This is a genomic window from Zobellia sp. OII3 (assembly GCF_002211465.1).
GTDB lineage: Bacteria > Bacteroidota > Bacteroidia > Flavobacteriales > Flavobacteriaceae > Zobellia > Zobellia galactanivorans.
Genome location: NZ_MWRZ01000002.1, coordinates 173,014 through 288,356 on the forward strand (window position 1 = coordinate 173,014; position 115,343 = coordinate 288,356).

Annotated in this window: 94 protein-coding genes and 2 tRNA genes (2 of these 96 only partly in view); 62 read left to right on the top strand and 34 right to left on the bottom strand. The window is 42.7% G+C overall.

The genetic code is table 11. The annotated features are described in order from the left end of the window. From B4Q04_RS07865 to bshB1, 11 genes are all read left to right on the top strand, one after another. A protein-coding gene (locus tag B4Q04_RS07865; protein ID WP_201723385.1) for a SusC/RagA family TonB-linked outer membrane protein crosses the window boundary here: on the top strand, positions 1 to 3,354 show its 3' portion. 21 nt of this gene lie to the left of the window's left edge; 3,354 of the gene's 3,375 nt are visible here — the last part of the coding sequence; the start codon falls outside the window, past its left edge; the stop codon is at positions 3,352 to 3,354. 4 nt (positions 3,355 to 3,358) lie between these two features. Further along, entirely contained in the window at positions 3,359 to 5,140 is a 1,782-nt protein-coding gene (locus B4Q04_RS07870; protein ID WP_088696793.1) for a RagB/SusD family nutrient uptake outer membrane protein, read from the top strand. A gap of 352 nt (positions 5,141 to 5,492) precedes the next feature. Next, positions 5,493 to 6,023: an RNA polymerase sigma-70 factor gene (locus B4Q04_RS07875; protein ID WP_161496054.1), complete on the top strand. Its 531-nt coding sequence runs from the start codon at positions 5,493 to 5,495 to the stop codon at positions 6,021 to 6,023. A 191-nt stretch (positions 6,024 to 6,214) separates the two neighbouring features. Then, positions 6,215 to 7,342 (top strand): FecR family protein, encoded by a 1,128-nt coding sequence (locus tag B4Q04_RS07880; RefSeq protein ID WP_088696494.1) that lies wholly within the window; start codon positions 6,215 to 6,217, stop codon positions 7,340 to 7,342. Between the two features lie 105 nt (positions 7,343 to 7,447). Continuing rightward, entirely contained in the window at positions 7,448 to 10,888 is a 3,441-nt protein-coding gene (locus tag B4Q04_RS07885) for a TonB-dependent receptor (protein WP_088696495.1), read from the top strand. Positions 10,889 to 10,891: 3 nt separating this feature from the next. Next, a complete protein-coding gene (locus B4Q04_RS07890; protein WP_201723386.1) occupies positions 10,892 to 12,562 on the top strand; it encodes a RagB/SusD family nutrient uptake outer membrane protein in 1,671 nt (556 codons plus the stop codon). Between the two features lie 2 nt (positions 12,563 to 12,564). Next, on the top strand, positions 12,565 to 15,093 hold the full coding sequence (locus tag B4Q04_RS07895; protein ID WP_088696497.1) for an alkaline phosphatase D family protein: 2,529 nt from the start codon (positions 12,565 to 12,567) through the stop codon (positions 15,091 to 15,093). Positions 15,094 to 15,145: 52 nt separating this feature from the next. Continuing rightward, positions 15,146 to 16,708, top strand: coding sequence for a sulfatase family protein (locus tag B4Q04_RS07900; protein WP_088696498.1), 1,563 nt, complete (start codon positions 15,146 to 15,148; stop codon positions 16,706 to 16,708). 278 nt (positions 16,709 to 16,986) lie between these two features. Beyond that, positions 16,987 to 18,396, top strand: a complete 1,410-nt coding sequence (locus tag B4Q04_RS07905; RefSeq protein ID WP_013995327.1) for an MATE family efflux transporter — start codon at positions 16,987 to 16,989, stop codon at positions 18,394 to 18,396. A 40-nt stretch (positions 18,397 to 18,436) separates the two neighbouring features. Further along, positions 18,437 to 19,612 (top strand): trans-sulfuration enzyme family protein, encoded by a 1,176-nt coding sequence (locus tag B4Q04_RS07910; RefSeq protein WP_088696499.1) that lies wholly within the window; start codon positions 18,437 to 18,439, stop codon positions 19,610 to 19,612. Positions 19,613 to 19,653: 41 nt separating this feature from the next. Then, positions 19,654 to 20,376, top strand: coding sequence for a bacillithiol biosynthesis deacetylase BshB1 (gene bshB1 / locus B4Q04_RS07915; protein ID WP_088696500.1), 723 nt, complete (start codon positions 19,654 to 19,656; stop codon positions 20,374 to 20,376). On the opposite strand, the gene B4Q04_RS07920 is transcribed toward bshB1, so the two are convergent. Further along, positions 20,373 to 22,463 carry a tetratricopeptide repeat-containing sensor histidine kinase gene (locus B4Q04_RS07920; RefSeq protein ID WP_088696501.1) on the bottom strand — a complete coding sequence of 697 codons (2,091 nt, stop codon included), beginning with the start codon at positions 22,461 to 22,463 and terminating at the stop codon, positions 20,373 to 20,375. The genes bshB1 and B4Q04_RS07920 overlap by 4 nt on opposite strands. Positions 22,464 to 22,711: 248 nt before the next feature. Between B4Q04_RS07920 and B4Q04_RS07925 the strand changes: the two genes are divergently transcribed. Next, positions 22,712 to 22,787: transfer RNA gene (locus tag B4Q04_RS07925), tRNA-His, on the top strand. 120 nt (positions 22,788 to 22,907) lie between these two features. Here the strand turns inward: B4Q04_RS07925 and B4Q04_RS07930 are convergent. After that, positions 22,908 to 24,476, bottom strand: a complete 1,569-nt coding sequence (locus B4Q04_RS07930) for a M28 family peptidase (protein WP_013995331.1) — start codon at positions 24,474 to 24,476, stop codon at positions 22,908 to 22,910. Positions 24,477 to 24,627: 151 nt separating this feature from the next. Here B4Q04_RS07930 and B4Q04_RS07935 point away from each other — a divergent pair, with 151 nt between their 5' ends. Continuing rightward, a complete protein-coding gene (locus tag B4Q04_RS07935) occupies positions 24,628 to 25,815 on the top strand; it encodes an aldose epimerase family protein (protein ID WP_088696502.1) in 1,188 nt (395 codons plus the stop codon). Here the strand turns inward: B4Q04_RS07935 and B4Q04_RS07940 are convergent. Then, a complete protein-coding gene (locus B4Q04_RS07940) occupies positions 25,812 to 26,684 on the bottom strand; it encodes an AraC family transcriptional regulator (protein WP_088696503.1) in 873 nt (290 codons plus the stop codon). The two genes, B4Q04_RS07935 and B4Q04_RS07940, sit on opposite strands and share 4 nt — an antisense overlap. 142 nt (positions 26,685 to 26,826) lie before the next feature. Here B4Q04_RS07940 and B4Q04_RS07945 point away from each other — a divergent pair, with 142 nt between their 5' ends. The 6 genes from B4Q04_RS07945 to cydB all read left to right on the top strand — a co-directional run bounded on the left by B4Q04_RS07945 (position 26,827) and on the right by cydB (position 34,355). Next, positions 26,827 to 27,765 carry a dihydrodipicolinate synthase family protein gene (locus tag B4Q04_RS07945; protein ID WP_088696504.1) on the top strand — a complete coding sequence of 313 codons (939 nt, stop codon included), beginning with the start codon at positions 26,827 to 26,829 and terminating at the stop codon, positions 27,763 to 27,765. A 165-nt stretch (positions 27,766 to 27,930) separates the two neighbouring features. Then, positions 27,931 to 29,517: an aldehyde dehydrogenase (NADP(+)) gene (locus tag B4Q04_RS07950; protein WP_088696505.1), complete on the top strand. Its 1,587-nt coding sequence runs from the start codon at positions 27,931 to 27,933 to the stop codon at positions 29,515 to 29,517. A 30-nt stretch (positions 29,518 to 29,547) separates the two neighbouring features. After that, positions 29,548 to 30,555, top strand: coding sequence for a 4-hydroxyproline epimerase (locus tag B4Q04_RS07955; RefSeq protein WP_088696506.1), 1,008 nt, complete (start codon positions 29,548 to 29,550; stop codon positions 30,553 to 30,555). Between the two features lie 13 nt (positions 30,556 to 30,568). After that, positions 30,569 to 31,819: an NAD(P)/FAD-dependent oxidoreductase gene (locus tag B4Q04_RS07960; protein WP_088696507.1), complete on the top strand. Its 1,251-nt coding sequence runs from the start codon at positions 30,569 to 30,571 to the stop codon at positions 31,817 to 31,819. 112 nt (positions 31,820 to 31,931) lie between these two features. Next, positions 31,932 to 33,311 (top strand): cytochrome ubiquinol oxidase subunit I, encoded by a 1,380-nt coding sequence (locus B4Q04_RS07965; RefSeq protein WP_088696508.1) that lies wholly within the window; start codon positions 31,932 to 31,934, stop codon positions 33,309 to 33,311. A gap of 6 nt (positions 33,312 to 33,317) precedes the next feature. Next, positions 33,318 to 34,355 (top strand): cytochrome d ubiquinol oxidase subunit II, encoded by a 1,038-nt coding sequence (cydB, locus tag B4Q04_RS07970; RefSeq protein WP_013995339.1) that lies wholly within the window; start codon positions 33,318 to 33,320, stop codon positions 34,353 to 34,355. A gap of 7 nt (positions 34,356 to 34,362) precedes the next feature. Here the strand turns inward: cydB and B4Q04_RS07975 are convergent, their stop codons facing one another. Genes B4Q04_RS07975 through B4Q04_RS07985 form a run of 3 tightly spaced genes read right to left on the bottom strand, consistent with a single transcriptional unit; the run spans position 34,363 to position 35,971 of the window. Next, on the bottom strand, positions 34,363 to 34,752 hold the full coding sequence (locus B4Q04_RS07975) for a VOC family protein (RefSeq protein WP_088696509.1): 390 nt from the start codon (positions 34,750 to 34,752) through the stop codon (positions 34,363 to 34,365). Beyond that, positions 34,749 to 35,327, bottom strand: a complete 579-nt coding sequence (locus B4Q04_RS07980; protein ID WP_088696510.1) for a GNAT family N-acetyltransferase — start codon at positions 35,325 to 35,327, stop codon at positions 34,749 to 34,751. Before B4Q04_RS07980 ends, B4Q04_RS07975 begins: the two co-directional genes overlap by 4 nt. Then, positions 35,324 to 35,971, bottom strand: coding sequence for an alpha/beta hydrolase (locus tag B4Q04_RS07985; protein ID WP_088696511.1), 648 nt, complete (start codon positions 35,969 to 35,971; stop codon positions 35,324 to 35,326). Before B4Q04_RS07985 ends, B4Q04_RS07980 begins: the two co-directional genes overlap by 4 nt. Positions 35,972 to 36,044: 73 nt before the next feature. Between B4Q04_RS07985 and B4Q04_RS07990 the strand changes: the two genes are divergently transcribed. The 9 genes from B4Q04_RS07990 to B4Q04_RS08030 all read left to right on the top strand — a co-directional run bounded on the left by B4Q04_RS07990 (position 36,045) and on the right by B4Q04_RS08030 (position 45,744). Continuing rightward, complete coding sequence (locus B4Q04_RS07990; protein ID WP_046287598.1) at positions 36,045 to 36,470, top strand: PaaI family thioesterase; 426 nt, start codon at positions 36,045 to 36,047, stop codon at positions 36,468 to 36,470. Further along, positions 36,470 to 37,585, top strand: coding sequence for a chorismate-binding protein (locus tag B4Q04_RS07995; RefSeq protein WP_088696512.1), 1,116 nt, complete (start codon positions 36,470 to 36,472; stop codon positions 37,583 to 37,585). Before B4Q04_RS07990 ends, B4Q04_RS07995 begins: the two co-directional genes overlap by 1 nt. A gap of 49 nt (positions 37,586 to 37,634) precedes the next feature. Then, positions 37,635 to 39,404 carry a 2-succinyl-5-enolpyruvyl-6-hydroxy-3-cyclohexene-1-carboxylic-acid synthase gene (gene menD, locus B4Q04_RS08000; protein ID WP_088696513.1) on the top strand — a complete coding sequence of 590 codons (1,770 nt, stop codon included), beginning with the start codon at positions 37,635 to 37,637 and terminating at the stop codon, positions 39,402 to 39,404. A gap of 29 nt (positions 39,405 to 39,433) precedes the next feature. Further along, positions 39,434 to 39,772: a DUF2853 family protein gene (locus B4Q04_RS08005; RefSeq protein ID WP_013995346.1), complete on the top strand. Its 339-nt coding sequence runs from the start codon at positions 39,434 to 39,436 to the stop codon at positions 39,770 to 39,772. Between the two features lie 82 nt (positions 39,773 to 39,854). Further along, positions 39,855 to 40,685: a S1 RNA-binding domain-containing protein gene (locus tag B4Q04_RS08010; protein WP_088696514.1), complete on the top strand. Its 831-nt coding sequence runs from the start codon at positions 39,855 to 39,857 to the stop codon at positions 40,683 to 40,685. 186 nt (positions 40,686 to 40,871) lie between these two features. Beyond that, complete coding sequence (locus B4Q04_RS08015) at positions 40,872 to 41,471, top strand: SPOR domain-containing protein (protein ID WP_013995348.1); 600 nt, start codon at positions 40,872 to 40,874, stop codon at positions 41,469 to 41,471. A gap of 2 nt (positions 41,472 to 41,473) precedes the next feature. Continuing rightward, the gene (menA, locus tag B4Q04_RS08020) at positions 41,474 to 42,382 is read left to right on the top strand and encodes a 1,4-dihydroxy-2-naphthoate octaprenyltransferase (RefSeq protein WP_013995349.1); all 909 of its coding nucleotides are present in this window, start codon (positions 41,474 to 41,476) and stop codon (positions 42,380 to 42,382) included. 34 nt (positions 42,383 to 42,416) lie between these two features. Then, positions 42,417 to 43,169, top strand: a complete 753-nt coding sequence (locus tag B4Q04_RS08025; protein ID WP_013995350.1) for a LytR/AlgR family response regulator transcription factor — start codon at positions 42,417 to 42,419, stop codon at positions 43,167 to 43,169. 607 nt (positions 43,170 to 43,776) lie between these two features. Next, the gene (locus B4Q04_RS08030) at positions 43,777 to 45,744 is read left to right on the top strand and encodes a sensor histidine kinase (RefSeq protein WP_046287600.1); all 1,968 of its coding nucleotides are present in this window, start codon (positions 43,777 to 43,779) and stop codon (positions 45,742 to 45,744) included. Here B4Q04_RS08030 and B4Q04_RS22690 read toward each other — a convergent pair. After that, a complete protein-coding gene (locus B4Q04_RS22690; RefSeq protein ID WP_161496055.1) occupies positions 45,741 to 45,908 on the bottom strand; it encodes a hypothetical protein in 168 nt (55 codons plus the stop codon). The genes B4Q04_RS08030 and B4Q04_RS22690 overlap by 4 nt on opposite strands. A gap of 131 nt (positions 45,909 to 46,039) precedes the next feature. Between B4Q04_RS22690 and menC the strand changes: the two genes are divergently transcribed. Genes menC through B4Q04_RS08045 form a run of 3 tightly spaced genes read left to right on the top strand, consistent with a single transcriptional unit; the run spans position 46,040 to position 49,123 of the window. Then, positions 46,040 to 47,092 carry an o-succinylbenzoate synthase gene (gene menC / locus B4Q04_RS08035; RefSeq protein WP_013995353.1) on the top strand — a complete coding sequence of 351 codons (1,053 nt, stop codon included), beginning with the start codon at positions 46,040 to 46,042 and terminating at the stop codon, positions 47,090 to 47,092. Next, complete coding sequence (locus B4Q04_RS08040) at positions 47,083 to 48,066, top strand: CPBP family intramembrane glutamic endopeptidase (protein WP_088696515.1); 984 nt, start codon at positions 47,083 to 47,085, stop codon at positions 48,064 to 48,066. Before menC ends, B4Q04_RS08040 begins: the two co-directional genes overlap by 10 nt. Continuing rightward, positions 48,032 to 49,123 carry an AMP-binding protein gene (locus tag B4Q04_RS08045; protein ID WP_088696516.1) on the top strand — a complete coding sequence of 364 codons (1,092 nt, stop codon included), beginning with the start codon at positions 48,032 to 48,034 and terminating at the stop codon, positions 49,121 to 49,123. Before B4Q04_RS08040 ends, B4Q04_RS08045 begins: the two co-directional genes overlap by 35 nt. A gap of 22 nt (positions 49,124 to 49,145) precedes the next feature. On the opposite strand, the gene B4Q04_RS08050 is transcribed toward B4Q04_RS08045, so the two are convergent. After that, positions 49,146 to 50,774, bottom strand: a complete 1,629-nt coding sequence (locus tag B4Q04_RS08050; protein WP_013995356.1) for an acyl-CoA carboxylase subunit beta — start codon at positions 50,772 to 50,774, stop codon at positions 49,146 to 49,148. Positions 50,775 to 50,847: 73 nt separating this feature from the next. On the opposite strand from B4Q04_RS08050, the gene B4Q04_RS08055 reads away from it, so the two are divergent. From B4Q04_RS08055 to ettA, 3 genes are read left to right on the top strand one after another with little or no spacing between them, the layout of a single operon-like run. Then, positions 50,848 to 51,846 carry a Gfo/Idh/MocA family protein gene (locus B4Q04_RS08055; RefSeq protein ID WP_013995357.1) on the top strand — a complete coding sequence of 333 codons (999 nt, stop codon included), beginning with the start codon at positions 50,848 to 50,850 and terminating at the stop codon, positions 51,844 to 51,846. 59 nt (positions 51,847 to 51,905) lie between these two features. After that, on the top strand, positions 51,906 to 52,088 hold the full coding sequence (locus B4Q04_RS08060) for a CAL67264 family membrane protein (protein ID WP_013995358.1): 183 nt from the start codon (positions 51,906 to 51,908) through the stop codon (positions 52,086 to 52,088). 42 nt (positions 52,089 to 52,130) lie between these two features. Beyond that, entirely contained in the window at positions 52,131 to 53,822 is a 1,692-nt protein-coding gene (ettA, locus tag B4Q04_RS08065) for an energy-dependent translational throttle protein EttA (protein WP_013995359.1), read from the top strand. A gap of 71 nt (positions 53,823 to 53,893) precedes the next feature. On the opposite strand, the gene B4Q04_RS08070 is transcribed toward ettA, so the two are convergent. Then, entirely contained in the window at positions 53,894 to 54,712 is an 819-nt protein-coding gene (locus B4Q04_RS08070; RefSeq protein WP_088696517.1) for an MBL fold metallo-hydrolase, read from the bottom strand. A 12-nt stretch (positions 54,713 to 54,724) separates the two neighbouring features. Then, positions 54,725 to 55,180, bottom strand: a complete 456-nt coding sequence (locus tag B4Q04_RS08075; protein WP_013995361.1) for a GNAT family N-acetyltransferase — start codon at positions 55,178 to 55,180, stop codon at positions 54,725 to 54,727. A gap of 168 nt (positions 55,181 to 55,348) precedes the next feature. Here B4Q04_RS08075 and B4Q04_RS08080 point away from each other — a divergent pair, with 168 nt between their 5' ends. Further along, positions 55,349 to 56,236 carry a hypothetical protein gene (locus tag B4Q04_RS08080; RefSeq protein ID WP_013995362.1) on the top strand — a complete coding sequence of 296 codons (888 nt, stop codon included), beginning with the start codon at positions 55,349 to 55,351 and terminating at the stop codon, positions 56,234 to 56,236. An 80-nt stretch (positions 56,237 to 56,316) separates the two neighbouring features. Here the strand turns inward: B4Q04_RS08080 and fumC are convergent, their stop codons facing one another. Next, positions 56,317 to 57,714, bottom strand: coding sequence for a class II fumarate hydratase (fumC, locus tag B4Q04_RS08085; protein ID WP_046287601.1), 1,398 nt, complete (start codon positions 57,712 to 57,714; stop codon positions 56,317 to 56,319). 161 nt (positions 57,715 to 57,875) lie between these two features. Here fumC and B4Q04_RS22825 point away from each other — a divergent pair, with 161 nt between their 5' ends. Next, entirely contained in the window at positions 57,876 to 58,046 is a 171-nt protein-coding gene (locus B4Q04_RS22825) for a hypothetical protein (RefSeq protein ID WP_013995364.1), read from the top strand. A gap of 129 nt (positions 58,047 to 58,175) precedes the next feature. On the opposite strand, the gene B4Q04_RS08095 is transcribed toward B4Q04_RS22825, so the two are convergent. The 7 genes from B4Q04_RS08095 to B4Q04_RS08125 form a co-directional block, all read right to left on the bottom strand. Continuing rightward, a complete protein-coding gene (locus tag B4Q04_RS08095) occupies positions 58,176 to 60,674 on the bottom strand; it encodes a TonB-dependent receptor domain-containing protein (protein WP_088696518.1) in 2,499 nt (832 codons plus the stop codon). A 1-nt stretch (position 60,675) separates the two neighbouring features. Then, positions 60,676 to 61,179, bottom strand: a complete 504-nt coding sequence (locus B4Q04_RS08100; RefSeq protein WP_013995366.1) for a hypothetical protein — start codon at positions 61,177 to 61,179, stop codon at positions 60,676 to 60,678. Between the two features lie 192 nt (positions 61,180 to 61,371). Beyond that, a complete protein-coding gene (arsC, locus tag B4Q04_RS08105) occupies positions 61,372 to 61,713 on the bottom strand; it encodes an arsenate reductase (glutaredoxin) (RefSeq protein WP_013995367.1) in 342 nt (113 codons plus the stop codon). Positions 61,714 to 61,748: 35 nt separating this feature from the next. Beyond that, positions 61,749 to 62,850 (bottom strand): peptide chain release factor 2 gene (gene prfB, locus B4Q04_RS08110; protein ID WP_231854773.1). Its coding sequence is split into 2 segments (ribosomal slippage): positions 61,749 to 62,783 and positions 62,785 to 62,850, totalling 1,101 coding nucleotides; the frame shifts between segments, so codons are not numbered across the junction. Positions 62,851 to 62,987: 137 nt separating this feature from the next. After that, positions 62,988 to 63,845, bottom strand: a complete 858-nt coding sequence (locus B4Q04_RS08115; protein ID WP_088696519.1) for a transglutaminase-like domain-containing protein — start codon at positions 63,843 to 63,845, stop codon at positions 62,988 to 62,990. 71 nt (positions 63,846 to 63,916) lie between these two features. After that, the gene (locus tag B4Q04_RS08120; RefSeq protein ID WP_013995370.1) at positions 63,917 to 64,864 is read right to left on the bottom strand and encodes an alpha-E domain-containing protein; all 948 of its coding nucleotides are present in this window, start codon (positions 64,862 to 64,864) and stop codon (positions 63,917 to 63,919) included. A gap of 74 nt (positions 64,865 to 64,938) precedes the next feature. After that, entirely contained in the window at positions 64,939 to 66,402 is a 1,464-nt protein-coding gene (locus B4Q04_RS08125; protein WP_013995371.1) for a circularly permuted type 2 ATP-grasp protein, read from the bottom strand. Positions 66,403 to 66,647: 245 nt separating this feature from the next. On the opposite strand from B4Q04_RS08125, the gene B4Q04_RS08130 reads away from it, so the two are divergent. After that, complete coding sequence (locus B4Q04_RS08130) at positions 66,648 to 67,670, top strand: threonine aldolase family protein (protein ID WP_013995372.1); 1,023 nt, start codon at positions 66,648 to 66,650, stop codon at positions 67,668 to 67,670. A gap of 1 nt (position 67,671) precedes the next feature. On the opposite strand, the gene B4Q04_RS08135 is transcribed toward B4Q04_RS08130, so the two are convergent. Beyond that, on the bottom strand, positions 67,672 to 68,004 hold the full coding sequence (locus B4Q04_RS08135) for a YegP family protein (protein WP_013995373.1): 333 nt from the start codon (positions 68,002 to 68,004) through the stop codon (positions 67,672 to 67,674). 195 nt (positions 68,005 to 68,199) lie between these two features. Here B4Q04_RS08135 and B4Q04_RS08140 point away from each other — a divergent pair, with 195 nt between their 5' ends. Beyond that, positions 68,200 to 69,300: an OmpA family protein gene (locus B4Q04_RS08140; RefSeq protein ID WP_088696520.1), complete on the top strand. Its 1,101-nt coding sequence runs from the start codon at positions 68,200 to 68,202 to the stop codon at positions 69,298 to 69,300. 49 nt (positions 69,301 to 69,349) lie between these two features. On the opposite strand, the gene B4Q04_RS08145 is transcribed toward B4Q04_RS08140, so the two are convergent. Next, the gene (locus B4Q04_RS08145) at positions 69,350 to 69,796 is read right to left on the bottom strand and encodes a thioredoxin family protein (protein ID WP_013995375.1); all 447 of its coding nucleotides are present in this window, start codon (positions 69,794 to 69,796) and stop codon (positions 69,350 to 69,352) included. A 41-nt stretch (positions 69,797 to 69,837) separates the two neighbouring features. Then, the gene (locus B4Q04_RS08150) at positions 69,838 to 70,164 is read right to left on the bottom strand and encodes a YbaB/EbfC family nucleoid-associated protein (protein ID WP_013995376.1); all 327 of its coding nucleotides are present in this window, start codon (positions 70,162 to 70,164) and stop codon (positions 69,838 to 69,840) included. 139 nt (positions 70,165 to 70,303) lie between these two features. Between B4Q04_RS08150 and B4Q04_RS08155 the strand changes: the two genes are divergently transcribed. The 3 genes from B4Q04_RS08155 to B4Q04_RS08165 all read left to right on the top strand — a co-directional run bounded on the left by B4Q04_RS08155 (position 70,304) and on the right by B4Q04_RS08165 (position 75,060). Beyond that, a complete protein-coding gene (locus B4Q04_RS08155) occupies positions 70,304 to 72,370 on the top strand; it encodes a S9 family peptidase (protein ID WP_410543967.1) in 2,067 nt (688 codons plus the stop codon). A 262-nt stretch (positions 72,371 to 72,632) separates the two neighbouring features. Next, a complete protein-coding gene (locus tag B4Q04_RS08160; protein ID WP_013995378.1) occupies positions 72,633 to 73,676 on the top strand; it encodes a PLP-dependent cysteine synthase family protein in 1,044 nt (347 codons plus the stop codon). 124 nt (positions 73,677 to 73,800) lie between these two features. After that, positions 73,801 to 75,060 (top strand): aminotransferase class I/II-fold pyridoxal phosphate-dependent enzyme, encoded by a 1,260-nt coding sequence (locus tag B4Q04_RS08165; protein WP_013995379.1) that lies wholly within the window; start codon positions 73,801 to 73,803, stop codon positions 75,058 to 75,060. 99 nt (positions 75,061 to 75,159) lie between these two features. On the opposite strand, the gene B4Q04_RS08170 is transcribed toward B4Q04_RS08165, so the two are convergent. Continuing rightward, positions 75,160 to 76,278, bottom strand: coding sequence for a GTP cyclohydrolase (locus B4Q04_RS08170; protein WP_088696521.1), 1,119 nt, complete (start codon positions 76,276 to 76,278; stop codon positions 75,160 to 75,162). A 93-nt stretch (positions 76,279 to 76,371) separates the two neighbouring features. Then, positions 76,372 to 77,457, bottom strand: a complete 1,086-nt coding sequence (locus tag B4Q04_RS08175; RefSeq protein ID WP_013995381.1) for a transporter — start codon at positions 77,455 to 77,457, stop codon at positions 76,372 to 76,374. 226 nt (positions 77,458 to 77,683) lie between these two features. On the opposite strand from B4Q04_RS08175, the gene B4Q04_RS08180 reads away from it, so the two are divergent. The 7 genes from B4Q04_RS08180 to B4Q04_RS08210 all read left to right on the top strand — a co-directional run bounded on the left by B4Q04_RS08180 (position 77,684) and on the right by B4Q04_RS08210 (position 86,993). Further along, entirely contained in the window at positions 77,684 to 77,947 is a 264-nt protein-coding gene (locus B4Q04_RS08180; protein WP_088696522.1) for a DUF4834 family protein, read from the top strand. Positions 77,948 to 78,125: 178 nt separating this feature from the next. After that, complete coding sequence (locus B4Q04_RS08185; RefSeq protein ID WP_088696523.1) at positions 78,126 to 80,582, top strand: YfhO family protein; 2,457 nt, start codon at positions 78,126 to 78,128, stop codon at positions 80,580 to 80,582. A 38-nt stretch (positions 80,583 to 80,620) separates the two neighbouring features. Continuing rightward, positions 80,621 to 81,892, top strand: coding sequence for a glycosyltransferase family 4 protein (locus B4Q04_RS08190; RefSeq protein WP_013995384.1), 1,272 nt, complete (start codon positions 80,621 to 80,623; stop codon positions 81,890 to 81,892). Then, positions 81,892 to 83,355, top strand: a complete 1,464-nt coding sequence (locus B4Q04_RS08195; protein ID WP_088696524.1) for a lipopolysaccharide biosynthesis protein — start codon at positions 81,892 to 81,894, stop codon at positions 83,353 to 83,355. The genes B4Q04_RS08190 and B4Q04_RS08195 overlap by 1 nt, the downstream gene beginning before the upstream one ends. Before the next feature lie 117 nt (positions 83,356 to 83,472). Continuing rightward, complete coding sequence (locus B4Q04_RS08200; protein WP_123772346.1) at positions 83,473 to 84,255, top strand: hypothetical protein; 783 nt, start codon at positions 83,473 to 83,475, stop codon at positions 84,253 to 84,255. A 53-nt stretch (positions 84,256 to 84,308) separates the two neighbouring features. Beyond that, entirely contained in the window at positions 84,309 to 84,674 is a 366-nt protein-coding gene (locus B4Q04_RS08205; RefSeq protein WP_013995387.1) for a DUF7009 family protein, read from the top strand. A gap of 15 nt (positions 84,675 to 84,689) precedes the next feature. Then, a complete protein-coding gene (locus B4Q04_RS08210; RefSeq protein WP_088696526.1) occupies positions 84,690 to 86,993 on the top strand; it encodes an FdhF/YdeP family oxidoreductase in 2,304 nt (767 codons plus the stop codon). A gap of 64 nt (positions 86,994 to 87,057) precedes the next feature. Here the strand turns inward: B4Q04_RS08210 and B4Q04_RS08215 are convergent, their stop codons facing one another. Both B4Q04_RS08215 and uvrA read right to left on the bottom strand, forming a co-directional pair. Next, the gene (locus tag B4Q04_RS08215; RefSeq protein ID WP_088696527.1) at positions 87,058 to 88,245 is read right to left on the bottom strand and encodes a hypothetical protein; all 1,188 of its coding nucleotides are present in this window, start codon (positions 88,243 to 88,245) and stop codon (positions 87,058 to 87,060) included. Positions 88,246 to 88,492: 247 nt separating this feature from the next. Beyond that, positions 88,493 to 91,270: an excinuclease ABC subunit UvrA gene (uvrA, locus tag B4Q04_RS08220; protein WP_088696528.1), complete on the bottom strand. Its 2,778-nt coding sequence runs from the start codon at positions 91,268 to 91,270 to the stop codon at positions 88,493 to 88,495. A 245-nt stretch (positions 91,271 to 91,515) separates the two neighbouring features. Between uvrA and B4Q04_RS08225 the strand changes: the two genes are divergently transcribed. Both B4Q04_RS08225 and B4Q04_RS08230 read left to right on the top strand, forming a co-directional pair. Further along, positions 91,516 to 92,097: an RNA polymerase sigma factor gene (locus B4Q04_RS08225; RefSeq protein WP_013995393.1), complete on the top strand. Its 582-nt coding sequence runs from the start codon at positions 91,516 to 91,518 to the stop codon at positions 92,095 to 92,097. Between the two features lie 621 nt (positions 92,098 to 92,718). After that, on the top strand, positions 92,719 to 93,300 hold the full coding sequence (locus tag B4Q04_RS08230; RefSeq protein ID WP_013995395.1) for an RNA polymerase sigma factor: 582 nt from the start codon (positions 92,719 to 92,721) through the stop codon (positions 93,298 to 93,300). A 229-nt stretch (positions 93,301 to 93,529) separates the two neighbouring features. On the opposite strand, the gene B4Q04_RS08235 is transcribed toward B4Q04_RS08230, so the two are convergent. Continuing rightward, the gene (locus tag B4Q04_RS08235) at positions 93,530 to 94,192 is read right to left on the bottom strand and encodes an endonuclease III domain-containing protein (RefSeq protein ID WP_088696529.1); all 663 of its coding nucleotides are present in this window, start codon (positions 94,190 to 94,192) and stop codon (positions 93,530 to 93,532) included. Positions 94,193 to 94,234: 42 nt separating this feature from the next. Here B4Q04_RS08235 and bcp point away from each other — a divergent pair, with 42 nt between their 5' ends. Next, positions 94,235 to 94,687: a thioredoxin-dependent thiol peroxidase gene (gene bcp, locus B4Q04_RS08240; protein ID WP_013995397.1), complete on the top strand. Its 453-nt coding sequence runs from the start codon at positions 94,235 to 94,237 to the stop codon at positions 94,685 to 94,687. 54 nt (positions 94,688 to 94,741) lie between these two features. On the opposite strand, the gene B4Q04_RS08245 is transcribed toward bcp, so the two are convergent. Next, positions 94,742 to 96,208, bottom strand: a complete 1,467-nt coding sequence (locus B4Q04_RS08245; protein WP_013995398.1) for a hypothetical protein — start codon at positions 96,206 to 96,208, stop codon at positions 94,742 to 94,744. Positions 96,209 to 96,286: 78 nt separating this feature from the next. Between B4Q04_RS08245 and B4Q04_RS08250 the strand changes: the two genes are divergently transcribed. Further along, the gene (locus B4Q04_RS08250; RefSeq protein WP_088696530.1) at positions 96,287 to 97,063 is read left to right on the top strand and encodes an MBL fold metallo-hydrolase; all 777 of its coding nucleotides are present in this window, start codon (positions 96,287 to 96,289) and stop codon (positions 97,061 to 97,063) included. 22 nt (positions 97,064 to 97,085) lie between these two features. After that, on the top strand, positions 97,086 to 97,580 hold the full coding sequence (locus tag B4Q04_RS08255; protein WP_088696531.1) for a hydrolase: 495 nt from the start codon (positions 97,086 to 97,088) through the stop codon (positions 97,578 to 97,580). On the opposite strand, the gene B4Q04_RS08260 is transcribed toward B4Q04_RS08255, so the two are convergent. The 6 genes from B4Q04_RS08260 to B4Q04_RS08285 all read right to left on the bottom strand — a co-directional run bounded on the left by B4Q04_RS08260 (position 97,581) and on the right by B4Q04_RS08285 (position 103,286). Then, complete coding sequence (locus tag B4Q04_RS08260; RefSeq protein WP_088696532.1) at positions 97,581 to 98,240, bottom strand: alpha/beta hydrolase; 660 nt, start codon at positions 98,238 to 98,240, stop codon at positions 97,581 to 97,583. After that, positions 98,237 to 98,560 carry a membrane protein gene (locus B4Q04_RS08265; RefSeq protein ID WP_013995402.1) on the bottom strand — a complete coding sequence of 108 codons (324 nt, stop codon included), beginning with the start codon at positions 98,558 to 98,560 and terminating at the stop codon, positions 98,237 to 98,239. The genes B4Q04_RS08260 and B4Q04_RS08265 overlap by 4 nt, the downstream gene beginning before the upstream one ends. Before the next feature lie 89 nt (positions 98,561 to 98,649). Further along, entirely contained in the window at positions 98,650 to 98,964 is a 315-nt protein-coding gene (locus B4Q04_RS08270) for a DUF4870 domain-containing protein (protein ID WP_088696533.1), read from the bottom strand. A 25-nt stretch (positions 98,965 to 98,989) separates the two neighbouring features. Next, the gene (locus tag B4Q04_RS08275; protein WP_088696534.1) at positions 98,990 to 100,252 is read right to left on the bottom strand and encodes a dihydroorotase; all 1,263 of its coding nucleotides are present in this window, start codon (positions 100,250 to 100,252) and stop codon (positions 98,990 to 98,992) included. Next, positions 100,249 to 102,198 carry a BatA domain-containing protein gene (locus B4Q04_RS08280; protein WP_236630989.1) on the bottom strand — a complete coding sequence of 650 codons (1,950 nt, stop codon included), beginning with the start codon at positions 102,196 to 102,198 and terminating at the stop codon, positions 100,249 to 100,251. Before B4Q04_RS08280 ends, B4Q04_RS08275 begins: the two co-directional genes overlap by 4 nt. A gap of 80 nt (positions 102,199 to 102,278) precedes the next feature. Further along, on the bottom strand, positions 102,279 to 103,286 hold the full coding sequence (locus tag B4Q04_RS08285; RefSeq protein ID WP_088696535.1) for a glycosyltransferase family 2 protein: 1,008 nt from the start codon (positions 103,284 to 103,286) through the stop codon (positions 102,279 to 102,281). A 132-nt stretch (positions 103,287 to 103,418) separates the two neighbouring features. On the opposite strand from B4Q04_RS08285, the gene B4Q04_RS08290 reads away from it, so the two are divergent. The 9 genes from B4Q04_RS08290 to B4Q04_RS08335 all read left to right on the top strand — a co-directional run bounded on the left by B4Q04_RS08290 (position 103,419) and on the right by B4Q04_RS08335 (position 114,552). Continuing rightward, positions 103,419 to 103,503: transfer RNA gene (locus B4Q04_RS08290), tRNA-Ser, on the top strand. A 415-nt stretch (positions 103,504 to 103,918) separates the two neighbouring features. Continuing rightward, positions 103,919 to 105,100 (top strand): putative Ig domain-containing protein, encoded by a 1,182-nt coding sequence (locus tag B4Q04_RS08300; protein ID WP_123772347.1) that lies wholly within the window; start codon positions 103,919 to 103,921, stop codon positions 105,098 to 105,100. Between the two features lie 38 nt (positions 105,101 to 105,138). Next, positions 105,139 to 105,720 (top strand): Crp/Fnr family transcriptional regulator, encoded by a 582-nt coding sequence (locus B4Q04_RS08305; RefSeq protein ID WP_013995409.1) that lies wholly within the window; start codon positions 105,139 to 105,141, stop codon positions 105,718 to 105,720. Between the two features lie 81 nt (positions 105,721 to 105,801). After that, complete coding sequence (locus tag B4Q04_RS08310) at positions 105,802 to 106,299, top strand: GlcG/HbpS family heme-binding protein (protein ID WP_013995410.1); 498 nt, start codon at positions 105,802 to 105,804, stop codon at positions 106,297 to 106,299. 14 nt (positions 106,300 to 106,313) lie between these two features. Next, complete coding sequence (locus B4Q04_RS08315) at positions 106,314 to 107,834, top strand: Dabb family protein (protein ID WP_088696537.1); 1,521 nt, start codon at positions 106,314 to 106,316, stop codon at positions 107,832 to 107,834. Positions 107,835 to 107,927: 93 nt separating this feature from the next. Beyond that, the gene (locus tag B4Q04_RS08320; RefSeq protein ID WP_088696538.1) at positions 107,928 to 108,392 is read left to right on the top strand and encodes a GNAT family N-acetyltransferase; all 465 of its coding nucleotides are present in this window, start codon (positions 107,928 to 107,930) and stop codon (positions 108,390 to 108,392) included. A gap of 191 nt (positions 108,393 to 108,583) precedes the next feature. Next, positions 108,584 to 108,982, top strand: a complete 399-nt coding sequence (locus B4Q04_RS08325; protein ID WP_013995413.1) for a hypothetical protein — start codon at positions 108,584 to 108,586, stop codon at positions 108,980 to 108,982. A gap of 79 nt (positions 108,983 to 109,061) precedes the next feature. Beyond that, positions 109,062 to 113,393: a CusA/CzcA family heavy metal efflux RND transporter gene (locus B4Q04_RS08330; protein ID WP_088696539.1), complete on the top strand. Its 4,332-nt coding sequence runs from the start codon at positions 109,062 to 109,064 to the stop codon at positions 113,391 to 113,393. Positions 113,394 to 113,403: 10 nt separating this feature from the next. After that, on the top strand, positions 113,404 to 114,552 hold the full coding sequence (locus tag B4Q04_RS08335) for an efflux RND transporter periplasmic adaptor subunit (RefSeq protein WP_088696540.1): 1,149 nt from the start codon (positions 113,404 to 113,406) through the stop codon (positions 114,550 to 114,552). A 47-nt stretch (positions 114,553 to 114,599) separates the two neighbouring features. On the opposite strand, the gene B4Q04_RS08340 is transcribed toward B4Q04_RS08335, so the two are convergent. Continuing rightward, positions 114,600 to 115,343, bottom strand: partial view of a YegJ family protein gene (locus B4Q04_RS08340; RefSeq protein WP_088696541.1) — the 3' portion only. 132 nt of this gene lie beyond the right edge of the window; 744 of the gene's 876 nt are visible here — the last part of the coding sequence; its start codon lies beyond the right edge, outside the window; the stop codon is at positions 114,600 to 114,602.

Here is a 115,343-nt window from a genome sequence, read left to right on the forward strand (position 1 = left end):
ACGATAATATCCTTGTTTCAAATACAGGCCAATACGTATTCCCAATCCAAAAAAATATCGCTTGATATGCCCGATGCTACGGTGCAAGAGGTCATTCAAGAGATAGAACAGCTCAGTGACTATAAGTTTCTGCTAAACAGAAAAGACGTTGACCTTTATCGGGAAGTATCGATAAAAGTAAAGAAGAAGTTGATTTCTACTATTTTGAACGAACTCTTTGAGGGGACCAATATTCGATTTGAGGTCTTGCACAAGCAGATTATTCTAAAAAAAGCCAAAATCCCCATAAAAAAACCGGTCGTACTTCCCTTAACGGGACAGTCCTTGCCGGTTATAGATCAGTTTTCGGTTTCGGGAATGGTTACCGATGAAGACGGAAACCCGCTACCGGGGGCAAATATTGTAGAAAAAGGCACGACCAACGGGGTAACCGCTGATTTTGATGGTAATTTCTCGATTGAATTGGCCGATGAAAATGCCACCTTGGTGATTTCCTATATCGGTTTCTCTACAATGGAGGTGTCGGCCGAAGGGCAGGCGAACATCAACGTACAATTAAAAGAGAGCGCCGCCGGCTTGGAAGAAGTGGTAGTAGTAGGTTACGGAACGCAAAAGAAAGTTACCCTTACCGGGGCCATTAGCAATTTAAAAGGCGAGGAAGTACTGAAATCACCAACAACCAACGTCAGTCAGGCCCTAGGGGGAAGAATGGCAGGGGTAACTACGGTTCAAAGAAGTGGTGAGCCGGGTGCCGATGATACCGTTATTAGAATCAGGGGCTCCAATACCTTAGGGGATAATTCCGCCTTGGTCGTTGTTGACGGTGTTCCCGGGCGTTCGTTGTCAAGGATCGACCCAAATTCCATAGAAAGCATCACGGTACTGAAAGATGTTTCCGCGGCAATCTATGGTTCTCAAGCGGCCAATGGGGTCATATTGGTCAAAACAAAAAGGGGTAGATTGGGCAAGCCGTCTTTGACCTTCAATTATAATCAGGGGTTTAATCAGCCAACAAGGATTCCTGAAATGGCCAACGGCTCCGAATATGCTAGATTGCAAAGTGAAATCGATATTTATGCCGGTCGATCGCCGCGTTATTCCGATGAAGAAATTGCCATGTTTTCTTCCAACTCTGACTCATGGCTTTACCCGAATACGGACTGGTTTGATGAAGTTTTAAAACCCTGGTCGGGTCAGAAAAATGTAAATGGTCAAATATCAGGTGGAGGTGAGTATGTCAACTATTTCATTTCCGGTGGATATAAGTTTCAAGACGCCTATTATCGCAATAGTGTAAGTAATTATAAACAATACGATTTCAGGACCAATATCGATGGGAAATTTTCCGATAATATTTCTTGGGGCGTAGACCTCTATGGAAGATTTGCCGATACAAATTCCCCTACACAGGGTTTTGGTGCCATATTTAGAACTACCACCGTGGGTAATCCGAACATTCCTGCAGTCTGGCCCGATGGTAGTCCCGGTCCCGACATCCTTGGAGGTCAAAACCCGGTAACCATAAGTACAGGTGCCGCGGGCTTCGATGAAACAAAAAACTACTCACTGAACAGTAGTTTTAAGTTGAATTTTAAAATTCCGTGGATCGAAGGGCTTTCACTTAACTTAAGCACGAATTTTGATAAATCCTTCGAAAACAGAAAACGCTTCGAAACACCATGGGAAGTAAATTCATGGGACCAAGTGAGTTATGATGCGAACGACAAGCCTATTCTAAATTCGGCCATGGTTCCGTTCAATGACCCGAGATTGACACAGTATAGTGCCGAGAAACAATCGCTCCTCACCAATGCCGTCATGAACTACGAGACAACCTTTAACGAGATACATAATATCAAACTTCTTGGTGGGGTTGAATCAAGGGAAGACAAAGGGGGCAATTTTAATGCCTTTAGGCGTCATTATGTTTCGAGTACCACCCCAGAATTGTTCGCGGGAGGGGACCAGGATAAGGACAATACCGGTGGGTCTTACGAAAGTGCAAGATTAAACTACTTCGGTAGGTTGAATTACAATTTTAAGGAGAAGTTGCTTTTTGAATTCGTATGGAGATACGATGGCTCCTATATTTTTCCCGAGGAAAACAGATTTGGCTTTTTTCCAGGGGTTTCCTTAGGATGGAGGATGTCGGAAGAGAAGTTTTGGAAAGAGAACCTGTCTTTTGTCGATGAGTTTAAAATAAGGACTTCCTACGGACAAACAGGAAACGACCGAATTGGCGAATGGCAGTATTTGGCTTCGTATGGCTATAGCGATTTTATCTACAATTTTGGGGTCAACGAATCGTACAAACTCCTATTTGAAGAAAGAATCCCAAATGAAAACGTTTCATGGGAAGTTGCCAATCAATTCGATATAGGTATAGAGTCGTATTTCTTAGATAAGAAACTCTACTTCGACTTGACCTTTTTCGACTATAGAAGGTCCGATATATTATGGTGGAGGAATGCATCCGTACCGACTTCGGCGGGTATCAATTTACCTAGGGAGAATATCGGAAAGGTTACCAACCAAGGTTTCGACTTCAATTTGAGCTATCGTGGAAACATCAACGACTTGGGCTATAGCGTAGGCCTAAACGGAGGATATGCAAAAAACAAGATCACCTTTTGGGATGAGTCCCCGGGAAGACCTGAATGGCAGCAATCTACAGGGAAGCCTATTCCTACGGTTCCCGAAGATATAGACCAAGACCTGTATTACGTGTCCGAAGGTATTTTTAACGACCAAGCCGAAGTAGATGCCACTCCGCATTGGGAAGGGGCACGACCTGGTGATATTATTTTCAAGGATGTGAATGAAGATGGGGTAATCAATGGCTTGGATAGGGTTAGGGACGAAAAAAATAACATCCCTCGCTTTTCAGGTGGCTTGAATTTGGCCTTGAATTACAAACAATTCGATTTTTCCATGCTTTTTCAAGGGGCTGCAGGTGCGGTCAGGTATATTTCTACCGAGTCTGGTCTGATCGGTAATTTCCTTAAGGATTACTACGATAACAGATGGACACCCGATAACCCAGATGCACCGGGCCCAAGGGCGCACAATAGGGACTCCGAATACTGGAGGAACAATAGGAACACCTACTTTCTTCGTAAATCGGACTATTTAAGACTTAAAACTTTAGAACTAGGATATAATTTACCACAGGACCTTTGTGATAAATTCGGAAGTAAGGGAACCAGATTGTACGTAAATGGGTATAACCTCTTGACCTATAGTCCTGACCTCAAGGATTTTGATCCTGAAAGTGACCAACGCAGCTTAAGCGGGGGCTCACAACCTTACCCTGTACAACGGGTTATTAATGGAGGAATTGAAATTAAATTTTAGAACTATGAAAATTAAACATATATATAGATATATAACGCTTGGCTTACTAGGTGTTATTCTGCTTACCTCTTGTGATAAGGATTTTCTTGACAGGAGTCCGAAGAATCAATTTGCCGAAGATGATGTTTGGAGCCAATTGCCGATGATGGAGCAATTTGTCAACGACATATATTGGAACGTAGGGCATAGTTTTGACCGTCCTATGATGTCGGTCTTTACCGATGAGACCATGTTCGATCCGGGATCGGACCAAGGCCACGGGAACGTTGTAAAATCATTGATTACGCCTAGTGATTACCTCGTATTCGATACTTGGTCCCGAACATCTAAAATGCGTTGGGAACATCATTACAAGTATATTCGCGCTTGCAACGTGTTCTTGGAACAAGTGGAGAATAACGAATATGAAGATCAGGAATTCAAGAACCGATTGATCGGAGAAGTACATTTTTTAAGGGCCTATCACTACCACAACCTGGTTTTCCAGTACGGAGGGGTACCATTGATTACAAAGTCTTATGAACTTACCGACGATTTTCTCTTGGCAAGGAACACTTTTGAAGAATGTATTGATTTTATTGTCGAAGAATGTGAAAAAGGCGCCGAATTATTGCCGGAAATGCATGAAGGGTCCAATTTGGGCAGGGCGACCAAAGGGGCGGCAATGTCCTTAAAATCAAGGGTGCTGCTTTATGCGGCCAGTGAACTGTACAATTCTGATGCCGCTTGGGCGCAGGGATATAGCAACCCCGAACTGGTTGGTTATGTAGGAGGATCCCAGACCGACAGGCTAAAACTGGCCAAGGAAGCGGCCAAGGCCGTAATGGACATGGGAATTTATAGCTTGTATAAAGGAGAGCCGACCGAAAATGATTCCTTGGCCCGAAACTATGACGAGGTTTTTACATTAAAACAAACACAGGAAGATATCTTTATACGGAATTTTACCGAATCGGGTCAGATTTGGAGTTTGAACATAGGGGTACAAAACCTTCCGACCGGTTATAAGGGGTGGGGAAATATGGCTCCGATCAACGGAATGGTAGATGATTTTGAGATGGCAACGGGAGAGCAATTTGACTGGGATAACCCCGAACATCGCGCGGAACCCTATAAAAATAGAGATCCCCGTTTTTATGTCAACATATTTTTTGATGGGGCCCAATGGAGACAGAGGCCAGAAGACGTTGTGGCGGCCGACCCTTATGGTATTATCCAGACCGGAAGCTACGAGCAACCTGACGGAACTTGGGTAGGTGGATTAGATTCTTTCGATACCCCGGTTACCACCTGGAGCGGAACCCACACGGGCTATTATTTTAGGAAATTTCAAGATATCTCCATAGAAGCCCCTAAAGTGAGGACGACTACCCCATGGAGGTTTATCAGATATGCCGAGATACTATTGAACTATGCCGAAGCATGCGCCGAATTGGGCGAGTATGGCGAAGCAAGAACCTATACGAACATGCTTAGGAAAAGGGTAGGGATGCCTGATTTGACCCAAGCCGATGCCGATCTCGTCGATGCCGTACGACACGAGCGAAAAATTGAATTGATGGGCGAAGACCAACGCTTTTTTGACATCAGAAGGTGGATGATCGCCCCGGAAGTCATGCAAAATGCCTTTGGTGTAGACATCAAATACCACTTGAATGAGGAAAGACCTAGATATAACATTATTCAAGTCCAGGAACGCGAATGGAAAGACCGATTCTATTTTTTTCCGATCAAATTGGAAGAGTTGAACAAAAACGAGTTGTTAATACAAAACCCTTTGTATTGATGGTTTGAACGGCTCGCACGATAATGTGATAAGGTCATATTTCCAATGGGGGCTTAGTTTCCATAGAAGTTTTATCTATGGGATGTTTTTAGAATAAGTTGAGTGAGTTTAAATAGTGGATAATGGGGGCGAAGTTATAATCGCCCCCATTTTTTACATTAAGAACGATAGAAGAAATGGCTGGGAACGGGCTATGCTATTGAAGTATAGGGTAACAAACGTTTGTTATATTGTTTCAAATCGTTATGTTTTCTTTAGAAATTAGTAATTTCCAGTCTATTTTTTATAGATTTAGCATCTTGTTCGCCGTGTGATGAAAATGATAACAGAAGATAGTAGGCTCTTAAAAGGTATGAAAGAAGAAGATAACGCCTCTTTCAAGGCGGTATATGACAAATATGCCAAAGCCTTGTTCTTCTATGCCCATAACATAATTAAGGATAGGGCGGTCTGTGAAGATATTATCCAAGAGGTTTTTATATCACTCTGGTCAAAACGGAAATCGAATACGATAACTTCGTTGAAACCCTATCTTTTTCAAGCCGTAAAATATCAAATTTTCAATCACTTCAGAAATAATAAGTTTTCGAAAGAAGATTTGACCCGTTTGAATATCATTGACGTGTCGATGAACGTTTCCCAGAAATTGGAGTATTCGGAACTTGACCAGATCATACGCGACTACGTGGCCAAATTGCCCAAAAGATGTCGTCATATTTTTGTTCTGAGTCGTTACCAACACAAATCGAATAAAGAAATCGCCGAGGAGCTTGAAATTTCCGTACAGGCCGTAAAAAACCAAATTTCAAAAGCTCTTGCCTTTCTTCGTAGTAATCTTCAGCTAGAGGATGCGGTTTTTCTTTTTCTTGTCCTTCTACATTAATACCGGTCTGATATTATTTACGGCACTGTATTTCAGCCTGTTCAGACTACTTTTTTGGGTTACTCTGGTTGAGGATTCCCTAATTCTTGCGGGTTAATTTTATTAAATTTCGAAAAAAATGACCATCTGACGTGTACTATCGTATGAGTTTGGGTACTTAATAATGACATCCCCTTTTTAATCGAGTTAAAATGAATGCAAAAAGTGCCAAAAAACTTTTCAAGAAATACGTGAACAATGAATGCTCGCCCCAAGAGATAGAATTGCTCGAACGTTTTCTTGAATCGTACCAAGATAAAGATGCCCTCTTATCCGAATTTAGTTTCGATAACGGAACGAAGCAGGAACTTTGGCAAAAGATAAGTGGCACGACCAAGCCACAAAAGATAAAGAGATCTTATTTCAATCACTTTGTGTTCAAATACGCCGCTGTGTTTATTGCTTTGGTAGGGTCAATAGTCTTCTTTAAATTTTTAAGGTCGGATACCATTGAGCAACCGACGTTAATTGTAGAAGACAACGCTATCGTATTAAAGACCGCCAACGATCAGATTCGTGAAATCGTTACAGGGAAGGAGGGTATCATTACCGATGCCGAAGGAAACGTTCTGGCATCGCAATCCGATGACCGAATGGAATATCGGGCCAAATCGACTACCGAACTGGTGTACAATGAAATTATTGTTCCTAAAGGAAAAAGGTTCGAGCTAATGCTTTCCGATGGTACTTTGGTCCATTTAAATGCCGATACATCCCTAAAATATCCGGTCAGCTTTATAGCAGGTCAAGACCGAAAGGTTTTTTTAAATGGGGAGGCCTACTTTGAAGTAGCCAAAGACCCCGACCATAAATTTACCGTAGTGGCCAAAGATATGGACGTCCAAGTCTTGGGCACCCATTTTAACGTAAGCTCTTATACCGATGAAGAAAATTATACCGTACTGGCCGAGGGCAGTGTGGCCATCAATGACAAGCGCAATGATGGGGGCGGTGGGGAGCCAAGCATCCTAAAACCGGGTCAGAAAGCGGCTATGGCAGAAGATGCATTGGTCATTAGTGAGGTCGATATCAACGATTACCTGAACTGGCGAAATGGCGATTTGACCTTTAACAATGAGCCCTTCGAAGATATTATAAAAAAGATAGAGCGTCGCTATGGCGTGCGTATTGAAAATGGGTATACCGAATTGGAATCGGTACGGTTCAGGGGAGCTTTTAAGAATGAGAGCATTCAAGATTTACTGGATACCTTTAAAGAAAGTGCAGAGTTCGATTACGAGATAGCCAATAACCAAATACGAATTAAAAAACCCGTGTAATTATGAAGTGACCAAAAACTTAAAAAAAATCGGGGAACGCGGCCACGTCCCCCGAATAAGAGTGATTTTAATCCAAGTAAAAACAAATCAAAATCCTTTAAAAATATGGAAAAAAAACCATTGTTTTTCATTCTTATGAAAAACATTCTTAACAAGAATCGTACAGTGAAAATCTCCGTTCTAATGTTTGCTTTGGCTTTGTTCAATCTTCACGCGAATTCCTATTCGCAAAACAAGAAGGTTTCTATAGAGGCCAATAACGAAACTATTGAAAGTGTATTGAAAAAAATAGAGAACCAAAGCCAGTTCCGTTTCTTTTATAAGACCGGACAACTTAACGTGTCTAAAAGGGTGACGCTCAGTATAGAAAAGACCCCGATAAAAGAAGTGTTGCAAATGGTTTTTGGGGATGGTGTCACATACACCATGGTAAAAAATCAGATTGTTCTTAAAAGTAAACGGCCTGATAATCCCATCGAAAATCCACTCCGTAAAAGTAAAATCGATCAAGAGCAACGAGTGGTTACCGGTGTCATTACCGATGAAATGGGTGTGCCCTTGGCGGGCGCAAATGTGGTAGAAAAAGGTACGACCAACGGAGTTACGGCCGACTTTGATGGGAACTTTAGTCTTGAACTGAGCTCCGATGATGCCGTTTTGGTAATTTCCTATATAGGTTTTGCTACAAAAGAGATTCCTGTTGCCGGACAGTCCACTTTTAACATTCAATTAGTGGAGAGCGCCGCTGGCCTAGAAGAGGTCGTGGTAGTCGGTTTCGGTACACAAAAGAAGGTGAACGTTATCGGTTCGGTGTCCCAAGTGTCCTCCAAGGACATTGAGAACAGGCCCGTTACCCAAGTTTCACAAGCCATTACCGGTCAGATGCCCGGAGTTACCGTGGTACAGAGATCGGGCAGGCCAGGTCAAAGCGGTGGTAATATCAGTGTAAGGGGAGTAGGTTCTTTTGGGGCAACACCCGATGCACTGGTCTTAATTGATGGGATAGCGGGTAGTATGAACGACATCAACCCCGATGATATCAAATCCATTTCCGTTCTTAAAGATGCCTCTTCCGCAGCTATATATGGTGCACGTTCAGCAAATGGTGTTATTTTGATTACCACAAAATCGGGTAGCGAGAACAAATTTTCTGTCAATTACAATAGCTATGTCGGTTTTAACGCAGCAACCGAACTTCCTAAATTTGTAAATTCTTGGGAATATGCCGAAATGTATAATATTGCTTCTGGAAGCAACAGTTTTACTGCAGAGGATATTGCCAAGTACAAGGCGCAAGACGATCCCGATAATTATCCCAATACTAAATTTCTTGAAGACCTATTTTCTAAAAATGGGGTTCAAACTTCGCATACCCTTACCCTTAACGGAGGTGATGAAAAGAATAAATACTACGTCTCTGCAGGTATTCTCGAACAGGATGGAATCATCCCGAAAAATAGCTTCAGCCGGTATAATTTCCGTATGAACTTGCAGAATAAATTGGGCGATAAGTTTGAATTGAGCACGCGTTTTTTTGGTTCTGTGGAAAAAAGGGAAGAACCACAGGTAACTGGAAATAAAGGACCGGGATACCAAAGTGAAGCGAATAGGGCTACGGATGCCACAAATAATGCAGGTAGTTTTATGAGCCAATTGGTTTCGAATGCCGTGAGATATCCGGCCATTGAACTCGGGCAAGATTCCCAGGGTAATTTCGGTATCGGACCTGAAAGTGGCGGTACGCCCGTAGCATGGTTGGCCTCTGATTCATATTTGGAAAACCCGCGGACAAAGGCGGGCGTAAACGTAAAGTTGGATTACAAGCCGAACGACAATTTGGTGTTTTCGGCCATTGGGGGATACAACTTCACTTTGCATGAGGAACGCTCGTACTATGCATCACAACGTTTGGACGAGAATATATTTTTAGGACAGTCTTATCTCAATCAGTACAGCAATAAGGAAATCTACAAGACCTTACAGCTTACGGGTGAATGGTCTAAAGAGGTTGGGGTACACGATTTTAGCTTTTTGGGAGGATATTCTTTTGAAAACGAGGAATTTTCCTTTTTCAACGGATACCGTCAGAATTTTGCAAGCAACGATTATACCGTTCTTGACTTGGGTAGTGCCGAAAATCAACAATCGTCAGGCTTTGATGCCGAATGGGCCTTGCAATCGTTTTTCTCCCGTTTGAAATATAGTTTTGATGAACGCTATCTCTTTGAGGCCACCCTTCGTTACGATGGGTCGTCTAGATTCCCAAAAAACAATAAATACGCGGTTTTCCCTGCTGCAGCCTTGGGCTGGAGGGCTTCCCAAGAGTCTTTTTTACAAGATGTATCTTGGTTGTCGAACTTGAAGTTTAAAGCTTCTTGGGGTATTCTAGGAAACCAAAATATCGGAAATTATCCCTATCAAACCGTTTTGGCCTCGGGTCGTGATTACGCGCTTGGAGGGGGACTTTCAACTGGGGCGGCATACTCTACCTATAGGGATGCCAATATCAAATGGGAATCTACCGAAACTACCGATGTCGGTGTTGAAACGGGCTTTTTCGATGGAAAACTGACCTTCAATGCCACCTATTTTAGAAGAAATACCACAGATGTGCTTTTCAAGCCGTCGTCAAGTGTATCTTCTGTACTTGGGGTGGGTATCAGTGAAACCAATACCGGTGCCGTAAAGAACACAGGATGGGAATTCGATATGGGTTATCGTGACACAAAAGGAGACTTTAGCTATTCGATAAACGGAAACTTTTCGGTGATAGATAACGAGGTAGTAACCTTAGGCCTGGGTAATGTAGAACAACCCAATGGTTACGTGGGTAATGGCTCTGACCTCTTTGTTGGTTTTCCTATGCAAATGTACTATGGTTATAAGACCGACGGGGTATTCTTGAATGATGGGGAAATAGCAAATTGGCCCGATCAATCGGCGGTAAATCCGACCTCTCAGGCGGGTGATTTTAGATATAAGGATATTAGTGGACCCGATGGCGTACCCGATGGAAAGGTCGACCCTACCTATGACCGGACGTATTTGGGAAGTCGTATTCCTAAATATACCTATGGGGCAAATATCAACCTGAACTATAAGAATTTCGACTTTTCCGTTTTTCTTCAGGGCGTTGGGGGCGTAAAAGGACAATTGACCAATTATGCGGGTTATGCCTTCTTTAATCTTGGAAATATTCAGCAATGGCAGATGGATGGTCGGTTTGACCCGAACAATCCGGTACGTTACCCTGATTATCCGAGACTGGAGGTGGTTACCAATAGTGGGACGCCGAACACGACCACTTCTGATTTCTGGGTGATAAACGCAGGTTACCTTCGGGTTAAAAACATTCAGTTCGGCTATAATTTCCCTAATCCGGTAACCGACCTTATCGGTATCGATAACCTTAGGGTCTATGTAGGGGCCGAGAATTTACATTCTTTCAACTCTTACAGGGACGGATGGGATCCTGAAATTAATTCGGCAGGAGGCTATTACCCTATTTTAACGACCTACACCTTTGGTTTAAACTTAAAATTTTAGAACATGACAAACTTTTTATATACACATAGAACTCGCATATCAGGTTTTGGCAGGTTTGTTGTTTTGGCAATGGTATTGCTAATGGTTTCGGCCTGTGACAAACAATTGGAGCAATTTCCTAGCAACGCCTTTGCAAAAGATAATTTTTGGACTTCGGAATCGAATGCCAATATAGCCCTTACGGGTGCCTATCGCGGCGCTATTGAATACGGTACGCAGGTAGTGCCATCAGACTGGTGGACCTACTGTGGAATTGTTTTTATGGAGTTCGCAACCGATAATGCATATGACCGTAGAGGGGATAATTCAACGCAAAATAGATTGACCAATGGTACGCTTTTACCGAACAATAATGTGGTAAACGGGTACTGGAAAGGCTCGTATAAGCGTATAGCGATTTGCAACGATTTTCTTGAAAACATAGACAACGTACCTATGGATCAAGCGCAAATCGATAGAATGGCGGCCGAAGTACGTTTTCTTCGTGCAGCGACCTATTTTTATATCACCCAGTTCTGGGGTAGTGCGCCCTTGGTTACCAGTACTTTAACACCTGAAGAGGCCAATAACGTAGATAAGGCCACCAAGGCGGAATTGGTGTCTTTTGTAATCAGTGAACTCAGGGCCGCAGCAGAAGATTTACCGTCTTTTGGTGAACTCACCGGTTCAGAGGCGGGGCGTGCGAGCAAACAGGCAGCTTTAGCTTTTTTGGGAAGAATGTATCTGGGCGAAAAGAATTTTATCGAAGCCTCTAAAGTGTACAAAGAAATCATCGACATGGGGGAAAATACCATCGATCCAGACTATGCTTCCCTTTTTACTCCGGTGAATGAGGCCAGTAGCGAGAACATTTTCAGTACCCAATATTTTGGAGGACAAGCGGGTAACGCCTTGCCACAACATGCCTATCCGGCAGTAGCTTCGGGATGGCATATTGTAAACCCCTTGGGAAGTTTGGCCGATGCCTATGGTTTTGATGACGGAACCCCTTTGTCTTATGATGACCCCAAGTTTGATTATGACGATATGGGGGCGAATCGCGATCCGCGTTTTCGATATAACCTTCTTTGGGACGGTTCTTCATTTGGGGATAAAATCTATGATTGCCACCCAGACCATAGTGAATCACTCGATCAGTTGACCTATTCAAAACAAGCCACGAGAACCGGCTACGGACTTCGAAAGTTTTTTGATGAATCGTTCAGCGGTAACCTTCAATCCGATTATGGCGGGAACATTCCTATTATCAGATATGCCGAGGTATTGTTGAGCTACCTGGAAGCCGAACTCGAAGCAGGCAACCCTATTACACAACAATTGTTGGATGAGACGATTAATAAAGTGCGTGGGAGGGCTTCGGTAGGACTTCCTCCTATAACCGAGACCGATGCCGCTGCCCTTCGTCCTATTTTGAGAAATGAAAGAAGGATCGAATTGGCATTTGAAGGCCAACGTCTATGGGATATTTTTAGATGGGGTATTGGTGACGAGGTTCTGGTAGGTGATTTCTGGGGCGCTCCTTTTCCCGATTCTACCCTGTATCCAACCACATCAAAGAAACTCGATCCGCAGTCTAGGTGGTATGTTACTTCAAAGGACTTTAGAGTTGGAATAGATGATGTTTGGCCTATACCGGAATCTGAGGTGAACGTTAATCCTAAATTAGGCAACTAAACATGACGATAAAAAGAAGAAAGTTTATACAAAACCTAGGACTTGCCGTGCCCATGCTGGCAAGTCCTTTAAATCCCATTCTTGCAAAAGAAATGGCTTTTTCCAATGTGATGCCGCCTCGGAGTGATAGCGCTTCTTTTTCGGTAGATTTCACAAAACTGAACGAGAGGGTCTGGATCGGTAGTTCTTTCTGGGCCGTACCTATGGAAGATTGGGAAATTAAGAACCGCCGTCTTGAATTTTCAGGAGCGGAAACCCAATCAAGGCTTCATGTACTGACCCATGTACTTGGTGATGGCGAAGGTGATTTTGCCATTTCGGGAAACTTGGGTTTGTTGGAAAACAAAGGCAATAAAGGAGGTGTCGGTTTTGCCATAGGGATTAAAGACCATACCGACCCCGATAGTGTAAAGGCCGCCTGTTATTTTGGAAAAGGTATTTCCGTCGGGGCAACCTTGGAAGGTAAGGCCTACATCGAAGACAAAGTAGAAATGCTGCCCACTGGCTTCAATTTCGATAATTTCTCACTAGAGCTCAAAGGAAAGCATAAGGCCGGTTCTACGGAACTGACCCTTCTACTTACCGATGCCAACGGAAAGACAAAGCGTTTGCAACATCCTGTAAAAGGGAAGCTGAACGGTTTGGTCGCTTTGGAAAACAAGGGGAAACAAAAAAGGGAAAGCACCTTTTGGTGGGGCGGGATGCAATTGTCGGGCACAAAGATCCAACATAGGCCCGAACAGAGTTTTGGTCCCATTTTATGGGCTATGTACACGCTCTCAAGGGGTAAGTTGAAGCTTACGGCCCAACTTCCTCCTATAGGGGCCAAAGATTCACAAAAGGTAGAACTTCAGTTTTTAAGGAAGGGAAAATGGGTAAAAGAGGCGAAGGGCCAGGTAGACCCGGTTTCCTTTACCTCCATTTTTACTATTGACGCTTGGGATGCTTCCGAAGATATCAAGTACCGTTTGCGGTATAGTTTAGATAAAGAACGACATAGTTATGAAGGGGTCATACGTAAAGAACCCTTTGACAGGTCCTTGGTTTTTGGCGGACTCACTTGTCAGCATGCTATGGGCTTCCCGTATCGTCCGCTCGTTGAAAATCTTGAGAAGTCGAACCCCGATATACTTTATTTTTCAGGGGACCAGTTATATGAAGGTAACGGAGGTTATCCCATAAAAAGACAACCCGAGGATAAGGCCATCTTGAATTATTTGGGCAAATGGTATATGTTCGGCTGGGCCTTTGGCGAAGTGCTGAGGGATAGACCTAGTATCTGTACCCCTGATGATCACGATGTCTATCAAGGTAACCTCTGGGGAGAAGGAGGCGAGGGAATCTCATTTGAAGATTGGGAAAAGGTACGTGATGCCCATGGAGGTCTTGTACAAACGCCCAACTTTGTCAATGTAGTGAACAAGACCCAATGTGGTCATATGCCGGATGCCTATGATCGGACACCGATGAAATCGAATATCAGTACATGGTATACCCATTTGGTCTATGGTAAGGTAAGTTTTGCCATTGTCAGTGACCGACTCTTTAAATCGGGGCCCGAAATGGTGAGGCCGGGTGAGGGGAGGATCGATCACCTTACCGAACCGGCCAAGCCCGGGGAACTGGAGGGGGATGAACTGACCTTTGTAGGACAACGACAACTCGATTTCTTAAACGATTGGGTAGCGGACTGGAAAGGGGCCAATATGAAAGTGTTGCTCAGCCAGACCTTGTTTTCGAATGTGGGAACACATCACGGACCCAAAAAACAGTTTCTATTCGGAGACCTCGATTCGGGCGGGTGGCCGAAATCAAAAAGGGACAAAGTAATTGAGACCATTAGAAAAGCCTGTGCCTTTCATATTAATGGAGACCAGCATTTGCCTTTTGTGGTACAATACAGTATAGATGAACCTAGGGATGGGGGATGGACCTTTTGTACACCGGCCATTTCCACAGGATACCCAAGGTGGGGACAACCCGATTCGGTAAACGTTCCCTTTACGGATCGCCCCGAACACGGTTTGCCGAATACAGGCTGCTACCGCGATGGTTTTGGTAATGATAACTATATTTATGCGGTCGGAAATCCAACCGATGATTTTGATGAAGAGACCGATCGCTACAAAAGGGCACAAAAGAAGTCATCGGGCTATGGTATCGTTACTTTTGATACCATGGAACGGACCATAAAAATGGAAGCCATTCGCTTTTTGGCCGATTTGGAACGTACTTCCGAGGCAAATACCTTCCCAGGATGGCCCTTGACCATTCAACAAACTGATAATGATGGTCGACGTCCCGTTGGGTATCTTCCTAAATTGAAAATGGCCATCGCCGATCAAGTCGTGAAGGTCATTAATGAAGACACTAAAGAATTGGTGCACGCCATGAGGGTAAAAGGTGATACCTATGTCCCTTCAGTTTATCAATTGGGCAAATACACTATAGTCATAGGAGAAGGAGACACGAAAAAAACCATAAGTGGTATAGAAATAACTATTGATTCTAGAAAGGTGATTTCTGTATAGGTGAAAAGCTATAAATTTGAGTGTAAATTAATTTATAAATACAAAACGATTCATGACAAGTTTAAGGAATTATTTTTTGAATGGCGCCATCCTGTTACTGGTGTTGTCGGGCTGTATGTCCAAAGAGGAAAAAACGGTCGTAAAGGACGATAGTCCCAAGCAACCCAATATTGTCTTCATTTATATGGATGATTTGGGATATGGCGACCTAAGTGCATATGGCGCCACTGAATTGAGCACGCCCAATATCGATGCCTTGGCAGAGGGCGGTGTGCAGTTCACCAACGGTTATGCCACTTCGGCAACCTGTACGCCAAGTCGCTATGCCATACTCACCGGACGCTATCCTTGGAGGAACAAAGATGCCAAAATACTTCCGGGCACGGCTCCTTTGATTATCAGTACCGATCAACTGACCGTTCCGAAAATGCTTAAGGAAAAAGGCTATACTACGGGTATCGTAGGTAAATGGCATTTAGGTCTGGGAAGCGGAAACGTAAACTGGAACGAAAGGGTTTCCCCTGGTCCAAATGAGGTTGGTTTCGATTATTCCTATATTTTGGCGGCCACTCAAGACAGGGTGCCTACCGTTTATATTAAAGATGGCCATGTTGACGGTTTAGATCCCAACGACCCTATAGAAGTGAGCTACAAAGAAAATTTTGAAGGAGAACCTACAGGATTGGAAAACCCGGAATTGACTACAATGAAATGGCATCACGGTCATAACAACAGCATTGTGAACGGTATTCCACGTATCGGATATATGAAAGGTGGGGAAGCGGCAAAATGGAGCGATGTAGATATGGCCGACCACTTTTTGGCCAAGGCCCAAGCCTATGTTAAAGACCATAAAGACGAGCCCTTCTTTTTATACTACGCTTTGCAACAACCTCACGTACCGCGCACGCCACATCCACGATTCGCAGGAAAGTCGGGAATGGGTCCACGTGGCGATGTTATTCTTGAAGCGGATTGGGTTGTTGGTGAATTCATGAAGACCTTAGAGGAACAAGGTCTTTTAGAGAATACCTTAATCGTATTTTCCAGTGATAATGGCCCTGTGGTAAATGATGGCTACTATGATGATGCGGTAGAGAAGCTAGGAAACCACAAACCATCAGGTCCTTTGCGTGGTGGAAAATACAGCTTGTTCGACGCAGGTACACGCGTACCTTTTATTACATATTGGAAAGGCAAAATCGCTCCGGCCAAATCGGAGGCCTTGGTATGTCAGGTAGATTTACTTACCTCAATGGCCGCTTTGGTAGGTAGTGATAAAAAAGGCGAGGATAGCGAAAACTTTTTGGACGTCCTAATGGGGAAAAGCGACCAAGGTAGAACAGAATTGGTTTTAGAGGCGGGTTCAAGAACGGCTTTTAGAAAAGGGGACTGGGCCATGATCCCTCCTTATAAAGGTGCGGCCATAAACAAGCAGGTGAATATAGAATTGGGTAATGATAGTGAATATCAACTGTACAACCTTAAGGATGATATTGGCCAAACCAAGAACTTGGTCAAGGAAAACCCTGAAAAACTTCAGGAAATGATTCAAGGTTTTGAAGCCATAAGGGGAAAGAATGACGTTGAGATCAAAGAACTGGAGTTGAAATAATCGACTCTTAAACGGTCTTGTCTTTCGTGATTTTTATCGAAGGATACCTCACAGTTCACCCATAATACATACCGTTCCTAGTGTAGAAGCTGTTCTTTTTCAGTATTTTGTACTAGGAACGGTTTTTTGTTATCCAAAAAAAATCGATATTTGCCCCATCATGAAGTTATAGAAATTATGTTCCGTATAGATGTCGTTAGGCCTTTGTCCTAAATTAATCGAACCTTCTTCGTTCGGTTTTGACATGTCTTCCTTTCTTCAACATAATTTCTTTTCAAATGCCACATATAAATAGAATTACCTTAAAAAGACTGTTTCAGCACTTTATAGTTGCCGTTACGGGCAAAGAAACAGAGTTTACTTCCGGAAGCATCCGTAAGGCCATTTTTATGCTTTCCATCCCCATGATTTTGGAGATGATGATGGAGTCTATTTTCGCCATTGTAGATATTGCCTATGTTTCACAGGTAAGTGTAAATGCCGTCGCCACCATTGGTCTGACCGAATCGGTAGTGACCTTGGTCTATGCCGTAGCCATAGGACTTAGCATGGCGGCAACGGCCATAGTAGCCCGAAGAATAGGGGCGAAGGATGTAAAGGGCGCCCAAGAAGCGGCGGTGCAGGCCATAGCCTTGGGTGTCTTGGTTTCGCTTATAGTAGGGGTACTAGGGTTTATATATGCCAAGGATATTCTGGCCTTAATGGGGGCGGAACCCGACTTGATAGCCGAAGGCTCCGGTTATACGAAACTCTTGTTGGGCGGTAACATCACCATTTTGCTATTGTTCCTGATCAACGCCATATTCAGGGGGGCAGGCGATGCTTCCGTGGCCATGTGGGCCTTGGTGCTTTCCAATGGACTCAATATTATTCTAGACCCCGTATTTATTTTTGGTTGGGGGCCTATACCGGAGTATGGGGTCATGGGGGCGGCCATAGCTACCAATATTGGCAGGGGAGCGGCCGTTGTGTTTCAATTGGCGGTCTTGTTCTTTGGTTGGAGCCGAATACAGATCGGGTTTAAGGACATGGTAATCCGTTTTGGGGTAATGCTCAACCTTGTAAAGGTATCGCTCGGAGGTATCGCCCAATTCTTGATAGGTACATCCAGTTGGGTATTTCTCATGCGGATGATGTCGGAATTTGGCAGTGAGGTCTTGGCAGGCTACACTATAGCCATTAGGGTCATGCTGTTTACTTTGATGCCCTCTTGGGGGATGAGCAATGCAGCGGCAACCCTAGTGGGCCAAAACCTTGGGGCGAAACAGCCCGATCGCGCGGAAACCTCGGTTTGGAAGACGGGAAAGTACAATGCCTGGTTTATGGGCATTGTTTCTTTGGTCTACCTCTTCTTTGCATATGATATCGTAGGTTGGTTCAATACGAATCCTGTAGTGGTTGAAAATGGCGGTCTATGCCTTCAGATTATAGCGGTGGGCTACGTGTTCTATGCCTATGGCATGGTCGTGACCCAAGCTTTTAACGGGGCAGGTGATACCGGTACACCGACCAAACTGAACCTTATTGCTTTTTGGTTGTTTCAGTTGCCTTTCGCCTATTTAACGGCCATTGCGTTTCAATGGGGGGCAATGGGCGTATTCGTCGCCATTACTGCCGCAGAGATACTATTGGCCGTCATCTCTATGGTGTGGTTTAAAAAAGGGAAGTGGAAAAAGGTCAGTGTCTAATCGGCTTTTTGTAACTTTATCCTTCTAAATTCTTGAAATTATGCAGCAGAAGAAAATAGGCCTCAATACGATATGTACCCATGTGGGCGAGGTGAAAGATGAACAGTTTAAAGGAGCGGTTTCCCCACTTTATATGAGTAGTTCGTATGCCTTTGAAGACGTTGATGTAAAACGATATCCCAGATATTTCAACACTCCCAACCAAGAGGCCCTGTGCAAGAAAATAGCGGCTTTGGAGCATACCCAAGCTGGTCTGATATTCGGTAGTGGCATGGCGGCCATTACTACCTCCTTAATGGCATTTTTAAGGGCAGGGGACCACGTGGTACTCCAGCAAGTGTTGTACGGAGGTACTTATAATTTAGTGGTGGAGGAATTCGATAAATTTGGTATCGAATATTCCTTTACCCATGGATGGGCCCCTGAAGACTTCGAGAAAAAGATCCGATCGAATACCAAGGTGATATATATAGAAACGCCTTCCAATCCACTTTTGACCATAACCGATTTGGATGCCATCGGGAAGTTGGCCAAAAAACACGGACTCATCTCTATGATCGATAATACATTCGCAAGTCCGGTAAACCAAAACCCTATAGACTTCGGTATTGACGTGGTCATTCATAGTGCTACAAAGTATATGGGAGGCCATTCGGATATTTTGGCGGGAGCAGTGGCTTCCTCCGAAGAAAATATCAATCGAATTTTCGCTTTGGCGAAGAACTTTGGCGGAAGCCTTAGTGATTATACGGTCTGGCTGCTCGAAAGAAGCTTGAAGACCATGGGATTGCGTGTAAAGGCCCAAAACGCCAACGCCCAGCATATGGCCGAATACCTGTTCGGGCACAAAGCGGTTACCTGGGTCTATTACCCAGGCTTAAAGAGCCATCCCGATCACGAATTGGCCAAATCGCAAATGAACGGTTTTGGGGGCATGCTGTCCTTTGAATTACATAAAGATTACGATGCTACCCAGTTTCAAAAAGAACTACAATTGATAAAGCCTTCCATGAGTTTGGCAGGTGTAGAGAGCACCATGCTTTCGCCAACCAAGACCTCTCATGCCCTTTTGGGGGCCGAAGAAAGGGCAAAACAAGGTATCTTAGATGGTTTGATCCGTTTTTCGGTAGGAATAGAAGAGCCCGAAGATTTAATTGCCGATATCGAACAGGCCTTGGAAAAAGTAAGGTTGGGCAGGGTAGCAACGACTAGTTAGTGGTACTGCCCAGTACATAGAATAAATTCAAGAAAAAAAGAATGAAATTAGATATATTAGCTTTTGGCGCCCATCCCGATGATGTTGAACTTGGTGCCGGGGCTACCATTGCCAAAGCCATTGCGAACGGAAAAAAAGTAGGTATCGTAGATTTGACCCGTGGAGAACTCGGAACAAGGGGTTCTGCGGAAATACGGGATAGTGAAGCTGCAGCTGCCGCCAAGGTTCTTGGGGTAGTGGCACGGGAAAATTTAGGCTTTGCCGACGGCTTTTTCGTCAACGATAGGGCACATCAACTGGAAATCATTAAGATGGTGCGTAAGTACAGGCCTGAAATAGTGCTGTGCAATGCCATAGATGATCGGCATATCGACCATGGCAAAGGCAGTAAATTGGTCAGTGATGCCTGTTTTTTAAGTGGATTGATAAAAATCGAGACCAGACTTGACGATGCGGATGACGTGCAAGCGCAATGGAGGCCCAAGGTCGTTTACCACTACATTCAATGGAAAAATCTTGAACCCGATTTTGTTGTAGATGTGTCGGGATATATCGCAAAGAAAACGGAAGCGATATTGGCCTATTCCTCACAATTTCACGATCCCAAAAGTAAAGAGCCGGAAACACCTATTAGTAGTAAAAACTTTATAGATAGTGTAAACTATAGGGCCAGAGATCTCGGTAGGCTGATAGGGGTGGACTATGCGGAAGGTTTTACTGTTGAACGTTTTGTGGGCGTCAACAATATCGACGACTTGATTTAAGCGGTTTTTTGGTAATTCTTGTTGGCCTTGGGCAGGGTAAAGTGAAAGGTACTGCCTTTGCGCAAACTGCTTTCGACCCAGATGGCGCCATTGTTCTTTTCTACCATTTCCTTACAAAGTGAGAGCCCCAGACCGGTGCCTTTTTCATTATTGGTACCATAGGTGGTAACCGAAGAAGTGGCGATAAAGAGCTTTTCAATGGTATCTTGGTCCATACCGACACCTGTATCTCGAATTGATATTTGCCACTGTTGGTTTAATTCAATGGCCGAAATAGTCACCATTCCGTTTTCGGGCGTAAACTTTATGGCATTGCTTATCAGGTTGCGGATTACAATGTCTATTTGGTTACTGTCAGACCAGGTCAAGGTATTCGAGTTAAGATGGCTTATAAGTCGGATCGACTTGTTTTTGGCCGTTTCCGACAATAGGTCGATGTTGTCTTTTACCAAGGAATCGAGCGCAACTACGGCCGGCTGGGTGATGGCCCCGTTCATTTGGGTTTGGCCCCAAGTCAATAGATTGTTCAGGGTAAACGAAATATGGTCGATGTCATTGGCAAGTTTCGGCATAAAGCCTATAAATTCGTTCTTTTCTATTTCTCCGTTCTTAAAAAGTTTCAACAAGCCTTGAAAGGCGCCTATGGGGCCTCTAAGGTCATGCCCTATGATTGAGAAAAGTTTATCTTTTGTACGGTTGATTTCCTGTAACTCCAACTCATTTTTCTCTAAATCCTTGGTTTTTTTCTTTAGTTCGGCGTTTAGGTTCTTTTGTATTTTTTCACTTCGCCCGACCAAAAGGGTCACTACAATGAAAATAAAGAGAATTCCTAGGGCTACATTAACATAGGCTCGCTGGGTATCCAATTGTTTTTTGTTTTCCGCTATAAGATCGACTTTTTGTTTTTCATGCTCCATTTTGGTTATGAGCATGGTCAAGCTTTTTTTGTTTTCGTTTCTTGATAGGGTATCTGACAAAGATTGATAAATTTCATGGTATTTCAATGCCTCTTCATAGTCGCCTTTGTTCTTATGTACCTTATAAAGGGTCTTCGCGCATTGTTTAGAGCCTTCCATGTCTTTTATTACAGTAGAAATTTTATACGCTTTTTGGGCATAATACTCTGAAATACTATCTTGGTTCATACCCAAGTAAGCTTTACCCATACCGTTGAATAGCTCTATTTTTCCACGGTCATCCTGAAGTTTTTCATGTAGCATTTCACTCTGCCTGTACCAGTAGAGGGCCCATTCGTTTTTTCCGCCCTTTAAATAAATTTCTCCCTTGGTCTCGTAAGCGTAGGCCAGCCATTCCATAATGCCGTGTCTCTCAAAAACCGAAATGCTCGAGTTGATATTGTACATAGCTTTTTCAAGTTCACCTATATCCGCATAGATTGAACCCATATTGCTCATAGTTTCCGCTGAATAAATCTCGTTGCCCAGTTCTTCATTGAGCTTTTTGACCTCTTTGTAAAATGCCAGGGCTTGGGTATAGTCTTTTTGCGAAGCATAAAGGTTGGCAACATTCTCGTTCATAACCGATAGCATGAATTTGTTATCGGTTTCACTGGCCAAATCGATGCCCTTTAAATAATGTATCAGTGATTGTGCATAGTCGCCGATATAGCTATGTTGCATAGCTAGATTGTTCCTCGCCCGTAAGATTAATTTTGAGTTGTTGATTTTCTGGCCAAGTGAAAGCGCCTTTTGAAAATAGGCGATACTTTTTTCATGGTTTCCCTTGTCGGTATAGTAATTTCCGAAACCTACAAGTGCATCACCTTCTCCTTTTTTATAAAAAATCGATTGGCTATAGGCCAAGGCTTGTCGTGAGAGCAGTAAAATACTATCGGTATGGTAGAAACGCTGTTTCCTTGCGAGTTCATTGAGCAAATCGATATGAAGGCTATCCTTTGCGGAGAAACCGGGTTGGGCCCTCATTTCCTTGATCAGGGTTTCTATACTATCTTTTGCCTTGGTCTGGGCTTTAAGCGGAGGGCTAAAAAAAATGGCCCACCCAAATAGCACAATGCCCAATTTGGGAAGTAGGGTAAAGGTCAAAAATTTAGCTTTGACAAAAGACATTTTGAATCAATTAGGAGTCTAATTTATTCATAGGTTGTAGATCTTTATAATATTTGTTGTGAAACGCCAAAAATTGTGTGTTTTGTCGTGAATTTTACGCATTTTACCGATTATTTGTAGGAAGACGAAAGATTTTATTGCCTCATTATCAATTTGTTTTAGAAGGAATTGAGGGTAGAGGAAAAAATACGCCCTTTTTATTTTGAAAGATTACATAAAAAAAATTACCTTTGCCACCGCTTACAAATGGTGGTTGTAGCTCAGCTGGTTAGAGCGCTTGATTGTGGTTCAAGAGGTCGCCGGTTCGAAACCGGTCTTCCACCCCGAAATAAAAAGCCTTGTCAATTTTGACAGGGCTTTTTTGGTTTTATATGGTATCTATCGATCGAACATAAAAAAACCTGCCGTTTTGGGCAGGTTTTCAGTTTATAGAGATTAAGGATATTATTTAGAAGCTTTGTCCACGACTACGCGTTGGTCTCTGTTGGCCACTTCCCATGCCGTATAGAAAACTAAACGAGTACGGTTTTCGAGTAGATCATAGTTGATCTTGTCGGGCGTATCCCCAGGCCTGTGGTAGTCATCATGGGTTCCATTAAAATAGAAAATGATCGGAATGTTGTTCTTTGCAAAATTGTAGTGATCACTTCTGTAATAAAAGCGATTTGGGTCGTTTTCATCGTTATAGGTGTAATCTAATTCTATCTGGGTGTATTTGTTATTGACTTCCTCGGAAAGCTCATGTAGGTCGGTACTGAGCTTGTCAGAGCCTATCAAGTAAATATAATTGCGTTCGCCGTCACGTTTTGGGTCTATCCGTCCTATCATATCGATATTGAGGTTGGCCACTGTATTTTCCAATGGAAATATGGGGTCTACATCGGTATAGTATTGTGAGCCTAAAAGTCCTTTTTCTTCACCAGTAACATGTAGGAAAACAATAGATCGCTTGGGTCCTTTACCGGCATCGGCGGCCTTTTTGAAGGCTTGGGCAATTTCCAAAAGGGCCACGGTACCCGAACCATCGTCATCGGCACCATTGTTGATTTCCCCGTCGGCCGTAATTCCAATATGGTCTAGGTGAGATGAAATTACCACGTACTCGTCAGGCTTCTCTGAGCCCTTTAATACGGCAACTACGTTTTCAGATGAAATCTCATCATTATCGCTCTCCACATCGATCGAAATCTTTTTGCTTATTTTTCTAGGCTTGTGATCCGATACGATCGTAGGTAAGATGGCTTTGGCCAAGGTCGAGTTGATCAAAAAATTAAAAAAGCCGTCGCTATCGTCTTTGGCCAATTCCATTCTACCACTATCGTTGGTCTCCATCCATTTAAAGCGGCTCTTAAATCGTGAAAAATTGCTCTCATCGTAATATAAGATACCCTTGGCGCCTTTAGAGCTGGCAAGCTCCAATCGTTTGCCCAAAGATTCGGACATATTGCTCCATATCGATTTTTCGGTCGAGCCCGATAATAGATAATTGCCGTTGGCGTCTACCGGTTCTCCCGATTTGATCAATATCACTTTATCCTTTACATCAAGGTTCTTATAATCCGAATAAGTACCTTCCTCTATACCATAACCGGCGTATACGATCTCGCTAAAGGTGCCTTGGGCCTTTGAAAAGGTAAGAAAGCTTTCCCCTAAAGGGTATTCCTTGCCATCAACGGTAAGGGAACCAACGGGCAATTGGCTAACTTGAAGGGGTACCTTTTGAAAATAATCGCCGTTTTTTTGGGCGGCAGGAATACCCATTTTTTCATATTGGGCCTTTAGGTACTCCACGGCTTTCTTCTGTCCGGGTTGACCGGTTTCCCTTCCTTCGAATTCGTCGGAAGCATATGTATATAAATGATCTTTGAGTTCACTCTCGGTTATGGTCTCCGCGAATGTTTTTGGGGAATTGGTAGATTTGTTAGCTGCATTTTTATCTCCATCCGAAACCGTTGTTTGTGATGAATTGCAGGCCATGGCCAATCCTATGGCAAGAATAATGAGTTTTTTCATGTCTTATGGGTTATACTTATATAAAGTTTCCAAAAATAACGAAAACAAATAGAAAAGGTCTGTTGCCCAGACAATAATTATGCTTCGAAAAGCATCACTTTTTTAACTAACTTGCTCGAGCTTTGACTATATTCCAACATCCAAATAAATTATGAAAGCTTTAAAACTATTAATCGCCTGTGCCTTAACAGGCTCTATATCCATGTCGTGTAACCAAATGAAAAAAGAAAAAATGACGGAATCCGTTTCTGAAACCCCAAAAGCCAAATTTGAAAAGAATATTAACGCCCAAGACTTTATCACAACTATTGAAGGTGATTCTGTAGGGTTCTATGTTTTGACCAACGCTAACGGAATGGAAGCCACCTTTACCAATTACGGACTACGTTTGGTGTCATTATACGTGCCCGATAAAAATGGGGAATTTACCGATGTGGTTCTTGGCTTCGATAAGCTAGAGGATTACCGTGCCAAAAAGAACTTTTACGGGGCCGTAATCGGTAGATATGGGAACCGTATTGCTAAAGGGAAGTTTACCTTGGATGGAAAAACTTATGACTTGGCCGTCAACAATAATGAAAACCACCTTCACGGGGGATTGCTCGGTTTTGAAAGCGTTGTTTGGAACGTAGAAGAACAAAGCGATAACTCCATATCCTTTACTCGAACCTCTCCTGATATGGAGGAAGGCTACCCGGGTAATTTAGAGGTAAAGGTCAGTTACGTGCTTACCGATGATAATGCCTTGGAAATAAGTTATGAGGCAAAGACGGACAAGCCTACCTACGTAAACCTTACCAACCATTCCTTCTTTAACCTGAAAGGGGAAGGGGAAGGTACGGTCAATGACCATATCGTGATGTTGAATGCCGATAAGTTTACACCGGTTGACAATGGATTGATTCCCACCGGTGAGCTACAGGATGTAGCCGGAACCCCTTTTGATTTTAAAACACCGAAGGCGATAGGGCAAGATATTGAAGCTGATTTTGAACAATTGAAGCTAGGGAATGGGTACGACCATAATTTCGTGCTTAACGAAACCCCTAAAAATGCGGAAGGCCTGACTTTTGCAGCGAGAGTGGTAGAACCCAATAGCGGTAGAACCTTAGAGGTGTATACCGATGAGCCGGGAGTTCAGTTTTATGGGGGAAATTTTCTCAACGGCACCGATATCGGTAAAAGTGGAAAGGCTTATGTCCGTAGGGGCTCTTTCTGTTTAGAAACGCAACACTTCCCTGATTCGCCCAACCAACCTGAGTTCCCGAGTACGCGATTGGAGCCAGGGGAAACCTATACCTCGCATTGTACCTATAAATTTGGGGTTGTAGAAAACTAGATAGGGATGCTTACCGCTTTTCCGTCCTCTTGTTGGGCGGAAAAGCGGGAGGGCGTAACACCTTTTAGTTTTTTGAATTGCCTGTTGAAATTCGATATGGAGGAAAAGCCCGACTGTTCCGATATTTCAAGGATCGAAAGTTGGTCTTCCGATCGGTTCAACAATTGACAGGCATGTTCTATCCTGAGCTCGATCAAGAATTGAAAGAAGGTTTTATTGGTGTGCTGTTTGAAAAATTTACAAAACGCATTGGGCGTCATATGCACTTGGGCGGCTACCGTGTTCAAATCGATTTCGGACTGAAAGTGGGTAACTACGTATTCAAATATGGTCTGCATACGTCGTCCTTGGGAGTTGCCGATCTTCTTTGGGTAAACAAAATTCGTCAAGGTTTTTTTATCGGCATGGCCCAATCGTTTCAGTAACTGAAAGAAAGCCACAAAGCGGTCTAGTTTTTCCAAACCCGGTAGTTGTACCATAAGCTTTTGTATCGGCTCGGTATTTCCTATAATTTGAAACCCCTCCCTTGAAATATCGAGTAGAGGTTGTAACTCTTCGAGGTCGGGCAGCTCAAAAAACGATGCCCCAAAAGTATGCTCCGTAAAGAACAAGGAGATTTTATGCGACATAGCTTCACTCTTGTCGTTCTTGAACATATGCGGGCAATGCGGCCCGATCACAAAAAAATCACCGTCTTTAAAGGGGTGGATACTATCGCCCACAATTAGTTTTCCCTTGGCCTTCACGATCAAGGTAAACTGAATTTCAGCATGTTGGTGCAGCCTGTTGTAAAAGATCGGTTCACGGTCTACTTGAACGATCAAGTTTTGGTGAAGTGGTTTTGGAACCTGAAACGGATGGACTTTCATAGGTGTGTTGAGCGTATTTAATGCACTTATTCTTGTAAAGGTATACTGAATGGATAATATAGTCTAATTTTTTGATAAAATCATCTTATTATCCTTGGTCTTCCGCAACTAATTTTGTCTAAGACAATTTTAAAACGACCTTATGAAATTTGAATGGAAGGGTGTAATGCCTGCGGTAACTACTAAATTCAATAGCGACGATACATTGGATCTAAACATGTTCCGTACAAATATTGAAGCACAGATAGAAGCAGGGGTACACGGTATAGTTTTGGGCGGTTCGCTTGGCGAGGCCAGTACCTTGGAAGCGGAAGAAAAAAAGATTTTGATCAAAGAAACCGTTCAAATCGTTGACGGGAAGATTCCTGTAATCATGACAATTGCGGAGCAGGCTACAAAAGTGGCCCTGCAAGCGGTAAAGGATGCAGAGAAAAGTGGTGCGGACGGACTAATGGTTCTTCCTCCCATGCGCTATAAATCCACGGACCATGAAACCGTTGAATTTTTTAAGGAAATTGCCAGTAGCACGGAGCTTCCGATTATGATCTACAACAATCCGGTGGACTATAAAATCGAGGTTACGGTAGACATGTTCAAAGAACTTTTGCAACTAAAGAATATTACGGCCGTAAAGGAATCTACCCGCGATATCATAAATATAGGACGGTTGAGAAACGAATTCGGTTCCGACCTGAGTATTTTGACGGGGGTCGACCCATTGGCCCTAGAAAGTCTTCTTATCGGCGCCGATGGTTGGGTCGCTGGTTTGGTCTGTGCCTTTCCTGCGGAAACCGTAGCTATTTACGAGCTGGCCAAAGCGGGTTATGCCAAGGAAGCTACCGAAATTTATAGATGGTTCTTGCCTTTATTGGAATTGGATATAAGCCCTCAATTGGTGCAAAATATCAAGTTGGCCGAGGTGGCCACGGGTATCGGTACCGAAAATGTGCGTAAACCTAGGCTTCCATTGCAAGGAGCAGAACGTGAAAGAGTGCTAAAGGTGATTCAAGAAGGATTGAAGACAAGGCCCCAACTGCCCGATTATAAAAATCTAAAGCCTTTGAACGTAACCTTGGCTTAAGGCTAAAAAGCGATTGACACTTATTTAAGAATGCTCCGATCGAGATGAGCGGGACATAGGTCCCGCCTTGGTCTGGGGAGCTGAAAGTCTTTTGCGGAAATTCTTGCTGCTTAAGGTCAATTATAGTAGCTTCATGGCTGCTGAATAGACTTCAAATACGATAATATGATTACAGGAAAAAACTACATAGGAAAAGACCTTTCATCTAAAGGAAACCAAACATACAACACCTTTGACCCGAATGCGAATCAAGCTACGGAGTGGACGTTCTACGAGGCTACCAAGGAAGAGATAGATAGTGCGGTGGGTAAGGCCGATAAGGCTTTTCAGCTGTACAAAAACCTTTCCGGGGCAAAAAAGGCCCAGTTTCTAGAAGCTATAGCCGAAGAGATTGAAGCTTTGGGCGATGAATTGATACAGACGTATTGTAAGGAATCGGGCTTACCACAAGGAAGGGCCATGGGCGAACGTGGGCGTACCATGGGGCAGTTGCGTGCCTTTGCCGAACTTTTAAAAGAAGGCTCATGGGTAGAGGCAACCATAGATACGGCCCAAGCGGACCGACAACCTTTTCCTAAGCTAGATTTGCGAAAAATGCTGTTGCCTATCGGCCCTATTGCTGTTTTTGGTTCAAGTAATTTTCCCTTTGCATTTTCTACGGCGGGCGGTGATACTGCCAGTGCCTTGGCCGCAGGTTGCCCGGTAATCGTAAAAAGCCATCCGATGCATGCGGGAACCGGAGAACTGGTTTCCTCGGCAATCATAAGGGCCGCCGAACGTACCGGTATGCCCGATGGTGTTTTTTCAAACCTGAACAGCAGCGGAATAGAAGTAGGCCAGCAGTTGGTACTCCACCCAAAAGTTAAGGGTGTTGGCTTTACGGGAAGTATAAAAGGGGGCACCGCACTCTATAAATTGGCAAACGAACGTAAGGAACCTATACCTGTTTTTGCGGAAATGGGCAGTATTAACCCAGTGGTAGTCCTACCTTCGGCCTTGCAGGAAAAAGGAGTATTTTGGGCCCAACAATACGCTGGGTCGGTCATGTTGGGAGCGGGACAGTTTTGTACCAATCCCGGGTTGATCCTAGGGGTAAAAAGCACGTCCTTAGATGCCTTTATCGATGCCTTGGGCGAAGAAATAGAAAAATTGGAGCCTAGCTGTATGCTCCACCCCAACATACATAGCAACTACGAAAAAGGGAAGGAAGAAGTGTCGGCCCAAGGGGGAACCGATGTAGTGGCCGAATATAAAAAACAGACAGCACCGAATTATGCGGGGCAAAAAGTGCTGACCGTCAATGGGGTGAATTTCTTAAAGAACCCTAAACTGCATCAAGAAGTTTTCGGTCCTTTTTCCCTAGTGGTGAGGTGTGCCGATGCCAATGAATTAACGGAAGTATTGAACTGCTTGGAAGGGCAGCTAACGGGTACCGTTCTGGGTAATGCCGAAGAGATCGAACGCTACGGGTCGGTAATAGATGCTTTACAGGGAAGGGTAGGGCGATTGATTTTTAACGGGGTGCCCACCGGTGTGGAAGTGTGTCCTTCCATGCAACACGGGGGACCTTTCCCCGCAAGTACCGATAGTCGCTTCACTTCTGTAGGGGTTTCCGCCATTAAACGTTGGGTCAGACCGGTTTCCTTTCAAAACTGGCCGCAAGAGGCCCTTCCGGAAGCATTACGCGATAACAATCCGCTTTCCATAATGCGTATTGTTGACAGTGAGCATACCAACAAAAAAATTGAATAAGATCTAGGTCGTACAATTGATAATGGAAATATGGCTACAAGTGTTTTCAGGTGTATAGATGCACATACCTGCGGAAACCCGGTTAGGGTCGTCGCCGAAGGTGGCCCCGTACTTGGCGGGGCGTCAATGAGCGAAAAGCGCCAGCATTTCCTTAGGGAATATGACTGGATACGCAAAGGGCTGATGTTCGAGCCTAGGGGACACGATATGATGAGCGGCAGCATTTTTTATCCCCCGGCCGATCCTGAAAACGATTTTGGCATTCTCTTTATTGAAACCAGTGGCTGCTTGCCCATGTGTGGCCATGGCACCATTGGGGCCATTACCATAGGGATCGAAGAAGGACTGCTACAACCGAAAATCCCAGGCGCCATAAGAATGGAAACCCCCGCAGGCTTAGTGAAAATCGCATATCAACAGACCGGAAAAAAGGTAGATTGGGTAAAGTTGACCAATGTGAAATCGTATTTGGCGGCCACCGAACTGACCGTGCAAAGTTCGGTCTTGGGGGAATTGATATTCGATGTTTCCTATGGAGGGAATTTTTATGCCATCATCGACCCACAGCAAAATTTCTCGGGCATTCAAGATTTTACGGCCGGGAAGCTGGTGCAGCTAAGTCAGGAAATCCGCGACAGGATCAATGCCGAATATCCGGATGCGTTTGTCCATCCCGAGAACGAAACCATCAAGGGTGTTAGCCATATTTTATGGACGGGAGACACGATCTCTTCCGATGCTACCGCTAGAAATGCCGTTTTTTATGGGGATAAGGCCATAGATAGGTCGCCCTGTGGCACCGGAACTTCCGCGCGAATGGCGCAATGGTATGCCAAGGGTAAATTGAAGAAGGGAGAGGACTTTGTCCATGAAAGCTTTATCGGTTCTAAATTTATAGGAAGGGTGGAAGAGGAAACCCTACTAGATGGTAAGGTTGCCATTTTTCCCAGTATACAAGGTTGGGCCCGGATATATGGCCATAATACCATTACAATCGATGACGACGACCCATACGCACATGGGTTTCAGGTGATATAAACAAATAGGGAAATTGAGCAAAAGAGTAATCATTATAGGAGGAGGGATCGTCGGACTGTGTTCGGCTTATTTTCTTCAAAAGGAAGGACATGAGGTCGTCATTATAGATAAGTCCGATATGACCTCGGGAGCCTCATTTGTAAATGCAGGATATATTACACCTAGCCATATTGTGCCATTGGCGTCACCCGGTATGATCGCAAAGGGCATCAAAATGATGTTCAATTCGGCCAGCCCCTTTTATATGAAGCCCCGGTGGGATATCGAATTCTTCAAATGGTCCTGGTATTTTCACAAATCCTCTACCAAGGAAAAAGTAGCCAGGGCAATTCCCGTAATTAAGGAGGTTAATGTCTTGAGCCGTGAACTCTTTCAGTTTATTAAGGCTTCCGGTGATTTGGGCGACTTTCAACTGGAACGAAAAGGCTTGTTAATGCTCTATAAAACCAAGGAAGCATATCTTCATGAGAAGGAAGTGGCGGACAAGGCCAGTTTTTTGGGACTTGAAGTTTCCGAACTGGATCAAAAACAATTGGCACGTCTGGAACCCAATGTGGCTATTGATGCCAAAGGAGCCATTCATTACGAGTGCGACGGGCACACCACACCTACGCAATTTATGCCTAAAATGCTAGATCACCTACGTAAGGTAGGCGTAGAGATACGATTGAACGAAGAGGTAGTGGACCTAAAGGTGAAGGACAACCGTATTCAAGAGGTTCAAACCTCAAAAAGGAATTATACGGCCGACGAAGTAGTACTGGCCGCGGGTTCGTGGAGCGGGAAAATCGCCCGAAAGATAAACTTAGACCTACCCCTACAAGGAGGTAAAGGCTATAGTATAAACGTTGCACGACCTACCGGAATATCTATCCCCGCCATTTTGATGGAGTCTAATATGGCAGTCACCCCTATGCAAGGGTTTACCCGCTTTGCCGGCACCATGGAGTTTTCGGGACTCAACGACCATATTCGAAAAGAACGGGCCGTGGCCATCGCCAAGGGAGCCCATAGCTTTTATCCTACGGTGGATATAAACGACAATGAGATAGCCAATGCCAAGACGGGGCTACGACCTGTTTCTCCCGATGGCCTTCCTTATATAGGAAGGTCGAATAAGTTGAAGAACCTGACCTTCGCTACGGGCCACGCCATGATGGGATGGAGCTTGGGGCCCGTTACCGGAAAATTAGTATCGGAAATAATTGGTGACCGAAATACCGTTATGGATATCAAAGCTTTTTCCCCTGATAGAAGGTTTTAAATATCCACTTGTAACTTTTTGATATTTAACACAAAAATAGAACAAAACGTAACCATTGTTACTGGGTAAAAAGAAGGGTGGGTAGTATCTTTGTACTACAAAACCCACCGTTATGGATGTTGAGATTCTTTCCCGTATTCAATTTGCCTTCACTATAGCCTTTCATTACATATATCCTCCCCTGAGTATCGGTATCGGCTTGGTAATGGTCGTGTTCGAAAGTTTGTATATGAGGACCAAAAATCAAGAATACCATACCCTCGCCAAATTTTGGACCAAGATTTTTGCCCTGACTTTTGGAATAGGGGTGGTAACGGGAATTGTAATGGAGTTCGAGTTTGGAACGAATTGGGCAGTCTACTCCCGTTATGTGGGGGATATTTTCGGTAGTGCACTTGCGGCGGAAGGTATCTTTGCCTTCGCCTTGGAAAGTGGTTTTTTAGGGGTGCTTATTTTTGGGTGGAACCGGGTAAAACCTTGGGTGCATTTGGTTTCTACTATCGGGGTTTTTCTCGGGTCGATGTTTTCGGCGATCTGGATCGTAGTGGCCAATAGCTGGCAGCAGACCCCTGCCGGGTACCATATCGTTGGTGAGGGCCTAGAGGCCCGGGCCGAAATTACAGACTTTTGGGCCATGGTCTTTAATCCGTCGAGTGTGGATCGTATTCTTCATGTTTGGCTAGGTGCCTTTCTGGCCGGTACTTTTTTGATCTTGAGCGTACATGCCTATTACATTCTCAGGGGGCGCTTTGTCCATATTTCGCAAAAAGCTTTTAAGATTACCTTGGTCGTTGCTACCGTTTTTTCCTTGGGCCAGTTGGCAACGGGCCATAGTTCCGCCGAAGGTGTGGCGGTAAACCAGCCCGCGAAACTTGCTACCATGGAGGGGCATTTTGAAGCCTCCGCCCCAGCCGATATGTATCTTTTCGGATGGGTCGATAAAGAGGAGCAAAAAGTGACCGGATTGAAAATACCCGGGGGGCTTTCGTTCTTGCTCGATTATGATTTCGCTACGCCTGTAACCGGACTCAACGCATTTGCTGAAAAAGATAGGCCCTCGCAGATAAATGCCGTATTTCAGTTCTACCATATTATGGTGGCCATAGGCATGTTCTTGATTTTATTGACCCTCTATGCCTGTTACTTGTGGTGGCGGGGTAAACTTTTTGATAAACGGTGGCTGCTTTGGACTTTTGTCTTTACGGCCCTATTGCCGCAAATAGCCAATCAAGTGGGGTGGTTTACGGCGGAAATGGGAAGGCAACCTTGGGTGGTGTACGGACTTTTACGTACCTCCGAAGCCTTTTCCCAGGCGGTCAGTGCCAATCAGGTCTTGTTTTCCTTGATTTTGTTTATGTTCGTATATACCTTGCTGTTTTTGCTCTTTGTGTATTTGCTGAATAAAAAGATAAAACACGGTCCGTATGACGATAGCGATGAAGACGATCGACCCTTGACCAAGGAAATAACCCAAATAGTAACCGGAAATTAATATAGCATGGAAACGTTTTTAGGACTCGATTATCCCACATGGTGGTTTTTGGTAGTAGGAGGATTATTTTCCGGTTATGCCATTCTTGATGGCTTTGATTTTGGGGCAGGGGCTTGGCATTTGTTCTTAAGGAAAGAACAGAGCAGAAGAATCGCGCTTAATGCGGTGGGACCCGTATGGGACGGAAACGAGGTATGGTTGGTCATAGGCGGTGGCGCCCTTTTTGCCGGTTTCCCCGTGATGTATGCCACGCTGTTTTCTTCTTTATACATTCCGTTTATGCTGTTTTTGATCTGTATTATTTTTAGGGCGATATCAATAGAGTTTAGGGGGAAGGAAGAAATGAAATGGTGGCGTAAAACATGGGATATTGGGTATAGCGTCTCCAGTATACTTTTGGCGTTCTTATTGGGCGTGGTATTGGGAAACGTCCTTCAAGGGATTGCCCTTGGTCCTGATTATCAATACCAAGGAGCCGGTTTTTTTGAGTTTTTGAATCCCTATGCCATTCTTACGGGACTTACCACCTTGTCTCTTTTTATGGCGCACGGTGCCATATATTTACTTTTAAAGACGGAAGGTAGATTGTTCGCCAAATTGACCTTTTTATTAAAGAAGGGAATGATTTTCTTTATGGTGAGTTTTGCGGTTACGACTCTCTATACCTTGCTGTATATTCCGCATCTTTCCGACGCCTTTAGAAGTGATCCCGTTTTGTTTGCCGTGCCCTTGGCAACCTTTTTAAGCATAGCCAATGTGCCAAGGTTGGCCAATAAGAAAAACTATAAGTGGGCTTTCTTTTTTTCATCCCTGACCATCAGTTTTCTATTGGCCCTTGTAGCAATAGAACTTTACCCAACCCTTTTGTTTTCCACCTTGGATCCCGCACACAGTATCGACATCTATAATGCGGCGGCATCGACAAAGTCGTTAAAGATCATGTTGACCATGGTCGCCATAGGAGGTCCCTTGGTGTTGGGGTATACCTTTTTTGTCTATCGGACCTTCAGGGGCAAGGTGCAATTGGATGAAACAAGTTACTAAAGGCGGACTATTTTCTTTCGATAAGGTCCCAAAGGTTGCCGTACAGGTCTTTAAACACTACTACGGTGCCATAGGGTTCCTCCCTAGGGTCTTCGTTGAAGGTTACGCCCTGTTCCTTCATACGCTTGTAGTCCCTCCAAAAATCATCGGTATGGAGAAACAGAAAAACACGGCCGCCGCTTTGGTTGCCTACGGCTTTTCGCTGTTCTTCATTGGTAGCCTCGGCCAATAGAAGGGAAAGCCCGCTAAGGCTCGGGGGCGAAACGGTCACCCATCTTTTGCCACCTTCCAGAGCGATATCGTCTACAAGGGTGAATCCTAATTTTTTAGTGTAGAATTCTATGGCTTCATCGTAGTTTTGTACGACAAGGGTAACTTGTGCAATAGCTTGTTTCATATAAAATCTTTAAATTTTGCTTCCTTGATTTGGCCCCATTCCTCTTTTAAGATGCCGTAACAGCAAGAACTTCGTCTAAAATTATTTTTAGTAACGACGTTCTTTCTTAGGATTCCTTCTAATGTCGCCCCCAATTTCTCTACGGCTTTTCGAGATCGGAGGTTTCTTTCGTCGATCCGAAACTCTACTTTCTCAAATTCCATTTCTTCAAAGGCATGGCACAACATCAAAAATTTCATTTGATGGTTGAGGCCAGTACCGCGTGAGGCTTGGGAAATCCATGTCCAGCCAATATGAAGAACCTTGTTTTTTGGGTCGATATGTCCAAAACGGGTGCTTCCTACACATTCATGGGTCATCTTGTTATAAATGATAAAAGGTATGGATCGTCCTTCCCGGGCCTCCTTAAGGGCCGTATCGACATAAGCCTTTAGTTTTTCAAATGTAGAAATGTCATTGGAGCCGTATTGGAACAGGTCCATTTCTTGGGCAATGGGCCAAAGTATATCTACATGGTTCTCAGATAAGGGAAGCAGTTGTACCAACTCGTTTTCCAAGCTTATATCCGCATTCATTTTACCAGGTTTAAGATGAGCTCTTTTTTTATTTCGTGTCCGCCTTTAAACAAAATTTGTTTGGCCTTTCCTCCAAATAGGCGTTCTATTTTTTTCGTTTCCAAGGCTTGCCTTTCTTCGGTTAAATATTCATCGGCATCGCCCACAAGGGTGGTAATCTTACTTTGGTTTTTAGCTAGGAATTCAAAGTCCGACGCCCGTAATTCTTCAGGAATTCCTCCGGCATACAAGACCAAATGGTCGCATTGTATTCTTTTTTGCGCGACCCATCGGGTGGCGACCGAAACACCTTGTGAGTATCCGAATACAATGAAATTCAGGTCTATGGGGAATTTTTCCGCGGCATAAACGGCATCTAGGTAAGCCATGACATTCTGCGTTTCTTGCTGGGTGGCTTCCTTGGTAAGCCAACTGGCCCCAACATGGCGGTAGTTGTTCTTTAAGTAGTATTTTGAAGGCGCTTGAGGTGCGATAATATAATTTTCTTCAGGTGGTAATTCATCAAAATACCTCAGGAAATAACGGCTCAAATAGCCAATGCCGTGCAATACGACCCAAACGTTTTTGGTTTTGTCGGTTAGCGTATTGAGTGTAGCATAACTATTTGTGGTGGTATACGACACCGTGTTTTCAGAATAATCCATAGAACAAAAATCTCTATAAAAGTAATGGCTTTTATTGAAGGTGTAATGCTTAATTTTGACAAAAATAGATGATATGGACGGCTACAAAGAAAAAATACTGAAGGTTTGCAACGAATCTTCGAAAAACACGCTAATGGAGACCCTACAAATCGAATATACGGATGTGGGGGAAGATTTTCTGGTGGGAAAGATGCCTGTAAACCCAAGGGTGCATCAACCCGACGGGGTTCTTCACGGAGGTGCCATGGTGGCTCTGGCCGAAAGTATAGGCAGTATGGCCTCGTATATTTTTCTCGATGCCCAGCAATTTGCTATCCGTGGTATCGAAATTTCCGCCAATCATGTTAAAAGTGTCCGTGAAGGCGAGGTGTTTGCCAAAGCTACGATTTTACACAAAGGAAGAACGACCCAACTGTGGGACATTAAGATTACGGATGGAGAAGGAAAACTGATATCCGTGTGTAAATTGACCACTATTGCCTTACCTAAGAAAAAATAATGCCCTTGGATTTTTTTGACAAAATTGATTCTCACCTCGAGAAAGAATTACCTTTTGTGGCCTACCGTAAACCTAATGAAGAAAGCGTTAAGGCTATTTTTCAAAACGATGATGGGCTGCTCCATCTGAACGACTACTCGGAAACGGGCTTTGTTTTTGCCCCTTTTGATTCAGATGCGCCTGCCATTCTCCTGAGACTGGATGAAGTACTACATTTGGATGCTTTTCCCGACAAAACCAATAGTCCTTCAAAGAATATTGGAGAAGAGCCGGGGGAGGAACAGCATGCCTTTCATTTGGATTTGATAAAAAAGGGGATAGCCGATATCAAGGCCGGAAAATTTGACAAGGTCGTGCTCTCCAGAAGTATTACGGTCAAAACCGATACGGCACCTTTGAGTTTGTTTCAAGCGCTATTGCATCAGTATAAAACAGCCTTTTGCTACCTGTGGTACCATCCGAAAGTGGGAATGTGGCTTGGGGCGACCCCAGAAATATTATTGACCTTTCACAATAGAAAATTAACCACCATGTCATTGGCGGGTACCCAAAATTATACGGATAACGTTAACCCTACCTGGGGCAATAAAGAGCTTGAAGAGCAGCAGTTGGTAACCAACTATATCCTCAAGGCGCTTGAGGGCAAGGTTTCCAATTTGGAACGAACGCCAACGGAGTCGGTCAAGGCCGGTGCATTGATGCATTTGCGTACCAAGATTTCAGGAAACGCCACCCAGGAAAACCTTGGGGCGATTATAAATGCACTACATCCTACACCTGCCGTTTGCGGTATGCCCAAAGGGGAGACCAAGGCTTTTATCCTTAGGGAAGAAAATTATGATAGGGAGTTCTATACCGGTTTTTTAGGGGAACTTAATTTTAAAACGGAACGGAACAGGAACACCCGTCCGGGAAATACCGAAAACAATGTATATCGTTCCATTTCGAAAAATACCACCCTTTTTGTCAACTTACGCTGTATGCAGAGGATAAACGATACGATACAAATTTATGTGGGAGGAGGAATCACAAAGGACTCGGACCCCGAAAAGGAATGGGGGGAAACCGTTGCCAAGAGCAAGACCATGCTTAAAGTAATTTTGGCTACGGAGTAATTTAAACAAGATTGGTTTAAGAAATACAACCGTTGTATTTTTGTGGCTCATGAGATACTCCAGCATACCCTCCGCCCAATTGGTAGTGCAACACTGCAAGGCGAAAAAAATAAAGAACATAGTGATATCCCCAGGGTCGCGAAATGCACCCTTGACGATTGATTTTAGCGAAGACCCCTACTTTAAATGTTTTAGTATTGTAGACGAACGCAGCGCAGGCTTTTTTGCGCTAGGCATAGCACAGCAGTTGCACGAACCCGTGGCGCTAGTATGTACTTCGGGTAGTGCCTTGTTAAACTATTACCCGGCGGTTGCGGAAGCTTTTTATAGTGGCATTCCCATAGTCGTAATCTCGGCCGATCGCCCCGTCTATAAAATTGATGTTGGGGACGGACAGACCATTCGCCAAGACAACGTTTTTGATAGGCATATCGGGTATTCGGCGAACTTGAGGCAAGATGTGTCCCATGCCTTGCCCAGGGTTAAAAAATATGCCCCGGAGTATTTGTCCGGAGGTAGTGTGGAAGCCTTGCAAGAAGAAGTACAGCAAAATAATGATGAAGAGCTGAATATCGCCTTGAACCTGGCCTTACGCTTAAAGTTGCCCGTACATATCAACGTGCCCTTCGAAGAGCCTTTGTACGATACCATTGTAGAACCCACGGTAACGGCCGACATTGTGCAGGATACCGATGTAAATGAATGGGATTTTTCGGAAATAGGGGACTTTACCGATATCTGGGAGGCCTCTGCCAAGAAAATGGTGTTGGTAGGGGTAAACCCGCCGAATGCCGTAGAGCAAAGGTTTTTAGATGTATTGGCCACCGATCCATCCGTTGTTGTTTTAACGGAGACGACATCGAACCTGCACCACTCGAATTTCTTTACCAGTATCGATAGTTTGGTCGCCCCTATGGAAAAGAGTGATGAGGCCGATAGTCTTTTTTCAAGGCTACGCCCCGAGATACTGCTGACTTTTGGGGGACTTGTAGTTTCAAAAAAAATCAAAGCTTTTTTAAGGGAGTACCGACCCGATCACCATTGGCATATTGATGAACTGAAGGCTTTTGATACGTTCTTTTCGTTGACCCATCATTTTAAGACCGATGCCAATACTTTTTTTAAGTATTTTATGGACGGGCTTCGGTCAAGGGCTAGTGATTATTATGCCTTTTTAGATACTAGAAGATCCCAATACGAGGCTAGGAGAGAGGTCTACCTCGGCCAAATACCCTTTTCCGATATGCTGGCCTTTGAACATGTTTTGCGGAACATTCCCAACGCCTACCAATTGCAGTTGGCCAACAGTTCCACGGTACGCTATGCCCAGTTGTTCGATTTAGACCCTTCCTTGCGTATTTTTTGTAATAGGGGAACCAGTGGCATCGACGGGAGCACGTCTACGGCGGTCGGTGCTGCATTTTATTCGGAAACCCCCACCTTGCTGATTAGCGGCGACCTTAGCTTCTTATACGACAGTAATGGCCTTTGGAACAACTATATTCGTTCCGACTTTCGGATTGTGGTGATCAATAATAACGGTGGCGGGATTTTTAGGATCCTGCCGGGCCAGGAGGAAACCGAAAACTATGAAACTTTCTTTGAAACCGCCCACGAAAAAAATGTGGCGCACCTAAGTGCCCAATTCGGCTTTGAATATGTGTTGGCAAACGACCTAACTAGCCTGAAAGACAGGCTCAAAGATTTTTATAAAAAATCAGATACCCCCAAAATTCTTGAAATCCACACCCCAAGAATTTTAAACAACAAAATTTTGCTCGGTTATTTTGATTTTATATCTTCGAGGAGATTAATATAAACCATTAACATAAATCAACACTAACTATTATGAGTAAAAGAGACGATTTGATTGTAAAGTACGCTGAGGATATTAAGGAAAAATTTGGAGAAACTCCAGATATGGATCTTTTGACCAAAGTTACTGTAGGCCTCGGTCCTGCAATCTATAATATCGATGCTTCCAAGGTTTCAGGTTCCGATGATAAGGAGTTGGAAACGGTTAAGAAGAATTACCTAATGAAGAAATTAGGTATGAGCGATGACCCAAAATTGATGGAAGCTATCAAGTCTGTTGTAGAAAAATATGGTGCTAGCAACAGAAACAAGCATAGAGCAGTTATTTATTACATGCTCTGCAAACACTTTAATAAAGCATCTGCTTATTAATGTAAATTGCATAATGTCTAAAAACCGTTCATTAATAGTGAGCGGTTTTTTTATACCCAAATTTTAAAGTTACTTTTGCAGTATGATAGAACTCGGAAATTATAATGAGCTGGAAGTGTTAAGAGATACCAGTGTTGGTCTCTTTTTAGGGAGCAATACCGGTACCGAAATACTACTGCCCAACAAGTATGTGCCAAAAACCATAGATATTGGTGACATGATAAAGGTTTTCTGTTATCTAGACCATGAAGAAAGACCTATTGCCACTACCTTGACCCCAAGTGTAATCAGAAATAGATTCGGTTTTCTACAAGTTGCCGAAGTGAATGAAATTGGGGCGTTTATGGACTGGGGCCTTGAAAAGCATTTGTTGGTTCCCTTTAGTGAGCAGCGCGAGAAAATGAAAGAAGGGCAATGGTATGTCGTTCGCTGCTATATGGATGATGTTTCGTTCCGCTTGGTCGGCTCGAACAAAATCGATAAATTTTTAAGTAACGAAGAACTGACGGTTAGGGAGCGCCAAGAAGTAGACCTACTCTTTACCCGATTGACCGATTTGGGATGGGAAGTCATAATCAACGATCAACACAAAGGCCTGGTTTATTCCAATGGGATCTATAAACATGTAGCGGTCGGTGATAGAACCAAAGGGTATATCAAGCATATTCGTCCTGACAACAAATTAGACGTTTCCCTACAGCCTATCGGCGAAAAAATCCTAGAGCCAGCGGCCGAGGCTATCTATAAAAGGCTAATGGCCCATGGCGGTTTTTTGGCCTTACACGACAAATCGGACCCGGTACTCATTAAGAAGGAACTTCAAATGAGTAAGAAAACCTTTAAAAAGGGAGTGGGAACCTTATACAGGGAACGAAAAATTTTAATTAAGGAAGATGGTATACACGCTATCTGATGAAAAAGAAATTGCTTCCGTTACCGTGTAATCACTGATTGATCGATGAACGGAAAGTTTTTAACATCGGATATATACATCTATACCACAGAATATGGTAATTTTGCAACATTCCGGAAGTGCATTTCATCGATCTTTCGGTATTTTGGTTAACTTTAACAGTGTAACCTCATAAAAAATAATTATATGCCATTTATAGAAGAAAGCGACCTACTGGAGTTGCACAAAGATATAGACAAGGCGCAGATAATTAATGAGCGTCTTCTAGATCAGATTAAGTTCAAAAACAAGGAGATTAGAAACAAACGATGGCAACGCAATATCTTTGCGGGTATAACGGGACTTTTCCTTATAGGCGGTCTTATCGTTTTTTCCTTTTCCGCAGGACGTAGCGTTTCCAACAACTACGAAAGCCCAAGTAATTTATTGGTATCTATAGATAGTTTAGACGCTATTAAGTCTAGAATTGACAACTTGAAGCAACAAAACGAAGAGTTGAGCCTAGTAAGGGAATTCTATTTGGCAAAGGAATTTTTAGAAAAGGAGAAGATATACTCCGTACAGGTAAAATCATTTGTTGACAACAATATGACCTTGGCCTCAGAGGCACTTACCAATACCATGTTTGTGAAAACTAATCCGTTTTATTCCTATTCCCTAGGTAATTTTGAAACCTTACAGGAAGCGCAGAAATTCAGGGAACAATTGGTGGAACTCGGTTTTCAGGATGCTTTTGTGGCGTCTTATAAAGATGGAAAAAGAATACGGATAGAATCCCCGCAATAATTTTGACAAAAGTAGGTCCTTGGATAAATGCAGCTAGGTTACGAACCCTACCCTTATCGGTTTCCGGTGTTGTAGTAGGTTCCGCGCTGGCCAATTTATACGGTGTACAGGATATGCTCATTTTTGTCCTAGCCCTATTGACGACCATAGGATTTCAGGTCACCTCTAATTTTGCCAACGATTACGGCGATGGGGTAAGGGGTACCGATAACGAAGACCGCATAGGTCCTAAAAGGGCCTTGCAAAGTGGAATCGTGACCCGGGAGGAATTGAAACAAGGGGTAATCATTTCGATTGTCATCGACTTTCTTTTGGTCGTAGCCCTTGTATATTGTGCCTTCGGATTTGAAAATATGTTTTACCCTATAGTCTTCCTCATATTGGGGGCAGCGAGTATCTGGGCGGCCATAAAGTATACCATTGGTGCCTCGGCATACGGATATAGGGGACTGGGAGATGTTTTTGTCTTTCTGTTCTTTGGCCTTTTGGCTGTTATGGGATCCATGTTTTTATATACAAAAAGCTTGAATGCCATGGCATTATTGCCCGCAGCGGCCATCGGTTTCTTAAGTGCAGGAGTATTGAACCTCAATAATCTACGCGATTACGAGTCCGATAAAAAAGCAAATAAGAATACGCTCATTGTCTATATTGGTTTTTCAAACGGTAAGAAGTACCACTATGCATTATTGGTTTCGGCCTTCATATGTATCTTGGTTTTTTCAATTTTGAATTTTAAAAGTTGGGCGACTTACTTACCTTTATTAGCGTTTATACCCATTTTTTTACATTTGAAAAGGGTATACCGAACGGATAGAAATGACCAAATAGATCCCGAACTGAAGAAATTGGCCTTAAGCACCTTTCTTTTGTCAGTACTGATGTACATCAGTTGTAATATTTTTTTGTAAATTTAGAATATAAACACACTAAATAATAACCATTTTGGAACAACCAATTAGAATATTAATAGTAGAAGACAATGTGATCATCGCAGATGATATGCAATCTATGCTCGAAGAAATAGGGTATGAGATTGTAGATAATGTCATCGTCTACGAACAGGCGGAAGAAGTCTTAAAGACACAACATGTAGATTTGGTTTTGATCGATATTATTTTGGCCTCTGACAAAACGGGTATCGATTTAGGAAAGCACATCCGTGAAAACTACGACATTCCCTTTATTTTTGTTACTTCGAACTCGGATAGGGCTACTGTAGAGAACGCTAAGACCGTAAAACCTAACGGTTATTTGGTGAAACCTTTTGAACAGCAAGACCTGTATACATCTATCGAAATCGCTCTTTCCAATTTCACGCGCTCCGATAAATCGCCTGCGGCAGTGGTCAACAGCAATGAAGATGTTCCCATGTCGAACACCGTTTTGAAAGATTCTATTTTTGTAAAAAAACAACATCTTTACTACCGTATTCAGTTTAGTGATATCCGGTTTATCAAGGCCGATAACGTATACTTAGAAGTGAATACCGTTGACAAGAAGTTCTTGGTACGCTCTCCCTTAAAGGATTATTTGGAAAAACTACCGAAAAACAAGTTCTATAGGGCCCATAAATCCTATATCGTAAATGTAGACCACATCGATGCAATCAATTCTAAGGATATCATGATAAAGGATACCTTGATACCGATTTCGAAAGATTTTAAAGAGTTTATCATTTCGGCAATGAATTCTTGAAAAAGGAAATATATATATCCCAGGGAATCATCATTGATGGTTCCTTTTTTTATTCATAAACAATCGCAAATTTCATTTGTTAATATACATCACGTTAAAATTTGATGATACGTTCAAGCTAAGGAGGACGAATAGCGGGAATTTCCCAAGAACTGTACCACAAAAAGGCAGATTATTAGGTGATGTGGAATTTTCGGGTAGTAGGAAACTAAAATAAAATGTTTCCGTCAACAATATAATGTAGGTCGAAAATGTGGACAGATCTGGTTTTTACAACAAGAATAACGTCCTACACAACAATGCTGAACGGTTCTGATCGACAAGTGGTATTTTTATTGTCGATGAACGGCACATACGGTAGCCTTACTTTTTTTTCCATGTTTTCGGGCGTATAAAGCCTTATGTAAGTGCTGTTATTTTGTTCCCGAGCTTTTGTTTAACTTTATGGATAAATGAACGGAATATTTAATTAAAATGAGTTAATTTGAATTGGCTACCGGTATGCATAATGGTAACGTTTTATGAGTATAAGACCCAAGGCCAAAAGCTGAATAGAATCTAGTAATAAATTAGCATAATGCTCTCTGATTTTGTTTCATTTCAAAATATGAACAACCTTTCATTCAAAAAAGCCCTTGTACTCTTGGCTGTATTTTTTCTAGCGGTAGCTCTACGCGCCCAAGAAGATGACAGTGAGAAAAACCCTTATCAGCGGTTTCAAGATATTGAGGCCGTCAATGAGCAGTTGAACTTCTTTTTTAATTCGCCCGACCTCTACCGTGAAAACTCTACCTATGATTGGTTAGACCTTATCAATATCTACCTGAACGCGGCTATCAAAGAAGATAATGTCAAGGAAATTGAGTATTACAAGCTCATGCAGGCCAGAATTTATTACGATTTGGGCGACTACGATAAAAGTTTGGCCATTTCCAAAGAACTATATGTCGATAAGGAAGACCTTGATAACAATATGAAAAGCAAATTGTTGGATATCATGGATGACAACTACGGTCAGCTTACCATGTATACCGAACAAATTGAAATACGCAAAGAACAAAGGGAACTCGGTATTAACGAGAATGTCGCCTTCTATGATATCTATGCCAATTTGGGCATGTATAGAAAAGCCATGGAACATTATATTGATAATGTAAAGAAAACCATAGAAGAGAACGATTTTTATGCCCAAGCCGAATACTACAATAATCTAGGGAACTACTTAAGGTTGGATGAATCTGCGCCTACCGCCTTAAGCCATTACAAAAAAGCCAAAGGCTACATCGATGTTTTCTTGAACCTCATTACCCGAAAAAAATCGGATAAAGAGATAGAGAGCGCCAATCTTTTAAAGGGAATCATAGAAGGCAATATAGGCAAATGCCATGTGGAACTGGAGCAGTACAAAGATGCCATCCCACATTTGGAAAGTGCCATCAATACCTTGAAAAAATACAAAAGCAAAGAGCTCTCATCAGAAATTACCGAAAATAGTCTGGCCATTTCCGAATGCTATTTGCAGTTGGCCAACTATGAAAAGGCAACGGATTACCTAAGTGATAATCTTGAGACCAGAACGACCACTAACCTTTTGCGAAAAAACAGGTTGTTGGCCATGTATTACGAGAAAACGGAAGATTACAAGAACGCCGCCCTTTATTTTAAGAAGAACATTCGCGTGCGCGATTCTATATTGAACAACGAGTCGGAGCTGAGAAAGCAACAATTGGCAGCGGTAATGGGGCAGGATCTTGCGGTATCGCAAACCATGTTGGCCGAACAAAAGCGTGCTCTTGAAAAATCAAGAAACGATATGATGGCCAAGGACCGCAGTATCAACTTGGTACTTATTTCTTTATTGTTCACCTTGTTAGGTTTTGCCGGCTTGGTATATGCCTATTTGAAGAGTATAAAAAACCAACGACTGATTGCCGAACAGAAATATATCATTGAAAATTCCTTGGTAGAAAAAGATTCGCTCTTAAAGGAAATTCACCACAGGGTTAAGAATAACCTTCAAATGGTTTCCAGTTTGTTGAGCCTGCAGACCAAAAATACGAGGAGCAAGGCGGCCATTGAAGCCTTGGAAGAAGGAAAGAGTAGGGTGAAGGCCATGGCCTTGATCCATCAAAAACTATATCAAAACGAAGATTTGTCCGTTATTGAAATGCAGAGCTATATCGAGAGTCTGATCAATAGCGTGCAGTCGGTCTATAAAAAAGGGGGACACAATATCAATATCACGGTAGATGCCGAAGGTGTTGAACTCGATATTGACCGTGCCATTCCTTTTGGCCTCATGCTCAATGAGCTTGTTTCCAATTCCTTTAAGTATGCTTTCCCCGATAATGATGAAAACGGAAAAATCTACATCCACATTCGAAAAATCGGTGAAAAGGAAGGATATTTTGAATATTCCGATAACGGTATCGGTCTGCCGGATGACACCGATGAAAGGGCCAATTCATCCATGGGTATTAGGTTGATGAACCGCTTGGCCAACCAACTACAGACCACTTTGAACATTGACAAGACCGCCGAAGACGGTGTGCGTTATTGGTTTAATTTCTGTTAGAACTTTCTTTTTTTTGCGCTGCGCCTTACCATTACAGGATGTAATAATTTAGGAAAAAAGCGTTTCAAATAAACGCCCAAGACTTCGCCGCCGCCCATATACACTTCAAATTCTTCCTTTTCTATGGCCTTTACCATTTTCTGGGCAAAATCTTTAACCGTCATGCCATTGGCATTGTCGCTATCTTCACTTCCTCAATTCCTGAAGAGGCCCCGGTAATCCAAACAGTTTTGTGGTTTATGCTTGCCATTTTGGGTATTTAAGAGGTAAAATATAGCTAAATTTGAAGCGAATTATGCAGGCACACTATAAAAAATACATCCTAAATTTTAAGCGCCCGAGTGGAACTTCGCGGGGCGTACTGACCCAAAAGGAAACCTGGTTCCTTATTCTTCATGAGGATGGAAATTATGGAATAGGGGAATGTGGAATTTTAAGGGGACTGAGTATTGATGATGTTTCCGATTATGAGGAGCGATTAAAATGGACCTGTGAAAATATCCACTTGGGGAAAGAAGCGCTTTGGGAAGCCTTGATGGAATTTCCGAGTATACAATTTGGGGTAGAGCAGGCCTTTACCTCTCTTGAATCCAACAATCCATTTGTACTGTTTCCATCGGAATTTACGAACAAGTCCAGACCGATCGCCATTAATGGTCTTATTTGGATGGGAGATGAAAGTTTTATGCACGAACAAATCGCCCACAAATTGAGCGAGGGCTTCAAATGCATCAAAATGAAAATCGGGGCCATAGATTTTGATACGGAAATAGCCCTGCTATCATCCATCAGAAAAAAATATGACCCTTCGGAAATAGAATTAAGGGTAGATGCCAACGGGGCCTTTACCGCCGAAGATGCCTTGCACAAACTGAGTGTTTTAGGCCGGTTCTCTTTACATTCCATAGAACAGCCTGTAAAGCAGGGCCAATTTCAACTGATGCGCGATTTATGTGCCAAGACACCCTTGCCCATAGCCCTTGATGAAGAATTGATCGGGGTTTTCGGTGTAACGAAAAAGGAAGAACTCTTACAAACCATACAACCGCAATATATCATTCTGAAACCAAGTTTGGTCGGAGGCTATAGGGGCTGTAAAGAATGGATCGAAATTGCCGAAAGAATGCATATCGGCTGGTGGATTACAAGTGCCCTTGAAAGTAATGTGGGGCTGAATGCCATCGCACAGTGGACCTACACCTTGCAAAGCCCGATGCCACAAGGTTTGGGCACGGGAAGCCTGTATACTAACAACCTCGATTCGCCCTTAACGGTGCAAAAGGGACAGTTGTTCTATAGGGATAATAAAAAATGGAAAAGTAATTTAATTGAAGATTTATGTATATAGCACAAGCGTATAGAGGATTGAGTGATTCGTGGAGGTATGTTATCGGACTCCTGGTTGTTTTTTTTGTATGGCAATTTATAGGAGGTATTCCCTTGATTATTGCGCTTTTGGTCAAGGCCGATTCCCTTGCGGTTTTAGGATCTGGGGATATGGGCGTAATGGCCGATATTTTAGGGGCCAACACCCTGTTTTTCTTGATGTTGTTGACCTTTGTAATCGGTTTGATCGGCCTTTTTGCCTATGTGTCCTTGGTACATAAACAGAAAATCACCCAACTTACGACTTCGCGTAAGAAAATCGATTTTAAAAGGGTCTTCTTTGCTTTTATCGTTTGGGCCTTGATTTCCACGGCCTTTATCTCTGTCGATATCGTGCTTTCCCCGGAGAATTATGAATTCAATTTTAACTTGGAGCCGTTTTTAATCTTGGCAGTTATCGCCGTTTTGATGATTCCGCTACAGACGAGCATGGAAGAATACTACATGCGGGGCTATATGATGCAGGGGCTCGGCATTATGGCCAAGAACCGTTGGGTGCCTTTGTTCGTGACTTCCTTGCTTTTTGGGATCATGCACGTTTTTAATCCTGAAGTTGCGAAAATGGGCTATGGTATTTTAATTTTCTATATAGGCACAGGCTTTTTTCTCGGTATTATTACTTTGATGGACGAAGGTTTGGAATTGGCCTTGGGCTTTCATGCGGCCAACAACTTGACCGCAGCACTTTTGGTCACGGCCGATTGGACGGCTTTTCAGACCAACTCTTTGTACCGTGATGTTTCCGATCCTGTTTTAGGTTGGGATATTTTGGTGCCGGTCTTTGTCATCTATCCGTTATTACTTTATATGTTTTCCAAAAAGTACAAGTGGACCGATTGGAAGGAACGCCTAACAGGGGATGTGCCGTCAAAAGAGACATTTTTAGCCTTAAATAACGATAATGCAGACGTACAAGACCCTTCATCACCAATTTAAACTTAACGGATGTTCCTATTCCAAGGAAGAACTAAAGGAAGTTGCCTATAGTTTGGTAAAGGAAGGGGAGGCCTATGAACAAGCCATCGGCGATTTTCTTATCGATTGGTTGAACGATGCGCCCAGTCTAACCGTTCATACTTCGGGATCAACGGGAAAGCCCAAGCCTATAAGTTTGCAAAAGCAACATATGGTAAATTCGGCCCGTGCTACGGGCGCGTTCTTTGAGCTCCAACCTGGCGACACGGCCCTGCTATGTCTTCCCGCCAGTTATATTGCCGGTAAGATGATGTTGGTCCGCGCCATGGTCTTAGGGCTTTCCCTTGATTGTGTTCACCCATCCTCCAAACCATTGACGGAAACCTCGGCTTCGTATGACTTTATAGCCATGGTTCCCCTGCAGTTTGCAAATTCCTTGAATGAACTTGACGGGGTGAAAAAACTTATTGTTGGGGGCGCACCGGTTTCCTATAAATTGAAACAAAGCTTTCTTAAAGCGGCGCAGCGTACCAAGGTCTACGAAACCTATGGTATGACGGAAACCATAACCCACATAGCGGTGAAGCCCTTATTGGCAGAACTGATCGAATCGAATATAGATTTGGACGTTTTCACGACCTTGGCCGATGTTAGTGTTACCACGGATGAAAGGGGCTGCTTGGTAATCGATGCGCCATTGGTATCCAATGAAACCATCCATACCAATGATATGGTTCGCTTAACTTCGGAAAAGACTTTTAAGTGGTTGGGGCGCCTTGATAATGTCATTAACTCCGGGGGTGTAAAATTATTCCCTGAACAGATAGAGGCCAAGCTGGCCTCGATTATGGAAAACCGTTTTTTTGTGGCCGCCCTGCCCGATGAAGTATTAGGTCAAAAATTGGTTTTGCTAGTGGAAGGAGTTCAAGAAACGGCGCAATTAAGAAATAAGATTGCGAATCTTACATCCCTTAAAAAGTTTGAAGTGCCCAAGGAAATTTTTACCGTGGAGGCCTTTGTAGAAACCTCTAGTGGAAAAATAAAAAGAAAGGCAACCCTAAACAAGGTCGCCTTATAACATCTTGGCTATAGAAATGGGGTTATACTTGTATAACACCCAGGTTAAACTCCTTTTCAATAGGGGCATGGTTGGCCGCCTCGATTCCCATAGAAATCCATTTACGGGTATCCAAAGGGTTTATTACCGCATCGGTCCATAAACGGGAAGCCGCGTAATAAGGCGAAACCTGATTATCATACCTACTTTTGATTTTATTGAAAAGCTCGGCTTCTTTCTTTTCGGTAATCGTTTCCCCTTTTTTCTTGAGCGAGGCCTTTTCAATTTGCAAAAGTACTTTAGCGGCAGAATTTCCGCCCATAACGGCAAGTTCCGCACTTGGCCAAGCTACTATAAGCCTTGGGTCATAAGCCTTTCCGCACATGGCGTAGTTTCCGGCACCATAACTATTGCCGATAACGATAGTGAATTTCGGAACTACGGAGTTACTTACGGCATTTACCATTTTCGCCCCATCCTTAATGATACCGCCATGTTCACTTTTGCTTCCTACCATAAACCCGGTAACGTCTTGCAGGAAGACAAGTGGGATTTTCTTCTGGTTGCAATTGGCAATAAAGCGGGTGGCCTTATCCGCGGAATCGGAATAGATGACCCCGCCGAACTGCATTTCCCCCTTTTTTGTCTTTACGACCTTGCGTTGGTTCGCCACTATACCTACGGCCCAACCATCAATCCTGGCATAGCCCGTTAAAATGGTTTTACCGTAACCTTCTTTGTATTCTTCAAATTCGGAATTGTCAACCAGGCGTTTTATAATTTCGCCCATATCATACTGATCCGTTCTGGAGCCGGGTAGAATGCCGAAAATATCATCGGGATTTTCCTTGGGTTTTACCGCCTCTTTTCTATTGTATCCGGCCTTGTCAAAATCACCGATTTTGTCCATGATGTTCTTAATGGTATTCAGGGCATCGGCATCATCTTTGGCCTTGTAATCGGTTACGCCGCTTATTTCACAATGGGTAGTGGCCCCTCCCAAGGTTTCATTGTCTATGCTTTCGCCAATAGCGGCTTTCACCAGATAGCTTCCGGCCAAGAAAATGCTTCCTGTTTTATCTACGATCAGTGCCTCGTCGCTCATGATGGGCAAATAGGCCCCGCCGGCCACACAACTGCCCATGACCGCTGCAATTTGGGTAATTCCCATACTGCTCATTATCGCATTGTTCCTGAAAATTCGGCCAAAATGTTCTTTATCTGGGAAAATTTCATCCTGGAGGGGAAGGTATACTCCCGCACTATCTACCAAATAGATAATGGGCAAGCGGTTTTCCATGGCGATTTCTTGGGCCCTAAGGTTTTTCTTGCCCGTTATGGGAAACCAGGCACCCGCCTTTACCGTGGCATCGTTCGCAACCACAAGACATTGCTTCCCGGAAACGTATCCCATTTTAATGACCACTCCGCCAGAAGGGCAACCGCCATGTTCTTCGTACATGCCATCGCCCACAAAGGCACCTATTTCAATACTGTCCTTGTCTGCGTCCAAGAGGTAGTCTATACGCTCACGGGCCGTCATTTTTCCTTGGGCGTGCTGTTTTTCGATGCGTGCTTTTCCTCCTCCAAGTTTTACTTGGGCCAAGCGCCTTTTAAGGTCGCTTAGTAGTAATTTGTTATGGTCTTCGTTCTTGTTGAATTTTATATCCATTTTTTTACCTTGACTTTTCAATGCTTAAAGATAAGGAGTAAAATTGTTTACATTTGAAAAAATCGAAAATCATATGGTACAAGAAATACGATGGGGAATTGTTGGTTTGGGAAGTATAGCTCACACCTTTGCGAAAGATTTGGCCCTGGTTACGGGCGGAACCTTGACCGCGGTGGCATCTAGAAGCCTTGAAAAAGCAAAGGCATTTGCCGGTGAATATGGGGTGGCCCATACTTTTGATACTTACGATGCCCTGTTTGAAAGTAAGGAGGTAGACGTGGTTTATATAGCAACCCCGCACACCTCACATGAAGCCTTGAGCATACGTGCCATGGAAAATGGTAAACATGTGCTCTGCGAAAAACCGATGGGGGTGAACCCAGATCAGGTAGCGCGCATGATTGCCGTGGCCGAAAAGAACAAGGTGTTTTTAATGGAGGCGCTTTGGAGCCGTTTTAATCCATCGATACGGAAAGCGAAACAACTAGTGGAAAGCGGTGAAATTGGTTCTGTAGGTTTTGTTCATGCCGATTTTGCCTTTTATGCCCTGAACAGGGATCCCGATAACCGACTGCTCAACCCTGATCTGGCCGGTGGCTCTTTGCTCGATATAGGAATCTATCCCATTTTTCTGTCCTATTTACTGTTGGGCATGCCAAAAAACATACAAGCTTCGTCGCATTTATACAAGACGGGGGTAGAAATGCAGACCTCAATGATCTTTGATTATGAAGGCGCGCAGGCCATTCTGTATAGCGGATTAAATTCCAAATCTGAAATGAAAGCCGAGATTTCGGGAAGTGAAGGCAGTATTTTTTTATCGCCGCGATGGCATGAGGCACAGGGGTATTCTATAGAAAAGGAGGGTGAATTGGTCGATTACAATTTGCCTACCAAGGGTAAGGGATACACTTATGAAATTGAGGAAGTACACAGCTGTTTGGCTTCCGGCAAGGTGCAAAGTTCGATGTGGAGCCATCGCAATAGTGTCGATTTGGCCCGGCTTCTTTATGAGGTGCGGCAAAAATCAAACATTATTTTTCCTTTCGAACAACAAAAAGAGGGCGTGTAGCCTTGAAATACCCTAAAAATTACGATATTTGAAGTTACCAAAATCGAAACCGAAAAACCATGGGAATGAATAAAAATACCGTATTGGCCTGGGCCACTTTTATAATGATTTTTGTGGGCTTGGCCCTAATCGCTTTAGGAGCCTTTAGATACGATGAAGTAGCAGGATGGGGCTTTGCCTCCGTAGGCATAGGATTCTTTGCTATTGCTTGGGTATTCAACGCACTTAAAGGACGGGTTTAGTCCACTCTTTTTAATATCCTCTAAAACACTTAAAACCATTATATGTCTGACGATAAGAAAGTGATTTTCTCCATGTCGGGGGTCACTAAAACCTATAAGAACGCGAATACACCTGTTCTTAAGAATATATACCTAAGTTTTTTCTATGGTGCCAAGATTGGTATTTTAGGTCTAAACGGGTCGGGTAAATCAACCTTGTTAAAGATCATTGCGGGAGTTGACAAGAATTTTCAGGGCGATGTCGTTTTCTCCCCAGGATATAAAGTCGGTTACCTTGAACAAGAACCGGAGTTGGACGAAAACAAAACCGTGTTGGAGATTGTCAAGGAAGGCGTTAGCGAAACCGTGGCCATACTTGACGAGTACAACAAAATCAACGATATGTTCGGTCTTCCTGAAGTATATGAAGATGCCGATAAGATGCAGAAGTTAATGGATAAGCAGGCCGAGCTTCAAGATAAGATCGACGCTTCCAATGCCTGGGAATTGGACACGAAATTAGAAATCGCCATGGATGCCCTTCGCACCCCGGAGCCCGATAAAAAAATCGGGGTACTGTCCGGAGGGGAAAGAAGGCGTGTGGCCCTTTGCCGCCTATTGCTTCAAGAACCCGAAATATTATTGCTCGATGAGCCTACCAACCACCTTGATGCCGAATCGGTACATTGGTTGGAACATCACTTGGCCCAATATAAAGGTACGGTCATTGCCGTTACCCACGACCGGTACTTCTTGGATAACGTAGCGGGATGGATATTGGAATTGGACCGAGGTGAAGGTATTCCCTGGAAAGGAAACTATTCAAGTTGGTTGGATCAAAAATCAAAACGCCTGGAGCAGGAGAGCAAGACGGCCTCTAAACGACAAAAAACCTTGGAGCGCGAGCTGGAATGGGTACGTCAGGGAGCGAAAGGACGTCAGACCAAACAAAAGGCGCGTTTGAAGAATTACGACAAGTTGATGAGCCAAGATCAAAAACAACTTGACGAAAAACTTGAAATTTATATTCCGAACGGACCGCGATTGGGCACGAACGTGCTTGAAGCGAATGGCGTTAGTAAGGCCTATGGCGACAAGTTATTGTACGAGGACCTGAACTTTAAATTACCACAAGCGGGTATCGTGGGGGTTATTGGCCCGAATGGGGCCGGTAAGACGACAATTTTTAGAATGATCATGGGAGAGGAAACTCCTGATAAAGGTGATTTTCAAGTGGGCGAGACCGCTAAAATCGCCTATGTAGACCAAAGTCATTCGAATATAGATCCCGAAAAAACCATTTGGCAAAACTTCAGTGATGAGCAAGAGCTTATTATGATGGGCGGTCGTCAAGTGAATTCAAGGGCCTATTTAAGTAGGTTCAATTTTTCAGGAAGTGAACAGAATAAAAAAGTAAGTATGCTTTCCGGTGGTGAGCGTAACCGACTCCACTTGGCCATGACCCTAAAGGAAGAAGGTAATGTATTACTTTTGGATGAGCCTACCAACGACCTAGATGTTAATACCTTACGAGCCTTGGAAGAAGGTCTGGAAAACTTTGCAGGCTGTGCAGTGGTGATTTCCCACGACCGTTGGTTCCTAGATCGTATCTGTACCCATATCCTGGCCTTTGAAGGCGATTCACAGGTCTATTTCTTTGAAGGTTCCTTCTCCGATTACGAAGAGAACAAGAAAAAACGATTGGGAGGGGATTTGATTCCGAAACGTATTAAGTACAAGAAATTGATTCGATAGATAAAATCGATTTTAAGGAAAAAAGCTCTTGAAAATTTTTCAAGAGCTTTTTTTTATACTCGAAACGTATTTTAATAATCAGCCTTAGGGTACCAATCCAACTGGATCACTTCGATATTGGGATCAGCAGCATTGACCAATTGTTTGAATTTAGAAACATCGCTTACATCGGGCTTACCTCTGTAATGGTAAGGGTAGACCTGTTTGGGTTTGAATTCCAATACGGCATCGGCAGCGCTTTCAGGGGTCATGGTATAGGGAAGGTTCATACAAATAAAGGCCTTATCGATATACTTAAGGCTTCGCATTTCAGGAATGTCTTCCGTATCGCCAGAAAAATAGATACGTTGGCCATCGATACTCAAAAGATAGCCATTACCACGGCCTTTCTCGTGAAACTTTAGGGCCTCCTTCCTTAGGTTGTACATTGGTATGGCTTCAATCGTAATTCCGTAGCGTTCCTTGCTGTCGCCGTTGTTCAATACATCAATCTGAGGGGTAAAGACATCGGGTATTTTGTCGGCTACGGCTTGGGGCACTATAATTTTTGCTTTATCCGTGCCCAAAGCTTTTAGGGTCTCTAGGTCAAAATGGTCGCCATGGATGTCGGTTATCAATATGAGGTCGGGCGATTTATGGCCTTTGAACATGTCTATGCCTCCTACAGGGTCTATATAGACCGTTATATTGTTCCATTCCAAGACAGCGGTAGCGTGCTCAATAGGGCTTATCGTTACTTTGGAAGGTACATTTTCCGCCATAGCGGGAACCGAGGCCGTTTCATTGGCCTCTGATAGGGCTTTTTGATCCGGGGCGACTTCTTTTTTATTCTCTTTACACCCAAGAGTAAGGATGCTTGCACTAATCAATACAAATAGTATACGCTTCATGGTGTTTTAGGTTTATAGGGTTAATTGCATTTTAATATTGCTTCGTGTGTATTCAAGGTTTTCTTCAATGGGAACTTCTACAAAACCAAACTTTTTATAGATGTGCAGGGCGTTGTTCAATTTGGTGTTTGAATATAGAATCAAACGGCGCAAAGACTTTTTCTTTGAGAAGTCCAATACATGCGACAAGAGTTTTTGTCCAATTTTATGACCGCGATAGTTGGGATCTACTGCCATTTTTCCCAATTCAAAGGTAGTGGGGCCGGCAGGAAGTAATGCACAACACCCTACGATATCGTTTTCCTTTTTTGCAAAAAAGATGTAACCTCCTTTATCGATTATGCTTGCTTCGCAGTTTTCCAATAAATAGGTGTCCAGCGGTTCTACCGCAAAAAACTCTTCGATCCATTTCAGGTTCAAGTCCCTAAATGCCGAGGCGTACAGAGGATTAAAAGGTACTATTTCCATTTCAGTTATAAGAAGGTGATATATAGATGTATTTAAAATTAAGGTTTCGTAAGGATTTATTTTCTTTAATAAACGATTTTTTTACATTAAAAAATCTAAAAATTAAAACTTATCGTATATACACCGATACAAACAAATAAATTCTTATTAGAAATAAATCTTAACATTATGACTGAAACAAAAAGTAACAATGGTTTGAAGGTGCTGGCAGGCTTGCTAGGTGTGGTACTTTTGGGTACCATCATCTATACCGTTAGTCTATATCAAGAAAAGAAAAAGAACGAAACTGCACTTACACAAGAAAAAGAGTTGGTTGTTGAAGACTTGAATAGTTTAAAGTCTGAATACGACAAAGCTATTTTGGAAAGCAATGCAACCAATGAAGAGTTGGTATCCGCAAGGGACAACATTGCAAAATATATCGACTCTGTAAAAAGTATGAAAGCCGATATTTCTTCTTTGTCTAGATATAGAAGACAAGTTAGCATCTTAAAGCAAGAAAGGGAGCAATTGTTAAAGCAGGTAGATTCGCTTACCAAATCGAACACGCTTATTGCCATGCAAAGGGACAGTACTTATACTGAACTAGAGAAGCAAACTGTTTTTAACGATTCTTTGGTTGTTCAAAATACGCAATTGGCCGACGTTGTTGAAAAGGGATCTGCACTTAACCTATCTAAATTCAGTGTTGACGCCGTTAAGGAACGTAGCAGTGGTAAATTGGTTTCTACGTCAAGAGCAAAAAGAACCGATAAATTCAAAATCTGTTTTACGGTTGCCGATAACGTAATCGCCCAAGCTGGAGACAGGGAATTCTTTATTGAAGTTCTTGACCCACAAGGTAACGTTTTAGGGGAAAGCTATTCTAAAACCAATGATTCCGGCGCATCTGTAACTTACAGCAAAGGAACTGGCTTCTACTACGAAAACAAATCATTGGACGTTTGTGATTACATCAGTAAGCCTGCGGGAGACTTCAAAGAAGGAAACTACATGGTCAACGTTTATGATGATAGACTTAAGTTGCTAGGAACTTCTAAGTTCACATTGAAATAATAAACACTACCATTTATATAAGAAAAGGGGCAATCTTAACAGATTGCCCCTTTTTATTTGTACACTTTTCTAAGTCCAACTTATTTAAGGCTACCTACCATATCGGCGGGTTTTACCCATTCGTCATAATCTTCGGCGGAAACATAACCGAGGTTAATGGCTTCTTCTTTTAAAGTGGTTCCGTTCTTATGGGCCGTATTGGCAATTTCGGCAGCTTTATAGTAGCCGATTTTTGTATTCAAGGCCGTAACCAACATCAAGGAATTGTTTAAAAGCTCTTTGATAACTTCGTGGTTAGGCTCTATACCGGCCGCGCAGTTAACGTCAAAGCTCACACAGGCATCGCCGATCAATTGGGCGGATTGTAGGATGTTGGCGGCCATCATAGGTTTGAATACGTTCAATTCGTAGTGTCCTTGGGTACCTCCGACTGAAATCGCTACATCGTTCCCCATGACTTGGGCACATACCATGGTCATTGCTTCACATTGCGTCGGGTTAACCTTTCCGGGCATAATGGAACTTCCCGGTTCGTTGGCGGGAATTATAATTTCACCGATACCTGAACGAGGTCCAGAGGCCATCATACGGATATCGTTGGCTATTTTGTTCAATGATACGGCTAGTTGTTTTAAGGCGCCGTGGCTCTCTACAATGGCATCATGTGCCGCAAGGGCTTCAAACTTGTTCTCGGCGGTACGGAAGGGCATACCGGTGAACTCGGCAATGTATTTCGCAACAAGAACATCATAACCCTTTGGGGTATTCAAACCGGTTCCGACAGCAGTTCCCCCTAAAGCCAATTCGCTTAGGTGATCAAGAGTATTGTTCAAAGCTTTCAAGCCGTGGTCCAATTGTGAAACATAGCCCGAAAATTCCTGTCCCAGGGTTAGGGGAGTGGCATCCATAAGGTGCGTACGACCGATCTTTACCACATTGGCGAACTCTTTGGATTTTTTGTCTAAAGTATCACGAAGCTGGGTAATACCCGGGATGGTCGTCTCTACAATTTTCTTGTAAGCGGCTATATGCATTCCCGTTGGGAAGGTATCGTTCGATGATTGTGATTTGTTGACATCGTCGTTAGGCTGAATCGTTTTTTCGCCTTCGCCAATTTTTTTTCCGGCAATTTCATGGGCGCGGTTGGCAATCACTTCGTTAACGTTCATATTGCTCTGTGTTCCCGACCCGGTTTGCCATATCACCAATGGAAATTGGTCATCAAGCTTTCCTTCTAGAATCTCGTCGCAGACCTGGGCGATCAAATCCCTTTTTTCTTGGGCAAGAACGCCAAGCTCGGCATTGGCATAGGCCGCCGCTTTTTTAAGGAAGGCAAAACCGTAGACTACATCCAAGGGCATAGAGGCAGAAGGCCCGATTTTAAAATTATTACGGGAACGCTCTGTTTGTGCACCCCAGTATTTATCACTTGGAACCTGTACTTGGCCCATAGTGTCCTTTTCTATTCTAAAGCTCATTTCTGGTAGTATTACGTTAGATGACAAAGGTAGCATTTCACCATTTTATTTCGTCTTCGTAAGTTTAAAAATTTAGATTTTTCAACTTCTTCCATTTTTTTTGATTTCCATTTGCAATTATCATTCTTTCTAAAGTATCTTTGTATAGCAAAATTTAGCACATGGAATTTGATCAGTACCTTGGATTTTTAGCTTTCTTAACCATTTTAACCATCGGTTTTTGGTTGATGATTTTTTTATTGACCTTTGTAGTACCTTATTGGTTAGGGGGAAATATTATGGAACTCTATAAAGAGTGGAGAGAAAAGAAAAGAGCTAAACGTAGCGCATAGTTGCGTTTTTACATAGAAAAAGCAGGAAAACGAATATTCGCTTTCCTGCTTTTTTGTGCCCTTGATCGAATAAAAAAATCCCCGCTAACATTAAATTAGCGGGGATTTTTTATTGAGCCTATTCTCTTTTTAACCTTCCATTTCATCTTCTCCACCACCGTTCTCATTTCCACCTCTACCATTTTTACGGTCTCGGTCTTTAGACTGGTTGATCCTATACCTGAAAGAGAGGTTTATTGATCTGGGCCTAAACTGGAATTCGCTTCTAGAGCTAAAGTCGTCGGAAACGGTGTAAGATTGTCTTTTCCTTGAATTCAAAAGGTCACTTACATTTAGCGATACGGTGCCTTTATCTTTCATAATGTCTTTGCTGAACGCCAAGTTTAAAGACAGCATACCCTTGGTCTCCGTCTGTGAATTTTGACGTGGCCCCATATAAAAGGCATTGGTTTGCCATTCTATTTTCTCGGGCAGACTTACTTTTGAGCTGAAACGGGCAAACCAACTTGTGTTATCCGTTCCATAATCCGTTCCGTTATGTTCCCCTTCACTTGAAAATTGGAAGAAGTTGACACTACCATTTAAACGCAACCATTTTTTTGGATTGTACAGCACACCGGCTTCGGCGCCTATTCTTTCGTTTGAGGATAAATTAATGGGTAAAGACCTAATGATTCGTACACTGTCCGTTGTGGTCTGCCCAGTGGCTTCCTGAATGTACTCAAATGAATTGGTCTCACGCTTATAATAAACCGAGGAAGTAAGAGTAAGCTTGTCCCAACGCTTTAGGTAGCCTAGATCAAACGAATTTGAATAGGCTGGGTCTAAATCTGGATTTCCCTGAAAAATATTGGCTCTACTGGCCCTAGATGGAAAGGGATTTATAAAACGCCCTCTAGGTCTATTGATCCTTCTATTGTAACCTAAAGAAATGTTTTCCATCTCCCCAATTTCAAATATAAGGTTGAGGGTAGGGAAGAGGCCTAAGTAGTTTTTATCAAAATTTAAATCGACATCTTCTCCTAAGGCATCCTCAATGGCAGATGTATCAAAATCTGAGGTGACCTCTCCTTTTAGTTGTGTGTTTTCCAATCGTAACCCGGCCAAGAAAGAAAATTTACCGAATTTATTACCGTATTGGGTGTACAGGGCATTTACATTTTCTTGGTAAGTGAATTTATTGGTCAAATCTTCATTTGTAACAAATTGATTGGTAGACCTGTTTAACGAGTCAAGTTTATAATCTGTAATCTCTCTTTCAAAAGTACCCCTATAGCCTACTTCAAACTGGGCGTCTCCCATGGGGAGCACGTAATCGGCCTGTACGAGATATTCGTCGTCAATTTCATTCTGATAGATACTTTCAAGCGTGTTTAAACTTGTATTAGGAAAGGTGTTATTGTCATCAATGGTAGAATTCTCTACTTCGTCACCATTGGAATACTGTAAATCTGCTGTGAGCTTTTGGCCATCGTCATCGATATTGTTCACATAATTTAATGAGAACTGGTAGTTCTCTTCATCTTCAAGTTCTATTTCCTCCCTGAAACTTTTTCTCGTTAAAAGTCCGCTCTCAAAATAGTCACTATAATTTTCGGTTAGGTCGTCCCCATCTTGAAAACGCATAAAGAAACTTCCTGTAAGCGAGGACTTTTCATTAAAGAAATATTCAACGCCAAAATTATTGTTGAAACCTTTGCCCGAGCGGGTATAATCGCGGTTTTCGTTAATTTGATCGTATTGGCCGTCGTTGTACGAGTTTTCATAAAAGGCATGACCGGGCGATTCATTATATCTGTAGCCCAAGGTATTGAAAACATTGAATTTATTTGTTCTTAAATTGGCATTGACCGACATGCTGCTTTGTGAAGGGTATCCTATGTTTACGCTTACCGAACCGTTAAAACCTAGGGTTTTTTCCCGCTTTAAAACAATGTTCAAGATACCGGCGGTACCCTCTGCATCATACCTCGCCGACGGGCTTGTTATGACCTCTACCTTTTCTATGGCATCGGCGGGCAGTTCCCTTAGGGCGTCCGTAGAACCAAAACCGGCCAAGGCCGAAGGTTTCCCATTGATAAGGATTCTTACGTTTTCATTCCCCCGTAAACTAATGGCTCCTTCCACGTCTACATTTACCGAAGGAACATTGTTGAGGGCGTCGCTAATGGTCGCCCCACTAGTGGTAAGGTCTTTACCTATATTGTAGATTTTTTTGTCGAGGCGGACTTCAACGGTGGTTTTTTCGCCGACCACTTCTACGCCTTCCAATTGTGCCACGTCAAGGGCCAATTTTACCGTACCCAAATCGGTAGATTCCTTTAGGAGTTGGTTAGGTAGTTTGTAAGTTTTATAGGAGATATATTCAACACTGATGTTGTATTTTCCGGGAAGGGTCTCAACAGAGAATTTACCGTCGATATCAGTGATGCCCCCCGTAACTTTTTCAGGGTTATCGACGCTTTGAAGTACTAAAGTAGCGTATTCAAGTGGATCGCCATTGTCTTTGTCCAATACCGTTCCGGTGATTTTTATGGGCTGCCGTTCTTGACCTTGGGGCCGCTGCGGCCGTTGTGCGAATGCGTTTATCGATAACAGTAACAGGGTGATCAAGAAGGTTTTTCTCATGTCAGTCTTTAGATTTTTTTTTCTTTCGTTTTTTCTCCCGTTTCTTTTCCTTTTGTGTCTTTTGAAGTCCCTTTTTCTGCATTTCTACAAAAGCCTCATATTTTTCAATGGGCAAACCGGCCTTCAGTTCTTCGTCTTGGGCCTTGGTGATTTTTTCCATACCCTCGCGCATTTGCTCGGGACTTAGCTCAAGAATCTGCATTTCAATTCGTTTTTGCAGATACTTTTTCAATACGGAACTCATTACGGCCGATTCAAATTCGTTTAGCTCCAAGGCTTGGGCTATACCGGGCATTTCGTCATTAACGATTTGCTCGGCAGTTTTGGGCTCGGGGGCTTTTGGTGTTTCCTGAACTTGAGGGATGGCACTTCGTTGCCTTCCATAACCATAACCTCCGCCACCATAGCCGTATCCACCGCCGCCATAACCGTATTGGGCCACTAGCTCGGGACTTGTAAACAATAGAACAAAAAGTAAAATAACGTATGGGATATTGTTTTTCATGACGATATCAGGGTGTAAGATTATATTTTTATAGAATGGTTTAACCTTGCTTTGGTTAAAGCTTTGTTAAAATAATAACGCAACAAATGTACCAAATTCTCAAGAGTGAAAATATACTAAAAAATAATGTAGGCATCCACTTGATTTCTAGTGAAATACCTACTTTTTATTTTTTAGGAAAGAACGATATTCTTAAAGGATATCTTCCACCAATTTTGGGGGGCGGCCGATTACCGCTTTCCCGCCGTTCACTACTATGGGGCGTTCTATGAGTTTAGGGTGAAGGATCATGGCATCTAGAATTTCTTCTTGCGACAAAAGCTTGCCCCTATAGTTCTCCTTCCAAATAGCCTCATTTTTTCTGACCAACATTTCCGGGGTGATACCGAGGCAATCCAGTACTTTGCGAAGCTCTTCCTTGCTGGGTACGTCCTCCAAGTATTTTATGACCTCAAATTCCTTGCCCGATTGTTCGAGTATATGTAGTCCTTCTCGTGATTTTTGGCATCTAGGGTTGTGATATATCTTTATCATCGTAATACTATCTTATAGCTAATTTGTTGTTGTAATCAATCTTCTTCTTTTTGGCCCATCATCATAAGGTAAGCTTTTAGAAAAGCATCGATATCTCCGTCCATTACGGCATCGACATTACCTGTTTCTTGACCGGTACGCACATCCTTAATAAGCTTGTAAGGATGCATTACATAGTTGCGTATTTGCGACCCCCATTCAATTTTCATTTTAGAGGATTCGATTTCTTGCCGTGCCTCCATTTTCTTCCGAAGTTCGATTTCGTAGAGTTGCGACTTCAACATTTTCATGGCCGTAGCCCTGTTGTCGTGCTGACTCCTTGAATCTGAGCAAGAAATCTGTATGCCCGTAGGATGGTGCACCAGTTGTACCTTGGTTTCCACCTTGTTTACGTTCTGACCACCGGCCCCACTAGACCGTGCGGTGGTAATGGTTATATCTGCAGGGTTTACGTCAATTTCAATACTGTCGTCCACTAAGGGGTATACGTATACCGAAGCAAATGAGGTGTGCCGTTTGGCATTGCTGTCGAAAGGGGAGATACGCACTAATCGGTGCACCCCGTTTTCGCCTTTTAACCATCCGAACGCAAAGTCACCTTCTATCTCTAGGGTTACGGTCTTTATACCCGCAACATCCCCTTCTTGATAATTGAGCTCCTTTATTTTGTATTTGTTCTTTTCGGCCCACATCATATACATACGCATGAGCATAGAGGCCCAATCGCAACTTTCGGTACCACCGGCACCGGCCGTAATCTGCAGAACAGCCGAAAGTTCATCCCCTTCCTCCGAAAGCATGTTTTTGAACTCGAGCTTCTCTAACTGGTTAATGGCCTTTTCGTACTGGGCGGCAACCTCGGTTTCAGTGACTTCCCCTTCCTGAAAAAATTCCATCAAAATTTCTAAGTCGTCAACCAGTGTTTTGGCGGTATTGTAATCATCCACCCACTGCTTTTTAGACTGTATGAACTTCATATGGGCTTGGGCTTCCTGGGGATTGTCCCAGAAATCCGGAGCCAAGGTCTTCTCTTGTTCGTTTTCTATTTCAATAAGCTTGGCATCGACGTCAAAGATACCTCCTTAACGCACCAAGGCGATCTTGAAGACCCTTAAACAGGTCCGTAGTAATTGTCATTGTATTTTATTTTCATACAAAAATACTACTCTTTTTTATCTATTCTGCAGTAAATTTTCGAATGTTTATGATAGGGGACAAACACGGGTTTGTTGATCGGCCAATGCCCTGCACTCAGGTTTTTTATACTGAAATCCTTATTGTTGGTCTTGGCTGTTCACCTGAACGGAATGAACGGTTTGGTTCTTTCCCGAGGTGTATACAACACCCTTTAACGGAGAGCAATCTGAGTAGTCTTTGCCGTGCGCAACCTTAATGTGATCGGTTGCTGCCAAAATATCATTGGTAGGGTCAAAACCGATCCAGCCGGCATAGGGGATATAGGCTTCTGCCCATGCGTGCATTTGTGAATCCCCAAAATAACCGTTTCCTTGATGTAGATAACCCGAAACATATCGGGCAGGAATACCGTTTGTCCTTGCTAAAGCACAAAACAAATGGGTGAAATCTTGACAAACCCCTTGACGGATATCCAATACTTCATCTAATGTGGTGTGTACATCTGTTGCCGTAGTGTTAAATTGAATATAGCGGTAAGTATAACTATTAAGGGCCATTAGGTTGTCGAAAATAGAATTGCCCCAATCAAATTCGAACAAAATGTTTTTAGTGTAGGGAATATGAGTGTAAGGGGTTGTTTTTAGGAAGGCCTCGTAATCGACTCTAAAATTTAGCCCCTGAATTTTTTCAATCGACTTTGATTTATCGGCTTCAGGTGTAAAATCGAAGGGGTTGATTTCTTTTTTTATTAGTCTGAATCGGGCTTCAAAGGCAATTTGTTCAAACTTTTGTTTCATATGGACACGTATGGTCTTAAAGCCATATCCGTTTATGGAAAATTCAAATTTGGGGCCGATAGAAGAATCAAAGTCGATTCCGATGAATTGCTGTGATTCATTTTCTTCCGGGATGACCAAAAATTGCCAATAGGCCTCATGTACCGATTCTTCATAGGTGTTTTGGGCTTTATAGGTAATAAAATATTCTAATGGCATATAAATTTGGTTAAACTAGTTAAGGGTACTGTTTATGTTCGGTCTTGATATGAGTTGAGCGGGGGTGGGAATCAGTAGCTAAAAAATTCTTCTTCCATTTTTTGACTTATTTCATAAAGACTGTCCAAGGTATTGTCAATGACCGATTGAATGTCTTTTTCTATTTCTATTATACATTTAAACTCATATTCCGCCTTTACCTTGGCAACTAAAAAAGCTGTAGAGTCACGATCTATTTTTTTATTGGGGTCTAAAATTTGCATATGTTTAAACACTTGGTTTAAACTGTTCATAATTGACCGGGGGCAATCGGGGTTGAGGATCAAAAATTCCAAAGTAGATATACTGCTCGGGGTTTTTTTGTAGTACCGGCGCATCATATCATAAGACTCCGTACATTTCAAAAGGGTAGTCCACTCAAAACTATTTTTAAATTTGTCCCCATAGCTGCCCTGTGCCTTTAGTGCGTCGTTGCTCTTGGCATTGATGATACGTATAATTTGTGTGGCCCGCTCGATATTGGCGCCCATCATGATTATGGCGTAAATCTCATCGTGCATGAGCGTACTTCTTACCTTTCCCCTCAATATAGCGGACATCTCTGTAACGTTAAGGGTGAAGTCGTGAAGCCCATTTTTTGTATAGACCTTAGGGTCGTATTTTGAGATGAAGTGGTAAAACTTATTGATAGATTCGTATAGCTCAGTGGAAATGAGGTCTCGGGCACTATTGGCATTTTCCCGTACGCTTCTCACGTTATTTATAATGGAAGAAGGATAATTCGGGTCCAACCCTATCTTATACAGCACTTTTTCTTCACTGTGTACGATGGATTCGTCCTCTATGGGGTCACCTATCATATTGAGCATGGAACGTAAGACGAATTGCCGTGATTGCGAAAGTTGGTTAGGGGCATCCAGGGATGAAAAATAGTTGACCCGAAGATACCGGGCAATGTGCTCTGAACGTTCAATATAGCGTCCCATCCAGAAAAGGTTATTGGCGACTCGTGCTAGCATAGGCAATTTTTAAATATTAGTCCGTATTAGGGTTGTGAACCTTGTGTTCGAGTAAATTTTTTATTGCGTTCCCATTAAGTTTTTAAAACCCAAGTGTCTTTGGATCCCCCACCCTGTGATGAGTTGACGATCAAGTTGCCCCTTTTTAAGGCTACTCGGGTCAAGCCTCCTTTCAGGACGAATTCCTTGTCCTTTCCCAAAACCGTAAACGTTCTTAAGTCTACATGCCGTTGTTCAAAAGATTCGGTTTTATCGATATAAGTAGGGTGAACCGAAAGAGACATAATAGGTTGTGCTACATACTTTCTTGGATTTAAAAGAATTTCCGCCTTGACGACTTCTATTTCCTTTTTGCTAAGTCGGTTTCCAATAGAGATACCATAACCACCGGCTTCGTCCACTGGTTTTATGACTAGGTTTTCTATATGTTCCAAAACGTACTTTAATTCTTTGGGTCTACTGCAATGGTAGGTGTGCACATTGTTGAGAATGGGTTCTTCGTTTAGGTAATACCTTATGATTTCAGGCATATAGGTGTATACCGCCTTGTCATCGGCAACACCGGTCCCCGGGGCATTGGCCAAAGTTACATTGCCTTTTTTGTAAGCGGCAAATAGGCCCGGTACGCCTAGGGAAGAATCAGGCTTGAACTCTAATGGATCGATAAAGGCATCGTCGATTCTTCGGTATATTACATCTACTTTTTGTGGTCCTTGAATGGTCTTCATGTAAACAAAGTCGTTTTCCACAAATAAATCCCTGCCTTCTACCAGTTCAACTCCCATGGTTTTTGCCAAATAAGAATGCTCATAAAAGGCCGAGTTGAACATGCCTGGAGTAATGACCACAACATTAGGGACGTCTACACCTTTTGGCTTAACGGTTTCAAGCAAGTCCAAGAGATTTTCGGCGTAATTGGTAACCGAATAGGTTTTGTAATGATTAAAAACTCCAAAGAGGGCCCGCTTTAGGGCGGTGCGGTTACAGATAACATAACTTACCCCACTTGGACATCTTATATTGTCTTCAAGCACGTAATATTGTCCATCGGTATGTTTAATGATATCGGTGCCGGAAATATGGTTATAGATTCCACCAGGCGGGTCGACCTTATTCATTTGATCCAAGTAGTTGGCGGACGAGCTTATCAACTCCATGGGGACTATACCCTGTTTTATTATTTTTTTGTCATGGTAAATATCCCATAGAAACAGGTTTAGCGCCCTGCTTCGCTGTATGGCTCCCGATTCGATAATGTTCCATTCTTCGGGAGGGATTATTCGTGGGAAAAGGTCAAAAGGAAAAATTTTTTCCTCTGTTTTCTTTTTATCATATACCTGAAACGTGATGCCCTGGTTAAAGAATGATGATTTTGCCTTTTCATTTAGATTGACATAATCCTTTATGGAATGCTCTCCATAGAGGTTGAACAGTTTGGAGTAGACATCCTTCACTTGCCCTTTTTTATCAAAGATTTCATCAAACAGGACAGGGTTTCTTTTGTAGGAAGAAAAAATCTGATTTTCGAGATTTACCATAGTACATTTGTTTGTACTTAAGATACTCGTTTTTAAGCTCTTTACAGCAAATAATAATGTAATTATTGAAATGGTAAATTAGTATTCAAGCAATAATAAAGGGACTTTTTTATTGTATTTTGTACGAAAAAGAAACAATTTCCTTCGTTTTTGTCAAATTTGGCTACATTTGGCGCGCTCTATTTTTAAGGATATTGAGCTAAATGCACGAATGCTTTTTATAAGTAATTTATTATACAATTAGTATGCAGATCAACCTAATCAGTGATACCGTAACCAAGCCCACCCCGGAAATGTTAGATGCCATGATGTCTGCCCAAGTGGGCGATGACGTGTTTAAAGACGATCCTACCGTGAACGCTCTTGAGGAAAAAGTGGCCCAAATGTTCGGGAAGGAAGCGGCCTTGTTTTTCCCATCGGGAACAATGGCCAATCAGACCGCTATAAAGCTACATACCCAACCGGGAGAACAGTTGATATGTGATAAATATGCCCATGTTTATAATTATGAAGGGGGAGGAGTCAGTTTTAATAGTGGAGTCTCGTGCCGGCTGATCGATGGACATAGGGGGATGCTTACCTCCGATCAAGTTGAAGCAGCGATTAATCCGCCGGATTTCTATCACAGTCCGCTGACCTCATTGGTGTGTATTGAAAATACGACCAACAAAGGAGGTGGAGCCTGCTGGGACATCAAGGAATTAAAAAAAATCAAGGAAGTCTGCATAGAACACAACTTGAGCTATCATTTAGACGGTGCCCGTTTATGGAATGCCATGGTACAGAAAAATGAAAGTCCTTTAGCTTATGGGGAATTATTTGATACCATTAGTGTCTGCCTGAGCAAGGGACTGGGCTGCCCGGTAGGTTCTGTCGTTGTAGGAAGCAAGGCGCAAATGGACCAAGCACTTCGTATTCGAAAGATCTTCGGAGGAGGCATGCGCCAAGCGGGGTATTTGGCCGCTGCGGGTATTTATGCGCTCGACCACCATGTGGAGCGACTGGCAGAAGATCATAGCAAGGCCCGTGAAATAGGAGAGGAGCTACAGGGCTTATCTTATATTAAGAGGGTTGAGCCCATTGAAACCAACATCATTATTTTTGAAATCGATGAAAATGTCCTCAAAGCGGATGCTTTTTTGGGAAAACTCAAGGAAAATGGGGTACATATTATAGGTATGGGACAAGGAAAACTTCGCATTGTCACCCATTTGGATTACACCGATACCATGCACGATAAATTCATCGATATTCTAAGAAGCCTTTAGATTATAGATCGTATTCTTCTTTTAGGGCGTTTAAGGAATTTATAAGGTTTTTAATTCCGTTCTCCATGCCGGCCTCCGAGCCGTAGGGTAGACTATGCCCTAGTATTTGTCCGTTCGCGTCCTTTAAATAAAACAGAAACTGACCATCGTGGTTTGTTTTTCGTTCAAAATTGCCACGGCCAACGGGCATACCTTGCAGTTGAGCCATAGCCTTTTTCATGGCATCTTCATTAGTGTAGGCTATACTGTTTAATATAGTGCTTCCACTAAGGGAGCTAACTGAAAATTTGTATTTGCTATCGGTAAAATGGGTCTTTATTATAGATGTCTTCATGGATAATAAATTTACGGATTTTTGAAATAACAATTTTTACGCAAGAATCAATCTATGCTATGCTACTATATTTTTTTTCTGGTTAAAATGATGTATTTCAACGGCGTTTTTCGTTTTTAATAAGAATGTACTTGTTAAAAATTTATTAAATCATTAACTTGGAGTTCACTATAAACTATAAACATTAACTAAACTATGAAAAAGATTCTTTTTTCTATTGCCGTATTGACGGCATCATTGGGTGCGGCACAAGATTTGCCCACCGATCCTGAACCCGGAAAGTGTTATGTACGATGTACCACCCCGGACGTTTATGTAAACGAAACCGTTACGGTTACGATAAAGCCCGGTTACAAGGTATTAAAGACGATTCCCGCAACCTACAAAACCGTTACCGAGCGTGTTTTGGTCAAGGAAGAGAGTAAAAAACTCCGCATTATTCCCGAAGAGTGGGGCACTGAAAAGGTGACCTATGTTTCCAAGGAAGGCGGAAATACCTTGAGTATCAGTCCGGCCAGTTTTGGTACGGCCTCTGAAACGATCGAAGTGAAGCCTGCCTATGCACAATGGGAATTAGGGGCGGCGGCTCCTGATTGTGATTCCGGCAACCCTGACGATTGTAGGTATTGGTGTTACAAAGGATACCCTGCGGAATTTCAGACTATTGAAACGGCTACCTTGGTCCGTGATGCCAGTGCATCAAAGACTCCGGTTCCCGAAAAAAACGCAAGCTACACTAAAAGGGTCCTTATTTCTCCGGCCAAGGTGGTAGAAGAAGTGGTTCCTGCGGTTTATGACGAAATTACCCGAACGGTCTTGGATAAAGATGCCTATACCGTTGAGGAAGTTGTGCCGCCCGTAACCAAGACTTACACCAAAGAGGTGTTGAAAGAAAAAGGAAGGTTAACGACTTGGAAAGAAGTAGAGTGTTCCTTGGTTACCTATCAAGCCCTTCCTATCAATTGGAATTTAGGCAGTGCTACTTTGACCGCTCAGGCCAAAAGCATTATCGATACCCGTTTATTGCCCGTGTTGGCCAAGAATCCCGGGGTTAAAGTAGAATTGGCCTCACATACCGATGCCCAGGGCAGTGCATCTTCAAACCAGGATCTATCGGAACGAAGGGCGCAGGCCGTGGCCCAGTATTTGATTTCCAAAGGCATCAATTCAAGTCTTTTGGTCGCTAACGGCTATGGGGAAACAAAACCTAAGAACCGTTGTAAGGATGGGGTTTCTTGTACCTCTAGGGAGCATGCGGTAAATAGAAGGACCGAATTTAGGTTGATCAATAACTAATTCCTGCAAATTTGCAATAAAAAAAAGGCCTCTGATCAGAGGCCTTTTTCTATTTGTTTTTTTCTAAGAATTTCAGATGGTAGCTTATTTCGCCCGTCATACCATAGCCGGAATATTCGTTTACAACTTTTCCTTTAGGACTTAGTACGGTCAGTAAGGGAAAGACTCCTTTCTTGTTCAGTTTTTTAAATAGCCCTTGGTTGTGCTCCCATTGTTCCGTGCTCAATAAATCCCTATTCCGCGGTATATCAATATAGAGTAGCACGTAGTTTTTTGATAGTTCGTAGAACTCGTCCGTGTCAAAAAGGTCGCGTTTTAGCATTTTGCACGGAGGGCACCAATCGCTTCCGGTGAAATACACCAGAACATTCTTATTTTCTTCTTTCGATATATGCATGGCACTGTCGTAATTCTTTAGCCAATCGACTTCCTTGGCAGGGGTGTCGGTCTGGCCCAACAGGCAAAGGGGCAGAAAGAAAAGTAATAAGAATTTCATAGCTGACGGATTTAAGTCGTTAACAAGCAAATAGCCTGCCATTATTTAAATAACGAGTCCATCCCCGGAATATTGGGCATACCTTCTTTTGCTACGGCGGCAAGTTCCGCTTCGTTGACCTGTGTAGCCTTTGTTATGGCCTTGTTAAGGGTCAGGATCAGAAAGTCCTCCAGTTGCTCTTTGTCTTCGAGAAGACTATCGTCGATTTGAATCTGTTTTACCTCCCTATTGGCCGTAATGGTCACCTTGACCAAACCATCTGCGGAAGACTCTTCTAGGCTCACCGTGTCAAGGCGTTTTTTGGTTTCTTCTACTTTTTGTTGGGTTTCCTTGAGTTTCCCCATCATACCCATCATATCTCCGAACATAGTTTTCTTTTTTTTGTTAGACTAATTTGCGAAATTACTAAATTGTAGCTAAAATCTGTCTACAATGAACCATTTGGCGAAAAAGTATATCGTTCTAGGCTTATGCCTTACATTTGTGCCCTTAGTTCAAAGTCAACAAATGAATATGAGTGAAGCAAAAGCACCGATAGCGAAAAAAATTCCGTTTACATTGGAAAAACATGGAGATGTCAGGGTAGATAACTACTATTGGCTGAGCGATAAGGAAAATCCGGAGGTGATTGCCCATCTTAAGGCCGAAAAGCAGTATTACGATTCCCTTACGGCCCACACCAAGCCTTTTCAAGAACTTCTTTTTAACGAAATGAAAGCCCGGATAAAGGAAGATGATGCTTCGGTTCCCTATAAGCAAAATGGATACTGGTATATCACTAGGTACGAGACGGGAAAGGAATATCCTATTTATTCGCGCAAGAAAGGTAGCCTTGATGCTTCTGAGGAAATCATGTTCGATGGAAACGAAATGGCAAAGGGGCACGAGTACTTTAGTATTGGTGGAATAGCCATTAGTCCTAATAACAAATTGGCCGCCTTTGGGGTTGACACCGTTTCTAGACGGCAATATACCATCCGCATAAAAAACCTTGAAACCGGTGAAATTTATGAGGATACCATAGAGAATACTACGGGAGGCTCGGTCTGGGCAAATGATAACAAGACTCTTTTTTACACCAAAAAAGACGAGGTTACCTTGAGGTCCGACAAAATTATGAAACACAAATTCGGTACCCCGGCTGAAGAAGATGTACTGGTGTTTCATGAAAAGGACGATACCTTCGGTACATACGTATACAAATCGAAATCTAAAAAATATATTTATATCGGTTCGTACAGCACCTTGACTTCGGAATATCAATACCTGCGTTCCGATGATCCCGATGGTGAGTTACAAATGTTCTCGCCCCGTGAACGAGGTGTGGAATACAGTGTTTCCCATTACGGATCCCATTTTTACATTTTGACCAATAAAGATGGCGCCACGAATTTCAAATTGATGAAAACCGATGAAAATGCGACCACTTCGGATCGTTGGGAAGAGTTTATTCCCCATCGCGAAGATGTTCTGTTGGAAGATGTCGATATGTTCAAGGACTACTATGTGATATCGGAACGATCAAACGGATTGAACCAAATCAAGATCAATAGATGGGACGGTTCCGATTCGTATTATCTACCTTTTGATAGTGAGACCTATACGGCAGGCGTAGGCAGGAATCCTGATTTCGATACTGAAATTTTGCGCTATTCCTATAATTCGATGACCACCCCCAGTTCGGTAATCGATTTTAATATGAGAACCAAAGAAAAAGAGGTCAAAAAGGAACAGGAAGTACTTGGGGGAGCATTTGACAAGAACAATTATAAGGAAAAACGCATTTGGGCCACGGCCCGCGACGGGGTGAAGATACCCATGTCGATCGTATACCATAAAGACACTGAACTCAACCAAGAGACCCCGGTATTACAATATGCCTATGGTTCGTACGGACATACCATTGATCCTTATTTCTCTACGGTACGCCTTAGCCTTTTAGATCGGGGCTTTGTCTATATCGTGGCGCACATAAGGGGAGGGGAGTACCTAGGAAGGCCTTGGTACGAAAATGGCAAGTTGCTTAAGAAAAAAAACACCTTTACCGATTTTATCGATTGCTCAAAGTATCTCTTGGAACAAGGGTATACTTCCCCCCAGCATTTATATGCTATGGGTGGTTCTGCGGGAGGACTCCTAATGGGTGCCGTTATCAACATGGCACCTGGCCTATATAACGGGGTAATTGCTGCAGTTCCCTTTGTCGATGTGGTCACCACCATGCTCGATGACTCCATACCGTTGACCACGGGTGAGTATGACGAATGGGGAAACCCGAACGACAAAACGTATTACGATTATATGAAGTCGTATTCGCCCTATGATCAGGTAGTCGCACAAGAATATCCGAATTTGTTGGTGACTACAGGGCTCCATGATTCACAGGTGCAATATTTTGAACCCGCAAAATGGGTGGCCAAGCTTAGGGAGATGAAGACCGATAAGAACCTATTGATGATGGACATTAATATGGATACCGGACACGGAGGAGCTTCCGGACGTTTTGAATCATTACGGGAAGTCGCCAAAGAATACGCCTTCTTTTTAGATTTGGAAGGTAAGGTTACAGAATAATATAGGTAATTGTACCGTTTGGTTTTATGATAAAGGTAAATTCGGTGAATATCCGTGATTTTACAACCTTTAAATTGTTCAAATCTTGTGTATAATGCTAACGAAATGTTAATGATTTCATATAAAAGCCACAAAATCTTCATTTTTTAGAGGTATTTTCGATGTTAAAATGACATATTCAAAAAAAATAGTAATTTTGCTTTAAGAATTTTGTGGATATCTTTAGAATACCATAGATAGTTCCCGAAACCAGACATCCTTTATGGAAAACAAAATCAAGGCTTACAACAGTATCCTAGAACTTGTAGGAAACACACCGCTAGTAAAATTAAACAGAATAACAAAAGGCTTCACAGGTAACTTTTACGCCAAGGTAGAAGCTTTCAACCCGGGCCACTCTTCCAAAGATCGCATAGCAATGCATATTATAGAAGAGGCAGAGCGCAAGGGCATTTTAACCGAAGGGAGCACCATCATTGAGACCACATCGGGCAATACGGGTTTTAGTATTGCGATGGTGAGCATCATCAAAGGTTACAAATGTATTTTGGCGGTAAGTTCAAAATCATCAAAAGATAAAATCGATATGTTGCGTTCAATGGGCGCAACGGTCTATGTTTGTCCCGCACACGTGAGCGCAGACGACCCCCGTTCGTATTACGAGGTGGCGAAACGCTTGCACAGGGAAACCAGTGGGTCGATTTATATCAATCAATATTTTAACGAGCTTAATATGCATGCCCACTACGAAAGTACGGGGCCTGAAATATGGGAGCAGACCGGAGGTCAGATTACCCATTTTGTGGCTTGTAGCGGAACAGGGGGCACCATTTCCGGTACTGCAAAGTACCTGAAGGAGCAAAATCCCGACGTTAAGGTTATCGGTGTCGATGCCTTTGGTTCCGTATTAAAAAAATACCATGAAACCCGAGAGTTCGATGTCAACGAAATCTATCCGTACCGTATAGAGGGCTTAGGTAAGAACCTGATTCCTTCCGCAACGGATTTTGATGTGATCGATAAATTTATAAAGGTTACCGATTCGGAAAGTGCGCATACCGCACGTGAAATCGCCAAGACCGAAGGTATTTTTGCCGGCTATACCAGTGGAGCTGTCATGCAGGCCCTTAAACAATTGAACGAAGAAAACGAATTTGGACCAGATGATAACGTTGTCGTTATTTTTCCCGACCATGGTTCACGATATATGAGTAAAGTGTATAGTGACCAATGGATGGAAGACCAAGGTTTTTTCGACACCAAGGAAGTTGGCGAAATTCAAAAAGTACAATATATTAAAGAATAACAACGAGGTTTGCAAAAGTTAAAGAGCAATGACTATAGGTCATTGCTTTTTTGTTTCGGAATAATATTTTATGAATGTTGCTCTTAAAATCTTACTTTTGCCCTTAAATACAAAGTAAACCTAAATGCGAGATTTATTTGACAGAATTCTAGAGAACAAGGGTCCGTTAGGAAAATGGGCTTCACAGGCGGAGGGATATTTCGTTTTTCCTAAGTTGGAAGGTCCGATTTCCAACAGGATGAAATTTCAAGGAAAAGAGGTAATCACTTGGAGTATCAATGATTACTTGGGCTTGGCCAACCTTCCGGAAGTTAAAAAGGTAGACGGAGAAGCGGCTACAGAATTTGGAGCGGCCTACCCGATGGGGGCTAGAATGATGAGTGGTCATACCGACTTTCACGAGCAGCTTGAAAAAGAGTTGGCCGAGTTTGTTGATAAACAATCCGCTTACTTATTGAATTTTGGTTACCAAGGAATGGTTTCTGCCATAGACGCCTTGGTTTCCAAGGATGATATCATCGTTTATGATGTTGATTCGCACGCCTGTATTATCGATGGCGTTCGTCTACACATGGGTAAACGCTTTACCTTTAAACATAACGATATCGAGAGTCTTGAGAAAAACCTTGAGCGTGCCACAAAAATGGCCGAACATACCGGAGGTGGTATTTTGGTCATTTCCGAAGGTGTATTCGGAATGCGGGGCGAGCAAGGAAAACTCAAAGAGATTATCGAACTCAAGAAAAAATATACCTTCCGTTTGTTCGTTGATGATGCACATGGCTTTGGAACCTTAGGCGCTACTGGTGCCGGTACGGGTCAAGAACAAGGCGTACAAGACGGTATTGATGTCTATTTTGCCACTTTCGCCAAATCTATGGCGGGTATTGGGGCTTTCATCGCGGCCGATAAGGAAATTATCGATTATCTCAAGTACAACTTGAGGTCACAAATGTTCGCTAAGTCCTTGCCGATGATTTATGTAAAAGGGGCATTGAAGCGATTGGATATGCTACGTACCATGCCTGAGCTAAAGGCCAAGTTGTGGGAAAACGTAAACGCGCTTCAAAATGGATTAAAAGATAGGGGCTTCAACATAGGAAGCACGAATACATGTGTTACTCCGGTATACCTTAACGGTAGTATTCCAGAAGCGATGGCACTGGTTAAGGATTTACGTGAAAACTACGGAATTTTCTGTTCTATAGTGGTTTACCCTGTAATACCTAAAGGATTGATTCTATTGAGAATGATTCCTACTGCCACGCATACCATGCAAGATATAGAAGAAACATTGGAAGCTTTTTCCGCGATTAGGGACCGTTTGGAAAACGGCACCTACAAAAGATTATCTGCAGCTGTTGCTGCGGCAATGGGAGAGTAAGTGAAGCTTTTTCGTTAAAAAATAAAGGCCCCGTTTTTATAAAACGGGGCTTTTTTATGACCTATTTTTGATGCCGGTAGGGCGGAAGCGGCCTATACCTCACAAGCTCTTTTTGTAAGTACAGCGCCGTTTGTAGATTTTAGGGTCAAAATGCTTCCACATTTGACGGATGGCAATATTGTCTTCAAGTTCGGGCGTGCGGTAGCACATTTCAATCCCCCTTTTGTTGAAGGTCTTGTAGTATTCGTTAAAGATAATGGCCGTAACCCCTTTGTTTTGATAATCGGGGTGAATGCCTATAAGATAGAATACCGCATCCTTGTTGTGCTTTTTGGCACGTAATAGATGGTAGAAACCAAAAGGGAACAGTTTTCCCTTGGCCTTTTGCAAAGCACTGCTGAACGAAGGCATAACAATGGCAAATGCGATTAAGCTATCGTTTTTATCTACAATGAACTTGATGTATTCGGGATCTATAAAAGTGATATACTTTTTCTTGAAGTATTCCTTTTGCACATCGGTTATAGGTACAAAAGAAGAAAGTTTGGAGTAGGTTTGGTTAAAAAGGTCGAACATTTGGTCGACCAAGGGCATTACCTCACTCGTTTTCTTAAAATTTATCTCACGCAGACCATAACGACGTTTGACCAATTCGTTCAATTTCGTGAACAGTGCGGGGTCGGCATTCTTGGCGGGAAACTTGTTTTCGACATATTTTTTCTCTTTTACAAATCCCAAACGCTCGTAATGGTCAACATAGTAGGCGTGATTGTACCAAGTAACCATGCTTCCAGGCTGATCAAAGCCGTCTGTAAGCACGCCTACCTTGTCCAAATTGGAAAAACCTACCGGACCCTCCATAAACTCTAAGTTGTGCGCAGCTCCTATCTCGGCCACCTTTTTTAGCAAGGCTTCCGATACTTCGGGGTCATCAACAAAGTCGAACCAACCGAACCGCATTTTCTTAACGTTCTGTTGATTGACCTCAAGGTGATTGATGATGGCTACGACACGGCCTACAATCTTATTGTTCTTGTAGGCGAGATAGAACCAAGCGCTGGCATTTTTAAAAGCAGGATTGGTGTCCTTGTCGAATGTCGCCATCTCATCGGCAATCAAAGGTGGAACCCAATAGGCTGAATCTTTATAAAGCGCAAAAGGAAATTTCACGAACTGCTTTAGTTCGTCTTTTGAAATCGCTTCTTTCAGAGTGACCATACCATTTTTTTTGTAAGGTCAATATTAGGGATAAATAGGATGAGAATAAAATTATGAAACTGAATTTTGCAAAATTGTGAAAGCTTGGCCCCTTTAAAAATCAATGGCGCCGTTATCACGATTTTTACTTTTGTTCTTTCTTTGCTTCTTTTCTTGTTTTCTCATCTTTTTGAGTTCTTTTTTAGAAGGGCCTAGGTCGATGTCTTCGGCACCGCTACCACTTTCCCCTTTTTTGCGGGCTTCCTTCTTTTTCTTCTTCATCGAATTCTTCTTGATGGGGCCTCCATTTTCGCCGGCACTTTGCTCATCTATCGATTTCAACTTGTCTTTGTGCATATCGAAACGGTACGAGCCGCCGACGGTAATGAAAATACGTGAAGGGGTGTTCTTGAAACTTGCGCCAAGGTTAAAGTCTACCTGAAGGTCATCTGTGAGCAAATGCGCGATACCTCCTCGAATAAGGGCATCGGAATAACGATCGCTTTGAATACCCTGGTTTTCTACAAAGGCACTCCATTTAGGGTTACGGAAGGCATGGGAGAGGGATATCATATAACTCAACTCAGGGTAATCGGTGGTAATCCGGTCATACGCTATATTGGTAATCAACACAAAACGAGGGGTCAGTCTACTTTGCGTAGCTATCATCCCACGGTACGACACGGTTGGGTCACCGACATAAAAAGGGTTGTCGCCTAAATTAAAGGTAGCCCCTCCGTAAAGGGATATGGACGGAATTAAATTCTTGAACTTAAAACCGTAATTGGCCTTCCAGCTATAAAGGTTGGGTTTGTTCCGTTCCGGGTTTTTGTAATGGTCGTAGATCATATATTTCAGTCCGACCCGGTTTCTTGAAAAATCGGTCAGGTTTTCTGAAGTGCCAAAATCGGTATAAGTGATATTCTGGTTGACATAGGTACCCTCATAATTTATTTCCAACTGCTCAAAAAGAAGTCCGTACCGTAAAGATATATCGGAACCCCAAATATTACTTTCGGTATTGAGCAAGCTATGGTCACGTTGTTCGAACAGTACGCCCGCCTCGACTTGAAGCACATTGCGGCCAACGGCATATGCACTGACCGAAAGTCCAGGCCTGTTGGAGTTGATTACATCGGTATATTGTGAAGCCCCAATAAAGGGTAGGGCAAAAAATAAAGTCAAAAGATATTTTTTCATCTTGGTGTCGCTAGATTAACTTTGAACTCATATTCGTTTTGTAAAGGTAGAAGGCTATGAACGAACACCATTTTTTATAGGCCAATACCTCCATAGTCTTGTGTTTTGCGACTTTTATGGGGTATACACTTATATTTGAAATGGTACTTTAGTAATATTTTAGCACTTCTACACAGCTATTACAACGTTAGAATCGTATTTTTGATATAATTATTTCGAAAAAAGTATGGCATTTTTAAAAACTATATTGATCATCGTATTGATCTACTATCTGTTCAAGTTGGTAGTAAAGATGTTCGCTCCTAAGATATTCGGTTATGCGGCCCGCAAAACACAAGAGCACTTTAATGAAAAGTTTGGGGGATTTGCACAACAAGAGCAAGCGACCCAAGAGCGCGTCGGCGATGTTATTATAGAAAAAAAACCTTCCAAAGGCAGTAAATCAAATAATCAAGTAGGCGATTATATCGACTTTGAGGAAGTAGAGTAATTGTATTCCCGTTTTTTCCATTTCTTTCGGTGCTGTGTCTTTTTCCCTCCCATCCCTTGGTTTATTTTTTTCGGTACGCTTGGGCCATACCTACGGCATTATAAGTTTAATAGTGCGTTCTGATTCCAAAGTAGCGATAAGTTCATTATTTTAGCCGAAACAATCGATATCACCCATTATGCAAAAAGGATTGAAGGCCTTCTTCGTACATTTTTTTGTTACCGTATTCTTTGTTGTCGCCGCTTTGGCATATTTCTATCCCGTACTTCAGGGGAAGGTAATTGAACAGTCTGATATTGTTCAATTTACGGGAATGGCCAAAGAGCAGAATGATTTCAGGAAAAAGACCGGTGATGAACCGTATTGGACCAATAGCGCCTTCGGGGGCATGCCCACATATCAATTGGGGGCATATTATCCACATGACTATATCAAGACATTAGACCGTGCGATTCGGTTTTTACCGAGGCCGGCCGACTACCTATTTCTTTATTTTATTGGCTTTTATATATTGCTTTGTTGTCTAAAGGTCGATTATCGTTTGGCCATTGTAGGCGCATTGGCATTTGGTTTTTCTACCTATTTCATCATCATATTGGGGGTCGGGCATAATGCCAAGGCCCATGCCCTTGGATATTTACCCATGGTTTTGGGAGGGATTGTATTGGTGTTCCGCAAAAAATATCTTTGGGGTTTTATCCTTACTGCTTTTGCCATGGCCCTAGAAATAAAGGCCAACCACTACCAAATGACCTATTATTTCATGCTTTTAGTACTGATTCTAGGTGCGGTCTATCTTTATGACGCTATTCGCAACGGAAAGCTGGTACATTATTTCAGTTCGGTGGGTATTCTATTGGCGGCGGTTCTATTGGGTATTGCGGCCAATGCCACAAGCCTTATGGCCACAAAGGAATATGCCGATTGGAGTACCCGTGGAAAATCGGAACTTACGATCAATCCTGACGGTACGGCTAAGGAGAATACGAACGGATTGGATAAATCCTACATCACACAATGGAGTTATGGGATTACCGAATCATTGAATCTTTTCGTACCCCGCTTGTTCGGTGGATCCAATAGTGAAAATCTGGGGGAGAGTTCCAAAACTTTTAATTTCTTGGTCGACCAAGGAGTTTCCCGAAGTCAAGCTTTAAATTTCTCTAAGGGACTTCCTTTGTACTGGTCGGATCAACCCGGTACATCGGGCCCTGCCTATATTGGCGCAATCATCTTCTTTCTTTTTGTTTTAGGACTCATTTTGGTCAAAGGAAAGACCAAATGGTGGCTTTTGGGCGGAGTGATCATGTCATTGTTACTTTCATGGGGAAAGAACTTTAGCCTATTGACCGACTTTATGATCGATTATTTTCCGCTATACGATAAGTTTCGGGCGGTGTCGTCCATACAGGTGATCTTGGAATTGTGTGCTCCCGTATTGGCCATTTTGGCCCTGCGTGAACTTTTTACACCTACTGTTCGGGTAGAGGAAAAACTCAATGCCTTAAAAATTTCCTTTTTTACCGTATTGGGCCTCTGTGTAGCCCTGTTTATCTTTAAAGCGGGCTTCGATTTTGTGGGGCCAAGTGATGAATTCCTAAAAAGAAATTATGGAGACGAGCTCGTTTCCTTGATACAGGCCGACCGTAAGGCCGTATATAACTCCGATCTTTTGCGTTCGTTGATATATGTTATTTTGGCCGCTTTGGCACTTTGGTTCTACATAAAGGGAAAGCTAAAGGAAAATTTGGCGATAGTGGCCCTTGGGGCTTTGATCGTATTTGACTTGGTCGGTGTTGGTTTGCGATACGTAGACGGTGAAGACTTTGTTTCAAAGAGAAGAATGACACAGCCTTTTCCCGAAACGGCCATAGATCAAGAAATCAGTAAGGATAAATCCATTTTTCGCGTATATGACCCCCAAGAAGGTATCAATGGGGCCCGTGCATCGTATTATCACCAAAGTATCGGAGGTTATCACGCCGCCAAACCGGCAGGTCTTGAAGACCTATTCAGCTTCTATATATACAAAGGGAATTTGGGGGTACTCAATATGCTCAATGTAAAATATGTAGTGCAGCAAGACGAAGAAGGCAAAAGCTACCCTGCGGTCAACCCCAACGCCAATGGCAATGCCTGGTTCGTAAGTAAAGTGCTCAAGGTAGATTCGGCCGATGAAGAAATTTTGGCCTTAAACGATTTGGATACAAAGACCGAAGCGGTCGTTAACCAAGCCAAGGTAAAAGAATTGGACCGATTGGAGTTTGCGCTTGATTCTACGGCTTCCATTCGCTTAACGGACTATAGGCCGAATCACTTGGTCTACGAATCGGCAAACCAGAATCCCGGACTGGCCGTTTTCTCCGAAATGTATTATCCACATGGATGGCATGCCTATATCGATGGAAAACCACAAGATTTCTTTAGGGTAAACTATACGCTCCGGGCCATGGAAGTCCCACAAGGAAGCCATAAAATCGAGTTTATTTTCGAACCGGAGGTCGTGGCGACCGGGAGCAAGATTACCTTGGCCAGTAACATCCTTTTGGCCCTTATCGTTCTCGGCGGTATTGGTTTTACGTTTTTTGTCCCTAAGAAAGAAAAGGAACTGAACGACAAAAAAAATAGCTGGTAAAGGTTGAGTTATTCTGATATCCAACAATAAAATTATTTATGAAGAAAGTCCTCATCATCACCTATTACTGGCCTCCTGCGGGCGGCCCAGGGGTGCAGAGATGGCTAAAATTCGTTAAATACCTTCGTGATTTCGGTATTGAACCCTTGGTCTACATTCCCGAGAATCCGCATTACCCTATAGAAGACGCCACTTTGGCCTCTGAAGTTGTCGAAAACCTAACCGTTTATTCGCAGCCGCTTTTTGAGCCTTATGGCATAGCGAAGGTTTTCTCCTCAAAAAAAACAAAACGCATCAGTTCGGGAATTATCCAAACCAAAAACCAGTCGGTCTTTGAAAAGGCCATGCTTTGGGTGAGGGGCAATTTTTTTATTCCGGATGCCCGAAAGTACTGGGTAAAACCTTCGGTAAAATATTTGAGCGATATTATTGCCAAGGAAAAATTAAAAACCATTATTACCACAGGCCCGCCACACAGTGTGCATCTCATTGGGCGTGAGTTGAAGAAATTACACGGTTTACAATGGTTGGCCGATTTTCGCGATCCATGGACCTCTATAGGCTACCATAAAGAACTGCGGCTTTCAAAAAATTCACAAAAAGAACACAAGGCCCTTGAGCATGCCGTACTCAATGAAGCCGATAAAATAGTGGTAACCAGTAAGACCACAAAAGAAGAGTTCGAAAGTATTACAAAACAGCCCATTTCGGTTATTACCAACGGTTATGATCTGGAGCATAGCGGGGAAGTAGATTTGGATAAAGGATTTACCATTTCCCATATCGGTTCTTTGCTTAGCGGAAGAAATCCGGAAAACCTATGGAAAGTGCTCTCACAAATAGCAAGGGAAAATGCCGTCTTCAGGGGCGATTTACAGCTGGAGTTTATGGGAGTGGTAAGTCAAGATGTGATGGATACCATGTACCGTTATGAATTAGGGCCGTATATTAAAATGAGGGGTTACGGTTCACATGCGGAAGCCCTACGAAAACAACAAAGCTCCCAATTGTTGCTTCTGGTAGAGATCGATAGCGAAGAAACCAAGGGAATTATCCCTGGCAAACTGTTTGAATATATGGCGGCGAAGCGACCTATTTTGGCGGTCGGCCCCCAAGGTTGGGAAGCGGGCGAGATCATTCAAGGTACAAACGCGGGCAAGGTATTCGACTACTCCGCCCTTGAGCCGTTAAAAAACACCATTTTAGCTTGGTATGAGGCCTATAAAAAAGGGAGTATTGTATCTGAATCGGTGGATGTGGAGCGTTTTAGCAGACGCGCCCTAACCGAAGAACTTTCAAAACTCTTGTAATGGGAATTGTATTCAAGCAATCGCTCAACAATTCAATTATTACATACCTCGGTTTCGGACTCGGGGCACTGAATACTTTGGTTCTCTATTTGCAGTTTATGGACCCTGAGTATTACGGGCTCTTACAGGTGGTCTTGTCGGCCTCGGTCGTTTTAATGCCCTTATTGGCCTTTGGGGTACCGAATACGCTGGTCAAATTCTATAGTGGCTTCAACGATAGCAAATCTACTGACGGATTTTTGACCCTTATGCTTTTTTTGCCTTTGGCACTTATGCTTCCTATTGCCGGAATCACATATGTGGTGAACGATGCCATCGGAAGTTTTTTATCCAAGGAAAATCCCATCGTAAAAGACTATGTGTGGCATATCTTTTTGATTGCCATGGTTATGGCCTATTTTGAAGTTTTTTACGCCTGGGCCAGGGTGCATATGAAATCGGTTTTCGGCAATTTCATGAAGGAGATTTTCGGTAGGGTGGGGCAGACTACGCTACTGGTCCTGTTATATTTTAAGGTGATTTCGGTTACGTCTTTTATAGATGGACTCGTAATCGTCTATATTTTACGAATGCTCGTTATGAAATTATATGCCTATCGCTTACATAGGCCTCGATTGGTTTTTGACTTTCCTGAAAATACACCTAAAATCTTAGTATATAGTGCCCTTATTATCTTAGGCGGTTCCGTGGCCATTGTCTTATTGGAAATCGACAAGGTCATGATCAACCAATTTATCAAGATCGAGAATGTAGCCTACTACAGTGTGGCCAGCTTTATTGCCTTGGTCATAGCCGTACCTTCGCGGTCGATGCACCAGATAACCTACCCCCTTACCGCGGAACTCCTAAATAGAAAGGATGCTGTGGGGCTAAAGCGGCTTTACCAAAAAAGTTCGCTTACACTTTATGTTATTTCCGGACTGCTTTTTGTTCTTATCTTCCTTAATCTCGACGATTTGTACAAATTGCTACCCGACGCCTATAGGCACGGGTATTTTATCTTTGTCTGGTTGGGACTCGCCAAGTTGTACGATGCCCTATTGGGGAATAATAATTCCATTCTTTACAATTCCGATTACTACAGGGCCGTATTGTTCATGGGGGTCTTTTTGGCCATTGTTACCGTGCTTCTAAATGTTTGGCTTATACCGGCATACGGACTCGATGGTGCCGCAATCGCCAGTTTTTTGGCCTTTTTTATCTACAATACCGTAAAACTGGTCTATGTTAAGATGAAGTTCGACATACTTCCTTTTACCAAGGAAACTATCGCGGTTACCCTATTGATGATCGGAACGGTATTGGTTTTTTACTTTGTTACGCTTCCCTTTCATCCAATCTTAAATATCATGATCAAAGGACTGGGGATTAGCTTGCTCTATGTTGGGGTGGTGTATAAATTCAAGATTTCAGAAGATGTTTACCAAGTGCTGAACGGTCTATTTGGAAAGAAAGGCGAATAGTTTTACCTTAACATTTGATAGTCACTTTAATGTGGACATTCTGTCCAATTTTTACATTAAGCCATAAATGGCATTAGGCATTAAGAAATTAGATTTCAATTGATTTATTAAGAGTACATGGGGCATTTAGTTAGAGGTTGTTTGAGGGCATGTTTGCATTTAGAGTTCTATGAGACTTTGACAAATGCCGAAATACGGGTTTATAAAGTACTACCGGAAGCCGATGAACTCCATATCGAAAAGGGTAAGCTTGTTATTTTATCTTCTAAGACCGTTATCCAAAAAACAAAACATCTTATAGGCAGTGGGTATACGGATGATGAGGGCAACTATAACATCCCTTTGTCCGATCGATACGGTAGTGGCCCCTTGGAAATTGATGTGGTGGTTAGTGATAAGGGCAAATCAAAAAAGGCGACGCACACGGTTCAGTTCACCCTAAGGCGGTTGAATCCGGTTTGGCGTAAGAATCAAGAAGATAAGGAGTTCATTTTTAATTATAGCTTCAATTTTAAGTTTTGGAACCAGGTTCGCACGGAACTTGATATATGGACGATTATCGGACATATACGTTCCAAAGAAGACCGTAATACCCCTGTAAAGGGAGTGACCGTTGCGGCATTTGATACGGACTGGATCAATGACGACTTTTTAGGAAGTGCCCTGACCGATAGCAAGGGTCAGTTTCGAATAGATTATAAGGGACTTGATTTCAAACAGACATTTCTATCGCCGATGATCCGTGTTGAAACCCCGATATCTTCCATACCTGGACCAGGTGTTTATTTTAAAATATACTCTTCAGAAGGAGTTTTGTTATACGAGGAAGACAGAAACATGGGCAAGACCCAAGAAAGGAAGAATATCCCGCGTTGTTTCGATATTGACTTGTATATTTAACACTAATTAAATTTTGAGACCATTTTTAATGGTCGTTATCAATAGAACCTAAGATGAAAATAAGGATCAAAGGTAATTCCGTTCGCGTACGGATTACAAAATCAGAAGTCACACAACTCTGCAAAGAAGGCGTGGTACAAGAGGTTACGCCATTTATAAGCGGTTCATTTACCTACGCCTTGCGTTCCCAAGATGTGTCTGGTCTTACGGCAGATTTTCAAGATAATACCATTACCGTAGTCTTGCCTCAAGAATTGGTAAAAGACTGGGAAGACAACAACCGCATAGGATTTAACGGTTCGGTCCCACTCGGAGATGGACAAAACCTATTACTTTTGGTTGAAAAAGACTTTACATGTATAGAGGATAGGGGGGAAGACGAATCCGATAATTACCCTAACCCTAAATTGCAACACTAGAAATATAAGTTGAGTATGCAGAATGAAAACTTTCGAAGAAAGGTATCGGTCATTGGTTCCGAAGATTTATCGAATATCAAGATAACAGAACCGGTACGGTACGCTGCCGGAAAATTAGGTGTAAAAGAGGCCTTGCGCCACGGATTTAAGGAAATGGGCATTGTACGCTCTATGCGTGCATTTTTAGAGCTGAACCAAGAAGACGGCTTTGACTGTCCGAGTTGCGCTTGGCCCAATCCGGAAAAACCTTCCACTATAGCGGAATATTGTGAAAATGGGGCAAAGGCAGTTGCCGATGAGGCCACTACCGATAAGATCGGCCGAGAATTTTTCAAGAAGTATTCCGTAGAAGAGTTATCGAAACTCACTGAATACCAATTGAACAAATTCGGTAGGCTTACCGAACCTCTTGTTCTTAGGCCGGGCAGTATTCACTACGAGCCTATCTCATGGCAAGAGTCATATGAACTTATTTCCGAAGAATTAGGGCGATTGAAATCACCCGATGATGCCATTTTTTATACTTCCGGGCGATCCAGTAACGAAGCGGCCTACCTTTACGGTATGTTTGCCAGGGCCCTAGGCACCAATAATATGCCCGACTGTTCCAATATGTGCCACGAATCAAGTGGCGTAGCCCTTTCAGAGACCTTGGGTATCGGTAAAGGTTCGGTAAAACTTGAAGACCTATACGGTGCCGATGTGGTAATCGTGGCCGGACAAAACCCGGGTACGAATCACCCCCGTATGCTTTCGGCCTTAGAAAAATGCAAGAAAAATGGAGGCAAGGTGATTAGTATCAATCCCCTTGAAGAATCCGGACTCATTAATTTCAAGAATCCACAACATGTAAAAGGACTCATAGGTGGAGGTGAAAATCTTACCGATATTCATCTTCAGGTGCGTATCAATCAAGATATAGCCCTGATGAAATTGATTTTAAAACGACTGGCTGCCTTGGATGAAGCCGGTCAGAAAGTATTTAACCATGATTTCTTGGGCGAGTATGTAGACGGTTACCAAGAACTTTTGGACGACTTGGCTCGCTACGACGAATCGTCATTACTCGACCTATGTGGGGTAGAGGAAGCCATTATCGATGAAACCGTGGCCTTATTGGCTACAAGTAGTAATATCGTGATATGTTGGGCGATGGGACTGACCCAGCATAAGAACGGTGTAGCTACTATTTGCGAATACTTGAACCTACTCTTGTTAAAAGGGTCCTTAGGAAAACCCAACGCTGGCACCTGTCCTGTACGCGGCCATAGCAACGTTCAGGGCGACCGTAGTGTGGGGATTATGCATTTTGTAAACCCAGAACTCAACGAGCGTATTGAAAAACATTTAGGCTTTAAGGCCCCTGATAAAGAGGGACTTGATGTTGTTGGGGCCATTAAGGCCATGCATGATGAAAGCGGTAAGGTTTTTATTTGTTTGGGAGGAAATTTTTTAATGGCGGCTTCCGATACCTTGTATACGGCCGAGGCCATGCAGAACTGTGAACTTACGGTTCAGATAAGTACGAAATTGAACCGATCGCATTTGGTGACCGGAAAAACGGCGCTCATTCTACCCACTTTCGGTAGGTCGGAAAAAGATATGAAAGGTGACAAGTTGAGATACCAGACCATGGAAGATAGCATGGGCCGTGTACGCCAATCACGTGGACTTCTAAAACCGACCTCCGAGAACATAAAAAGTGAACCAGAGCTTATCGCCGAACTGGCCCATACTCATTTTGGAGCCGGGCATTCGGTAAACTGGAAAGCCATGGGAGAGGATTATGAGCTAATTCGGGAGAGTATCGACTTTGTCATCAAAGGGTTTGAAAATACAAAGGAAAGGTCAAAAGGAATAGGGTATTATCTACCCAACAATGTTCGTGATCTCGATTTTAGTATGCTGCCCAATGGTCGGGCCCAGCTGACCCGAAACCCCTTGCCCGAACACGAATTAAAGGATGAAGAGCTCATGTTGATGACCATTCGCTCCCATGATCAGTTCAACACTACGATCTATGGAATGGACGACAGGTACCGCGGAATCTACAATGAAAGGCGGGTTCTTTTTATGAATGCCAAGGATATGGAAAAAAGGAACTTGAAAAAGATGGACGTGGTACATATTAAAAGTACCTATAATGGAAAGGTACGTACGGCACATAAGTTTCTGGTAGTACCGTATAATATCCCTTCAGGTGATTTGGCCGCCTACTACCCTGAAACCAATGTCTTGGTGCCTTATGACCAATACGCCGATAAGAGCAAAACACCGATCAGTAAATCGATTAAGGTTACGGTTGAGAAAGCCATCTAAAATAAAACCCCCGCAGCAGACGAATCTACTGCGGGGGCAACAACTAACCAACCTAAAAACTATTTTAATATCTTCTTGAGCTTCTCGATGAAGTCGATCTTGAAGCGCTATTGTTCGAGCTGCTTCTTGAAGGGGCTTTGCTCACGGAACTTCTTGATGAACTACGGTTCGACACGCTGCTTCTACTCTGGGTAGGTGTCCGTTTTGTGCTTCGGACCGTGTTTTTATTTTGAGAAGAGCTATAGCGGTTACGGTTGCTAGAGCTTACCGCACTGCGCGTTGGTCTCTTGGCCGATGATGTTTTGGTCACCGTTGTTCTTTTGGTTACCGTACTTCTATTCGGTTTGCGTACGGTAGTCGTTTTTCGGGTTACAGAAGTACCGTTACTCGGGCGAACACGGGTCGATGACCGGTTTACCGTGGCCTTGCTGGTTTTTCCATTGCGCACCGCGCTACTTCTGTTCGTGCTTCTTACAGCGGCACTATGACGGGCCGTAGTATTCCTTGATTTAGAAACATTGCTGCTTCTATTGGAAGCCAAACTGTTAGTTCTGCGGGCACTGCTTCGTACGCTTACCCTTTTATCGTTTCTATATACCCTTGATCTTTCGCTCCTAATTTTATTATAGCGATGGGTTTTACCGATTTTGGCATAGAATCGTCTTGTATTATGTCTGTAAGGAGAATAATAGGTGTAACGAACAGGACTGTAATATCTTCTATAAGGCCTGTTGTACACAAGACAAAAGCCAATTGACGGTCTGGTAAAAAAGGCATGGAAGGGTCTGTGGACATAGCGTCTGTTGTAAATGTTTATATACCCCGTATGATAATCATATAGACCTCTGTGGTTGTAATAGATGCTCATGCCTCCCAATCTACGGATGCGTCCGTTGTTATAACTTATGTCAACATCACCTATTTGGGTAACACGTCCGTAATAATCGTAATAAATAGGTACGTTCTCTACTTGAATTACCGCACCGTAATCATCATATTGGGCGTACGGGCTATAATCATAACCAGAGTTAAAGGTAACACCGTTTCTACGTCCGGTGACGCGACCATCAATGTAAAAATCAAACTCACCATCAGGATATACCGAAAACGTAATGCCATTTTCGACAAAAATAAATGAGTCGTTGTATCCATAAGCATTGCGTTCTGCAACCTTATCTTCTACTGTAGCTGTGGCCATGGCACCGGTAGTGCCTAAAATAAGGGCCGAAAAAAAGAGTAGTAAGTTTCTCATGCTATAAGGTTTTAAATTCCTGAGTGTAATTATTTACATTCGAGTTGTAATAAACAAACAGCGTGCCAAAAATTGGAACATAAATACAACTTACTGATATTAAGTTAATTAAATTGAAGTGTTATTTTAAAAAGGGAGGAAATAGGCTTTATAAATAATTTGATACGGAATCAAATCCATAAAAAAGACCCCATTCTTTAAGCTAAAATGGGGTCTCTTATTTGATTTGTAAGGGCTATACGGCTAGCTACAATTTTTCCTTTAGATACTTGGCCGTAAACGAAGTGCTGCTTTTGATTATTTCCTCGGGCGTGCCTTCCGCCAAAAGTTGCCCTCCATTTTCACCGCCTTCCGGGCCTAGGTCAATAATATAGTCCGCACACTTGATGAGCTCTACATTATGTTCGATCACAATAACCGAATGGCCCTTTTCTATAAGGGCATCAAATGACTTCAAAAGTTTTTTGATATCGTGAAAATGTAGTCCTGTAGTGGGTTCGTCAAAAATGAACAAGGCCTTGTCCTTGGTCGTGCCCTTGACCAAAAAGGAAGCCAGTTTAATACGCTGTGCCTCACCGCCCGAAAGGGTAGAAGAAGACTGTCCAAGGGTTACATAGCCCAAGCCAACATCTTGTAAAGGTTTTAGTTTGTTTACGATCTTGTTTTGTTTATGGATATCAAAAAAGGCAATGGCATCATCAATGGTCATATTAAGAACGTCATCGATATTGGCCTCATGAAACTTTACTTCCAAGACTTCCTTTTTAAAACGCTTACCCCCACAGGTATCGCATTGAAGGTGTACATCGGCCATAAACTGCATTTCTACCGTAATTTCGCCTTCCCCCTTACATTTTTCACACCGGCCTCCATCGACATTAAAAGAGAAGTGTTTGGCCTGATAAGCCCTGATTTTACTCAGTTTCTGTGCCGCAAAGAGGTTTCTGATATCATCGTAGGCCTTTATATAGGTCACGGGATTTGAGCGTGAAGACCTACCAATGGGGTTCTGGTCTACGAACTCGACATGTTTTATGGTCTTGTATTTTCCTTCTACTTTGGTATACTGTCCGGCCTTTTCGCCGTAACCACCAACTTCCTTTAAAATAATAGGGTAGAGGAGTTTTTTGACCAAGGTACTCTTTCCACTACCGGAAACACCGGTTATTACGGTAAGCATGTTTAATGGAAAAGTAACATCTATATTTTTAAGGTTGTTTTCGCGGGCCCCTTTAATCGTAATATAATCGGGAGAGGTCCGTCTTTTTGTGGGCACACTGATTTCTTTCGTGCCGTTCAAGTATCCCGCAGTCAGTGAATTCGATTTTAAGATGTCGTCCAAGGTCCCATGGGCCACTACCTCACCGCCATGTGTTCCCGCTTCCGGGCCAATATCTATGACTTCGTCGGCAGCCTTCATAATGTCTTCGTCGTGTTCGACTACGATTACGGTATTGCCCAAATCGCGTAAGGACAACAAAACATCGATCAGGTTTTCGGTGTCTTTAGGATGTAGTCCGATACTGGGTTCATCAAGAATATACATGCTTCCTACAAGGCTACTGCCCAAAGAGGTTGCTAGGTTGATCCGTTGGCTTTCACCACCCGATAAGGTATTCGACTTTCGGTTCATGGTCAGATAGCTTAATCCTACCTTATCGAGAAAACCGAGCCTGGTATTGATTTCCTTTAAAAGGCGGGAAGCGATTTTCGCATCGTATTTATCCAAAACCAAATCATCAAAAAACGGAATCAACTTTTTAATGGGAAGTTCGACCAAGTCGGAAATGTTCTTACCGGCAATTTTTACATAGTCCGTTTCCTTGCGCAGGCGTTTTCCGTGGCAAACGTTGCATTTGGTTTTTCCCCGGTAGCGCGAAAGCATCACCCGGTTTTGAATTTTATAGCTTTTTTCCTCTAGTTGACCAAAAAACTTATGGAGGCCGATAAAATGTTCGTTTCCGTCCCAGACCAGTTGTTTTTGTTCTTCGGAAAGTTCGAACCAAGGTTTGTGTATCGGGAAATCGAATTTGTAGGAAGAGTTTACCAGTTGGTCCCTGTACCACCCCATACTTTCGCCTCGCCATGGGAAAATGGCATTTTCATAAACAGAAAGGGCTGTATTGGGCACCACTAGGTCTTCATCAATACCGATAACATCGCCATAGCCTTCGCATTTCGGACAGGCCCCATAAGGGTTGTTAAAACTGAACAGATGTACATTCGGTTCTAAAAACGTCATCCCATCAAGCTCAAACTTATTGCTGAAGGGAATGCGCTCTTTGCTGTTGAGTTCTTCAATGGCACATTCACCTTTTCCTTCAAAAAAAGCGGTATCGACGGCATTTGCCAAACGATTGTAGAAATCTTCGTCATCTTTGACAATAATCCGATCGACGACCAAATCGAAATTCCGTGAAATATCATCAGGTACGTTGTCTATACGAAGTACTTCGCCCTTATATTTGATACGCGCGTAGCCTTGCTTTGAGAGCAATTGTAGTGATTTGATGGTATCTCGGTTCGCATCTATTTGGATCGGGGCCAATAAAAGTAACTTGGTGCCTTCCTCGTATGTCTTTACCTGTTCGACCACATCGGTAACCGTATCTTTTTTGACCTCTCGCCCGGAAATAGGGGAGATGGTACGGCCGATACGGGCGTAGAGCAGTTTGAGGTAATCGTAAATTTCGGTGGTAGTACCTACGGTAGAACGTGGGTTGGTAGAATTCACCTTTTGTTCAATGGCGATGGCGGGCGCTATACCTTTTATATAATCAACCTTGGGTTTGTCTAGCTTGCCCAAGAATTGCCTTGCATAAGACGAAAGACTTTCTACATACCTTCTTTGGCCTTCGGCATAAAGCGTATCGAAAGCCAAACTCGATTTTCCGGAACCCGAAAGACCGGTAATGACCACCAGTTTGTTTCGGGGGATGACAACGTCGATATTCTTTAAGTTGTGCAGTTTTGCTCCCTTAATGATTATGTTGTACTTGGGGTTTACGTCTACTATTTCTGCCATGTGCTTATCTAAGCTTACAAAGATACGATATGATGATTTCAATAGCTAAAATTGTACAGTTCACATTAAAAAATGTGTCGATAACGTCAGAAATTTTCTAAAGTCATTTAATTTTTTCTATATTTGACCCCAACAAAATGTTAAGACGCCTATAGCGAAAAATTACTTTTAGAAAGATTAAAACATTATCTACCAGACCTTTTCTATGAAAAGGACGTCAGGTTTTAACTATTAAAGTAATTGTTATGGATATATTGACAAAAGATTCCCTTCTTATTAAAAATTACATCTCGGGTGATGAAAAAGCTTTAGAGATTCTGATTGAAAAGCACAACCAGCGGCTCAGCAGTTTTATTTACTCCAAGGTAAACAACCGTGATATTACCGAAGACATTTTTCAAGATACCTTTATTAAGGTCATCAAAACACTTCGACGGGGCACCTATAATGAAGAAGGTAAATTTTTGCCATGGGTGATGCGTATCGCCCATAACCTTATTATAGACCACTTTAGAAAAAATAGCCGAATGCCTATGTTCGAGGGGTCCGATACTTTTGATATTTTCGCCCACATAGGGGACGAAAAGCTAAATATAGAACGACAGTTAATAAAAGACCAGATCGATTGTGACCTTGAAATTTTGGTAGATGAACTACCTGAAGACCAAAAGGAGGTTTTGGTCATGCGTATCTATAGGGATATGAGTTTTAAGGAAATCTCGGAAAATACCGGGGTAAGTATAAATACCGCACTGGGCCGTATGCGCTATGCCCTTATTAATTTGCGGAAGATTATTGAACAGAACAACATTGCTTTGACGAATTAATTAACCATAGGTCGAAGCAATTCATTATATTTATATCAGTTGCGTTATTATGCGGTAACAATACTGAATATATATGGGAAAAATTTACGCTACAGAATCGGACAAATGTAGATTGGTAAAAGCGAAGCCTGAAACCGTTGAGTTTCTATTGGCTTATTCCAAATCTCTAAGTATTACAGAAGCCAAAGGTTTACAGTTTGAGTCAAATATGAACTGACGAATAACCTTATATTATATAAAAGGCCCTTGCACGAATTGTGCAAGGGCCTTTTTTGTAGGAAATAAGTACCCATAAAGCCTGTGTTTATAATAAGTATTGTATGATATGTATATTCTCCTTTTAAAACAATACCAGGCCATACATCTTCAGGGTATTGATTTTGTGTGGCTAACGCACTTCGAACCATTTTATTTTGTTGAAAAAGGGAAAAGTAGGTTTTCACATCAAAAACAAGCGGTTTTACAACAATGTTTTTTTATAGACCCCTCTATTATCTAGTTTTATATCATAATTAATAACAAGGCCATCCACCAAAGGATAAAATTACATTCTTAAAATAACTAAATAACGGTAGTCTTTCTTAGGAAAGTCTCAAATCTTAAACTAAAAAACCCTACACAATGAACCAACAAATCGAAGATTCAATACTAGTAAGAGATTATATCAGCGGAGACGAAAAAGCTCTTGAGATTTTGATCAACCGTCACAACCAAAGAATATCTAGTTTTATTTACTCTAAGGTTTTGGATCGCGATGTGACCGAAGATATTTTCCAGGACACATTTATTAAAGTGATCAAAACTTTAAAAAGAGGTTCATATAGTGAAGAGGGAAAGTTTTTACCTTGGGTAATGCGTATCGCCCATAACTTGATCATCGATCATTTTAGAAAGAACAAAAGAATGCCGATGTTCGAAGGAAATGATGATTTCAATATCTTTTCCGTAATCGGAGATGATAAGTTAAATGCGGAAAAGCAGCTTATTAAAGACCAAATTACTTCTGACCTTAAACATTTGATCGAAGAATTACCAGATGATCAAAAAGAAGTTTTGGTAATGCGTATCTACAAAGACATGAGCTTTAAGGAAATCTCTGAAAACACCGGAGTAAGCATTAACACGGCCTTGGGAAGAATGCGTTATGCCCTTATTAACCTTAGAAAAATCATTGACAAACATAATATTGTTTTAACGAATTAATAAGTAGCTGAGAATTCTCAACAATATTTCCAATCTAGTTGCGTTATCCATTGTATAACTATGCTACTATTATGGAAAAAATTTACTCTGAAAACCTTGAAAGAGGCAATGCTGTAAAAGCTACGAAGGAAACAATCAACTTTTTACTAAGTTTTTCTAAACAATTTCATATTGTTGAATACAATAATTTTCGTTTTGAAAACAGCTTAAACTAAAGATACAGACCCGTTTATCGGGTCTTTTTTGTTTTGTAGTAAGCATCGATTACGGTCTTTCTACCGATGGTCTTTGTTATAATATCTTTTTCTAGATCCCATCCCCGGGCCGGAGAGTATTCCCTTCCGTACCAAATTATCTGAAGATGCAAGTCGTTCCAAAGTTCTTTTGGAAACAGGCGCTTGGCATCTTTTTCGGTTTGAACCACATTTTTACCATTCGAAAACCCCCAACGGTACATAAGCCTATGAATATGGGTGTCTACGGGAAAAGCAGGTATACCGAAAGCCTGTGAGACCACCACACTGGCCGTTTTATGTCCCACGGCGGGCAATTCTTCCAAAAGCGCTATGTCTTGCGGTACCTCGCCCTCGTATTTATCGATAAGTATTTTTGACAAGCCGTAGATTCCCTTTGATTTCATAGGGGAGAGGCCCACAGGCTTTATGATTTCACGAATTTCCTCTACCGACATCTTAACCATATCATACGGATTATCGGCCCTTTCAAATAATAGGGGGGTAATCTTGTTCACCCGAACATCGGTACTTTGTGCCGATAACAATACGGCGATCAACAAAGTATAAGGGTCTTTGTGGTCTAAGGGCACCGGTATAGAGGGATAAATATCACGTAAAGTCGTAATGGTGAAATCAATCTTTTCCGCTTTTGTCATTTTTGTCTAATTTTAGCCTCGTATACAAAAAGAACGATAGCTATGAATACATTACAAGTAGGGGACAAAGTACCCGATTTTTCAGCGAAAGACCAAGACGGGAATACAATTAAATTATCTGACTACAGCGGTAAAAAGCTCATTGTGTTCTTTTATCCGAAAGCGAGCACCCCAGGGTGTACGGCAGAAGCTTGTAACCTAAGGGACAATTATCAAGAACTTCAGGAACAAGGGTACGAACTATTGGGTGTTAGTGCCGATTCAGAAAAAAGACAGGGCAATTTTAAAAAGAAATACGGCTTTCCGTTTCCCTTGTTGGCCGATGAAGACCGTACGGTAATCAATACTTTCGGGGTGTGGGGCCCTAAGAAATTTATGGGGCGTGAATACGACGGTATCCACAGAAAGACCTTTGTCATCGATGAAAATGCGATAGTGACCAAGGTAATCGATAAGGTAAAGACCAAGGACCACGCCGCCCAACTATTGGACTGATTTTACATCAATACATTTGCGATATAAATTAAAGAGGGGCTTAGGCCCCTCTTTCTATTTTACTTTATCTTCATCTTCCGATTTCAGCAGTTTTCTGGTAAACAGCTTTTCTTCTTTAATGATTTCGGGAATGCCTTTCGGTAACATATCTTCCCAACCTTCATCACCATTGATGATTTTCTTAAGCACGTCTCTCGAGAAAATATGCATGATTTCGGGGTCATAGTCTATAATGTCCATCACCTTACCGTTGTACTTGAAGAACTTGTAAAGTTCTTTCATTCTCGGGTGGACCTTAATGTTGTTACTGGTCATAATTTGACCGGTTTCAGCATTTTTCATAGGGTAGAGGTACACTTGAAGATCTTTGAAGAACAACTTACCAAAGGCTTCCAAGATGCCTCCCGATAAATGTCGGTAATACTTTTCGTCAAAGATATCCACCAGATTGTTGACTCCCATGGTAAGACCTATTTTGGCCTTGGTATACCGATTGAAATATTCTACCAGTTTATAGTATTCCTGAAATTTGGATATCATTACGTTGTGGCCGAGGGCACAGAGCAATTCGGCGCGATCCATAAAATCTTGTTCGTCTATTTCCCCCGAAGCCTTAAGATTCGATAGGGTGATTTCGAAAATGACCATGGTGCTTTCTTGGTTGACCGCCGGATCTCGTATAAAAATGTCATACGATTTATGAAACATATCCATGTTCACTTTGGTAACCGGCCTAAAGCTTCCGCGCAGGGCCAAGATATTTTTTTTGTACAATGCGGCCGCCGGCAAGAAGTTGTTGCCATCAGGGCCGAACATCACCGCATCGGTCATGTCGTTTCGGATCAACTGCAAGCTCATCAATCGGTTGTCCACATCCTTAAAATTAGGACCTGAAAAGTTTACCATGTCGATTTCCACGGTATCCTTGTCAATGTGGTCATAGAGATACTTAAGCATCTTTTTTGGTTTGTGATACTTGTAAAAGGCACCGTAAATCAAATTAACGCCAAGAATTCCCAATGTTTCCTGTTGCAATCGGGCTTCGTTTTGTTTAAAACGAATGTGCAGTATGATTTCGTCCAACTCTTTTTGAGTGGGATCGAGTTGAAAACGGATGCCTACCCAGCCGTGACCCTTATATCTTTTCGAGAAATCAATGGTTGCCACTGTATTGGCATAGGAAAAGAAAAGTCGGTCTGGATGGGTCTCGCGGCTGATACGCTCTTCCATGAGCGTCATTTCATGCGAGAGCATCTTTTTTAAACGAGATTGTGTTACGTACCTACCATCGGTTTCAATACCGTAAATGGCATCGCTAAAATCTTTATCGTAGGCACTCATCGCCTTGGCAATGGTACCGGACGCTCCGCCCGAACGAAAGAAATGTCTCGCTGTTTCTTGGCCTGCGCCAATTTCAGCAAAAGTTCCGTAGATGTCAGGGTTTAGGTTGATCCGTAAAGTTTTGGCTTTGATGGAAGGAATATTTTCAAAGGTGCTGTCCCTTTTTAGAACTGAGGCCATTTAGTTGGATTTTGCTTTCAACAAAGTTAACAAGTTCAGCTAATCTATTAAATTATTTAGTTATAAATTTGAGCTTAGATGAGCGATGCGTTTAAAATTACATTTTTAGGTACGGGCACTTCTCAGGGAATACCCGTAATAGGCAGTAATCACCCGGTTTGCCACAGTACGGACCCTAAGGACAAGAGGCTACGTGTATCCCTCTTGATATCATGGAAAGACTACAATTATGTGATAGATTGCGGTCCTGATTTCAGGCAACAGATGTTGATCAGTCAGGTAAGCAAGCTCGATGGGGTCCTTTTCACCCATGAGCACTCCGATCATACTGCGGGACTAGATGATATTCGTCCCTATTTCTTTAGACAGGGCGATATACCTATATATTTGCATAAACGCGTTGCCGATTCCCTTAAACGGCGTTTCGATTATATTTTTGCGGATGAAAACCGATATCCCGGGGCACCGGCGGTGGCGGTCAACCTAATAGACAAAGACCATAGGTTTACTATCGGCGATGTTTCCGTTATGCCGATCGAGGCCAGTCATAACCGAATCAAGGTACTGGGCTTTCGAATCAAACATTTTACTTACCTGACCGATGTAAAGACCATAAGCGATGAAGAGGCCGAAAAAGTAAAGGGCACTAAGTTTTTGGTAGTCAACGCACTTCGTGAAGAACCCCACCATTCGCATTTTAACCTAGAGGAAGCCTTGGCCTTCATCGATAAGATCCAACCCGAAAAGGCCTACCTTACCCACATTAGCCATATGCTCGGCTTTCATGAGGAAGTTGAAAAAAAATTACCAAAAAATGTACATTTGGCTTACGATAACTTGACCTTAACCGTTTAAAGAGTAAATAATTCTTCATTTTATGAAAAGTAAAATATTTTTATACCTCTTCATTTTTATGTCACTGATCTGTCTTTACCTTTTTGTCAGCAACGGCAATATGGTAAAGGCCAAAGATGCCCGAATTAACAAACTTGGGGGGCAGATCGAGCAATTGCGCGATTCGGTTCGGGATACGCAGCTGAAAGTTTTGGAAATGCAATATTTTTCCTTGGAAAACAACGATGATGCCTTGGCCTATTACGACCATTTAGAATTGGAGGACCCATCCCGTTATATTGCCGACAAGCTATTGGAAACCAATGAAAGCAAGGGTGACAATCCTTTGGTGCCGTATGAGGGTATGGATAGCGACTTTAAGATCAACAAGATCAAAGTCTTGAACCACAAATGGATATTGACCGATTTTTCGGACGGAAAATATTGGGGAGAGCTATTGATCAAGTACGAGCTAAAAAATGATCTAAGCGTCGATTTTACAATGCTTGACCATTTGCTTTATACACGAAGCGAATAGCTATATTTTACCTTCCAACCACTTTTTGAACGAATGGAAATTTTGGGGAGCGACTCCGTGTCCCACAGGAAACTCTTCGTATAAGTGGTCAATGTCGAGGTTTTTAAGAAACTCAGGGGCTTTCTGCGCCCATTCAGGGGGAATCACTTGATCCACCTGACCATGTGAAGCATAGATTTTTAAGTTGGAGTGGTCCTTTTCTTGATAGCCTTCTTTTAAGATCGCTTCGTTGATATAACCGCTCAAGGCCACCACGTTTTTTATTTTCTCGGGATAGGATATGGCTACGGCATAGCTCAATATCGTTCCTTGGCTAAAACCTAAAATAGTGACACGTTCCGCATCAAGGGTATAAGTCGCACAGGCCTCATCTATAAAGGCCACGATTTTATCCCTAGAACTTTTGGCCTGTTCATCATCGCTCCATTTGCCCTGTTGGGCATCAAAATTAATGGCGTACCACGCGTAACCAAAAGGCTCCAAGGGGTAAGGGGCCCGAACCGAGATGGTACAAAGTTCTTCGGGAAGTTCCTGCGCAAAGGAAAACAAGTCTTCCTCATTACTTCCATAGCCATGGAACATAAAAAGAACCGGGGCTTTTCCTTCTTTGAGGCTAGAGGGCCTGATCAGGTGTTCTAATGATAGGGGGGCTGTTGTCATTGGATAAATGTAAACCATTTTTGAAAGAAATCACCAACTAGGGGAACGGACTGTTTTTTTCCGTTCAGGGCTCCGAGAAAGCCGTACCACCAAAGTACAAAATAACAGATGTACAGGCCGTACCAAGCATACTCATTGAACCACTGGCTCAAAAATAGGGCAAAGCCCAAAAAAAAGAGGTGAAGCCCAAAGGCCTGTCTCGTGTGAAAGCGGGCGAACTCATTTTTGGCATCGGAGTTCATGCTTATGGCAATAAGCGAACCTATAATGGTAAAATAAGCCGTTAAGGCCGTGGTTTTTCCTTCCTTTACTGTATTCATGCCGTCAAAGTTAAGATATGAGCTAGTCTTGCACAAAAAAAAGAGACCCCTATAAGGTCCCTTTTTTATATCGTATATAAATAAAGGGCTTACCCGATATCGCCGACCAATGGAATTTTCTCCGCCTTACCGTTTACGGCGTTCATAAGGCCTATAACGGCCAAAATCAACCCGATGTATTGAAGGTAACTGAGCAGGCCTATTCCCGTGACCATAATTAACACGGCAGCGATAATCGATACCACAATTCCCGTAAGCCATGCCCTAAGGGCCTGCCCGATATGGAACTTGGCGAACTCATTCTGTTCTTTGTTGTTCATGATGTAGGCCACTAAGGTTCCTATTAATGTAATGTAGCTGATAATTGCCATGGTTTTACCCTTGTCGATCGTAGTTTGGTCCATTGTGTTGGTTTTAGGTGTTATTTTTTTATGCTTCCTCCGTAACGAACAATCCTTTATTGATTGTTCCGTATACTTTCCCTTTTAATGGGGAACCCATATACATACTGTTCTTTGAGGTAGAGCTTATATGTCCTTCTTCAAAGATATAGTTTACTTCGGGATCGAACAAGGTAAGGCAGGCTTTTTCCCCTTCCTTTAAAACCGGTGATTTTAATCCGTAGCGTTCCCTTCCTTTCGTCAACAAGCCTATGGTAGTTTCGGTGTCCAAAAGGGTATTGAGGCTGCCAAAAGCACTTTCAAGTCCGATACTTCCGTAAGAAGCATTGTCGAATTCCACACGTTTTTCCTCAATGTTCATAGGGCTGTGGTCGCTGGCGACAAAGTCGATAATACCGTCTTTTAACCCCTTGATAAGGGCCTTCGCATCGGTCTTTGCCCGTAAGGGGGGTAACGTCTTATAGGCCGAATCGAATTCCTCAAGGCAGTCATCGGTAAAGCTTAGGTTATGTACGGCAACGCTGCAGCTGACATCTAAACCTTTCTTTTTGGCTTCGGCAATCAATTTCACCGATTTGGCCGTAGAAATAGTGGGTATGTGTAGCTTTCCTCCTGTATATTCCAAAATAAAAAGGTCTCTGGCCACTTGCAGTTCTTCCGCCAAAACGGGAATCCCTTTAAGTCCTAGTTTGGTCGATACCTCGCCTTCATTGACAATGCCCTTACCGGCGATTCGGGTGTCCATGGGGAAGGAGTAGACCAGTCCCTCAAAATTCTGAACATATTGCAATGCAATTTTCAAAAGGTTGGGATTGGTCAACGGTTTTTTAAAGTCGAAAAATCCGACCGCCCCGGCATTTTTCATATCGTACAATTCGGCCAGGTCTATGCCTTCGGCATCTACCGTTAAGGTGCCCAAGGGGTGAAGGGAGGTCAATTGATCGGCCGCTGCATTTTTTAAGAACACAATAGACGAACTACTATCGGGTGCGGGATGGGTACTGGGGTTGAGGACTATATCGGTAAAGCCGCTCAGGGCCGCGGTATGTAGACCGTTGGCGATGGTTTCCCGTTCTTCATAGCCAGGTTCCCCGAAGGCCACGCTACTATCGAACCAACCGATGGAAACATGAAGGTTTTTATGTTTAATGACCCTTGTTTTTCCTTCGGGCTCTATTTTGGCCGCTATCTTGGCAATAGTTCCCTTTTTGATAAGTATGTCGCGGGTCTTTAAATGAAGCTCTTCGCTGTTTTGATCAATTATTTTCGCCGATTTTAAGAGGATGTTCATTTAAGATATTTTTGAATGAGTACTTCAACAAACAGCAAAAGCAGCGCTAAAATAACAAACCATTTCCAAAGCTCGGTTACGCTGTTGTCTTTTTCAATGGTGTCGAATAGCGATGCAATAGAGGTTGCGGACAGATCGCTTCCCAATTGCTCGGTATTCAAATAGGCCAATTTGCTTTCGTTTCGGTTGTGGTTAAAGCTTATATTCTTTGTAGTTTTCTGGTCTTCCATCACCGCATAGATGCCGTCTTCCTGTAGGTCGCCATTAAAGAAAAGAGATACTTTATGGGCCAGTGACCGCTGTTGCGGAATAAATTCAAAGTCCGGTTTCTTTAATTTCAAGATATGGTCCGGGGCAAGGGTAGTAGCAATGTCTATGGTCGTAGATTCTCCCAATACGGTATAAAGCGGAGGGAGTTTTAAACTGCCCATGGCCATATTGTAAAAGGTAGGTACGACCAGGGGGGATTTGGTGAAATTCGAATTTTCGGATCCCAGGGATGCCGTGAACAAAAAGAAGGACTCATCGCCCACTAAAAAGGGCATACTGCCCTGAAAGCCCAATGCCGTTGGTGCCGAGGTCTTGATTTGATAGAATTCGGAAGCTTTCGGATATTGAAAATTGGTAACGTTTTTTTCAAATACGTTTTGGTACAAAGGATGTGAAAAAGAGATGTTGGTAATCTCGCGTTCATCACGAAGCGATTGTACAAAGCTTGTGGCGTAATTTGAGGTCAATAGATTGTATGAATCCATATCAATACCTACGGCGGGTATAATGGTCAAATGCCCCCCATTTGCGATAAAAGCCTTTAGGCTGGTCGTCAAGGAGGCAGGAATTTGCGGCAGATCGTTAAGCACGATCAGGTGTTGTGCAGCAAGAGTACTATAATTTAGGTTTTTGAGCTCAAAGGCCGTATAGGCAAACTCGTCTTCGGTAAAAATACGTTTCAGAAAATCATTTTTTTGGTTGCCCACCGACAAAACCTTTATTTTTTCCCGTTCGCCTATGTTGAAAAAGAGTCGGTTGTCATAGCTTAATCCAGAATCATCGATTTCGATTTTCCCATTGAAAACCTCGTTTTTAGGAAGGCTGAAACTTATGGTAACTGTCGGGGATGCGTCAAAGGAAGCCGAAGTTTTTGCAGCCAATTTATCACCGTTGAACAAGGAGACCGGAACACTTTCTTTTTGGTTGGTACTTGATAATTCTACCGAAAGCGTAAGGTTTTCCGAGGTTTCAGAGGTAATATAAGCCGAGTCTATGGCGACATTGGTAACCGCATCCGCTCCCAAACGCACCAAGTGCAGCTGTAATCGAGATAACTTTTCGGCAGAACCACCGGCCATACGCTGTTGAAAGTCGGAAAGGACGATCAAGTTTTTCTCCGTTGAAGGGTCGGAAGAAAAGAGGGTCTGCCCCTTTAGGAACACTTCGTTGATCTTCAACTGTTTGTTATGGAAACCCAAGGCAAGAAGTTCATTTTGAATATCTTGAAGACTCGTGTTTCTAAACGTTTTGGTGTTGGTGAACAGTGAAAAGCGTTCCGTTTTAGGAAGCTTTTTAATCAAGTCCTGAACAGCATTTTCCAATAGGGTAGTGCCTTCGCTCTTGAGTTGCATACTAAAGGAATCATCTAAATAGATAACCGTTTCCTTTTGTTTAAGGGCGGACTTTTCAGCGAAAAAAGGTTGTGAAAAGGCAAAGACCAAGGCGGCTAAGAGCGACATTCGGGTAAACAATAGCAACCATTTTTTAAGGGTGTTGCTCTGTCTCGACTCCGAAACGACCTTCTTTAGGAACTTGACATTGGTGAACGGCGTTTTCTTGAAACGTCGTAATTGGAACAAATGAATGAAAATAGGGATCAGGAGGAGAAAAAGGGCCCAAAAAAGTTCCGGATATTTAAACTGCATTTCCTGAATTGAGATGGTAAAGATATACATTTCACGCTTTATAACATGGCTTAGTGAAAAGTTATTTTACAAGGGCGGTATCTTGCCAAATAGCGACCCTAGCCTTAAAATTAACAGAAAAAAAAGTAATCTACCATAGGTTTTTGTCCTAGGCCTGAAAAGAACTTTCTGATATACTGCTGGGCTTCTTCATTGGCTACGGTAACGATACTTTGGGGATTGGGGAGTTCCTTGAGTTTACTGAAGTGCAGCATTTCCTTCCCATATATATGTTTGCCTATCTTTTTCGGGTTGTCGCATAGCCAATAAAAGTCGATGTTTTGCGCTTGCAGGCCTTTTGCTATTTCCTTCCCTTTGGTACCGGCACCCCAAACCGTCAACGGCCGGTCGGGCTCGTAGTTCAGTTTGAGGAAATATCGAAGTTTGATGTCTAGAAAATAATTCTGGGCATAGTGTTCACTGGTCCTAGAGGTACGGGTGTCGTAATCGCGCCAATAATGTAGGAGTTTAGAACAGGGAATACATTTTAATCCGTTTTGGTAGAAACGAAAAGTAAGGTCGTAATCTTCTGGATAGAGGTCCGGTTCAAAGGCCCCGCAACGCTCAAAATCTTCGCGATAGGCCATCCAACAAGGGGAGGGGATAACACATTCCTTATAGATCTCGGAATAATTGTCCCCTGTTTGGGTGAGTTGGTTCAACCATTGTTCATAACGTTCGTAACCATTGCTGATACCGCGGTGCGAAAAATAATGGACCTGTCCGACGGCGAGGTGGCCTTTTCCGTGTTCCAATAAAGATTCCGCCATGGTTTTTAACTTGTCTTCCGTCATAATATCGTCGGAATCCATTCGGGTGACAAACTCCCCCTTACTATGCTTATATGCCATTCTTAGGCCTTCGATAATGCCATTTCCTTCATTATCAAACAAATGTATACGAGGCTCGTTTTTAGCATAAGATTCCACCAAATTTTTACTTCCATCACTACTACCATCATTAACGGACAGTACCTCCCAATTCGGGTAAGTCTGCTTTAAGATGGAGTCAATACACTGGGAAAGAAAGGCTTCGGTGTTCTTAAAAGGGATGAGTATGCTAACAAGGGGCTGTTCCATAAGGGGGCAATTTAGCAAAATTGAAGGCAAATTTTAATTTGAAAAGAATAAAAAATAACAAAACATTTTACAGAGTAGAAAAAGGTTACTATATTTGCACCCGCATTCAGGGAATACCTGATGAGGCACTCAGGAGAAATGGCAGAGTGGTCGAATGCGGCAGTCTTGAAAACTGTTGAGGGTCACACCTCCGGGGGTTCGAATCCCTCTTTCTCCGCAAGCAAGCAGTGGCTTGTAAAAATAAAATCCTATCAAGTTTTCTTGGTAGGATTTTTTATTTAGGGCCGGTTTGGTGATGTTGCTTTTGCTTCCTTGACCTGGATCATGACCAATTGTTGGATCATGACCAATTGACCTATCTATTATTACCTAGCCAATAATCAGAAGTGCTTTACCACATATCCAGATAAAATAAAAACAGGAATCCCGTAAGCTTTGTCTAAAAAGTAATAGAAAGCTTTTCCCAATCTTTTTTTACGCCCTATCCTTAAGGATAGTTTATTTTTAGGCCTTAGTAGATGCCCGTGAAAGACAAAAATGTGCTCCGATTTTTTCAACATTGATTGCGAATGCACATAATCTTAAAACAAAGGCCGAACATATATAACCGTTACAGCAAAAACGAAGCGCTAATGACTAAAATACTTCTGTCCTATATTTTTATTCTTGGCTTAATGGGCTGTGCGTCGCGAGAGGAGCCTGTCGATTATTTGAACCAAAACCTTCCTGGTGCTACTCCTGTTATCTTCGCGCCGGATATCGTTTCCCTCAAAGGTCGATTCGAGCACGGTATCTCGTTTACGCCCGATACACGACAATTGGCCTTTGGCACCTTAAACCCAAGCGATTTTAGTGGAAGCATATTCTATTCGGAAAAGATAAGTGGTAAGTGGACTACCCCTAAGATTTTTAAATCTTTGGAAAACAAAAGTGTATTCCTACCTTATTTCACACCCGATGGGGAATCCCTGCTTTACGCCCAAAGCATAGCGGATACGAACAACCTGTATGTCACCGATATTTGGAGAGTGAAACAGGAAAATGGCGGTTGGGGCGTACCTAAAAAAATGCATGTCCCTATTAACTCCACAAGCAGGGAAGCCAATGCTAGTATGACATATGACGGAAGCCTCTATTTTTCGTCGAATAGAAATTGTCAAGGAATCGAAAACTGCTCCACGGCAGATTTGTTCTATTCCACAATGGAGGACAAGACCTATCAAAGCGCGAAAGGAGTTTCCGAATTAAATTCGCCAAACGATGAAGAAAGTGTATTTATCTCTCCAAATGAAGATTATATCCTGTTTTGCAGATATACCGATGACAATTCTTTTGTGGACCTATACATCAGTTACCGCGACTACCATAAACAATGGACCCCGGCAGTAGCTCTTGATGCCCCAATAAATTCCAAAGATTGGGACCGCAGGCCCTTTGTAAGCATTGACAACAAATTTCTGTTTTTTACGCGTTTACAGATCGGGGAAAAGGGCCTGACCGAATCCGATATTTATTGGACCAATACGTCAAAGGTCTTTAAACCCTTTGTTTTTCACCCACTGGAAGATATCACGGTACCGCTTGGAGAAAAATTCACCTTGACCCTTCCATCGGATTATTTTAAAGATATTGATAACGGCAATTTGGTGTTGGACTGTAATCATGACCAATTCGATTGGTTGACATTCGATAATAAAAATATGACCCTATCGGGTGTGCCCGCCTATGAAGGCCATTTTGAATTGACATTTACGGCCGTGGACGAATTTATGAATCGCACTGAGGACAGCATAAGCATATCAGTTACGAAATAAGCGCTGTACAGGAAACATACGAACCCAAAGCACAAAGCATGATGAACGAACTATTAATCCAGAATATCGAAAAAAGCCTGCAACTTTCTAAACCGGAACTGGAGCAGCTTTGTAGTTATTTTGAACCAAAAGTTATTCAAAAAAAAGAGTTTTTATTGACTCAGGGCAGTGTTTGTAAGTTTGAAGGTTTTGTTTTGGAAGGGTGTTTCAGGGTATTTATCCTAGATAAAAAAGGAAAAGAAAATACCTTGTATTTCGCGATCAAGGATTGGTGGCTTATGGATATAGATAGCTTTATGAATCAGAACCCCTCCAATTTGAACATACAGGCATTGGAGGATAGCAAAATACTTCTCATCAACAGGAAAGATAAATTAACACTTTACGATACCATTCCCGCGACCGAGAAACTCTTCCGTATTATGTCGCAGAAAGCCATCGTAGCATGGCAACGCCGTTTGATTAACAACCATTGCCAAACAGCAAAGGAAAGATACCACGATTTTGCGGAGACCTATCCCAATATAGTGTCAAAACTGACAGACAAACAAATAGCAAGCTACTTAGGCATTACCCATGAGTTTTTGAGTAAAATTAAAAAATCGTCCAAAGGCCTATAAAATTTCAATAGAGTTGAACTTGTTCAACTTTTTTTCTAGAATAGTTCATAATTTTTGCAGGATACAATTATAAATAGGATTATGGACTTACGAAAACACTTCAAAATAGGTATCGCTACGCTTGCATTACTATTGTTAACAGGGAAAGGACAGGCACAGATGGCCAAAGATATTACACACGACCAAGCCCATACAGCCCTTTTGGCCGCAAAGAAAAAAGCAGAGGAATCGAAGGTCTGCGTCAATATTGCCGTAGTCGATGCCGGAGCCAACCTAAAAGCCTTTATACGAATGGATGAGTCTTTTCTCGGAAGTATTGATGTTGCCATAAAAAAGGCAAAAACAGCCCGATATTTCAACATTGATACCGGAAAATTAGGGGAGTTGACACAACCAGGGGGCATCATTTATAACATAGAACACTCTAACGGAGGTTTGATTACTTTTCCGGGAGGCATACCCATCAAAAATCAAGAGGGCCAAATCATTGGGGCGATAGGTGTAAGTGGCGGTACCATAGACGAAGACCGTACTATTGCCATGGCCGGAGCAAGCTCGATTATAGATGGATCAAATTAGAAAAGCATAAGATTATGAATTGCATAAAAAAAGTCGTTCTCGCCATAGTTTTGGTTTTCTCCCAAGTAGGCATGGCCCAAGTATCCGAAGAACTAATGCTTTACCGAAAAGACTTTAAAAGTATATCGGGAAACAATACGGTTTCGGTAACGAGCTATGAAAAAGGGGGCGCTAACTACGTATTTGCCGGAGGTGTTGGAAATATAGATGTCTATAGCCTAAGCAAAGAAGGCATACTTACCCCGATAAGCAATCATGAACTCTACCGGAAAGAAGGACCGGCAAGGGGCATGGTGGCCGATAACATTAATGGCACCGACTTTCTCTTTGTAGCCAACAAACACGGAAACGTAATCGAGACTTTTGAAATTTTGAACAACGGTTCCCTTAAAAGGGTGGCCTTAGTTGAAGATACGGAGGAGACCTATCTAGGAACGGCCATTACTTTAGAGGTTATTCATATGAACAAATCGTCATACCTATTTATTGGCGGACTAGAGGAAACACCTGGCTTAAGCAGTTTCAAAATTCAGAACGACGGAAAATTGACCCATGTACAGTCTATGAATGACGATGATACCATTCATACCGATGGTGTCATAGGAATGTTCACCCATAAAATCAAGGGGAAAACCTTTCTATATACAAGTGGATTTCAAGATAATGGGGTGAGTAGTTTTAGGGTGTATGAAGATGGTAGGTTTAAAAACATCAACAATATAAGCGACAATACAACCGATAGATTCCTAACCGGGGCCTACCCGGTGACCGGTGTCACATTGGGCAACAACAATTATGTGATTGTAGGTCACAGACACCATAAGTACTACAAGAGAGGGGGCTTTATAAAAAGACCGGATTTCGTTTATCACGGCGATGGGGTAAGTGTTTTTAAAGTGAACAAAAAAGGCGGGCTCGAGCCTCATTTTGTCCTAAAGGATGATGACACTACCAAATTGCAGGGGCAAACTAGAATTGAAGTGGTTTCAATAGATAATAATGAAGCTATTTTGGCGGTCGGAACCAGGGATGATGCTAGTATACAACTGTGTAAACTCAATGAAGAAGGCATACTATCACCCATAAATTATTTGGAAACAGGTTTTTCCATCTATTACGGTTTAAGGTCCCATACGATAGAAGGAAGCCATTTTCTTATTGCCGGTTCTTTCCGATTTGATTTAAAAAAGATAGCCACCTACAAAGTTTCCCCGAAAATCAATAGGGAGGGCAAAGTTTTAAGACATATGGTCAGCCTGAAATACAAAGAGGAAGCTACCGATGAACAGGTAGCGGAAGCAGTCAGAGCTTTTGTTGATTTGGGTAAAGACATTCCTGAAATTGCCGATATAGAGTGGGGGATAAATGATAGCGCCGAAGGGAACAGCAAAGGTTTGACCCATTGCTTTACCCTGACCTTCAATGATGAGCATGCTAGGGAAATCTACCTTTTCCATAAAGCGCATTTAGATTTGGTAAGCCAGATAGGACCTATAATTGCCGATGTTTTGGTATTGGATTATTGGACCGATTAGTATGGGCCCTTTTTATAAACCCATATTTTAAAAGGAAAATTTTTTAACTTGTTCATTCTTAATTCCAATGATTCGTTTTCCTAAAGATTTGCAATGCAGATAAAAAGAATAACAAGTTCCGAACTTAGTTTGGTCGTCAAGCTCTTCGATAAATATCGGGTATTTTACGAGCAAGCATCGGACCTTCCATTGGCCCATGACTTTTTACAGTCGCGAATGGAGCATAATGAGTCCATAATCTTCGTGGCATTAACCGAGAAGGACGGAGAAATAATCCCTGTTGGCTTTACGCAACTTTATCCTAAATTTTCATCCGTACGTGCGGTAAAAAATTGGATACTCAACGACCTGTTTGTCGAGGCAAAATACAGAAAACAAGGGATAGGGGAAGCCCTGATCAAGACGGCCATGGAATTTGCCCAAAGCAAAGGCGCAAAATTTGTTGAACTTTCAACGGCCGTCGACAATTTTACGGCACAAGGTCTGTATGAAAGCCTAGGGTTTAAAAAACTAAAACCCGACGCAGGCTTCATCGATTATCGGATCGAGGTAGCTTAGCGCTTCATAGGCCAAGGCACTCAATAAGCCATTAAAATTTATACCAGCGGGGCTGTACTAGAGAATAGTGTTTTAGTTCGATATATTCAAGGGATTCAAACCCAAAAATGATAACGTAGACAGATTCTATATTAGCGAAGAATTGATTTCTCCGGGATGAAGCAAACCCACAAATCACTACCTTTATACTCGTGAGTAGACTCGTTTCCATATCACTATCATTTGTTATTCTATTGCAAAGCTTTGGAATAAGTCTCTATGATATTTCCCAAATAGACAAATTTATAGAGCACGCCCAATTTCATAGTGAGCAATATGGAGATAATGTTTTTGTGTTCATTTCAAAACATTATGGGGAGTTAAAAGCAATTCATAACGAAGAGCATCAAGAAGAAAAAGAGGATCATGAGCAGTTGCCGTTTCAACAGCAATCACACTTTTCATCCCTTACGGCCCTCGTCTTAAACTCCCAAAAAGAAGATTTTAAAACGGTTGAAATTCCGGAATATAAATCGCATAATTTCTTTTATCAGGCACCCTCCTCCTCACTTCATTCAGAGGGAATCCTTCAGCCGCCCCGGCATTCATAAAATAATCGCGTTCATTTTTTTTAAGGTCCGTTCACTCTGGTGAATCAACGGACGACTAACGTTTATTATTTCATAAAAAATGCTATCATATATCATTAATTTCAGCATAAGGAACAAGCTGATCGTTCTATTGTTTACAAGCTTTATTATAGGTTTTGGCTTGTACTCCTTGACCCAAATACCTATTGGTGCGGTACCCGATGTCACCAATAATCAGGTGCAGGTCATTACTACGTCTCGCAACCTTTCGACCCAAGATATCGAACAGTTTATAACCTATCCTATTGAGTTGGAAATGGCAAATTTACCGGGGGTACAAGAAATCCGGTCCATTTCTAAATTCGGATTGTCCGTAGTCACCATTGTCTTTGACGACGATTTGGGCACTTATTTGCCACGTCAACTAATTGCGGAAAAAATCAAATCGGCATCGGAAAAAATCCCCGACGGTTTTGGAGTTCCTGAAATGGGGCCGATAACTACAGGGCTTGGCGAGATCTACCAATACATTCTTGACGTAAAGCCCGAGTTTAAGGATCGTTACAGCATAGAAGACTTGCGTACCATTCAAGATTGGGTGGTCAAACGACAACTTTCAGGGATCCCCGGTGTGGTTGAAGTCAATACTTGGGGCGGTTTCCTTAAGCAATACGAGGTAGCGATCAATACAGAAAAATTAAATGCCATGAACATCACCGCCCAAGAGGTGTTCAATGCCTTGGAGGCAAACAATAGTGTCACTGGAGGCGGGTATATAGAAAAGGTGAATCAAGCCTATTTTATTCGAGGGGAAGGCTTGATAACGTCTTTGGACGACATTGGACATATTGTGGTGAAAAACGAGGGAGACTTACCGATTTATATCAAAGATGTCGCCAGCGTAGGCTTTGGAAGTGCCACGCGATTCGGTGCCATTACCGGTAATGGTCAAGGTGAAAAGGTTTTGGGGCAGGTAATGATGTTGAAGGACGCCAATTCAAAAAAAGTAATCGAGGCGGTAAAGGAGCGCGTGGCCTCCATTTCAAAATCACTCCCGGAAGGCGTGTATATCAACGCTTTTCTAGACCGTAGCGAACTTATAGCTAAAACCACCTTTACCGTATCGGAGAACCTGATTCTAGGATGTTTGATCGTAATCTTCGTGGTGGTCCTCTTATTGGGGAACTTCCGTTCGGGACTGGTCGTTGCCTCGGTAATCCCCCTTTGTCTTCTTTTTGCGCTATCGCTTATGTATGTTTTTGGTGTGGACGCCAATTTAATGAGCCTAGGTGCCATTGACTTTGGAATTATCATTGATGGTGCGGTGATTATAGTGGAGTTCATCGCCTTTCAGATCACCCGGAAAAAAGATGAGATTATCGCCGTTTCAAGAGTCGAGCAACAACGGATAAAGGATAGAATTACGGTTACAGGAGCTTCAAAAATGATGAATTCCGCCATTTTTGGGCAGTTGATCATTTTGATCGTATTCATCCCTATTCTTTCCCTATCCGGAGTGGAGGGGAAAATGTTCAAACCAATGGCCCTGACCTTTAGCTTTGCCCTTATAGGTGCCATGTTACTGTGCTTTACCTATGTACCCGTAGCGGCCTCCTTGTTTTTAAAACCCTCTACCGTATCCGACAAGAACATCTCCGTACGTATTATGAAATGGTTGAGGGCCAAATATGAACCGATTATTCACTGGGCCCTTCACAGCAGGCCTATTGTTTTAGGAATAGCAGCTTTGCTCTTAGCGGTGTCAGTGTTTCTATATTCCAATATGGGAGGCGAATTTGTACCTACCTTGGATGAGGGTGATTTTGTTATCCAACCGGTATTAAAGACTGGAACGTCTTTAAGTAACACGGTAAAAATCACAACGGAAATAGAGAAGATTTTATTGGATAAATTTCCGGAGGTGAAACAGGTTGTAACCCGTATTGGCGCCGCGGAAGTACCTACCGACCCCATGTCTATGGAAGAAAGCGATGTTATTATTGTACTGAAACCAAAAAGGGAGTGGACTTCGGCCGATTCCAAAGACGAGTTGGCCGATAGGTTTAAGGAAGCCCTTGCCGTCATACCCGGAATGGAAGTAGAATTTACCCAGCCCATTGAGATGCGGTTTAACGAACTTATTACCGGGGTCCGTGCCGATATAGCCATTAAGATATTTGGGGACGATCTTGATATTTTGGCCCAAAAAGGAAACGAAATAGGTGCACTGATCGAAAAGGTAGATGGGGCTGCCGATATTTCGGTAGAGAAAATTGCCGGCCTGCCCGAAATGAACGTAAAGTTCAACCGGGCCAAAATTGCTCGGTACGGACTCAACATCCAAGAGGTGAACGACATGGTTTCCATGGGCTTTGCCGGCCGTAGTGCAGGAAACGTTTTTGAAGGGGAACGCCGTTTTGACCTTGTTGTTCGATTGGACAAAAACTTGCGGCAAGATATCGATAACCTAAAAAATCTTTATATCGATGTGCCTAGGGGAGGTAAAGTTCCTTTGAGTGAATTGGCGGATATCACCTATCAAAAGGGGGCGGCCAAAATATCACGTGACGACACCAAACGCAGGATCGTAGTGGGGGTCAATGTGCGTAATCGCGATTTACAATCGGTGGTAGACGATGTACAGCGCTTGATCAACGAGAACATAAGCCTACCTGTTGGGTATACGATTGCCTACGGAGGCCAATTCGAGAACCTCCAAAGTGCAAAATCGAGGTTGTTGGTTGCCGTGCCCATTGCCCTTATCCTGATTTTTATCTTGCTCTATTTTGCTTTTAGCTCGGTCAAAGAAGCCCTGATGATCTATTCGGCCATACCTCTGGCAGCGGTGGGCGGTGTACTCTTACTATGGTTAAGGGGTTTACCTTTCAGTATATCCGCAGGGGTCGGTTTTATCGCCTTGTTCGGAATTGCCGTACTCAACGGTATCGTGTTGATCGAGCATTTTAAAGAATTGGAAAAGGAAGGAGGCTTCAGTGATATCAATGAACTGATCAAACATGGCGCCATAGACCGATTGCGAGCGGTATTGCTCACGGCAATGGCCGCGGCACTGGGCTTCTTGCCCATGGCGATTTCAACGAATGCCGGGGCCGAAGTGCAGCGGCCATTGGCCACGGTAGTTATTGGAGGATTGATTACCGCCACCCTTTTGACCTTAGTGGTTTTACCGGTACTGTATGCCTATTTCCACTCCTTGAAAGAAAAAGCCAAACCAAACGCCAATCAGCTCATGGGCTTACTAATGCTTTTTGGCTTGATGACCCTACCCGCCCATGCACAGCAAGCCCCAATGGATCTTGAAAATTTGATTACAACGGCCGTTGAAAATAACGCAGGCCTCAATGCGAATAGGCTAGAGGTAGAGCAATCCCATGCCTTAATCAACAGTGCATTTAGCTTTGATAAGACCCAAGTGTATTACGAGTTTGACGAAAATAACTTGGCTGCGAACAATGAAGCCTTACGCGTCTATGGCGTGCAACAAGACTTTCGGTTTCCAACCGTATATTTTTCCGAAAGGAAAGTGAACAAGGCCAACCACAACTTGGCAACGAGTTCCTTTGACATCAAGAAAAAGGCCTTGGAACGAAAGGTCACGGCAGCTTATTATACTTATCAAATCGCCCGAGAGAAAGAGCAAGTGTTAAGAACACTTGACAGTCTCTATTCCAACTTTTCCCATATGGCGGCGAGACGTTTTGAATTGGGCGAGACCAATTACCTGGAAAAAATCACGGCTGCCTCTAAGCAAAAACAAATCAATATAAAGTATCTCGAGTCACAACAGAACGTAAGCAGGGCCTATGTTGACTTAACGAAAACGGTGCAATCGGAAAACCCGTTGAAGATAGCAAATGCACGGGAGCTAAAAGTGGGACTTAAAACTGTGGATCTTGAAGGAAGTTCGGAAATGGAATTTTACCAAAATAGGATAGCCTTATTTCAAGTACAGCGTAAGTTGGAGAAACAACGGCTCTTGCCCGACATTAGCCTGAACTACTTTCAGGGAACGAATTCGGGGCTGAACAGTAATCTGTACGGCTATCAATTGGGGGTAAAGATTCCTCTTTTGTTCGGAGGGCAAGCTTCTAAAATAAAGGCCGCAGGCATTGCCGAAGCGATAGCTTCGGAAGAATTCAATGAATATGAAATTCAACTTACGGCCAAGTATAGGGCATTAAAGGACCAGATGGACCAGTTGTCGCAGGCACTTACTTACTACGAAGAGGAAGGGTCCGCCTTATCCGATGAAATTTTAAAAACGGCCAATGGTAGCTTCAAAAACGGCGAAGTCGATTTTTACCAGTATATACAGAGTTTGGAAAGTGCTTATGAAGTAAAACTGGATTATCTGGACAAACTCGAAGAGTACAACGGCATCGTTATCGCCATAAATTACTTAACCCTTTAATATTAGCATTATGCAACGCACTATATACAACATCACAACATTAAGCTTGTTTATGATCCTTCTGGGCTGTGGCAGTAAAGCCTCGGAAGATAACTCGGCCGCAGACCAGAACACCCAAAAGATAGACCATAGGCTCTTTGTTTCCAAGGCCCAATTTGAACGCAGTGAGATGGCCTTGGGCCATATAGAGGTAAAATCCTTTCCCATAACCATACAGAGTTCGGGAACGATAGATGTACCCCCTGAAAACAGGGCATCGGTCAGTGCTACTATGGGCGGATACATCAAGACCGTGCCCTTATTGATAGGGGATAAGGTTCGTAAAGGACAAGTTTTGCTAACCCTTGAAAACCCCGATTTTATCAGGTTGCAGCAAGATTATATGGAGGTCAACGAAAAATTGGCCTTTTTAAAGTCGGAATACGAACGACAAAAAACGATGATGGCAGAGCATATTACGTCCCAAAAAAGTTTTTTACAAGCCGAGAGCACCTACAAAACCGCTTTGGCAACATACAATGGCCTTCGTAAGCAACTAACACTTCTGAATATTTCCCCTTCCCAGGTCGAAAGTGGAAATATAAGTTCAATAGTAAGTATTTATGCCCCGATTTCAGGGAGTATTACCAAGGTAAACGTGAGTCGTGGCACCTACGTGTCCCCGGCCTCATCAATCATGGAAATCATAAACAATGACCATATCCACCTAGAATTATCGGTCTTTGAAAAAGATATCATGAAATTAAAAAAAGGGCAGGAAATCAATTTTAAGGTCCCTGAATCTTCCACCGATGTTTTTGAGGCAGAAGTTCACTTAATCGGTACGGCCATAGAAGACAATCGCACCATCAAGGTACACGGACATCTTAAAAATGAAGAACAGGCGCATTTCTTACCGGGAATGTTCGTAGAGGCCGAAATCATTACGGATACGACCGAAGTCCTCGCCATAACCGAAACGGCTGTTGTAGCCATCGAGAATGCGCATTCACTCCTAAAGCTAAACGAGACAACGGAGGATGGTTATTATTTTGACCAGGTTTCGGTAAAGACCGGTTCTACATACAATGGGGAAGTAGCTCTAGCCGATACGCAAGGTGTTACTACCAAAGATACGGTATTGACTAAAGGAGCCTTTCACCTTTTGGGTGGTGACTGATTTGATAAATCATAAAATGCAATGAACTGAAGGTTGAATAAATCCGCTTATTCTTCGAGTCCCAAAACTTTCCATTGGCCATCTATCTTGTAGGTGTTGAGCCTTTGTCTGGATAGCCCGCCATCGGGGTAGCGACAGATTTCGGTGACGATGCAATGTTCGTCGGATAGGTTTTGTCTTTGAAAGGCTCTTTTAATGCCGTTGAACTTGGGCATTCCGTTTTCTTGCATGTTTTTTATAAAGGAAAGCCTAAGTACTTCGGCAGTGTTTTGGATAAGTTCTTCATCAATCTCGATTTGTACGCTTTTCTTGAGGAGGAACTCGGCTTCTTTTCTAAAATCCTTACAGTTTAATGATTTTTCCAGGTCGTCTTGGTCATAAGCTTCCTCTAAGGCCAATATGGCGCCTTCGGGTGTGTCGTGGTCGGGGAGAAAATGGTCTTCCCCTTCATCTATGACTATTCCACCAAGGCTTTTATCAAAATTTTGAAGGGCATCACCCGTTAATCCTTCCCTAATAGCCCTTAAAGTGTAGCCTCCGATCAACCTCCCATTTTCTACGATCATCCAATCGGAAACATGGTCAAAAGCGATTCCTATATTTTCGTCAAGGCTTACATTTTTAACATCGATAGGCTCATTGCCGACCCGACCGTAAACATTCCCCTCAAGGTCAAAATTGGGTTCTAAAAGCCATATGTGTTCTACATTGCTCCCGTCTTCTATTCGGGCTTTAACGGAAAAGTAGGCCTGTCCTTCCTTGGGGTTTTCCGTGCAGGTTTTAAAATAATG

What these genes read in the sequence shown, in the direction of transcription:
- B4Q04_RS08310 (WP_013995410.1), top strand. Translation starts at nt 105,802, where the DNA reads ATGGACTTACGAAAACACTTCAAAATAGGTATCGCTACGCTTGCATTA.
- B4Q04_RS08130 (WP_013995372.1), top strand. Translation starts at nt 66,648, where the DNA reads ATGCAGATCAACCTAATCAGTGATACCGTAACCAAGCCCACCCCGGAA.
- B4Q04_RS08235 (WP_088696529.1), bottom strand. Translation starts at nt 94,192, where the DNA reads ATGACAAAAGCGGAAAAGATTGATTTCACCATTACGACTTTACGTGAT.
- B4Q04_RS08060 (WP_013995358.1), top strand. Translation starts at nt 51,906, where the DNA reads ATGGGAATGAATAAAAATACCGTATTGGCCTGGGCCACTTTTATAATG.
- fumC (WP_046287601.1), bottom strand. Translation starts at nt 57,714, where the DNA reads ATGAGCTTTAGAATAGAAAAGGACACTATGGGCCAAGTACAGGTTCCA.
- B4Q04_RS08330 (WP_088696539.1), top strand. Translation starts at nt 109,062, where the DNA reads ATGCTATCATATATCATTAATTTCAGCATAAGGAACAAGCTGATCGTT.
- B4Q04_RS08315 (WP_088696537.1), top strand. Translation starts at nt 106,314, where the DNA reads ATGAATTGCATAAAAAAAGTCGTTCTCGCCATAGTTTTGGTTTTCTCC.
- B4Q04_RS07885 (WP_088696495.1), top strand. Translation starts at nt 7,448, where the DNA reads ATGGAAAAAAAACCATTGTTTTTCATTCTTATGAAAAACATTCTTAAC.
- B4Q04_RS08205 (WP_013995387.1), top strand. Translation starts at nt 84,309, where the DNA reads ATGAAAATAAGGATCAAAGGTAATTCCGTTCGCGTACGGATTACAAAA.
- cydB (WP_013995339.1), top strand. Translation starts at nt 33,318, where the DNA reads ATGGAAACGTTTTTAGGACTCGATTATCCCACATGGTGGTTTTTGGTA.
- B4Q04_RS08190 (WP_013995384.1), top strand. Translation starts at nt 80,621, where the DNA reads ATGAAGAAAGTCCTCATCATCACCTATTACTGGCCTCCTGCGGGCGGC.
- B4Q04_RS08080 (WP_013995362.1), top strand. Translation starts at nt 55,349, where the DNA reads ATGACTGAAACAAAAAGTAACAATGGTTTGAAGGTGCTGGCAGGCTTG.
- B4Q04_RS08135 (WP_013995373.1), bottom strand. Translation starts at nt 68,004, where the DNA reads ATGAAGACATCTATAATAAAGACCCATTTTACCGATAGCAAATACAAA.
- B4Q04_RS07905 (WP_013995327.1), top strand. Translation starts at nt 16,987, where the DNA reads ATGCCACATATAAATAGAATTACCTTAAAAAGACTGTTTCAGCACTTT.
- B4Q04_RS07900 (WP_088696498.1), top strand. Translation starts at nt 15,146, where the DNA reads ATGACAAGTTTAAGGAATTATTTTTTGAATGGCGCCATCCTGTTACTG.
- B4Q04_RS08155 (WP_410543967.1), top strand. Translation starts at nt 70,304, where the DNA reads ATGAATATGAGTGAAGCAAAAGCACCGATAGCGAAAAAAATTCCGTTT.
- B4Q04_RS08180 (WP_088696522.1), top strand. Translation starts at nt 77,684, where the DNA reads ATGGCATTTTTAAAAACTATATTGATCATCGTATTGATCTACTATCTG.
- B4Q04_RS08185 (WP_088696523.1), top strand. Translation starts at nt 78,126, where the DNA reads ATGCAAAAAGGATTGAAGGCCTTCTTCGTACATTTTTTTGTTACCGTA.
- B4Q04_RS07870 (WP_088696793.1), top strand. Translation starts at nt 3,359, where the DNA reads ATGAAAATTAAACATATATATAGATATATAACGCTTGGCTTACTAGGT.
- B4Q04_RS07940 (WP_088696503.1), bottom strand. Translation starts at nt 26,684, where the DNA reads ATGAAAGTCCATCCGTTTCAGGTTCCAAAACCACTTCACCAAAACTTG.
- B4Q04_RS08055 (WP_013995357.1), top strand. Translation starts at nt 50,848, where the DNA reads ATGGTACAAGAAATACGATGGGGAATTGTTGGTTTGGGAAGTATAGCT.
- B4Q04_RS07935 (WP_088696502.1), top strand. Translation starts at nt 24,628, where the DNA reads ATGAAAGCTTTAAAACTATTAATCGCCTGTGCCTTAACAGGCTCTATA.
- B4Q04_RS08305 (WP_013995409.1), top strand. Translation starts at nt 105,139, where the DNA reads ATGATGAACGAACTATTAATCCAGAATATCGAAAAAAGCCTGCAACTT.
- arsC (WP_013995367.1), bottom strand. Translation starts at nt 61,713, where the DNA reads ATGATAAAGATATATCACAACCCTAGATGCCAAAAATCACGAGAAGGA.
- B4Q04_RS22690 (WP_161496055.1), bottom strand. Translation starts at nt 45,908, where the DNA reads ATGACGGTTAAAGATTTTGCCCAGAAAATGGTAAAGGCCATAGAAAAG.
- B4Q04_RS07920 (WP_088696501.1), bottom strand. Translation starts at nt 22,463, where the DNA reads ATGTCTTTTGTCAAAGCTAAATTTTTGACCTTTACCCTACTTCCCAAA.
- B4Q04_RS08210 (WP_088696526.1), top strand. Translation starts at nt 84,690, where the DNA reads ATGCAGAATGAAAACTTTCGAAGAAAGGTATCGGTCATTGGTTCCGAA.
- B4Q04_RS08160 (WP_013995378.1), top strand. Translation starts at nt 72,633, where the DNA reads ATGGAAAACAAAATCAAGGCTTACAACAGTATCCTAGAACTTGTAGGA.
- B4Q04_RS07985 (WP_088696511.1), bottom strand. Translation starts at nt 35,971, where the DNA reads ATGGATTATTCTGAAAACACGGTGTCGTATACCACCACAAATAGTTAT.
- menC (WP_013995353.1), top strand. Translation starts at nt 46,040, where the DNA reads ATGCAGGCACACTATAAAAAATACATCCTAAATTTTAAGCGCCCGAGT.
- B4Q04_RS08070 (WP_088696517.1), bottom strand. Translation starts at nt 54,712, where the DNA reads ATGAAGCGTATACTATTTGTATTGATTAGTGCAAGCATCCTTACTCTT.
- B4Q04_RS07950 (WP_088696505.1), top strand. Translation starts at nt 27,931, where the DNA reads ATGATTACAGGAAAAAACTACATAGGAAAAGACCTTTCATCTAAAGGA.
- B4Q04_RS07955 (WP_088696506.1), top strand. Translation starts at nt 29,548, where the DNA reads ATGGCTACAAGTGTTTTCAGGTGTATAGATGCACATACCTGCGGAAAC.
- bshB1 (WP_088696500.1), top strand. Translation starts at nt 19,654, where the DNA reads ATGAAATTAGATATATTAGCTTTTGGCGCCCATCCCGATGATGTTGAA.
- B4Q04_RS07965 (WP_088696508.1), top strand. Translation starts at nt 31,932, where the DNA reads ATGGATGTTGAGATTCTTTCCCGTATTCAATTTGCCTTCACTATAGCC.
- B4Q04_RS08250 (WP_088696530.1), top strand. Translation starts at nt 96,287, where the DNA reads ATGAGCGATGCGTTTAAAATTACATTTTTAGGTACGGGCACTTCTCAG.
- B4Q04_RS08165 (WP_013995379.1), top strand. Translation starts at nt 73,801, where the DNA reads ATGCGAGATTTATTTGACAGAATTCTAGAGAACAAGGGTCCGTTAGGA.
- B4Q04_RS08145 (WP_013995375.1), bottom strand. Translation starts at nt 69,796, where the DNA reads ATGAAATTCTTATTACTTTTCTTTCTGCCCCTTTGCCTGTTGGGCCAG.
- B4Q04_RS08170 (WP_088696521.1), bottom strand. Translation starts at nt 76,278, where the DNA reads ATGGTCACTCTGAAAGAAGCGATTTCAAAAGACGAACTAAAGCAGTTC.
- B4Q04_RS08215 (WP_088696527.1), bottom strand. Translation starts at nt 88,245, where the DNA reads ATGAGAAACTTACTACTCTTTTTTTCGGCCCTTATTTTAGGCACTACC.
- ettA (WP_013995359.1), top strand. Translation starts at nt 52,131, where the DNA reads ATGTCTGACGATAAGAAAGTGATTTTCTCCATGTCGGGGGTCACTAAA.
- B4Q04_RS22825 (WP_013995364.1), top strand. Translation starts at nt 57,876, where the DNA reads ATGGAATTTGATCAGTACCTTGGATTTTTAGCTTTCTTAACCATTTTA.
- B4Q04_RS08075 (WP_013995361.1), bottom strand. Translation starts at nt 55,180, where the DNA reads ATGGAAATAGTACCTTTTAATCCTCTGTACGCCTCGGCATTTAGGGAC.
- B4Q04_RS08100 (WP_013995366.1), bottom strand. Translation starts at nt 61,179, where the DNA reads ATGAAAAACAATATCCCATACGTTATTTTACTTTTTGTTCTATTGTTT.
- B4Q04_RS07880 (WP_088696494.1), top strand. Translation starts at nt 6,215, where the DNA reads ATGAATGCAAAAAGTGCCAAAAAACTTTTCAAGAAATACGTGAACAAT.
- B4Q04_RS08005 (WP_013995346.1), top strand. Translation starts at nt 39,434, where the DNA reads ATGAGTAAAAGAGACGATTTGATTGTAAAGTACGCTGAGGATATTAAG.
- B4Q04_RS08195 (WP_088696524.1), top strand. Translation starts at nt 81,892, where the DNA reads ATGGGAATTGTATTCAAGCAATCGCTCAACAATTCAATTATTACATAC.
- B4Q04_RS08125 (WP_013995371.1), bottom strand. Translation starts at nt 66,402, where the DNA reads ATGGTAAATCTCGAAAATCAGATTTTTTCTTCCTACAAAAGAAACCCT.
- B4Q04_RS07895 (WP_088696497.1), top strand. Translation starts at nt 12,565, where the DNA reads ATGACGATAAAAAGAAGAAAGTTTATACAAAACCTAGGACTTGCCGTG.
- B4Q04_RS08320 (WP_088696538.1), top strand. Translation starts at nt 107,928, where the DNA reads ATGCAGATAAAAAGAATAACAAGTTCCGAACTTAGTTTGGTCGTCAAG.
- B4Q04_RS08015 (WP_013995348.1), top strand. Translation starts at nt 40,872, where the DNA reads ATGCCATTTATAGAAGAAAGCGACCTACTGGAGTTGCACAAAGATATA.
- B4Q04_RS08030 (WP_046287600.1), top strand. Translation starts at nt 43,777, where the DNA reads ATGAACAACCTTTCATTCAAAAAAGCCCTTGTACTCTTGGCTGTATTT.
- B4Q04_RS07990 (WP_046287598.1), top strand. Translation starts at nt 36,045, where the DNA reads ATGGACGGCTACAAAGAAAAAATACTGAAGGTTTGCAACGAATCTTCG.
- B4Q04_RS08225 (WP_013995393.1), top strand. Translation starts at nt 91,516, where the DNA reads ATGGATATATTGACAAAAGATTCCCTTCTTATTAAAAATTACATCTCG.
- B4Q04_RS08175 (WP_013995381.1), bottom strand. Translation starts at nt 77,457, where the DNA reads ATGAAAAAATATCTTTTGACTTTATTTTTTGCCCTACCCTTTATTGGG.
- B4Q04_RS08095 (WP_088696518.1), bottom strand. Translation starts at nt 60,674, where the DNA reads ATGAGAAAAACCTTCTTGATCACCCTGTTACTGTTATCGATAAACGCA.
- menD (WP_088696513.1), top strand. Translation starts at nt 37,635, where the DNA reads ATGAGATACTCCAGCATACCCTCCGCCCAATTGGTAGTGCAACACTGC.
- B4Q04_RS08245 (WP_013995398.1), bottom strand. Translation starts at nt 96,208, where the DNA reads ATGGCCTCAGTTCTAAAAAGGGACAGCACCTTTGAAAATATTCCTTCC.
- B4Q04_RS08045 (WP_088696516.1), top strand. Translation starts at nt 48,032, where the DNA reads ATGCAGACGTACAAGACCCTTCATCACCAATTTAAACTTAACGGATGT.
- B4Q04_RS07890 (WP_201723386.1), top strand. Translation starts at nt 10,892, where the DNA reads ATGACAAACTTTTTATATACACATAGAACTCGCATATCAGGTTTTGGC.
- B4Q04_RS08270 (WP_088696533.1), bottom strand. Translation starts at nt 98,964, where the DNA reads ATGGACCAAACTACGATCGACAAGGGTAAAACCATGGCAATTATCAGC.
- B4Q04_RS08010 (WP_088696514.1), top strand. Translation starts at nt 39,855, where the DNA reads ATGATAGAACTCGGAAATTATAATGAGCTGGAAGTGTTAAGAGATACC.
- B4Q04_RS07980 (WP_088696510.1), bottom strand. Translation starts at nt 35,327, where the DNA reads ATGAATGCGGATATAAGCTTGGAAAACGAGTTGGTACAACTGCTTCCC.
- B4Q04_RS07930 (WP_013995331.1), bottom strand. Translation starts at nt 24,476, where the DNA reads ATGAAAAAACTCATTATTCTTGCCATAGGATTGGCCATGGCCTGCAAT.
- B4Q04_RS08230 (WP_013995395.1), top strand. Translation starts at nt 92,719, where the DNA reads ATGAACCAACAAATCGAAGATTCAATACTAGTAAGAGATTATATCAGC.
- B4Q04_RS08120 (WP_013995370.1), bottom strand. Translation starts at nt 64,864, where the DNA reads ATGCTAGCACGAGTCGCCAATAACCTTTTCTGGATGGGACGCTATATT.
- B4Q04_RS08275 (WP_088696534.1), bottom strand. Translation starts at nt 100,252, where the DNA reads ATGAACATCCTCTTAAAATCGGCGAAAATAATTGATCAAAACAGCGAA.
- B4Q04_RS08200 (WP_123772346.1), top strand. Translation starts at nt 83,473, where the DNA reads ATGGGGCATTTAGTTAGAGGTTGTTTGAGGGCATGTTTGCATTTAGAG.
- B4Q04_RS07995 (WP_088696512.1), top strand. Translation starts at nt 36,470, where the DNA reads ATGCCCTTGGATTTTTTTGACAAAATTGATTCTCACCTCGAGAAAGAA.
- B4Q04_RS07875 (WP_161496054.1), top strand. Translation starts at nt 5,493, where the DNA reads ATGAAAGAAGAAGATAACGCCTCTTTCAAGGCGGTATATGACAAATAT.
- B4Q04_RS07945 (WP_088696504.1), top strand. Translation starts at nt 26,827, where the DNA reads ATGAAATTTGAATGGAAGGGTGTAATGCCTGCGGTAACTACTAAATTC.
- B4Q04_RS08265 (WP_013995402.1), bottom strand. Translation starts at nt 98,560, where the DNA reads ATGAATACAGTAAAGGAAGGAAAAACCACGGCCTTAACGGCTTATTTT.
- B4Q04_RS08280 (WP_236630989.1), bottom strand. Translation starts at nt 102,198, where the DNA reads ATGTATATCTTTACCATCTCAATTCAGGAAATGCAGTTTAAATATCCG.
- B4Q04_RS08040 (WP_088696515.1), top strand. Translation starts at nt 47,083, where the DNA reads ATGTATATAGCACAAGCGTATAGAGGATTGAGTGATTCGTGGAGGTAT.
- B4Q04_RS08255 (WP_088696531.1), top strand. Translation starts at nt 97,086, where the DNA reads ATGAAAAGTAAAATATTTTTATACCTCTTCATTTTTATGTCACTGATC.
- B4Q04_RS08335 (WP_088696540.1), top strand. Translation starts at nt 113,404, where the DNA reads ATGCAACGCACTATATACAACATCACAACATTAAGCTTGTTTATGATC.
- B4Q04_RS07975 (WP_088696509.1), bottom strand. Translation starts at nt 34,752, where the DNA reads ATGAAACAAGCTATTGCACAAGTTACCCTTGTCGTACAAAACTACGAT.
- B4Q04_RS08260 (WP_088696532.1), bottom strand. Translation starts at nt 98,240, where the DNA reads ATGACAACAGCCCCCCTATCATTAGAACACCTGATCAGGCCCTCTAGC.
- B4Q04_RS08050 (WP_013995356.1), bottom strand. Translation starts at nt 50,774, where the DNA reads ATGGATATAAAATTCAACAAGAACGAAGACCATAACAAATTACTACTA.
- B4Q04_RS08300 (WP_123772347.1), top strand. Translation starts at nt 103,919, where the DNA reads ATGACTAAAATACTTCTGTCCTATATTTTTATTCTTGGCTTAATGGGC.
- B4Q04_RS07910 (WP_088696499.1), top strand. Translation starts at nt 18,437, where the DNA reads ATGCAGCAGAAGAAAATAGGCCTCAATACGATATGTACCCATGTGGGC.
- B4Q04_RS08285 (WP_088696535.1), bottom strand. Translation starts at nt 103,286, where the DNA reads ATGGAACAGCCCCTTGTTAGCATACTCATCCCTTTTAAGAACACCGAA.
- bcp (WP_013995397.1), top strand. Translation starts at nt 94,235, where the DNA reads ATGAATACATTACAAGTAGGGGACAAAGTACCCGATTTTTCAGCGAAA.
- B4Q04_RS08150 (WP_013995376.1), bottom strand. Translation starts at nt 70,164, where the DNA reads ATGTTCGGAGATATGATGGGTATGATGGGGAAACTCAAGGAAACCCAA.
- B4Q04_RS08140 (WP_088696520.1), top strand. Translation starts at nt 68,200, where the DNA reads ATGAAAAAGATTCTTTTTTCTATTGCCGTATTGACGGCATCATTGGGT.
- uvrA (WP_088696528.1), bottom strand. Translation starts at nt 91,270, where the DNA reads ATGGCAGAAATAGTAGACGTAAACCCCAAGTACAACATAATCATTAAG.
- B4Q04_RS08115 (WP_088696519.1), bottom strand. Translation starts at nt 63,845, where the DNA reads ATGCCATTAGAATATTTTATTACCTATAAAGCCCAAAACACCTATGAA.